Source organism: Paenibacillus terricola (assembly GCF_014779765.1).
Classification (GTDB): Bacteria; Bacillota; Bacilli; order Paenibacillales; family Paenibacillaceae; genus Paenibacillus_T; species Paenibacillus_T terricola.
Genome location: NZ_JACXZA010000002.1, coordinates 807401 through 922743 on the forward strand (window position 1 = coordinate 807401; position 115343 = coordinate 922743).

The 115343-nt window shown below is 47.3% G+C and carries 120 protein-coding genes, 3 pseudogenes, 1 riboswitch and 1 other annotated feature (1 of these 125 cut by a window edge); of the genes and pseudogenes, 22 read left to right on the forward strand and 101 right to left on the reverse strand.

Going from position 1 to position 115343, the window contains the following annotated elements:
- Positions 1 to 159: 159 nt before the first annotated feature.
- Both H8B09_RS10990 and H8B09_RS10995 read left to right on the forward strand, forming a co-directional pair.
- Positions 160 to 495, forward strand: a complete 336-nt coding sequence (locus tag H8B09_RS10990) for a hypothetical protein (protein ID WP_191203529.1) — start codon at positions 160 to 162, stop codon at positions 493 to 495.
- A gap of 62 nt (positions 496 to 557) precedes the next feature.
- The gene (locus H8B09_RS10995; protein ID WP_224753466.1) at positions 558 to 1211 is read left to right on the forward strand and encodes a class F sortase; all 654 of its coding nucleotides are present in this window, start codon (positions 558 to 560) and stop codon (positions 1209 to 1211) included.
- Between the two features lie 87 nt (positions 1212 to 1298).
- On the opposite strand, the gene H8B09_RS11000 is transcribed toward H8B09_RS10995, so the two are convergent.
- From H8B09_RS11000 to H8B09_RS11015, 4 genes are all read right to left on the reverse strand, one after another.
- Positions 1299 to 3305, reverse strand: coding sequence for a Na+/H+ antiporter (locus H8B09_RS11000; RefSeq protein WP_191203531.1), 2007 nt, complete (start codon positions 3303 to 3305; stop codon positions 1299 to 1301).
- 75 nt (positions 3306 to 3380) lie between these two features.
- Complete coding sequence (locus tag H8B09_RS11005) at positions 3381 to 3740, reverse strand: helix-turn-helix domain-containing protein (protein ID WP_191203532.1); 360 nt, start codon at positions 3738 to 3740, stop codon at positions 3381 to 3383.
- 135 nt (positions 3741 to 3875) lie between these two features.
- The gene (gene argC, locus H8B09_RS11010) at positions 3876 to 4829 is read right to left on the reverse strand and encodes an N-acetyl-gamma-glutamyl-phosphate reductase (protein WP_191203533.1); all 954 of its coding nucleotides are present in this window, start codon (positions 4827 to 4829) and stop codon (positions 3876 to 3878) included.
- A gap of 98 nt (positions 4830 to 4927) precedes the next feature.
- Positions 4928 to 5809, reverse strand: a complete 882-nt coding sequence (locus H8B09_RS11015) for a LysR family transcriptional regulator (protein ID WP_191203534.1) — start codon at positions 5807 to 5809, stop codon at positions 4928 to 4930.
- Between the two features lie 114 nt (positions 5810 to 5923).
- Between H8B09_RS11015 and H8B09_RS11020 the strand changes: the two genes are divergently transcribed.
- Positions 5924 to 7324, forward strand: a complete 1401-nt coding sequence (locus H8B09_RS11020; RefSeq protein ID WP_191203535.1) for an MFS transporter — start codon at positions 5924 to 5926, stop codon at positions 7322 to 7324.
- Between the two features lie 103 nt (positions 7325 to 7427).
- Here H8B09_RS11020 and H8B09_RS11025 read toward each other — a convergent pair whose 3' ends face one another.
- The 4 genes from H8B09_RS11025 to H8B09_RS11040 form a co-directional block, all read right to left on the reverse strand.
- The gene (locus tag H8B09_RS11025; protein ID WP_191203536.1) at positions 7428 to 8420 is read right to left on the reverse strand and encodes a hypothetical protein; all 993 of its coding nucleotides are present in this window, start codon (positions 8418 to 8420) and stop codon (positions 7428 to 7430) included.
- Between the two features lie 158 nt (positions 8421 to 8578).
- A complete protein-coding gene (locus tag H8B09_RS11030; RefSeq protein WP_191203537.1) occupies positions 8579 to 8920 on the reverse strand; it encodes a YrdB family protein in 342 nt (113 codons plus the stop codon).
- A gap of 86 nt (positions 8921 to 9006) precedes the next feature.
- Positions 9007 to 9600, reverse strand: coding sequence for a DedA family protein (locus tag H8B09_RS11035; RefSeq protein ID WP_191203538.1), 594 nt, complete (start codon positions 9598 to 9600; stop codon positions 9007 to 9009).
- Between the two features lie 152 nt (positions 9601 to 9752).
- Positions 9753 to 10442, reverse strand: a complete 690-nt coding sequence (locus tag H8B09_RS11040; RefSeq protein ID WP_191203539.1) for a TetR/AcrR family transcriptional regulator — start codon at positions 10440 to 10442, stop codon at positions 9753 to 9755.
- Positions 10443 to 10599: 157 nt separating this feature from the next.
- Here H8B09_RS11040 and H8B09_RS11045 point away from each other — a divergent pair, with 157 nt between their 5' ends.
- The gene (locus H8B09_RS11045) at positions 10600 to 12081 is read left to right on the forward strand and encodes an MDR family MFS transporter (RefSeq protein ID WP_191203540.1); all 1482 of its coding nucleotides are present in this window, start codon (positions 10600 to 10602) and stop codon (positions 12079 to 12081) included.
- A gap of 84 nt (positions 12082 to 12165) precedes the next feature.
- On the opposite strand, the gene H8B09_RS11050 is transcribed toward H8B09_RS11045, so the two are convergent.
- Positions 12166 to 12585: a GNAT family N-acetyltransferase gene (locus H8B09_RS11050; RefSeq protein WP_191203541.1), complete on the reverse strand. Its 420-nt coding sequence runs from the start codon at positions 12583 to 12585 to the stop codon at positions 12166 to 12168.
- Positions 12586 to 12653: 68 nt separating this feature from the next.
- Between H8B09_RS11050 and H8B09_RS11055 the strand changes: the two genes are divergently transcribed.
- Entirely contained in the window at positions 12654 to 13202 is a 549-nt protein-coding gene (locus H8B09_RS11055) for a GNAT family N-acetyltransferase (protein WP_191203542.1), read from the forward strand.
- A gap of 11 nt (positions 13203 to 13213) precedes the next feature.
- Here the strand turns inward: H8B09_RS11055 and H8B09_RS11060 are convergent, their stop codons facing one another.
- From H8B09_RS11060 to H8B09_RS11095, 8 genes are all read right to left on the reverse strand, one after another.
- Positions 13214 to 13660, reverse strand: coding sequence for a GNAT family N-acetyltransferase (locus H8B09_RS11060; RefSeq protein WP_191203543.1), 447 nt, complete (start codon positions 13658 to 13660; stop codon positions 13214 to 13216).
- The gene (locus H8B09_RS11065) at positions 13657 to 14133 is read right to left on the reverse strand and encodes a GNAT family N-acetyltransferase (RefSeq protein ID WP_191203544.1); all 477 of its coding nucleotides are present in this window, start codon (positions 14131 to 14133) and stop codon (positions 13657 to 13659) included. The genes H8B09_RS11060 and H8B09_RS11065 overlap by 4 nt, the downstream gene beginning before the upstream one ends.
- Positions 14134 to 14263: 130 nt before the next feature.
- A complete protein-coding gene (locus tag H8B09_RS11070; RefSeq protein WP_191203806.1) occupies positions 14264 to 15481 on the reverse strand; it encodes an MFS transporter in 1218 nt (405 codons plus the stop codon).
- 42 nt (positions 15482 to 15523) lie between these two features.
- Complete coding sequence (locus tag H8B09_RS11075; protein WP_191203545.1) at positions 15524 to 16552, reverse strand: ROK family protein; 1029 nt, start codon at positions 16550 to 16552, stop codon at positions 15524 to 15526.
- Positions 16553 to 16742: 190 nt separating this feature from the next.
- Positions 16743 to 17516: a helix-turn-helix domain-containing protein gene (locus tag H8B09_RS11080; protein ID WP_191203546.1), complete on the reverse strand. Its 774-nt coding sequence runs from the start codon at positions 17514 to 17516 to the stop codon at positions 16743 to 16745.
- A gap of 406 nt (positions 17517 to 17922) precedes the next feature.
- Positions 17923 to 18333: a GNAT family N-acetyltransferase gene (locus tag H8B09_RS11085; protein ID WP_191203547.1), complete on the reverse strand. Its 411-nt coding sequence runs from the start codon at positions 18331 to 18333 to the stop codon at positions 17923 to 17925.
- Complete coding sequence (gene floT, locus H8B09_RS11090; RefSeq protein ID WP_318152583.1) at positions 18320 to 19822, reverse strand: flotillin lipid rafts scaffold protein FloT; 1503 nt, start codon at positions 19820 to 19822, stop codon at positions 18320 to 18322. Before floT ends, H8B09_RS11085 begins: the two co-directional genes overlap by 14 nt.
- Before the next feature lie 30 nt (positions 19823 to 19852).
- On the reverse strand, positions 19853 to 20386 hold the full coding sequence (locus tag H8B09_RS11095; protein ID WP_191203549.1) for an NfeD family membrane protein: 534 nt from the start codon (positions 20384 to 20386) through the stop codon (positions 19853 to 19855).
- A gap of 419 nt (positions 20387 to 20805) precedes the next feature.
- Here H8B09_RS11095 and H8B09_RS11100 point away from each other — a divergent pair, with 419 nt between their 5' ends.
- Complete coding sequence (locus H8B09_RS11100) at positions 20806 to 20973, forward strand: hypothetical protein (protein WP_191203550.1); 168 nt, start codon at positions 20806 to 20808, stop codon at positions 20971 to 20973.
- A gap of 62 nt (positions 20974 to 21035) precedes the next feature.
- Here the strand turns inward: H8B09_RS11100 and H8B09_RS11105 are convergent, their stop codons facing one another.
- From H8B09_RS11105 to selD, 10 genes are all read right to left on the reverse strand, one after another.
- Entirely contained in the window at positions 21036 to 21929 is an 894-nt protein-coding gene (locus H8B09_RS11105) for a dihydrodipicolinate synthase family protein (RefSeq protein ID WP_191203551.1), read from the reverse strand.
- A gap of 340 nt (positions 21930 to 22269) precedes the next feature.
- Positions 22270 to 22674 carry a hypothetical protein gene (locus tag H8B09_RS11110; protein WP_224753467.1) on the reverse strand — a complete coding sequence of 135 codons (405 nt, stop codon included), beginning with the start codon at positions 22672 to 22674 and terminating at the stop codon, positions 22270 to 22272.
- On the reverse strand, positions 22667 to 23116 hold the full coding sequence (locus H8B09_RS11115; protein WP_191203553.1) for a TlpA family protein disulfide reductase: 450 nt from the start codon (positions 23114 to 23116) through the stop codon (positions 22667 to 22669). Before H8B09_RS11115 ends, H8B09_RS11110 begins: the two co-directional genes overlap by 8 nt.
- 17 nt (positions 23117 to 23133) lie before the next feature.
- Complete coding sequence (locus H8B09_RS11120) at positions 23134 to 23595, reverse strand: thioredoxin domain-containing protein (protein ID WP_191203554.1); 462 nt, start codon at positions 23593 to 23595, stop codon at positions 23134 to 23136.
- A gap of 16 nt (positions 23596 to 23611) precedes the next feature.
- A complete protein-coding gene (locus H8B09_RS11125; RefSeq protein ID WP_191203555.1) occupies positions 23612 to 24022 on the reverse strand; it encodes a hypothetical protein in 411 nt (136 codons plus the stop codon).
- A complete protein-coding gene (locus H8B09_RS11130; protein ID WP_397376056.1) occupies positions 24019 to 24615 on the reverse strand; it encodes a MauE/DoxX family redox-associated membrane protein in 597 nt (198 codons plus the stop codon). Before H8B09_RS11130 ends, H8B09_RS11125 begins: the two co-directional genes overlap by 4 nt.
- A 282-nt stretch (positions 24616 to 24897) precedes the next feature.
- Positions 24898 to 26034 carry a hypothetical protein gene (locus H8B09_RS11135; protein WP_191203557.1) on the reverse strand — a complete coding sequence of 379 codons (1137 nt, stop codon included), beginning with the start codon at positions 26032 to 26034 and terminating at the stop codon, positions 24898 to 24900.
- A 156-nt stretch (positions 26035 to 26190) separates the two neighbouring features.
- A complete protein-coding gene (locus tag H8B09_RS11140) occupies positions 26191 to 27114 on the reverse strand; it encodes an aminoglycoside phosphotransferase family protein (protein WP_191203558.1) in 924 nt (307 codons plus the stop codon).
- Positions 27115 to 27228: 114 nt separating this feature from the next.
- Entirely contained in the window at positions 27229 to 28266 is a 1038-nt protein-coding gene (gene mnmH / locus H8B09_RS11145) for a tRNA 2-selenouridine(34) synthase MnmH (RefSeq protein WP_191203559.1), read from the reverse strand.
- A gap of 267 nt (positions 28267 to 28533) precedes the next feature.
- Complete coding sequence (gene selD, locus H8B09_RS11150; protein WP_191203560.1) at positions 28534 to 29583, reverse strand: selenide, water dikinase SelD; 1050 nt, start codon at positions 29581 to 29583, stop codon at positions 28534 to 28536.
- A gap of 143 nt (positions 29584 to 29726) precedes the next feature.
- Between selD and H8B09_RS11155 the strand changes: the two genes are divergently transcribed.
- On the forward strand, positions 29727 to 30809 hold the full coding sequence (locus H8B09_RS11155) for a permease (protein WP_191203561.1): 1083 nt from the start codon (positions 29727 to 29729) through the stop codon (positions 30807 to 30809).
- 59 nt (positions 30810 to 30868) lie between these two features.
- Here the strand turns inward: H8B09_RS11155 and H8B09_RS11160 are convergent, their stop codons facing one another.
- The 4 genes from H8B09_RS11160 to H8B09_RS11175 form a co-directional block, all read right to left on the reverse strand.
- Positions 30869 to 31924, reverse strand: coding sequence for an ROK family transcriptional regulator (locus H8B09_RS11160; protein ID WP_191203562.1), 1056 nt, complete (start codon positions 31922 to 31924; stop codon positions 30869 to 30871).
- Positions 31925 to 32103: 179 nt separating this feature from the next.
- Positions 32104 to 32895, reverse strand: a complete 792-nt coding sequence (locus H8B09_RS11165; protein WP_191203563.1) for an SDR family oxidoreductase — start codon at positions 32893 to 32895, stop codon at positions 32104 to 32106.
- Positions 32896 to 32933: 38 nt separating this feature from the next.
- Positions 32934 to 33797: an RNA polymerase sigma-70 factor gene (locus tag H8B09_RS11170; RefSeq protein WP_191203564.1), complete on the reverse strand. Its 864-nt coding sequence runs from the start codon at positions 33795 to 33797 to the stop codon at positions 32934 to 32936.
- Positions 33775 to 35088, reverse strand: a complete 1314-nt coding sequence (locus tag H8B09_RS11175; protein ID WP_191203565.1) for a phytoene desaturase family protein — start codon at positions 35086 to 35088, stop codon at positions 33775 to 33777. The genes H8B09_RS11170 and H8B09_RS11175 overlap by 23 nt, the downstream gene beginning before the upstream one ends.
- Positions 35089 to 35496: 408 nt before the next feature.
- On the opposite strand from H8B09_RS11175, the gene H8B09_RS11180 reads away from it, so the two are divergent.
- The gene (locus H8B09_RS11180; RefSeq protein WP_191203566.1) at positions 35497 to 36225 is read left to right on the forward strand and encodes a GH12 family glycosyl hydrolase domain-containing protein; all 729 of its coding nucleotides are present in this window, start codon (positions 35497 to 35499) and stop codon (positions 36223 to 36225) included.
- A 77-nt stretch (positions 36226 to 36302) separates the two neighbouring features.
- On the opposite strand, the gene H8B09_RS11185 is transcribed toward H8B09_RS11180, so the two are convergent.
- From H8B09_RS11185 to H8B09_RS11210, 7 genes are all read right to left on the reverse strand, one after another.
- Positions 36303 to 37280, reverse strand: coding sequence for an alpha-ketoacid dehydrogenase subunit beta (locus H8B09_RS11185; protein ID WP_191203567.1), 978 nt, complete (start codon positions 37278 to 37280; stop codon positions 36303 to 36305).
- A gap of 276 nt (positions 37281 to 37556) precedes the next feature.
- Positions 37557 to 37733, reverse strand: coding sequence for a hypothetical protein (locus H8B09_RS11190; protein WP_191203568.1), 177 nt, complete (start codon positions 37731 to 37733; stop codon positions 37557 to 37559).
- 20 nt (positions 37734 to 37753) lie between these two features.
- On the reverse strand, positions 37754 to 37954 hold the full coding sequence (locus tag H8B09_RS31220; RefSeq protein ID WP_397376057.1) for a DUF6199 family natural product biosynthesis protein: 201 nt from the start codon (positions 37952 to 37954) through the stop codon (positions 37754 to 37756).
- A gap of 200 nt (positions 37955 to 38154) precedes the next feature.
- Complete coding sequence (locus H8B09_RS11195; RefSeq protein ID WP_191203569.1) at positions 38155 to 38913, reverse strand: alpha/beta fold hydrolase; 759 nt, start codon at positions 38911 to 38913, stop codon at positions 38155 to 38157.
- A 35-nt stretch (positions 38914 to 38948) separates the two neighbouring features.
- Positions 38949 to 39203 (reverse strand): hypothetical protein, encoded by a 255-nt coding sequence (locus H8B09_RS11200; protein WP_191203570.1) that lies wholly within the window; start codon positions 39201 to 39203, stop codon positions 38949 to 38951.
- A gap of 71 nt (positions 39204 to 39274) precedes the next feature.
- Positions 39275 to 39667: a VOC family protein gene (locus H8B09_RS11205; RefSeq protein WP_318152585.1), complete on the reverse strand. Its 393-nt coding sequence runs from the start codon at positions 39665 to 39667 to the stop codon at positions 39275 to 39277.
- Between the two features lie 89 nt (positions 39668 to 39756).
- Positions 39757 to 41055: a glycosyltransferase gene (locus H8B09_RS11210; RefSeq protein WP_191203571.1), complete on the reverse strand. Its 1299-nt coding sequence runs from the start codon at positions 41053 to 41055 to the stop codon at positions 39757 to 39759.
- A gap of 136 nt (positions 41056 to 41191) precedes the next feature.
- Between H8B09_RS11210 and H8B09_RS11215 the strand changes: the two genes are divergently transcribed.
- Entirely contained in the window at positions 41192 to 43690 is a 2499-nt protein-coding gene (locus H8B09_RS11215; RefSeq protein ID WP_191203572.1) for a choice-of-anchor A family protein, read from the forward strand.
- 149 nt (positions 43691 to 43839) lie between these two features.
- Here the strand turns inward: H8B09_RS11215 and H8B09_RS11220 are convergent, their stop codons facing one another.
- The 15 genes from H8B09_RS11220 to H8B09_RS11290 all read right to left on the reverse strand — a co-directional run bounded on the left by H8B09_RS11220 (position 43840) and on the right by H8B09_RS11290 (position 55019).
- Positions 43840 to 44169, reverse strand: coding sequence for an antibiotic biosynthesis monooxygenase family protein (locus H8B09_RS11220; RefSeq protein ID WP_191203573.1), 330 nt, complete (start codon positions 44167 to 44169; stop codon positions 43840 to 43842).
- Between the two features lie 151 nt (positions 44170 to 44320).
- Positions 44321 to 44854 (reverse strand): P-loop nucleotide/nucleoside kinase family protein, encoded by a 534-nt coding sequence (locus H8B09_RS11225; RefSeq protein ID WP_191203574.1) that lies wholly within the window; start codon positions 44852 to 44854, stop codon positions 44321 to 44323.
- A 37-nt stretch (positions 44855 to 44891) separates the two neighbouring features.
- Complete coding sequence (locus H8B09_RS11230) at positions 44892 to 45281, reverse strand: cytidine/deoxycytidylate deaminase family protein (protein ID WP_191203575.1); 390 nt, start codon at positions 45279 to 45281, stop codon at positions 44892 to 44894.
- Positions 45282 to 45380: 99 nt separating this feature from the next.
- Positions 45381 to 45650, reverse strand: a complete 270-nt coding sequence (locus H8B09_RS11235) for a CD3324 family protein (protein ID WP_224753468.1) — start codon at positions 45648 to 45650, stop codon at positions 45381 to 45383.
- Between the two features lies 1 nt (position 45651).
- Entirely contained in the window at positions 45652 to 46569 is a 918-nt protein-coding gene (locus H8B09_RS11240; protein WP_191203577.1) for a hypothetical protein, read from the reverse strand.
- A 153-nt stretch (positions 46570 to 46722) separates the two neighbouring features.
- Positions 46723 to 47433: an IMP cyclohydrolase gene (locus H8B09_RS11245; protein WP_191203578.1), complete on the reverse strand. Its 711-nt coding sequence runs from the start codon at positions 47431 to 47433 to the stop codon at positions 46723 to 46725.
- Positions 47434 to 47493: 60 nt separating this feature from the next.
- A riboswitch (ZMP/ZTP riboswitch) is annotated at positions 47494 to 47572 on the reverse strand.
- A gap of 47 nt (positions 47573 to 47619) precedes the next feature.
- Positions 47620 to 47838 carry a hypothetical protein gene (locus H8B09_RS11250; protein ID WP_191203579.1) on the reverse strand — a complete coding sequence of 73 codons (219 nt, stop codon included), beginning with the start codon at positions 47836 to 47838 and terminating at the stop codon, positions 47620 to 47622.
- Between the two features lie 27 nt (positions 47839 to 47865).
- Entirely contained in the window at positions 47866 to 49095 is a 1230-nt protein-coding gene (locus H8B09_RS11255; RefSeq protein WP_191203580.1) for a Ger(x)C family spore germination protein, read from the reverse strand.
- 4 nt (positions 49096 to 49099) lie between these two features.
- Positions 49100 to 50200 (reverse strand): GerAB/ArcD/ProY family transporter, encoded by a 1101-nt coding sequence (locus tag H8B09_RS11260; protein ID WP_191203581.1) that lies wholly within the window; start codon positions 50198 to 50200, stop codon positions 49100 to 49102.
- A 42-nt stretch (positions 50201 to 50242) separates the two neighbouring features.
- Positions 50243 to 51721: a spore germination protein gene (locus H8B09_RS11265; RefSeq protein ID WP_191203582.1), complete on the reverse strand. Its 1479-nt coding sequence runs from the start codon at positions 51719 to 51721 to the stop codon at positions 50243 to 50245.
- A gap of 185 nt (positions 51722 to 51906) precedes the next feature.
- Positions 51907 to 52086 (reverse strand): hypothetical protein, encoded by a 180-nt coding sequence (locus H8B09_RS11270; protein WP_191203583.1) that lies wholly within the window; start codon positions 52084 to 52086, stop codon positions 51907 to 51909.
- 154 nt (positions 52087 to 52240) lie between these two features.
- The gene (locus H8B09_RS11275; RefSeq protein ID WP_191203584.1) at positions 52241 to 53119 is read right to left on the reverse strand and encodes an AraC family transcriptional regulator; all 879 of its coding nucleotides are present in this window, start codon (positions 53117 to 53119) and stop codon (positions 52241 to 52243) included.
- A gap of 69 nt (positions 53120 to 53188) precedes the next feature.
- Positions 53189 to 53947 (reverse strand): DUF5694 domain-containing protein, encoded by a 759-nt coding sequence (locus tag H8B09_RS11280; protein WP_191203585.1) that lies wholly within the window; start codon positions 53945 to 53947, stop codon positions 53189 to 53191.
- 383 nt (positions 53948 to 54330) lie between these two features.
- Entirely contained in the window at positions 54331 to 54534 is a 204-nt protein-coding gene (locus tag H8B09_RS11285) for a hypothetical protein (RefSeq protein ID WP_191203586.1), read from the reverse strand.
- 14 nt (positions 54535 to 54548) lie between these two features.
- On the reverse strand, positions 54549 to 55019 hold the full coding sequence (locus H8B09_RS11290) for a DUF2231 domain-containing protein (RefSeq protein ID WP_191203587.1): 471 nt from the start codon (positions 55017 to 55019) through the stop codon (positions 54549 to 54551).
- A gap of 162 nt (positions 55020 to 55181) precedes the next feature.
- Here H8B09_RS11290 and H8B09_RS11295 point away from each other — a divergent pair, with 162 nt between their 5' ends.
- The gene (locus H8B09_RS11295; protein WP_318152586.1) at positions 55182 to 55655 is read left to right on the forward strand and encodes a ferritin-like domain-containing protein; all 474 of its coding nucleotides are present in this window, start codon (positions 55182 to 55184) and stop codon (positions 55653 to 55655) included.
- A 91-nt stretch (positions 55656 to 55746) separates the two neighbouring features.
- Here the strand turns inward: H8B09_RS11295 and H8B09_RS11300 are convergent, their stop codons facing one another.
- The 6 genes from H8B09_RS11300 to H8B09_RS11325 form a co-directional block, all read right to left on the reverse strand.
- Positions 55747 to 57225 carry an arylsulfotransferase family protein gene (locus H8B09_RS11300; protein ID WP_224753469.1) on the reverse strand — a complete coding sequence of 493 codons (1479 nt, stop codon included), beginning with the start codon at positions 57223 to 57225 and terminating at the stop codon, positions 55747 to 55749.
- Positions 57226 to 57355: 130 nt separating this feature from the next.
- Positions 57356 to 58111, reverse strand: coding sequence for a cyclase family protein (locus tag H8B09_RS11305; RefSeq protein WP_191203589.1), 756 nt, complete (start codon positions 58109 to 58111; stop codon positions 57356 to 57358).
- A 120-nt stretch (positions 58112 to 58231) separates the two neighbouring features.
- A complete protein-coding gene (locus H8B09_RS11310) occupies positions 58232 to 59401 on the reverse strand; it encodes an MGDG synthase family glycosyltransferase (protein ID WP_191203590.1) in 1170 nt (389 codons plus the stop codon).
- 17 nt (positions 59402 to 59418) lie between these two features.
- A complete protein-coding gene (gene bacA / locus H8B09_RS11315) occupies positions 59419 to 60240 on the reverse strand; it encodes an undecaprenyl-diphosphate phosphatase (protein ID WP_191203591.1) in 822 nt (273 codons plus the stop codon).
- A gap of 162 nt (positions 60241 to 60402) precedes the next feature.
- Entirely contained in the window at positions 60403 to 61089 is a 687-nt protein-coding gene (locus tag H8B09_RS11320) for a response regulator transcription factor (RefSeq protein ID WP_191203592.1), read from the reverse strand.
- Positions 61067 to 62566 carry a sensor histidine kinase gene (locus H8B09_RS11325; protein WP_191203593.1) on the reverse strand — a complete coding sequence of 500 codons (1500 nt, stop codon included), beginning with the start codon at positions 62564 to 62566 and terminating at the stop codon, positions 61067 to 61069. Before H8B09_RS11325 ends, H8B09_RS11320 begins: the two co-directional genes overlap by 23 nt.
- Positions 62567 to 62823: 257 nt before the next feature.
- Between H8B09_RS11325 and H8B09_RS11330 the strand changes: the two genes are divergently transcribed.
- Positions 62824 to 64440 (forward strand): phytoene desaturase family protein, encoded by a 1617-nt coding sequence (locus H8B09_RS11330; RefSeq protein ID WP_191203594.1) that lies wholly within the window; start codon positions 62824 to 62826, stop codon positions 64438 to 64440.
- 57 nt (positions 64441 to 64497) lie between these two features.
- Here the strand turns inward: H8B09_RS11330 and H8B09_RS11335 are convergent, their stop codons facing one another.
- From H8B09_RS11335 to H8B09_RS11360, 6 genes are all read right to left on the reverse strand, one after another.
- Positions 64498 to 65634: a Ger(x)C family spore germination protein gene (locus tag H8B09_RS11335; RefSeq protein WP_191203595.1), complete on the reverse strand. Its 1137-nt coding sequence runs from the start codon at positions 65632 to 65634 to the stop codon at positions 64498 to 64500.
- Positions 65631 to 66731, reverse strand: coding sequence for a GerAB/ArcD/ProY family transporter (locus H8B09_RS11340; RefSeq protein WP_191203596.1), 1101 nt, complete (start codon positions 66729 to 66731; stop codon positions 65631 to 65633). The genes H8B09_RS11335 and H8B09_RS11340 overlap by 4 nt, the downstream gene beginning before the upstream one ends.
- Positions 66728 to 68167, reverse strand: coding sequence for a spore germination protein (locus H8B09_RS11345; protein ID WP_191203597.1), 1440 nt, complete (start codon positions 68165 to 68167; stop codon positions 66728 to 66730). The genes H8B09_RS11340 and H8B09_RS11345 overlap by 4 nt, the downstream gene beginning before the upstream one ends.
- A gap of 138 nt (positions 68168 to 68305) precedes the next feature.
- Entirely contained in the window at positions 68306 to 69088 is a 783-nt protein-coding gene (locus H8B09_RS11350; RefSeq protein ID WP_191203598.1) for an alpha/beta fold hydrolase, read from the reverse strand.
- A gap of 107 nt (positions 69089 to 69195) precedes the next feature.
- The gene (locus tag H8B09_RS11355; protein WP_191203809.1) at positions 69196 to 69669 is read right to left on the reverse strand and encodes a DUF2798 domain-containing protein; all 474 of its coding nucleotides are present in this window, start codon (positions 69667 to 69669) and stop codon (positions 69196 to 69198) included.
- 140 nt (positions 69670 to 69809) lie between these two features.
- Complete coding sequence (locus tag H8B09_RS11360; RefSeq protein WP_191203599.1) at positions 69810 to 70433, reverse strand: TetR/AcrR family transcriptional regulator; 624 nt, start codon at positions 70431 to 70433, stop codon at positions 69810 to 69812.
- A gap of 151 nt (positions 70434 to 70584) precedes the next feature.
- Between H8B09_RS11360 and H8B09_RS11365 the strand changes: the two genes are divergently transcribed.
- The 3 genes from H8B09_RS11365 (at position 70585) to H8B09_RS11375 (ending at position 74024) form a co-directional block, all read left to right on the forward strand.
- A complete protein-coding gene (locus H8B09_RS11365) occupies positions 70585 to 72027 on the forward strand; it encodes a DHA2 family efflux MFS transporter permease subunit (protein ID WP_224753470.1) in 1443 nt (480 codons plus the stop codon).
- Positions 72028 to 72451: 424 nt separating this feature from the next.
- On the forward strand, positions 72452 to 73366 hold the full coding sequence (locus H8B09_RS11370; protein WP_224753471.1) for a tyrosine-type recombinase/integrase: 915 nt from the start codon (positions 72452 to 72454) through the stop codon (positions 73364 to 73366).
- Positions 73367 to 73613: 247 nt separating this feature from the next.
- Positions 73614 to 74024 (forward strand): hypothetical protein, encoded by a 411-nt coding sequence (locus H8B09_RS11375; RefSeq protein ID WP_191203600.1) that lies wholly within the window; start codon positions 73614 to 73616, stop codon positions 74022 to 74024.
- 384 nt (positions 74025 to 74408) lie between these two features.
- Here H8B09_RS11375 and H8B09_RS11380 read toward each other — a convergent pair whose 3' ends face one another.
- From H8B09_RS11380 to H8B09_RS11400, 5 genes are all read right to left on the reverse strand, one after another.
- Entirely contained in the window at positions 74409 to 75059 is a 651-nt protein-coding gene (locus H8B09_RS11380) for a hypothetical protein (RefSeq protein WP_191203601.1), read from the reverse strand.
- Positions 75060 to 75106: 47 nt separating this feature from the next.
- Complete coding sequence (locus H8B09_RS11385; RefSeq protein ID WP_191203602.1) at positions 75107 to 75697, reverse strand: matrixin family metalloprotease; 591 nt, start codon at positions 75695 to 75697, stop codon at positions 75107 to 75109.
- Between the two features lie 393 nt (positions 75698 to 76090).
- Positions 76091 to 76981 (reverse strand): hypothetical protein, encoded by an 891-nt coding sequence (locus H8B09_RS11390; RefSeq protein WP_191203603.1) that lies wholly within the window; start codon positions 76979 to 76981, stop codon positions 76091 to 76093.
- 588 nt (positions 76982 to 77569) lie between these two features.
- The gene (locus H8B09_RS11395) at positions 77570 to 78187 is read right to left on the reverse strand and encodes a DUF1349 domain-containing protein (protein ID WP_191203604.1); all 618 of its coding nucleotides are present in this window, start codon (positions 78185 to 78187) and stop codon (positions 77570 to 77572) included.
- A 39-nt stretch (positions 78188 to 78226) separates the two neighbouring features.
- A complete protein-coding gene (locus tag H8B09_RS11400) occupies positions 78227 to 79438 on the reverse strand; it encodes an MFS transporter (protein ID WP_191203605.1) in 1212 nt (403 codons plus the stop codon).
- Positions 79439 to 79702: 264 nt separating this feature from the next.
- Between H8B09_RS11400 and H8B09_RS30435 the strand changes: the two are divergent.
- Positions 79703 to 79873 (forward strand): annotated as a pseudogene (locus tag H8B09_RS30435) (IS1595 family transposase); the annotation flags it as partial.
- 166 nt (positions 79874 to 80039) lie between these two features.
- On the forward strand, positions 80040 to 80315 hold the full coding sequence (locus tag H8B09_RS11410) for a hypothetical protein (RefSeq protein WP_191203606.1): 276 nt from the start codon (positions 80040 to 80042) through the stop codon (positions 80313 to 80315).
- Positions 80316 to 80547: 232 nt separating this feature from the next.
- Here the strand turns inward: H8B09_RS11410 and H8B09_RS11415 are convergent, their stop codons facing one another.
- The 5 genes from H8B09_RS11415 to H8B09_RS11435 all read right to left on the reverse strand — a co-directional run bounded on the left by H8B09_RS11415 (position 80548) and on the right by H8B09_RS11435 (position 84553).
- Positions 80548 to 81588 carry an NADH:flavin oxidoreductase gene (locus H8B09_RS11415; protein WP_191203607.1) on the reverse strand — a complete coding sequence of 347 codons (1041 nt, stop codon included), beginning with the start codon at positions 81586 to 81588 and terminating at the stop codon, positions 80548 to 80550.
- A 55-nt stretch (positions 81589 to 81643) separates the two neighbouring features.
- Positions 81644 to 82666, reverse strand: a complete 1023-nt coding sequence (locus tag H8B09_RS11420; RefSeq protein WP_191203608.1) for an NADH:flavin oxidoreductase/NADH oxidase — start codon at positions 82664 to 82666, stop codon at positions 81644 to 81646.
- Positions 82667 to 82811: 145 nt separating this feature from the next.
- Positions 82812 to 83237, reverse strand: coding sequence for a MarR family winged helix-turn-helix transcriptional regulator (locus H8B09_RS11425; RefSeq protein ID WP_191203609.1), 426 nt, complete (start codon positions 83235 to 83237; stop codon positions 82812 to 82814).
- A 174-nt stretch (positions 83238 to 83411) separates the two neighbouring features.
- Entirely contained in the window at positions 83412 to 84179 is a 768-nt protein-coding gene (locus H8B09_RS11430; RefSeq protein ID WP_191203610.1) for a DODA-type extradiol aromatic ring-opening family dioxygenase, read from the reverse strand.
- A 20-nt stretch (positions 84180 to 84199) separates the two neighbouring features.
- The gene (locus tag H8B09_RS11435; protein ID WP_191203611.1) at positions 84200 to 84553 is read right to left on the reverse strand and encodes a DoxX family protein; all 354 of its coding nucleotides are present in this window, start codon (positions 84551 to 84553) and stop codon (positions 84200 to 84202) included.
- Between the two features lie 162 nt (positions 84554 to 84715).
- Here H8B09_RS11435 and H8B09_RS11440 point away from each other — a divergent pair, with 162 nt between their 5' ends.
- Both H8B09_RS11440 and H8B09_RS11445 read left to right on the forward strand, forming a co-directional pair.
- A complete protein-coding gene (locus H8B09_RS11440) occupies positions 84716 to 85081 on the forward strand; it encodes a winged helix-turn-helix transcriptional regulator (protein WP_191203612.1) in 366 nt (121 codons plus the stop codon).
- A gap of 117 nt (positions 85082 to 85198) precedes the next feature.
- Complete coding sequence (locus tag H8B09_RS11445; protein ID WP_191203613.1) at positions 85199 to 85792, forward strand: hypothetical protein; 594 nt, start codon at positions 85199 to 85201, stop codon at positions 85790 to 85792.
- 51 nt (positions 85793 to 85843) lie between these two features.
- On the opposite strand, the gene H8B09_RS11450 is transcribed toward H8B09_RS11445, so the two are convergent.
- Positions 85844 to 86407 (reverse strand): GNAT family N-acetyltransferase, encoded by a 564-nt coding sequence (locus tag H8B09_RS11450; protein ID WP_191203614.1) that lies wholly within the window; start codon positions 86405 to 86407, stop codon positions 85844 to 85846.
- Positions 86408 to 86433: 26 nt separating this feature from the next.
- Positions 86434 to 86949, reverse strand: coding sequence for a peptide deformylase (def, locus tag H8B09_RS11455; RefSeq protein WP_191203615.1), 516 nt, complete (start codon positions 86947 to 86949; stop codon positions 86434 to 86436).
- A gap of 196 nt (positions 86950 to 87145) precedes the next feature.
- Between def and H8B09_RS11460 the strand changes: the two genes are divergently transcribed.
- Positions 87146 to 87388: a hypothetical protein gene (locus tag H8B09_RS11460; RefSeq protein WP_191203616.1), complete on the forward strand. Its 243-nt coding sequence runs from the start codon at positions 87146 to 87148 to the stop codon at positions 87386 to 87388.
- A gap of 161 nt (positions 87389 to 87549) precedes the next feature.
- Here H8B09_RS11460 and H8B09_RS11465 read toward each other — a convergent pair whose 3' ends face one another.
- The 18 genes and pseudogenes from H8B09_RS11465 to H8B09_RS30445 form a co-directional block, all read right to left on the reverse strand.
- Positions 87550 to 88281 (reverse strand): Stf0 family sulfotransferase, encoded by a 732-nt coding sequence (locus H8B09_RS11465; RefSeq protein ID WP_191203617.1) that lies wholly within the window; start codon positions 88279 to 88281, stop codon positions 87550 to 87552.
- The gene (cysC, locus tag H8B09_RS11470) at positions 88278 to 88865 is read right to left on the reverse strand and encodes an adenylyl-sulfate kinase (RefSeq protein WP_191203812.1); all 588 of its coding nucleotides are present in this window, start codon (positions 88863 to 88865) and stop codon (positions 88278 to 88280) included. The genes H8B09_RS11465 and cysC overlap by 4 nt, the downstream gene beginning before the upstream one ends.
- Before the next feature lie 174 nt (positions 88866 to 89039).
- Positions 89040 to 89741 carry a response regulator gene (locus H8B09_RS11475; RefSeq protein ID WP_191203618.1) on the reverse strand — a complete coding sequence of 234 codons (702 nt, stop codon included), beginning with the start codon at positions 89739 to 89741 and terminating at the stop codon, positions 89040 to 89042.
- On the reverse strand, positions 89738 to 91270 hold the full coding sequence (locus H8B09_RS11480) for an ATP-binding protein (RefSeq protein ID WP_191203619.1): 1533 nt from the start codon (positions 91268 to 91270) through the stop codon (positions 89738 to 89740). Before H8B09_RS11480 ends, H8B09_RS11475 begins: the two co-directional genes overlap by 4 nt.
- A 32-nt stretch (positions 91271 to 91302) precedes the next feature.
- A complete protein-coding gene (locus H8B09_RS11485) occupies positions 91303 to 93618 on the reverse strand; it encodes a histidine kinase (protein WP_191203620.1) in 2316 nt (771 codons plus the stop codon).
- Positions 93619 to 93711: 93 nt separating this feature from the next.
- Complete coding sequence (kdpC, locus tag H8B09_RS11490) at positions 93712 to 94287, reverse strand: potassium-transporting ATPase subunit KdpC (RefSeq protein WP_224753473.1); 576 nt, start codon at positions 94285 to 94287, stop codon at positions 93712 to 93714.
- A 20-nt stretch (positions 94288 to 94307) separates the two neighbouring features.
- The gene (kdpB, locus tag H8B09_RS11495) at positions 94308 to 96341 is read right to left on the reverse strand and encodes a potassium-transporting ATPase subunit KdpB (RefSeq protein ID WP_191203622.1); all 2034 of its coding nucleotides are present in this window, start codon (positions 96339 to 96341) and stop codon (positions 94308 to 94310) included.
- A 27-nt stretch (positions 96342 to 96368) separates the two neighbouring features.
- Complete coding sequence (gene kdpA / locus H8B09_RS11500; protein WP_224753474.1) at positions 96369 to 98048, reverse strand: potassium-transporting ATPase subunit KdpA; 1680 nt, start codon at positions 98046 to 98048, stop codon at positions 96369 to 96371.
- A 17-nt stretch (positions 98049 to 98065) separates the two neighbouring features.
- Positions 98066 to 98143 carry a potassium-transporting ATPase subunit F gene (locus tag H8B09_RS31225; RefSeq protein WP_224753537.1) on the reverse strand — a complete coding sequence of 26 codons (78 nt, stop codon included), beginning with the start codon at positions 98141 to 98143 and terminating at the stop codon, positions 98066 to 98068.
- Positions 98144 to 98475: 332 nt separating this feature from the next.
- Positions 98476 to 99687 (reverse strand): MFS transporter, encoded by a 1212-nt coding sequence (locus H8B09_RS11510; RefSeq protein ID WP_191203624.1) that lies wholly within the window; start codon positions 99685 to 99687, stop codon positions 98476 to 98478.
- A 174-nt stretch (positions 99688 to 99861) separates the two neighbouring features.
- On the reverse strand, positions 99862 to 100770 hold the full coding sequence (locus H8B09_RS11515; RefSeq protein ID WP_191203625.1) for an aldo/keto reductase: 909 nt from the start codon (positions 100768 to 100770) through the stop codon (positions 99862 to 99864).
- A 27-nt stretch (positions 100771 to 100797) separates the two neighbouring features.
- On the reverse strand, positions 100798 to 101277 hold the full coding sequence (coaD, locus tag H8B09_RS11520; protein ID WP_191203626.1) for a pantetheine-phosphate adenylyltransferase: 480 nt from the start codon (positions 101275 to 101277) through the stop codon (positions 100798 to 100800).
- 1 nt (position 101278) lies between these two features.
- Positions 101279 to 101788, reverse strand: coding sequence for a metallophosphoesterase (locus H8B09_RS11525; protein ID WP_191203627.1), 510 nt, complete (start codon positions 101786 to 101788; stop codon positions 101279 to 101281).
- 142 nt (positions 101789 to 101930) lie between these two features.
- Complete coding sequence (locus tag H8B09_RS11530; RefSeq protein WP_191203628.1) at positions 101931 to 103202, reverse strand: erythromycin esterase family protein; 1272 nt, start codon at positions 103200 to 103202, stop codon at positions 101931 to 101933.
- 139 nt (positions 103203 to 103341) lie between these two features.
- Positions 103342 to 104430 carry an aspartate-semialdehyde dehydrogenase gene (asd, locus tag H8B09_RS11535; protein ID WP_191203629.1) on the reverse strand — a complete coding sequence of 363 codons (1089 nt, stop codon included), beginning with the start codon at positions 104428 to 104430 and terminating at the stop codon, positions 103342 to 103344.
- 154 nt (positions 104431 to 104584) lie between these two features.
- Positions 104585 to 104847 (reverse strand) — a binding site (T-box leader).
- A 55-nt stretch (positions 104848 to 104902) separates the two neighbouring features.
- Complete coding sequence (locus H8B09_RS11540) at positions 104903 to 105457, reverse strand: hypothetical protein (protein WP_191203630.1); 555 nt, start codon at positions 105455 to 105457, stop codon at positions 104903 to 104905.
- 269 nt (positions 105458 to 105726) lie between these two features.
- The gene (locus H8B09_RS11545) at positions 105727 to 107196 is read right to left on the reverse strand and encodes a protein adenylyltransferase SelO (protein WP_191203631.1); all 1470 of its coding nucleotides are present in this window, start codon (positions 107194 to 107196) and stop codon (positions 105727 to 105729) included.
- Positions 107197 to 107415: 219 nt separating this feature from the next.
- Positions 107416 to 107646 (reverse strand): annotated as a pseudogene (locus H8B09_RS30445) (group II intron reverse transcriptase/maturase); the annotation flags it as partial.
- A gap of 170 nt (positions 107647 to 107816) precedes the next feature.
- Between H8B09_RS30445 and H8B09_RS11550 the strand changes: the two are divergent.
- Both H8B09_RS11550 and H8B09_RS11555 read left to right on the forward strand, forming a co-directional pair.
- Positions 107817 to 108376 (forward strand): annotated as a pseudogene (locus H8B09_RS11550) (WYL domain-containing protein).
- A 110-nt stretch (positions 108377 to 108486) separates the two neighbouring features.
- Positions 108487 to 109113, forward strand: a complete 627-nt coding sequence (locus tag H8B09_RS11555) for a type 1 glutamine amidotransferase family protein (protein WP_191203632.1) — start codon at positions 108487 to 108489, stop codon at positions 109111 to 109113.
- 277 nt (positions 109114 to 109390) lie between these two features.
- On the opposite strand, the gene H8B09_RS11560 is transcribed toward H8B09_RS11555, so the two are convergent.
- Positions 109391 to 109516, reverse strand: a complete 126-nt coding sequence (locus H8B09_RS11560) for a DUF5131 family protein (protein WP_224753475.1) — start codon at positions 109514 to 109516, stop codon at positions 109391 to 109393.
- Between the two features lie 415 nt (positions 109517 to 109931).
- Between H8B09_RS11560 and H8B09_RS11565 the strand changes: the two genes are divergently transcribed.
- The gene (locus H8B09_RS11565; protein WP_191203633.1) at positions 109932 to 110141 is read left to right on the forward strand and encodes a hypothetical protein; all 210 of its coding nucleotides are present in this window, start codon (positions 109932 to 109934) and stop codon (positions 110139 to 110141) included.
- A gap of 25 nt (positions 110142 to 110166) precedes the next feature.
- Here H8B09_RS11565 and H8B09_RS11570 read toward each other — a convergent pair whose 3' ends face one another.
- The 5 genes in view from H8B09_RS11570 to opp4C are tightly spaced (at most 50 nt apart) and all read right to left on the reverse strand, a layout consistent with a single transcriptional unit that may run on beyond the window.
- A complete protein-coding gene (locus H8B09_RS11570; RefSeq protein WP_191203634.1) occupies positions 110167 to 111486 on the reverse strand; it encodes an LLM class flavin-dependent oxidoreductase in 1320 nt (439 codons plus the stop codon).
- A gap of 33 nt (positions 111487 to 111519) precedes the next feature.
- On the reverse strand, positions 111520 to 112731 hold the full coding sequence (locus H8B09_RS11575; RefSeq protein ID WP_191203635.1) for an MFS transporter: 1212 nt from the start codon (positions 112729 to 112731) through the stop codon (positions 111520 to 111522).
- A gap of 47 nt (positions 112732 to 112778) precedes the next feature.
- A complete protein-coding gene (locus H8B09_RS11580; protein WP_191203636.1) occupies positions 112779 to 113429 on the reverse strand; it encodes an SDR family NAD(P)-dependent oxidoreductase in 651 nt (216 codons plus the stop codon).
- 13 nt (positions 113430 to 113442) lie between these two features.
- The gene (locus tag H8B09_RS11585; RefSeq protein ID WP_191203637.1) at positions 113443 to 115140 is read right to left on the reverse strand and encodes an ABC transporter substrate-binding protein; all 1698 of its coding nucleotides are present in this window, start codon (positions 115138 to 115140) and stop codon (positions 113443 to 113445) included.
- A 50-nt stretch (positions 115141 to 115190) separates the two neighbouring features.
- On the reverse strand, positions 115191 to 115343 hold the 3' end of the coding sequence (gene opp4C, locus H8B09_RS11590) for an oligopeptide ABC transporter permease (protein WP_191203638.1). Its footprint extends 789 nt past the window's final position; only the last 153 of its 942 coding nucleotides appear in the window; its start codon lies beyond the right edge, outside the window — the gene reads right to left on this strand; the stop codon is at positions 115191 to 115193.

The following is a 115343-nucleotide window of genomic DNA, read 5'->3' on the forward strand; positions in this document are numbered from 1 at the left end:
GGACACCTTCTCTTCATCGGAGAAGGTGTCCTTTTTTACATCGTATTGCCTCGCACAATCTGGAACTATAGGAATCAACTCACATACATAGACAAGCGGGTTACAGCGGATTTTAACCTGTGGGGAAAACAAAATATAAGTTGAGGGAGACATGGTTAAGTGAAAAAACTCGTTGCTGCAATTCTATCCGCTTGTGTGATGCTTTCTGCAGTTTCTGCTGTATCGGCCGCTCCAGTGACGGAGCATGAGAAGAAAGTTCATGGGAAAGTAGCTCATGAGAAAAAAATGCATGCCAAAGAAGTGAAGAAGCACGCTAAAAAAGTGCATGCGAAAAGCATTCATAAAAAATCCTTGCAAGCAAAAAGCCTTCATGGAAAGAAAATTCATGCACAAAGCTTGCATGCCAAGAGCTTGAAAGCAAAAAGCCTGAAAGCAAAGGCTACAACCCCAATGCCTAAAACGGGTTATGGCGGCGCCAGCGAGCAAACTGAATAGAGGAGCAAGAATAGAGTGAACTTCCCAGTTCACTCTATTCTTAAATTCATGACATGAAGTTAATGAAATTCGCATTACTCTTTATGTTATCCATTGTTATGATTACGACATCATCTTGTTCGATGAAACCTGAAACGCCAGAGCGACAACAGGTCAAACCACCCGATAGTAAATCACAACCCAGTAAAAAATCTGTGACTCCTTCGGGATACTTACCGCCAAAACCATTACAAACAAAGCAAGAGCCACTTCGCAGTTCTCAGCCGTTAGCGAAGCCTTTGGAGCTATCCATACCAGCCATTCATGTTCAGGCTGAGATCGAACCTGTCAAATTTCAAGAAAACGGCCAGATGGGAGTTCCAACCCGCTTAGATCGCGTTGGAGTACTTCAGCCAGGCGTTAATCCAGGCGAACAAGGCAACGCCATTATGGATGGCCATGTAGACAGCCGTACGGGCCCTGCCGTATTTTTTCGGTTGAAGCGTCTTAAATCTGGTGATTCAATCCTAATAAAGGATAAACAAGGACAACAATTGACATACATCGTGGAAACGGTTGAGGCCTTTAAGACAGAGGAAGCTCCAATAGCGCGCATCTTTGGTCCAACAACTGATTATCGCCTTAATCTAATTACATGCACAGGCAAATTCAGCAGATCCAAAAGAGAGCATGAAATGCGTCTGGTCGTATTTGCCAAACTAAAACACTTAAGCTAGTTGATTGAAAAAACAAAGAGCGTCACAACATGGTTATCATTGTGCGACGCTCTTGCTTTTCAGACAGAGTATTAATGAATAGAGCCCTTAGTCCATCTCTTCTTCCGTTAGGCTCGCTTCCATCGTGTTAATGAAGAATCTTAGATGGTTCACCATGCTTAGCGTAACTTCACCACTCGCGTACATCTCCTGCAGCGCATCGCGCTCCATCTGAATGGCCTTGCGCTCCCATTCATTCTTCTCGCGCTGAAACTCCTCGTCGTTGTGCATGGTAGCGTTCAGACTCAGGTTCGCGCGTCGAATGCCTTCCTGGTAGTGCTGTATCACTGCAGTGCATGCCCGGTTATCTGTCTCCCTCATGTTCACCTGCAGTTCGTTAATAGCAACTCTTGATGTCTTCATCCGCAATTCTCGGATCGCTTCGATGTCAGCCGCAGACCAACTGGCGTCTCTGCCACTTGTGATTCGTTTCCAGACTTGTTTGAGGGCAAGACGAAGCGAATAGAACACAGCAATAGATCGGTTCGCAAGGATCGATTCGGTTCGGGACAAGATCGATTCGAAGCGCTTCGCCGTATCTGCCGCTACTTCACCTTGTTCAACGAGTCTGGCTGCCTCTTCTCGCTCAGCCTGTATGGCGAACAGCCATCGGTCGCAGACATCAGCGCGCATCTCGCGATTAAAGCCTTGCTCCGAATGAATCTGGCGCAGCTTCTGTCCGTAATCACCGAGGACGGCAGCAATGACCGCACGATTGTCATCGGTTATTTCATCCTTCAATGCTCTTGCAGCCTTCTCCAGGATCCGAATCTGTGCTTGATGCTCGGTAAGATGCTTGTGCTCCACCCCCTCCCCATCTTGCTTCTTGGACAGAAGCGGCAGCACGATACTTGCTACAAGCAGGGTCGCAAGGATAACACCTGCCGAGAGGAAAATGATAAGATCCCGCTCAGGAAACGGACTTCCATCTTTCAGTACAAGCGGAATCGAGAATGCGCCTGCGAGCGTAACCGCTCCCCGGACACCTGACAGTGTCGTCAAGAGCGTAGAATGAAGACGTTCCCGAGTGGTGCTGCTCACACCTTCCATTACAGAGAAGATGTACACCCACACGAACCGCAGCGCATACAACGCAAGAGTAATAATGAGCACATATCCGATTGCTTGCGCATTATTGAAGTGCGGATCTTCCCAGATAATTTCCGTAACATGCGGAATTTGCAGGCCAAGCATTAGAAACACTAGACCGTTCAGGATAAAAAGAATAACCGACCACGTACTGGACGATACCACTTGCAGTTTCGTGGCGTACGGCTCCAGACGATCTTTCGCGACGGCATGGAATATCCCGCCCGCTACAACAGCAAGGATGCCGGATACACCTATTTCCTCAGCCAACATGTAGATGACGAATGGCGTTAGAATCTGAATAAGCATATGCATCGTCGCATCTTCAATCCCGAGTCTCCGCAAGAAGGAACGAATTGCAATGAACACCAATGACAGCACAATACCGGCCAATACACCGCCAAGCGCAATGACGATGAAACTCCAGCTAGCTGTTGCAAGCGAGAATACACCCGTAACCGTTGCAGCGACAGCGAACTTGAATGCAACGAGACCAGACGCATCGTTCATCAACGCCTCGCCTTCCAAAAGTCGCAGAATCCCCTTCGGCAGATTGATTCGTCCGGACAGCGCACTCACAGCCACTGCATCGGTCGGTGACAAAATCGCCGCGAGCGCGAATGCCGCTGACAGCGGTATGGACGGCAGCATCCAATGGATGCCGTAGCCGCCAACGATCACAGTAACGAAGACGAGTCCTACTGCCAGCAGTAGAATCCAGCCGCGAAGCTTCCACAATTCTTCCCGCGGTGTACGTTTGCCGTCGTTAAACAGCAATGGAGCGATGAACAGAATGAAGAACAATTCAGGCTCCAGCTCCAACTCAATTCCACCAGGCAGCAGTACCAGCAAGGCACCAAGCGCGATCTGGAACAAGGGCACCGGTACAGATGGCACGATACGATTGAATACATTAGAGACAGCAATCAGGGCTAGCAACCCTAGGATAAGAAGAAATAACTCCATAATCCCTCCTTTTAAATCCATTTATGAATGACATATTGTTCCTTAATGTTTCCTATTCGATGGACACTATTCGATTTATGTACGCTGTTGAGCTGATTTGCCCTTTAAGCGTTTCCACCGCAAGAAGATCAAATAGTTCTCAAGATCTGTCAGTTCCGCATCTGTAAAGTCGGACAAATCGATTCTGCGTCCACCAGTAACCATATAGCGTTCAATGCTGGAAGAGCCCACCAGATCATCCGTCTTCACGCCAAAGTAGCTCGCTATTAGGATTAAAGTGGCTTGATCCACCTTTGGTTCGGTGCCTTTCTCTATTCGAGTTAGGACTTCGTAGGATACGCCTGTTTTTCCCGCGATTTGACCGATCGTTACTCCCTTCTCGGCACGTAATCGTTTCATGTTCGCGGCGATTTGATTGAGATTGTTGGATGGCATGTGCAAGTCTCCTGTTAGGTATAAGTTATGAATGTTGTTTGATATGCAACATCAATATACCATCATCAACTATATTTTTACAGCCATAATATCCCATACAACATAGCAAAGAAGGCGCCTTGTCAGCGCCCCCTGTCATACCTGTAAGGAATAGCGTTCATCGCATCCGAGCATCAAATTCAAGTTCTGTATCGCCGCCCCCGAGGCACCTTTGCCCAGATTGTCGTAACGCGCCATAATGTTAATTTTATCGTCATGTCCAAATACAAATAAGTCCAGTCGGTTCGTGTTATTGCAAGCTGTAAGGAGGAAATGCCCATCATCTAGATAAGGCTGTGAATCGTACGGCATTACGCGAACGAACGGTTCGCTTTCATAATATACGGATAGAACCTCGTGGATCTCTTGGGCAGACGAATCTCTCGGAAGCAGCCTGCTGAACAGAGGGATTGAGGTTGCGATCCCTTGCTTGAAGCTGGCTTTGACAGGTGTAAAGGAAGGTTCATATTCCAACCCCGTCAATAATTGCATCTCCGGGATATGCTTATGATTACGCTGTAGCGAATAATGTCTAGGCACGTTGAGTTGTTTCGCGACAGCTAACGCCGGGTTCTCGTACTCCTCGATCCCGTTTCTCCCTGCGCCAGAATAACCTGTAATGGAAGTACAGGTTACCGGATAATCACGCGGTACAATGCCAGCATCAATAAGCGGTCTTAAGGATAAGATCAAACCTGTAGCATGACAGCCTGGAACCGATACTCGTGTTGCGGAATGAATTCGCTCGCGTTGCAGATCAATTTCCGGCAACCCGTATACCCAGTTCTCGTCGGATCGGAACGCCGTACTCGTATCGATGATTCTAGTGTTCGGATTCGTCACGAGCAATGCCGATTCTCGGGCTGCTTCGTCCGGAAGACAGAGAAATACGATATCGGCCTCATTGAGAGGTTTCTTTCGTGCTTCCTTATCTTTACGCTTAGAAGAGTCTATGGGTAGAAGTTCGATATCTGAGCGCTGAGCCAGAGCATCCTGCAGCTTCAAGCCTGTTGTTCCTTCTTGTCCGTCAATAAATACCTTATACCGCATGCCGCCCCACCTTTATCGATTGAATATGTATTCATGCATATGTATAAATATACATAATCATGTTGGGAACGTCAATTTCAAATATCGAAAATTCCACCTTATACTGCGGTCACTGACTTGAAATAGTCGATAACGACCTCACGAAACCGCTGCGCCGCTTGCGAGATATATCGGCTCTTGTGCGATAGCAACGCGATTTCCCTTACCAATTGCTGATCCTCGATTGCTAAGTATCGGATGCTCTCTCGGGCGCCACGCGCTGTGCTTGGTATGAAGGCAATGCCAATCTCCGCCTCAACTAGCGCGCTCAGCCTTGCAGGCTCGTCCCCTTCGAAGATGTACTGCGGCTCAAACCCTGCTGACCTGCACACCTCATCGACAAAATCACGAGTTCCATATCCCTTCTTCACGCTAACAAACCATTCGTTTCTAAGTTCGTTCAACGAAATGCTTGTCCGATGCGCAAGATGATGGCTTGCTGGAACAGCAACAACAATTGGATCGACACATACGATCTGACACTCGATATCTTCCCCGCGGATTGGTGGAGAGGACAAGCAGTAGTCGACCTCGCCTCGGCGCAGAAGCGTGACCATCTCCTCCGTCGCAAGCATCTGCACATGAAACTGAATATCCGGCAGCTGTTTACGGAATTCACGGAGGATCGGCGGCAGTGTACTTGCAGTCGTCACAGCTAACGCTAACGTGCGACTCTCCTGACTTGTTAAGTCCTTAATCTCAAGTTTTCCCTGCTCCAACTCCAGCATAGCCCGTTCTGCGCGCCGCAGGAATCGTGTTCCAAGTTCGTTCAGACGAAGATTTCTGCCTGTCCGATCAAACAGCGGTGCGCCTAGATCCTCCTCTAATCGTTGGATGGTCTTGCTAAGAGAAGATTGCGTCACATGCAGCGTACGAGCAGCTTCAGTAACGTGCTCTAATCGAGCAACGGTAATAAAATATTGCAGTTGAAGAAGCTCCATTCTGATCCTCCTTTCATTCCTTCTAGTCAATGAGATCATAACATGAAATGCGTTGGAGTAAATCAGTCACATTCGATAAGATAACATCATCACAACTTATTGGGAGGAATAAGCATGCGTGCACATAACTGGTGGCTGATGATAGCAGTTGGACTTGGAATATTGTTAAATCCGCTCAATTCATCGATGGTTGCGGTTGCCATACCGGGCTTGCAGCAAGTGTTTCATCTCGACTTTACCAAGGTATCCTGGATCATCTTCTCGTTCTACATCGCCAGCGCTGTTGCCCAACCTGTTATGGGAAGAGCGAGTGATCTGTACGGTCGCAGAAGGATCTTCCTTATAGGACTCATCGTTGCTTTTGCTGCTTCCCTCTTGGCTCCATTATCGGCAACGTTTGGATGGCTTATCGTGTTTCGGATCTTACAATCCATCGGTACAAGTATGATGGTTGCTGTAGGCATGGCGATTATACGCATTCATGTGACGGAGAAGCAAGCGACTGCGTTGTCGGTATTAAGTATTTTCCTGTCTGGTGCGGCGGCAATTGGCCCATTCGTCGGGGGAATGCTCATGGATTGGTGGGATTGGCGTGCGATCTTCTTCGTCAACATTCCATTCGTCATTGGAAGCTTCGTATTGGCATGGAGGGTAATACCACGGGACGACCACACGACCACTGATCATAATCGGAGCATTCGTCAATGGTTGACGCGAATGGATGCGATCGGCATTATTTTGTTCACCATAGGATTGGTCGCCTTGCTCTTCGGGTTGTTGTCTGTCAAAGCTTCAACTACTATATCGTTACCCCATATCCTAATCGGGCTAATCGGGTGTATTCTCCTGTTCGTATTCATTCGTCAAGAAATACGCGCGAAATCGCCATTCATCCCTTTACGAGTGTTCGCTCAGTACCCAGCAATGACGCTGGTCAACCTTGAATTCATGCTCGTTAACTTGCTCTACTACTCGCTATTCTTCGGACTACCTTCTTACTTACAAACGGTTCGTCATGTTAGTGAGTCCCATACCGGCATTCTCATGTTGAGTCTCGGACTGTGTTCGCTCGTTGCTTCACCATTCGCAGGGCGTTGGATTGACCGTTCGGGACCTCGGCCAGCCTTACTTGTATCGGCGCTGCTTATGACATTTAGTTCGGCGTGGCTTGTTATGCTTAATGAGAATTCACCCACAATAAGCGTATGTGTGGCATTAGCCGCTTTTGGCGTAAGCAATGGTCTGAACAATGTCGGGCTTCAGTCGGCTCTATTCCAGAGTGCTCCGAAAGAGATGATCGGCGTTGCATCCGGCTTATTCATTACGTCCAGATACTTCGGGACAATACTCTCCTCTTTATTAATAGGTGTAATAATGGGTGGCACTTTCAGTTTCGAAGGATTCCGGGTGCTTGGCATTTGTCTTACCCTTCTCTCGGTATCGTTAGTTATGCTAAGCTGGCGACGAAGAAAAGCCAAATCTGCACAAGAGTCGAGCATGAATCAAGCGGTATAGATATAGAAAGTATCTAACAGCATGTTCTTTCTGCATGAAAAGACCGACCACCTCCTTCATGAAGGAGACAATCGGTCTTTATAATTATCAATCTATAACGGAATTACTTAAGTTCGGTCAAAGCTTTCTCCCGATAGGCGTCCACTGCTGGAATGGCTGATTTGCCATTAGTCGAACGAACTTGCCAATCGGATTGCTGAAGCACCTCTATAAAGCCTTGAATGATCTTGCCGGTTTGCGTATCTGCATAATCCTTCGCAACTCGCTCATAGCTAGTTTTCACTTCATTAAGCAGCTTAAAGGAGTTTTCTCTGTCATAAATAGGTGAATTGTCGGCGCCGTTGAGATAAATTGTCAGAGCTCCCTCATACATTGTTTTCACTTTGGAAGCTTCAGGGGTCGTCGGATATTTCGATACGTATTGGTCATATGCGATAATACGATCCGCGAACTGGTCCCAAGTGATGACTAGACCGCCGTCAGACATTGCTTTCTGATCGGACTGCTGCGCTAACAAGTCGATGTACGAGGTGAATGCCGGCGACAATGCATTCGCATATTTGCGAAGAGAACCGTAATCCACAATTGGGAAAATGGATCCTTCAACCGTCTCCAGCTTGTATCCATCTGCGAATGTTCCCTCAACAAGCGTGCGAACCGATTCGTCTTGAATCTGTTTGACGCTGTCCTTGGTGATTGGCCAATCCAACTTATTCAATGCGTCTGTAACATTCTCCTTATAGAAGGAATCCTGACGACTCGGCAGTTCTTCCTCATACCTCGCCACCAATTCTCGTGCAACCTTATCTGCATCTTCAGCCGGCAATTGCGCCAAATAATCATTCATAAACGCAAGAACCCCGCGGATATCGGCTTTATCGTCCTTCAGTGCTTCATAATTGCTAAGGATCTTATTCTTATCCGGCATTTCATCTGCTGGTGGTTTCTCCGATTGTTGATCGGTATTGACCACCGTATTATCATTAGGGTTGCTTGCCGCGTTGTTATCTTTATCTTTATTATCGCAACCCACCATTAATACGGCTGTGAGCACACACATCATAGCAGCAGTACTGGCTTTTACTCTTAATCGCATATTTGTTCTCCCCTTATAATTGTAGTCAGGTACTATCCATCCAAACGATATCAAAGGAGATTTGGTTGCATTAAATGCGTGGAAATTTATTTCCTATTCGTCTTTTATGGCAAATTAATAAGGCTATCGAATGATCGACAGCCCAGAAACTACTTCGTTCATATATGATGCCAGTTCTTCATAAATACCGTACCCACTGTGATGACGGAAATAACGAGAAATAAGACAGCGTATGTAGCCTGCCCACTCGCATACAACGCTGCGAAGGCTAGCACGAACACTAGCAATTTCAATGCGGAACGAGTCGGATAAGCGAAGACCGGGTACGAGGCTTTCGGTGCCAAGAACATTCCCCACATCACGATAACAACAAGAGGAACTGCAATTGCAAGTCCGACTTTCACCACCCCTGCAGTTTCGATATGATAACCCCAATAACCAAACGCAATCATAGCGGCCAGTTCCAACAGGAAGAAAACAGTAAGCACGAGCGACTTCATATCCCAGCTCCTTTGGCTTATTACATATGGCAATTATAACCACGCTGCCCAAATTAAAAAAGCCGCAATTATGCGGCTTCCCTGTCCTATACAGCTTTCTTCCTAAGTCGCTGGAACAAATAAAACAGCAACGACGATGCAACACCGACAATAATCATGATGAACATATAGCGATTGATTGTATGGTGATACGCCTCGAACTTCAAGCCCAGCGCGTGCCCGAGCAGGATGAACGTGCAGACCCAGAACCAAGCGCCTGTATAGGCATAAATCGCATAGTGACGAAAAGGAATTCGCATCACGCCGCAGAAATACCCCGTGAAATGACGAACGCCTGGTATGAAATAAGCAATAAACAACAGCTTTTCACCATATTTCTCGAACCAGTTCGACAGCTTCTTCAGCTGCGCTTCACCGAGGTGAAAATGTTTGCCGTATTTCAGCACGAAAGGCTCCCCTAATTTGTACCCGATTAGGTAAGACAGAGTGACGCCAATCGTAACACCGACGCCAGCAGTTAAGATGCTCAATAACAGATTCATTCTGCCCTCTGAAATGAACACGCCGGTGTAACTCATTAACATTTCACCCGGCAGAGGTAAAGCAAGCATCTCGAGCAGCAACGCTGCGAATAGAATCCCGTAACCATAATGCTCCAGCCATGATGCGACGTTCCCCACTCGATTCCTCTTCTTTCTTAATCGTTCTGATGCCTTCTGCTCCATGCTGAACTTGCAGATTTGACCTTTTAGTTGTTCCCTTCCCGTGCATGAAAAAACCGCAGGATATACCCACGGTTCACGCTTGCAGATCCATATCCTTAACCTTATCCTTACTGACTCATCCCATATAAAATCTTACCGGCAAGACGATCCAACCGTTCCTGCATGCCGTCATCGTCACTGCTCTGCGATTGTACGGCACATAGAAGCTGGCGCTTCTTAATGAGATAGTAGTCATAAAGCGCATTCCTCAGCGTCAAATTCTGCTTCATCAGATATACAGGATCCATCAGGTTCCGGAAAATCAATTCATCCTGCATAATAAGCAGCGTTGCATTCTGCTGAATAAAAATGCCTTCGTTCATGCCCTTCTCATAGAACATCCGCAGCCGATCGTTGCGGGCGGCAATGGCTGATTCAAGCTTGCCATACAACTCCGGGAACGTCTCCCGCAGGTCTTTCAAGAAAGGCTCCGAGCGATAGCTTGCGATCAACAACGTCCGTACGAACGTGTTGCGGAAGCGCTCCTCATAGGAGCTCTCTGCTCCTGGCAGGTCCTCTGCATCATTCTCTTCGACGCTGTTTACGAATTGATCAATGACTAGGTCAATGATCTCATCCTTGGAACTGAAGTATTTGTACAATGTTGCCTTAGAAATATCCATCTGCTTCGCAATATCGTCCATTCTAAGCTGTTGAAAGCCCGAATTTCGGAAGGGGACCAACAGCTTGTTGGCGAGCCTGCATTTGCACTCGAGGTCATTATATCGGAAGCCGGGTTGTTCCTCCGGTTTCTTCATTCCACGTTCCCCCTTTATGTCTACAGTATAATCGAATGTTTGGATAACGTAAACATTGTGTACGAACTATACATTTTTAATGAATTTAGTTTACTTTGGTTAGGGCGTGTAGTATGATGTAGAAACTAAAAAAGACAGGAATTGGAGTGAAGGAAACATGCTGGAAAATGCTGCTCCGACCCACATAAAGTTCTGGCCGATCATGATCGCAATCTTCTTCGGCTCGTTCCTCAGTGTCATGGGCATCAGTACGATTAATATTGCCCTGCCCTTTCTCATCGAGGATTTCCACAGTGATCTGAATACGATCCAGTGGGTACTGACAGGATTTATGCTTTCGCTAGGTGTTATTGCACCATTAACCGGTTATTTGGGCAATCGGTTCGGGTTCAAGAAGCTGTACTTGTATTCCATGGTCGGCTTTGTCGTGTTCTCACTGTTGTGCGCATTGGCGTGGGATACAACATCGCTGATCGCCTTCCGTATTCTGCAAGGTGCCTTCAGCGGTCTTGTTCTGCCGGCGACGATGACGATTATCTTTCAAGTCATCCCGCGTGAAAAGCAGGCGTTCGCAGTCAGCATATGGGCATTGTCAGGTATGCTCTCCCCTGCATTCGGCCCGACGCTCAGCGGCTGGCTCATTCAGAATTTCAGTTGGGAATGGTTGTTCTACATCAATATTCCGATTGGCATTATCGCTATCGTCTTCATTCAACTAATGATCCCGGACTATCGAATCGGCAGCCGCAAACCGCTTGATATCGCAGGTCTCGCAATTGTAGTAACAAGCAGTACAGCACTTCTGTTGGGCCTTAGCGAAGGACGGCAATGGGGCTGGACCTCGTGGAATACATTAGGGCTGTTCGCACTTGGAATTGTGGCGCTGTTGCTGTTCATTTGGCGAGAGCTTCATACTGAGCATCCGCTGCTGAATCTTCGCGTGTTCACGAACGCTCGGTTTACGATCTCATTGATTTCAGCAACTTTAATTATGATCAGCCTATATTCAGGCACGCTGCTCATTCCGCTATTTCTGCAGAACGTGCAGCACATCTCGGCTTTGGATACGGGGATCATCATGCTCCCTGCGTCTCTTATCATGGCGCTGTTCATGCCAGTAGCGGGAAAGCTATACAGTCGCTTGGGGCCTCTCTGGCTGACAGTTGCAGGTATCATCCTTATTCTGATCGGCAGCTACGAGATGACTCAATTGGATGTCGGCGTTTCCCATACGTACATTATTGTCTGGATGACAGTCCGCAACATTGGCGTATCTCTCGCTGCTGCAGCTACTGGTACGGCGGGTATGGAGGAAATATCCGGTGCGCTTTCCGGCGATGCATCCGCAGTCAATAACTGGGTGCGCAACGTAGGCGGCTCGTTCGCCATTGCGCTCTTTACCTCCCTGCTCATCTCCCATGAGACTTCGCATGGTCAGACGCTTGCAGCATCCGGAACGCAGGATCAAGCGACAATTCCGCTGCTTGCGTATACGATGAGCGTGAACGATGTGTTCATGGTGGCTACGATTATCGTTGCCATTGCACTTCCGCTCGGACTGCTCGTCAGGAAGAAACGAATAGCTACGCCAGCTACAGTCTCGGAAGCCGGACTCGCAGGCGCTGAGCAAACTTCTTAATTTTGAATCGATAATAACTGAAGGCCCAACCACTTGTCCTGGAGGACAGACGGTTGGGCCTTCTTGTGTCTATTACAGAATCGTTTAATGGGTATCCTTAGAATACACAGAGAACCCGCTCCGCTTCTCCCAGTTATTTCGGGTCCAGAATTGATTGCCTACCTCATTGTCGTCGATAACGAAGATATGACATTTGTCGATTCCTTCTTCGCTTAGTTGGTGCAGACACCGGTCAACCATTTGCTGTCCGATTGACTGCTTGCGATACTGTGGCGATACTGCCGTATGATAAATAAAGCCTCTTCGGCCATCGTGTCCGCACAGAATCGTACCGACAATGCGTCCTTCGATCTCGTAAACAAAGCTAAAACCCTCATTCCTGGCGAGATACTTCTCAATATTCGTTCTTGAGTCTGCATTGCTAACTGACAGCCCTTCAATGCTGCGCCATAGAGCAATCATTTGATCATAATCTTCAATATGCATCTCACGTAGTCCGGTCATGCCCGTTCAACTCCTATTGTTCATGTTGTAATCCCAATACTTAAATCATAACGGAAGGCACGAATATAATGAACGAGAAATTAATCGAACTACGTCATTTTATAATGAAAGATGCACCTGAACTTCTTGCTTATAAAATAAGAAATCGTACGTTCCTCCAGCCGCTAGAGCCGATACGGAACGAACAACATTACACACTGGAAGGCACGCAGCTTGAGCTTGCTTCAGATAACGAGAATCAAATTAACGGCTTATCTTGTATATTCGGGGTATTTCTAAAAGAGTCCGGACAGCTCGTCGGAAGAATCGCGTTAACGGGCATCTCAGGCGGCGCATTTCTTAATGCATACATGGGCTATGCTATCGATCAAGCTCATAACGGCCAAGGCTTTGCAACGATTGCAGTCAATTATTGTGTCCGGCACGCATTCGAGCAGCTTGGGCTTCACCGAATTCAGGCAGGTGTCATGCCCACTAACAAAGCTTCCCTCCGTGTCCTAGAGAAAGCAGGTTTTCGGGAGGAAGGCTTAGCGAAGCATTATTTGCGCATCAATGGTCGTTGGGAAGATCATGTGCTGCTTGCCATTACGCAGGAAGACATAAATTCAAACGGATGACGAGCCATCACCTACTTGGTAAAAATAGTCCGATAATGTATTCGCCGATATTCCGGTTCAAACCCAAACTGTTCATAGAGCGTCAGTGCCGCTCCATTACAACTTTCAACGCTTAGACGAACATCGACCGCTCCTTCTGCTTGCAATCTTCGCAGCATCTCATTTAGTATGGCACGGCCAACACCACGCCTTTGCCACTTACGCTTAACGGCGATTGTCGGAATTCGAGCATGATTATCCCTATTTATGGCGCAAATCAAACCGATAGACTCCCCTGTCTCATCTACACATAGCAAATAATGTTCGGGAGCAAACTCGGCTCCTTGAAACTCATGCGCGACACTCTCTGCCGATTTGTTCTTACCGAATGCGTCACTATAAATTTCCGCCCACTTGCCAGCGTCTTCAAGTTTCGGCGAGCAGAATCGGAAGCCGCTCGGTGTAACATCAGGATTCATCTGACCCACAGGCGAAGACACATGATGTGCAAGCTGGATATCTCCTCCATACCCAAGTTCATGCCTAACGTTGTCTCCCCCGGAATACTTGTCATGGCACGATGAATGAAATGAATTGGCTTCTTCTCGATTTGTGCGATTCGTTCAAGATGCGCGAACAGATGATGGAATATCGCTGTACCAATGCCCTGTATCCGCCAATCCATATCGACGGTCGCATAGCAATACACAGCATTATGCGTACTTTGATCAACAAAGAACAAGGAGTAATAACCCACAATCGTACTTCCTTTTATAACAACAAACGTATTGTCACGTCCACGTTCGCCTGGCTCGTCGAGCTCTTGTTCGAACATCTTAGTCGTCGTTCCAAAGGACATATGGTGACGATCCTTGTTGATCATCGAGACGATCATCTCTGTATCTTCTTGACGATGGATGCGAAACAGCAATCCAGCCTGATTAAGCTTCACAAGCACAGCCCCCTTCAAATCGTAGTAGCTTAATCATACCGCGTGTAAGGAATAGCAAGGGATATAATGATTGGCTATAGTCATTTATACACAGATCAAAACCGCCATAAATGGCGGTTTCATCATGCACTTATATAACTTCTCTGCGCTTGCGCAAAAGCATATACAGAATGACACCCGTTACCGCACATAGTGCTGCACACAGCCCGATGAAGCCGTATCCCGCTTGAAGTCCTCGCAGTAACCCTTTATCAGAGTCAGATCCTACCGATTTCTTGACCAGCTCAATGATACCACCGATTACATAGTTGCCGATGACGCTGCCGAGTCCCATCGATGTTACGGTGAACGTAATCGCAGTATCGCTGCCGTTCGGATAACGCTTGGCGATGAATGCCATAACTGTCGGATAGATCATTGCGATGCCGATACCTGCTGCCGCGAACAAGAACGCATATGTTTCCCCACCAAGAATGGCGGCAAATGTGCAGAGAGCAGACATGCCAGAGAATATAATCAGCGACAGCGTGAAGCCGATTCGGTCCGTCAGTGGTCCCAACAGAAGTCGGGCGAGCGCGAAACATAAGAAGAATGCAGACAGCATACTCGATGCTCTCACCGTGTTCCAGTCGTACGCTTTCTCCAGGAAGTTAACGAGCCACCCGCCTACTGCGAGCTCCGATACGACGCCGAATGTAAGAATGCACACCATCAGCCACAGAACGGGATCTCGCAAGAGGCTTCGAAGCGGCGTACGTTCCTCATGGTTAATTTCATCTCCCGGAAACTTGCTAAGCAGTGCAAATACGATTGGCACAATGGACAGCATTAGCATAACGAGATACATGCCGCGCCAGTCCAGCGTATGACCGAAGAGCGTAACTTTCATCAATCCCGTTGCGATGAGAGGTGCAACTGTCGAGCTAAGTCCGTAGAAGCCATGGCTCAAGTTCATCATCGTGCCTGTATTTCGAACGAAGATCCGTGCGCCTAGTATGGCAAGACCAATCTCCAACATGCCGTTGCCAATGTACATCAAGAAGTAAGATGCAGAGAACATCGTGTATTGCTTCGAGAAATAAATGAGGATGCCGGAAATCGCCATCGAGGCAAAAGCGATAACCGTAACCCGCTTAATCCCCCATATCCGCGTCAACCAAGCAGTGAAGGAACAAGCGATCAAATAACCAAGAGCATTGAGTGATAATAAGGTACCCAACTGTGATTCATTCAAGCTGAAGTCGAATTGGATGCGCGGTATCGCGGGCCCTTTAATATTTTCCGAGAAACCAAAAATGATAAATCCGATAAAAATCGTTGCTAGCTGCATCATGTACAGCTTTCTCATCTTGCCAGTTGCATTCTCCACTCCCTGTTGTCTCCTTTATGCTTATCTTTTCGCGATGATTTGCAGTTGGTACGTTAAGCTCTCCAGCGTTGCGGTCGCAAGACCAGTCATATATTCGCGATTGGTATCATTCTTCACGATGAGCTGCGGCATGTGTACTTCTGGAATGTCCTTCAGACAATGCTGATATAACTCATCAAGCTGAGAAGCTTGTGGCAGATCGCCTGTAATCGCAATCGTCACCGGGTTGATGATCGCGATGATCGACGATAACGTGTGAGAAGCGAGCCGTATAAACCCCTCTTCGGTATGAAGCTGGCGCAGTTGCTCCTCGCGCGTAATACCGAACGGCAGGAACGATACTTCGCCCCCGAACTTCGTATTTCCAGACAAGATCCGTCCGTCAACAATGAAACCCGCTCCAGGAAAATGATTTCTCGGAAACGTAACGACTGCGAACGTTTTGTCCTCTTCGATATTAAGCTCGTGGTAAAAACCATACACCGTCATGTTCATATCGTTCTCGATCGTAACGGATAACTCGTATTTGTCCTCAAGATATGGTCCAAGCGGTTGATTCACAAGCTCCGGTACGTCACAGACACCGATAACGCCGCGGTGAACGACCCCCGGGATGCCGATCCCGATCGCCTGAACATTGCTGCTCTCGTTCATCAACGCATCAATGTGCTGATCAATAATCCCGATATCGATTCGGTCCAACGCATGAACGGCCTCGCGAAGGGTCTCTCCCAACAGATTCACACTGCTTGTATGGATGGACAATATACCGCCCTCTGTTTTGATGAGCAGACAAATGACACAGCCGAAGTCCGCGTTATATTTGTACTGCTTCGCGGGCCGTCCGCCGCTTGGCCCTTCCGTCTCCATCTCAATCACTTCATTCGACGCGACAAGCTCGTTCAGAATGGTGCCGCAAGTGGCAACGCTAAGTTTCGTTAGATTAGCAATTGACGCCTTCGTACCGGTTCCTTGCGCCTTCAACGTATTCTTCACAAGCTCAACGTTCATCTTCTTCACTTGAAGAGTGTTATGCGTGTGCGGATTCATCGTCCCACTCCTATATTCAAACACTTATTAAAACAATTTTAATAAGTGGAGTATAAGCCTCATTTACTAGTGATGTCAACGAGTTATTACGTATGCTAGTCCCTTATTTTTGATCGAGCTAAGGCTAAATAAATAGAGAAAGAGACAATCTCTACCGGCTGCTTGCCGCTCAAGATAGTCTCTTTTCAAGTTACCGCTTATAAGATGCTATCATTTCACCTGCTGGCACCCCGTTAATGATTAGTCCTTCAATGCTGCAATTCTCAATTCTGACGCCATCTAAGTTACTGTTCATAATCACACTGTTCGTGAAATCTACCGCATCAATATGTATCGGCTCGTAAGGTTCCGGCTGGAGCAGCCAGCTATCCTTAAGCGACGAGCCTTTAATCCGCATACCGGATAGATTGCAGTTCACCAACTCAACATTAGCCAAGTCGCAGCGATCGACCGTGCTGTGTTTAAAATCATTTTCCGCGAATCGAATAGGTGTCGTATGTCCGCCTAGATCGTGGATAACAGCGCCGTTCATTTGGCTGAATCCGATCTTCAATCCGTCCAGATCCAAATGCTTCAGAGAGAGATTAGCCATGCCGCCATGGTGAATTCGCATTCCATTAAGCCGACTGTCGAATATTTCGGCGCCGTCCATCACTACATCTCGCATGATAACGCCACGCAGGTTCGAGCTCTCGAACTTTGCTTTTTCCAGGTCTTCACGCACCATTGACTTTCTCGCATGAATCTGAGTCTCTACTCGTCCGAAAAACAATGAATCAATCGTACAGTTAAACAGCTTTGAGATCTTCGGCAGTAAAGTGATGTCCGGCGTCGTAATGCCTGTCTCCCACTTGGAGACGGCTTGACTGGTCACGCCTAGCAAATTACCTAACTCCTGTTGAGTCATATTGCGCTCGACACGGAGTACTTTAATGCGTTCATGAAACTTGATCTCTTCTACCATGGAGGAGAATCACCAACTCTCTTCAGGATGAACTTATGATGACATAGGTTGGAACTAGCTGACAATGGAAGCAAAGTTGATCGTGTACAACTATTGGTTGTATCGAATGCTTAATCAAAACGTATAACATCATAATTACATTATTGTAATTGATGTCCCCGAGAATGAAGTTGTCTTGCTAAGATTGATTAACCGAGTGTTAATAAGACCGCCCAGTCCCCTTATCCGTAACTTTGTAAGTCATATTCTCATTATGACGGATCAACTGAACATCCGGATCTATGAATGAATACTGCTCTAGAACGGTCCTATAACAATTTGAAAGAACCATACTCTCACATTACACTCCAATATGAATTATTGGATACAAATTGAATAAAGCCCGCGCCAGGCGCGGACTTCATTCCTAATCATTAAGCTGTTTTTTGAGAAAATAGTGCTGGTGTCCGCTTGGCGCATCTTCGATGATCGCGATGACCTCGTATCCATACTTTCGATAGAAATCAGGCGCTTGGAAACTGAATGTATTCAGCTTGATGAAAGAGCAATGATGCTCCCTCGCAATCCGCTCAGCTTCCGTTAATAAGCGGGATCCGAGTCCCTCGCCGCGATGATGCTCATCCACCCAAATAATATCAATCTCCATCCAGTTCCAGCACACCGCGCTATTGAGACCAGCGATGATATCACCTTGGTCATTCTTCACACACAGATTGACCTCTTCATAACGTCCATTCGGTACATGAGCCGAATTGAATGCGATGAGTTGGTTTCTTACATGGGACGCTTCTTCAGTCGTACCTTTAATTAGCTTCATCAGTCAATCCTTTAGATTCTGCGTTTCCGGTTGCGACGTTGTTTTGTCTGTTCGTCAGTCCTTTAATCAACTTATTCAGATCAAGACCGGATACGCTCTTCAGCATCTCTGGAGCCGTCGCCATTAGCGAGGTGACATAGTTACTTACTCTAGCGGCACCTTCACCATGACCGGTGTCAACAACCGTCAGTTGATCAATCCCTTTAATCGGCTCAGCAACTTTGCCGGCGAGTTCTGGCAGCATTTTGACGACGATATCAAGCACGGCAGCTTCTCCGAATTTCTCGAAAGCTTGCGCAAGCTTCTCCTTCGCCTCTGCTTCTGCTAAGCCTCTCAGACGAATAACCTCCGCCTCCGCCGTACCTTTCGCGCGTTCTGCATCCGCTATTGCGAGGCCTTCAAGCCTGCGCTGCTCCGCATTTGCTCTTGCCTCTGCTTCGATCCGGTATTGCACGGCATCCGCCTCACGCAGCTGCTTCGCTTTATCGGCTTCAGCTGCCTGCTCAACTGCATAACGGTCTGCATCGGCTTTCTTCTTCACTTCAGCATCGTACTGCTTCTCGCGGCGAAGAATTTCTTTGCCTTCGAGGTCGATCTCACGCTCTTTGCGAACGAGCTCTACGCGCATCTGTTCCTCGACCACAGACTGCTTCGCACGAGCTTCGTGAATCGAATAGGCTTGGTCCGCTTCTGCTTTCGCCGTGTCCTGCTCCTTCTTAAACGCAGCGATCTTCAGCTCTTTCTCCTTGCCGGCCTCTGCGATATTCGTATCCCTCAGCAGTTCCGCCTTCTGGCCTTCTTCTTCCGCTCTTGCTTTCTGTATTCTCGAGTCACGGATCGCTTCAGCCTCAGCAATGTCCGCATCACGCTTAACAGCAGCAATACGCGGTTTACCGAGTGCTTCGAGATAACCATGTTTATCTCTTACATCCTTGATCGTGAAGGAAACAATCAAAAGTCCCATTTTCTTCAAATCGCGTGCGGCAACGCTTTGTACTTCTTGCGCAAACTTGTCGCGGTTACGATATACTTCTTCCACTGTCATGGAACCGAGAATCGCACGCAGATGACCTTCCAGCACCTCTTGGGCTTCAGATTTCAAAGACTCAATTGGTTTGCCCATGAACTGTTCAGCCGCTGTTGCTACGTCCTCAACAAGACCACCGATTTTGATGATCGCTACACCATCTGCGAGAACAGGCACACCTTGTTCTGTGTACACTTCAGGTGTCGATACATCAAGCTTATGAGACAGAAGCGATAGAAACTCCGACTGCTGGAAGATAGGCAGAATGAATGCGCCACCACCGCGTACGATTTTGATTTTACGACCGGTATCATCGGTAGAGACGTTGCTGCTGCCCAAGAAAGAACCGGTAACGATCATTGCCTCATCCGGACCGACAGTCTTATATCTCGCCCAGAATGCAAGCCCCAGTACAATAATAACTCCAACAACAATTGACGGTATAATCAAATAATCAGGCATATTCAAATCTTCTCCTCTCTCTGATTGGATTTATATATCGAATTTCGATACGAACAGGACACCTTCTGACGCATCGACATCGACAACGATAATTTTGGCTTCCGATGGAATATCAGTTCCATAAAAGCTGGAAGCAATATAATTGGAACGCGCTGCGCCAACCTGAATCAGGACCTCACCGAATCCTTGTGCGGGAATCGGGACCAGCACCTCGCCAATCAGACCTTCCAGCTCGCGAATCGAGAACCCTACTGAATTCTCGCTCCTTTCCATCGGTCGGATGTAAGCGAAGTACAAGCCCAGAGCAAGTGCTGACGCAATGAGGAATGTTAGGATGAGAACCACGATATTACCCAATTCGGTGTATTCATGTAGAAGCAAGCCTGCCCCGCCGAATATCGTTACCCAACTAGCAATGACAGTAGGTCGGAATAAGCTGTACCCTTCGACCGACAAGAAATCGAGCGCACCGTCCAGCGATGCACTAATCCAATCACCTAATAGAACACTAATTATGGCGAATAGAATGCCTCCGACTAGACATGACAAGAATAGCGTTTCCATTCCTACACCTCCTTTACAAATTGCTTAGCAGCAGCTAACGAATGTTTACGATAACGTTGGAGTCAGGCTTTTTAGTGACCCTAAATATATGCCATCATGCGCAACGAGTATGCCGTCATCTTGCAAACGTACAAAAGGAGCCCTTGGCGACAGGCTCCTCCTATGTATGAAACGTATTTGGTTAACTTACTATAACTGCTGCTTATTATTATTTTACTATCAAACACTTCAGATGTAAATGTTTTACTTTACTAGTGTGTACATCCTACGACGAATACAGCAGAATCAGAAATCCAATACGACATGCTGCCAATCCCTCATCATTCAGACCTTCCCCTATTCCGTGACTTACATCGTTGAAAAAAGGAAATACTTGTGTCGTAGCCGTGACTTTCGAGCGGAAAAGGAGGGAACACTTCATGCACCAATATCCAACCGCATCTTTACCGGTAGATGCCGTTCAGCAGATTCAGGATCTCGAGCATGCGTTATCGCGATCAACGGGAGACAATATCATTCTTATTGCGTACCAGCAGGACTCGAACGAGCAATCCGATGCTGCTCAATCGTTCTACGATAAGGATTAAGTACATAGTGAATGAAGCGCTTAGCCCAGGGAGGATCGACTTCTCTGGGCTAACTGCATTCCTTAAGATTGAAGCGCTAGACGTTGAATAACTTCGTCCAATTGTTGTCGTGCTTTCTCATCCAACCCTTGAATCGGCTGAGGCAGATTGGGGTTGCTGCCAATTCCGAGCCGCAGCGCAGCGGAGGCGATTACACGTAATCCGCCATGCTGACGGAACAATTCCCATAGAGGCTCCAACTGTTCCGACAGCGCCAGCGCTTCCTCTGCACTGCCTGTTAGAGCAGCGCGTGTAATTCGAAGACTGATCTCCGGATATAATCCACCAAGTACCGAGTACCATATATCACAGCCTGCGTTTAATCCAGCTGCAGCTGACCAATCCCCGCTAATGCCGATTTTCACATGTGAAGGGATAAGAGCGCGAAGCTGGTCCACCCTCGCCTTCGCTTCATCGTGGTTCGACGATACAGGCGGGATTTTAATCGAACCAATATTCGGCAGTTGAGCGATCTCGCCCAATAATTCATCACGGAAGGTGAAATGCGTCACGCGAGGATTATCGTACACACATAACGGAATCGACAACGAACGAGTGACTGTTTCATAGAGTGAGTAAACTTCCCGTTCAGTCAACGGCTGATAGGAAACTGGAGCTAACAGCACTGCACTTACGCCTGCTTCCTGCGCATCTTCCGCAAATTGAAGAACATCACGCGTACGCAGAGAACCAATCCCAACCATAACCGGGATTCCATTCGCGTGCTGTACTGCAAATGTTGCAGCGCGCTTCCGTTCTTCTCGCGTAAGATAGGCATAGCTGCCGGTTGATCCCAAAGCGCTTATCGAGTCGACCTTCGCATCTGCCGCCCGCTGTATGAGTCGAATGAAAGCCTCCTCATCTATTCCTGATTCGTTCATTGGTGTTAGTGGAAATGCAGATAGACCTGTAAACATAATCACCACTCCTAGTAGAAGCTTCTCAATATCACTATGTAGCTCATCATATCGGTTTGGACCATTGAACACAATCCATCTGCAGGTCAAAAATGGAAGTTCGTAATATAAAAATCACCCCTCATTCGAGGGGTGATCTCTACAATCTAGCAGCAGCCGAGATTATATTGGCTAGTCAGTGTGCAAACGCCATCGCAATTGTAATAAATTTTATATTGAAAAGTTCTTTGATAATAAGCGCCGCCGGAGCACTGTGTGCTCAAGCAAGTTGCCGCGATTGGGCAAACTGAGTTATCAACTACACATGCCATGATTGTCACCTCCCTTCATAGGCAGTTTGTTAACCCTCGCCTACCGTAATATAAGTCTTACAAATTGGCCGTTCTTCTATTTCCAGCGAGTATTCGTAAACCCCCTCTTCGATAACCGGGAATCGAACATGTCCTATCATATCAATCCCTGGCACTCGGCCTGGCGGGCGCATATTCAAGATTGGCTGCAGCCCTACATAACTAAGAATCTTACCTGAAGCATTTCTTACAACAACGGCTGGAGAACGATTCTCCACATCGCCTTTCATCGATTCGGGAAACAACACCTTGACCAGCACTTCCGTTACAACCGCTGCAGGGAAAATGGGTACAGTCACATGATTGTACGCGTGATGCACATTATGAAACTTTTCTTTGCTGTTGAACTGAACCTGCTCTGCGATGACGAGTTGGCCAACCACTTCATTAAGCATTCCGATCACCTTCACTGTTCAGCGCTTGCGCAATTTGATCAAGCTGTTCGCCGTTCCCGTATTCAAGCACTTGTCCATCTGTATTCACAACATAAACGAATGGCGTGACCGGCACGTTGAAGTGATCATCATAATCCTCTAAGAACGAATAGATCGGGAAGTCAAACCCGAAGTATTCACGCATATCTTCCGTTTCCTCCAGATCACCATCTGTTACGAGAATGAAGCGATGATTGCCATTGAAACGCGCAAGCTCTGGAATTAATCGCATGCATGTACTGCAAGTCATCGAAATGAAATAAAAGATCGAAGTCGATTCAAGTTTAGGGGTTGGAGAAAGCTTCTCATAAGGAAACCTTTCGTTCTCGTCAAAAGGAGTAAACTCCGTTTTGCGCCCCCCATAGGCTTCCATAAATTTGCTCTTCAATTTCTCTAGCGACATGAATTCACCCTCTTCGTCTATACGATTTTGACTAGCGGTTCAACGATATGATCGAACGCCCCCATGAACAGACAGTTGTTCGTTTCTACAACCTGTCCTAACCGATTAAGTACAAACCCGCTTGGCAGCTCCATTACCCGCATTCTCTTCGTCAGGTCATGTTTCGTTACCCGATAAACATGTGGTACCCGTTCACCGAACACTTGCTGCACTTCTTCAAACATTTCTTCTTTACAGTAGATCAGAATGGCTATGTTATAACGCTTATGATGCTGCTCAAGGAACTGATCGAGTATTTCCATGGATTCCAGACAGCTTGTGCATTCAACACTGTAGCATAAGAAGAACAAGTGGTTCGTAATGAGATCGTACAACCGGAGCTCCCCTGCGTTCAGTGTTTGAATCGATATATCCGGCAAGTAATCGCCAAGGATAAGCGGGGACTTGAAGTACCTACTAATAGAATCAGGTTGGTTCATGCTCTTAAGCTCCCTTCTAAGCAACGTCAAAGATTCGGCTGTGCTCGCGAATTCGATACTTCTGATCCGTGATCAAATAAGAAGGCAAGTCCATCAATTCAAGCTTACGAAGTCGCTCCGCATCTTCATCGGCAATAACTTGAATTCCAGCAGGCAGCTTTCTTTGCATCAGATCTGCTTTCCAAGCAGGCGCTTGTAACAATACAAGAATAGGAATCTCGCCATACTTCCTACGAATGTGCTCGATGTGACGCATATAGGCTCTATCTTCTAACCCGATGCCAAGGAGCGCTGTAACAGGACTTAATGAAATGCCCATCTCTTGCAAAATTACACTCTTCAGCCGCTGCTGTCGTATGCGAATGATACGAACCGAAACGGTAAACGCTGTCATGAATATAAGCCAAATCACAATGCCTAGTGTCATAATGCCACCGCCTCCTTCTTCAGCTTATTCATATACGTCCATTCCACGTATAGCTGATAAAGATAAGCGATGGATGAATAGATGAGAAACATCGTAACATGCGGGTGTTCAATGCTTATGTAGGATGGTTGAAGACTTATCCCGAGCAAGGCTAATAGGGCGAGTATCGTATTGCGCACAATCGCGAGCTTCTGGTTCGTAAACTTATCGCTTCTGCCGAAGCAGGAGCACTTGATCGGTTTCTTGCTTAACTGTTGGCGCAGGAAGAGTAAGGAGAAACAAGCAAGCAATAGAAAAGCAGCAATGTAGCTGATACCAAGGAGGATGTTTAACGAGAAGGTAACACCAAGCAGTAATTCAAGTCCAAGAACAGCAATGGATGCTAAGTAAGTCTTCCAATTAAGCTGTTTGCCGATAACATTGAAATCAACGATGGCGTATAAAAAAGGTCTGAAGCTGAGGAGTTTGGCCATGAACGAACTGAAAAACAACAGCGAAAAGATGCCAGGTAAAATTAGAATCGCAACCCCTACTTTCCAAGTGAGCGCTTCCACTTCTGTCCAATCACAGTTGTCTTGAGAGGATAATAGCATAGTGTTCGGAGTGAATCAACAAATTTATTTATCTTTTTATGGTTTTATTAACTGATTTAGTCATCTAGATAGCAAATCAGATAATGTTGATATTAACGATTGGATTACTACTTTTTTTTATGATAAGTATGAATAACAAAGCACCCCTCCTGTTAGTCAGTTTCACCTCCTATCACTAGAAAATTCGATGAACAGAATCGCAATCACCGCTATACGATGCACAAAAGGCTAAGGGGAAGTCTCTTACTCCATCCCCTTAGCCCTCTAATACGAACTACTGTATTACTTCCCAGTCATCGCAAATTGCAAATCGCTGATCGACAAGAATTCAACGAGCTCATCGTCGTTTGTGTTAAGTAGCATACTTAAATAATAGGACGGCTTGTTCGTTGACTCATTCATCTCTGCTTCGGTAAGAAGATGTAAGGACCCCACCGTGTCACCGCTGCTAATTAAATAAGTCAAATACGGTGATTGATAAGAAGTCGCTAGTCCATAAAGCCCCTCTATCACTTTCCGACTGTTTAGTAGTCCCGCACCACGCACCGTCTTGTAGAGCGTCTTGGACTCCTCACTCAGTCGGATCGTTAGTGCGACTACTTTGTCGTTACGATAAGCTACCAGGATGCCGTCATATCCAACTCCGCCGATTCGCGAATCTGATATTGGCTCCCCCACGATGGCCTCAGCTTCCTTCCTCGTCATGCCGAGTGATATCGCGGACTGAGCTCCTCCATCAACTTTAATCATAGATAAGTCTGCTAGCGTAATCGGCAGAGCGGGTTCATCCAATATAACAGCCTCGTTCATCTGAGTAACGTGTTTCTCTAATGCTTGTGTATAATCACTGCGTGAGATCTGAATACTGGACAGGCTGCCTAGTGCGTTCGATCCGAACTGGAGTTGATAAAAATCGGGTTGCCCTTCAAGCTGTTTCATCAACTCTTCTCCTTGCACAAGGTCAAGCGAATCAGTCTTACTGTCCCAATGATACCCGTATGCCATTGAATTCGGGATGGAGGCTTCTCCAAGTTTCTCGACCGCTTCATTCGGGCTTGTTTCCAAGCTAATCCCGTTCGACAACGAAGAATTCTCCCCGAACGAGAATAACGCAAGATGATCATCCATATAACCGACCGTCACATCGTCATACATATAGTAATCGCTGCCTTCTGGCGAAAGGTATGCTTCAGGCTCTCCGAGCAGATTATCGATCTGCTCCTTGGACATTCCCATCTGTATCGTGACCGTATTCCCGTCCTTCTGCTGTACAATCGTTAACGCCTTATCGGATACGATCAGATTATCCTCAGCATTATGCTTGTTTAAGAGAATCAGTGATCCACCTGCGGCGGCTGCAAGCACAACTCCCGAAATAACGGAATACACCAATCTTCTTTTATGGTTCAACAGCCCCACAAGACTTCCTCTTTTCATAATTCTCTATATGTAACACAGACAGTAATTGTATATTTCGACACCATCCTTATTTTACCTTTTTAAGCATCTTTACTATCAAAACAAAAACGTATGTTCCATTCACAGTTACGCGAATGGAACATACGTCGTATATAACTAGTCCTCAACTCGAGCTACGCATTCATTGAAATAAGCTAACGCCTGCTCATATTGCGGCGTGTTCACATAATAATTCAAATGATCGAGCCCTATCCAAATATGATATGCGTGCTCAAAGTCCTCGAAATCTATCGCATTATAGTCCGTCGTATAATGCGCTAAGAAGCTGCTTCGGAAAGTGTTGTATACTTGTTGATCGTTGTATTGGAACTTCATCCAATACGTCAATCGCGCGAGCTCCGCCATCCAATTGTACGACATTGCATCATCCCAATCGATCAACGTTAGTTCGCCTTGAGCATCTATCATGACATTTTTCGTCGACAGATCTCCATGATTCAACACCGATGGCAAATTATCGCACAGGCGCAGTCTCGCCATTATTTGCTCCTTAAGCAGGTTTAGCCGGGACTGCTCGAACAATCCATGACATATCAAGGCATTCGAGATATCGTCATAATTGTCACTCATGAACGCCGAGAACGACGTATAGCCAGCCTCGCCGCTGCCGATATAACCATAATTGCGAACTCGAATGGCATGAACCTGGGATACCAGTCGAGCTAATTTGGCATAAAATTCTGAACCTGACTCTAAATCAAAAGCAATCAACGCAGCGTTCGTGCCAGGCACATACTCCTCGATTAGATACCCTGTCTCGAAATAGGGATCGCTGCGATCAAAGACGATGAGCTTCGCACATCGAATGTGATGCTCGATTAATTGGCGGTTTACGTATGCCAGCTTGCCGTCTTCTGGCCATGTTCTCTGTTTATAGGTTTTGAAAATATACGGCTTGCCGTTCGCAATGATCTTATAAACCTTATTATTCGGCACGTTCTCGAATGGCTCAATGGCATCCACTGTGCCTTGTACAATCTGTTCAACCTTATTCCGTATGTATGCGTAATTTTCGTTCATCGCTCCCCCACCTGCCTCCCTCTATTCAAGGATGATTACAACAAACCCTCTATCTTATGATAGAGGGTTGTACAATCCATATATAGATCAAGTTCAAATCTAGTCATTCTCTGCCTAATGAGCAGCTTGCCGATCCAGAATAGCCCGAACTTGATTCACCGCATCGTCCAGACTCCGGACAGATAGAGTCATCTGCGGCGATTCCTCATATTGATCCGTCGTATAGTTGTATCTTGGATCATAGTAGTACTCTAGCAGCATCCGAACAGCCGGTTCATATCGTTCAGCTTCCAGACAAGAAGCAATCTCAGTTGCAATTGGCGTATGAATACGAGATTTAATGCCATTAAAAGCTTTCAGGTACACTTCTTTATGTCCTGTCGGATAATCCTCGAGAATGCGCTGTACTCGCATATCCACTGGCGCTTCGATCATAATCGACGTACCTGCTTCCTTCTTCTTGACGAGAAAATCAGGAAGAACAGCCTTGCCGATACGCTTGCTCTCCGCTTCAAGAACGACGTAGGGCGTATCCTGCAGCGTCAGCAACTTCTCCAGCAGCAAGGCTTCGAACGTTTTCTGATTGTTTGCTCGTAGCCCGACCTCACCAAAGATCGATCCACGATGACCTGCCAGCTGCTCCAGATCCAATACAGGATAACCTTCTGATTCAAGCTGCTTCAATATCGCCGTCTTCCCCGTACCCGTATTGCCATGCAGCACAACCGCGTTTGGTTTAAAATCAAACGATTCCAGCGTCTCGACGACCCACTTGCGATACGCACGAAATCCGCCATTCAGCCGATAGACATGTATGCCCATCAATGAAAGAACGGTTGCTGTCGTTCTACTGCGCATACCGCCCCGCCAACAGAACACAGCCTTTTTCTCTTTGATCTGATCGATCTCGCGGATGAATGCAGGAAGTTTCGCAGAGACGACCTCTAGCCCTCTCTCCTTCGCGGCTTGAATGCTCGTCTGCTTGTACAGCGTACCGATCTCGGCACGCTCTTCATCATTGAACAGTGGGATGTTAATGCTGCCAGGGATCGTCGATTCCCGAAATTCGGATGGGGATCGAACGTCAATCGTAACGAGCTCCCTATTGTCTCGTTGGGCTCTAAGTTCTTCAATTGTAATGTCTTGAAACAAGTCGATTCGCTCCTTACATCAGGATCTTTGAACGGAGTTCAAAGTCACTCAGCTGCTACATCAGGATCTTTGAACGGAGTTCAAAGTCACTCAGCTGCTACATCAGGATCTTTGAACACGACATAGGGATCTTTGCGCTCGCGCAAAGTCTCTCTGCTATCAAAGTCACTCTGCTGCTACATCAGGATCTTTGAACACGACATAGGGATCTTTGCGCTCGCGCAAAGTCTCTCTGCTCTTAAAGTCACGCTGCTTTACACCTTCAGGTTATTCAACAACAATGTGGCCGGGATGCTCGTCGACGACATGACCGATGATGCTTGCTTCAACGCCTTGCTGAACAAGCTGTTCAAGCAGTTGATCGGCTTGCTCTGGATTAACCGAGATGAGCAGCCCACCTGAAGTTACAGCATCGCACAGGATCCAGCGGTCGATCTGATCCATCGAATCCGGGAAAGTGACGAACGGCTGAATATGATTGAAGTTATTTTTTGTTCCGCCTGGTACAAAGCCTTGCTCGGCAAGCTCGCGAGTACGGTTCAGCACCGGTACTTGATCCTTTACGATACGTAGTCCAGCACCACTGCCTTTCGCCATCTCCGATGCATGACCTAGCAGACCAAAGCCTGTTACGTCCGTGCAGCCATGCACTTCATAATTGCTCATGATTTCAGCGGCTGTCTTATTGAGTGTCGCCATTACGTTCGTCACGCGTTTTACTTCTTCTTCGGACAGTTGGTCCTTCTTGATCGAGGTCGTCATAATGCCAACGCCGATGGGCTTCGTCAGAATCAGCTTGTCGCCCGGCTTCGCGCCAGCATTTGCTTTGATTTTGTCCGGATGAATCAGCCCTGTAACTGCCATTCCGAACTTCGGTTCTTTATCGTCAATGGAGTGACCGCCAACGAGCGTCGCTCCCGCCTCTTGTACTTTATCAGCAGCACCGCGCAGAATGTCTGCCAGCACTTGCTTGTCTAACGTCGTAATCGGGAATGCGACGATATTTAATACCGTTAATGGCTTGCCGCCCATCGCATAAATATCGCTTATCGCGTTCGCCGCCGCAATCTGGCCGAAGGAGTAAGGATCATCAACGATCGGCGTGAAGAAATCGACGGTTTGAACGAGCGCCAGTTCGTCGTTCAAACGATATACGCCAGCATCGTCACTCGTATCCAGTCCGACGAGCAGATCAGGATTGGGTGTCGTTGGCGGAAGACTGCGAATGACTTGCATGAGATCCGCTGGACCGATTTTGCAGCCGCATCCGCCTTTGCTTGATAATGATGTAAGTTTAATGGATTCCGCTTGAGTCATGACACACTTTCCTTTCGAATTGCTCGTAATGTATTGCCGATAACATCCTTCAGTAATAGTACATCATTCAGATTACTATCGCAAAATGAATGCCGCTTTGTGATATAATGTTGAAGCTTCAATTAGAATGATGGAGGGTAAGTATGTCGCAGCACAATCAAACATCGATGAGACAACAGGGTGCCAACTTGAAAACCATTCTGTTGATTCTGGTATTCATCCTAATCGCTGCCGCAGGGCTAAGTTATGTGAAATGGTGGCCGTATTATCATAAAGCAATAAAAGCAATAACGGACCATACGATTGGATCTTCGATCTTAACAGGTAAAGAACCAACCGTTCCAAGTCCCTCCTGGAATGCAGCCTGGAGTTATGCTGTTACTTATTACAAAGCAGTATGGAAAGCGGCTGTACTCGGCATTGTGCTGGGATCGCTTGTTCAAGTCCTGCTCCCTTCAGGTTGGTTGCAGCGTGCATTAGGCCAAACATCGCTTCGCAACACAGCGATTGGCGGCATGGCTTCTGTTCCTGGCATGATGTGCACATGCTGCGCGGCTCCGATTGCAATCGGCCTGCACAAGAAGAAGGTTTCTCCTGCTGCGACCCTAGCGTTCTGGCTCGGCAATCCGTTGATCAACCCGGCAACGCTCATCTTCATGACATTCGTACTATCGTGGAAATTCACGGTTATCCGTATTATATTCGGACTTCTTATTACGCTGGGCGTGAGCTACTTCGCTGCTCGACTAATGGGTAACGCGGAAGTTTCGAATGAAACCATGGAGAAATCGATGCCAATGGAACCACAACCACAGCGGGAGGCGCCAATGTGGCGCAGATGGATGGTTAGCATGTGGACAATGATACTCAATGTTGTACCAGCCTATTTCATCTCGGTGCTTGTACTTGGAGCTGCAAGAGCTTGGCTCTTCCCTTCACTTGGCGAGACAGGCATGGATATGGCGTTGATGGTCATCATTTTCTCCATTGCGGGCGCATTGTTCGTCATTCCAACGGCTGCAGAGATTCCAATCATTCAGTCGTTCTTGGCGCTTGGATTCGGCGGCGGACCAGCGGCAGCGCTTCTCGTTGTCCTGCCAGCGGTCAGCCTCCCTTCCCTGTTAATGATACGCAGCGCCTTCCCAGCGCGGGTCGTCTGGTTTATTCTCACCGCAGTGATTGGCTTAGGTTTAATAAGCGGCATTGTCGGTGCCATTGTTATATAAATAAGCAAAGCGAAAACCACCTGAAATGGAGTCAGGTGGTTTTCCTCATTTTACCCTTGTTACTCATACATGTCAGAGCCCGTAATCATAAGATCAAGCGCCAAATGCTGCAGTCCACTCAAGTAATCTTCCTTGAAGTCACTCTTGAGCAGCACCGGCAAATGTTTCCTAGGCATATAGGTCGCGCTGCGTTCCTTGATCTTAGCTAGAAGTGCTTCATCAATCTCTTCGTTGCAGAAAATGACTGCTTTCGGGTTCGTAATCCCTGTAAAAGTCGCGATAAGACGGGCTACGGCATCGATCTGGCCATCTGTTGGCACTAGACTTGCGTTCTCGCTGGAACCATTATCGCTGCTGCCATTCTCATCTTTGAGTGCCTGTACGAAAGATCGATCCCCATCTTGCGGTACCAACGCAATCTCGCCAGCGAAGAATGTGCTCCCCCGTACAACATCGCCGTTGATCATAATACCGGAGCCTGGTCCATTCTGCCCGAAGTACAGATAGACAAGAGACTCGTTCTCAATCTCATTGTTGGAAGCAAAGCCAAGCACGGACGCATTCATATCGTTCTCTACAATAACCGGAATCTGGAACCGAGATTCGATCGTCTCTTTCAAGTCATTATCGAGGAAGTTCGGATATGGCGGTATGAAAATAATCTGCCCGTTGCTCACTGCGCCTGGCACACCAATGGCAATCGAGCGGAGCTTCGGATATTTCTCAATCAGCGACTCAACGTGATTGCCCAGCAGCTGCACATCCTGTTGAAGAACGCTTGGCATTATGCCTTCTTCCTTGATCTCGCCAATACAGTTGAAGACGGTGTAATTCGTTTCTGTTTTCTCCACGAAGATCGCCAATCCCAGCATATATTCCGGGTCATAAGCATACCGTTTCGCGCGTCTGCCGCCGCTCGAATCATCTTCGCCTACATAATGAATTTCGCCATCCTGCTCCATCTGCGTAAGAAATTTGCTAATCGTGGGGAAGCTAATGCCAAGGCGCTGGCATAAATCCGCCTTCGTTGCGCTGCCCATCATAATGAGTGCAGCTCGAATGCGCTGCGTGATTGCCTTCTTCATCTCTTTGGGGGACGTGTGTATATCAGTCATAAGGTGCATCACCTTTCATTGCGAAATCACTCAACTTATTAAATAAGTTTAATAAGTTGAGATCATCATAGCAAATAACCGATGGGAAGAGCAATATGAAGAAGCGATTTTGGCTGTAAAAAAATAAAAAGCCGCTAAAATCGCGGCTTTCTTCGTATATGACGTTGTCGATTAACCAATCAGAATCCGCCTCTAGAGTGAATAATTTGCCCCGTAATCCATTGAGAATCTTCACTTGCTAAGAAAGTCGCCAACCGGGCTGCATCGTCAGGTGTTCCAATCCGCCCCATTGGAAATTGCGGCAGAAGTGCTTGCTTCACATCATCAGACATCCAACCCGTATCTGTAGGACCAGGATCAATTGCATTAACCGTGATATGCAAAGTAGCAAGCTCTGCAGCAAGTGATTCAGTAAATACAGAGATAGCCCCTTTCGTAGCTGCATATGCGAGATTGCCGGGCATTGGACCTTTGCCTTGGCCCGATGTAAAGTTGATGATACGGCCTTCAAATAAGGTAGAATGCGCCCGCTGCTCCGCTTCGAGCATTCGTGCGAATTCAGCAGACAGCATGAAAGTGCCTCTAATATTGACAGCACAGTGCGCATCGATAATGGCCTCGTTCATCTGACGAAAGTCTGTATCAACACTATACGTAGCATTGTTGATAAGTATCGTTGGCAATCCTATCGTCTGACGAGCCGTTTCAAGCAAATGCATCGCTGCACCAGAAGCGGCCAAATCCACACTCATATGCGCAACTTGCACATTCAATTGGCGAAGCTCATCAGCGAACTTATCCGGCCAATGCAGATCAGCGCTATTCGGATAATGTAATTGTTCGTAGTCATACAGGTGAGTGAAGAAAATGTTCGCGCCTTCCTGGGCGAATGCTCGGCAAATGGCAGCCCCGATTCCCCCTTCACGGCTAGCACCCGTGATAATAGCTGTTCTGCCTTTCAATCTAGTCATGAGACATTTCCTCCAATAAAATAAACCAATACTAGTAATTAAATATGCCGCAGCTTATCGGGGTTGGCGACGATGTAAATCGTTTCAACTAGATTGTTCTTATAACCGAACGAATAAACATATTGTACCTGATCCTGGATTCGGAATTGAAGTCCAGGCATCCCGTTCACAATACAATAATCCATTAAGTATTGGCCATCGTTAATGCGAAGAAGGTTCGTGAAGAATGCACTCACCTTGTCGATGCCAACAATCGGAATCCTAGCCGCTTGAACCTTGCCTCCGCCATCGCTATATACAACAACTTTATCGCTAATTAGTTCGAGCACCCTACTCGTGTCCCCCATCGCGATCGAACGGACGAACTCCTTAATATAAGACTCAGCGATCGAGATCGATGGCATCTGTTCAGGCTCAAAATGAATGCTATGCTGAGCGCGATGATAAATTTGCCTGCAGTTCGCACTGCTTTTCCCTACCATATCTGCAATCTCATCGTAACCGTAATAGAAAATTTCCCGCAAGAGAAATACCGCGCGTTCGACCGCATTGAGCTGCTGAAGCAGAAGTAGATAAGCAGTCGAGATCGATTCACGCTGCATATAGGCAGCCGATGGATCATCATCCGGTGACTCCCGGTTAATGAGAGGCTCCGGCAACCAAGGTCCAATGTACAATTCCCGCTGCTTGGCGGAGGATCGCAATAGATCCAAGCAGCGGTTTGTCACCATTTTATATAAATACGCCCGTTCATTCTGAATGGATGAGACATCTGGCAGTTGATCATAAGTGAGAAATGTTTCTTGTACGATATCTTCTGCATCCATAACGCTTCCCAGCATTCGGTATGCCAGAGAAAACAGCTGTGTGCGGTACGAATTATACAATGCTTCTGTGCTCATGAATTACCTTATTCTCCGTTTCTGTGTGTGAGAGTATATGGGCAACAGCCCGCTTCGCGCTTGCTGTCGCAGCATCTACAAGCATTTCACCATGCGATACCCATTCTCCTGCTACATACAATCCAGTAATTTCCGGTACAACGGGTCCCGGTTTCGATTGGCGCTGCAGATGGACGAAGTCATGCGATACCGTCATATTCGGAAGGAATTGCTTGGCCGCCAGCTCATTCCGCCAGCCGGGATGCACAGTATCCAGTAGTTGTTCCAGATCCCGCAAATCTTGATCGGCATCTTTCTCTTTGCCTTGGTATTTAATGACGCTAATCACCTGAGCGCCTTCATCACTCAAATGCGCTGCTTGCGAGTGATTCGATAGGAACACCGTCTGATCAATGCCATATACGATATTGATTTTCTGCTGCGGCACTTTACGTAGGGCAACGTCTAATGTAGCTGTTGTCATCTCAATGGCTTGCTCTTTCCAGATGCGCAGCGCTGTTGCTTCCGCTTGGGGAACTAATTGATAAGCAGCTGCTGGTGGTATAGCTGCAATAACGTTATTAGCCTCGATCACCGTACCATCCTCACAACGAATCTGCTGCACACGTCCTTCCTGATGCTCAATCGCAACGACTTTTTGTTTTGCAATGAATTGAACACCAAGTGCTGCTGCCCGCTGACGCATCTCCTCTATGATCGAAGCCCAGCCTCGATCCATATACATGACACCATTCAGAGCACGCTGCAGTTGTTGGATGACCGGTCCTGCTGCTTGCAGATCAGGCGCCATCACATAGGTGGACGAGCGAATAAGCGAATATAAAATATGACGAGCCATCGGATCGTTCACATTTCCCTCCACCCACTCACGTACGCTCAAGTGGTTGTAATTATCGGTCTGTATCTTACCGAGCTTCGTGAACCATTTGGCAAACTCCATTTTGCCTTTCACAGTGAGGAGCGATGTTGTTAGCAGCGATTTAACACCTACAGGCATCGTACTAATCTGACCTTTCCATAATCCATGCGCTTCGATAGCGGGCTTACCACCCTTCAAGCTTAACTTCAAGTCACGGAAGGTTGCGAGGGCATCGCCATGAAACAGGGCATGACCGCCCAGATTGAAGTAATGTCCTTGCTTTTTGTTCGTCATTGCTCTTCCGCCGAGCCGCTCCTGCTTCTCGATTAGAATGGTGCGTTTGCCTGCTTGCGCCGCATACAGTGCAGCCGTTAAACCTGCAACTCCCCCGCCTACAATTGCGATATCGAAATTCGTTGTTGGAATCGTCATATCCGTCATCCCTTTCGGTTTTGATACTCGTATGACGGGAAGCTCATTCCGTTTGTGACAACAATGGAACCATTTCTTGAGAAAAATACGAAAGGACTCTCTGAAATTGCTGAAAATGCTGACATAACACGGGTTTTGTCGATCTGACAGATGTAATGTATGTTCATGTTATTAATGAATTTATTATATTGATTTGCCAAATATTGAGTATTATAATCGTCTACGAAAGCGCTTTCTATCCCACAACCGTAAGGAGGTGATCATTAGTGTAGAAGTTCGTCGTCCGTCCCAGAACGCCGTCGTCTGCCTCCCCGTTTCACCGATGACGCAAGTGAGCATGAAGCAGGTTTTTTCGTTTTAACGATGAATCGAGGAATGTACACCAATAATTATAGGAGGTTATTCGCTATGAGAAACAAAGGCCGTACAACACTGATGTCTTTGGTTACCGCACTCATTCTCGTATTCTCTTCCTTCTCGGTCGCTTATGCTGCTACTTGGAGTTCCTCTGCACAATGGGCAACATGGACGAATGGCGGTTACACGATTTATAACAACATTTGGGGCAGCGGCGCAGGCTATCAAAGCATCTGGGCGAACTCGTATAGCAACTGGGGCGTATGGGCGCAGCATCCGAATACGGGCGGCATCAAATCGTATCCGAACGTTACGAAGACGATCAACAAGAAGATCAGCGCCATCTCTACGCTTAAGAGCAGCTTCAATGTAACGGTTCCTTCGAGCGGTTCGTACTCCTCCACGTACGATGTCTGGGCAGGCACGAACAACGCTTATGAAATCATGATCTGGATGAACAAAGCTGGCGCAGTCAATCCGATCTCGTACAACTGGTCCTCTTCAGGCACGCCTGTAGCGGTATATTCGAATGTTAGCGTTGGCGGCCATACTTGGAACGTGTACCAAGGCAGCAACGGCGCGAACGCCGTCTACTCTTTCGTCCGTACAAGTAATACGAACTCCGGAACAGTAGACATTCTAGCAATCACGAACTGGATTAAGTCTAAAGGCTGGTTCAGCGATGTCGTCGTGAACAGCGTGCAATTCGGCTTCGAGATTACCTCTTCCGCATCTGGCTCTGATTTCATGGTGAACAGCTATTCCGTTACCAATAGCTAAAACGGTTTCGTGGCTAACTCCTCTAAGGGGGGGGGGCGCATAAGGTACTAGCACCTTATGCGCTCCCTTTCTCCCTGTTAGAAATCCAATGCTTTCTCCATTCCAGCAGCAATTCGTTCAACGGTCGGCAGCCATTGATTTTCAATTTGTCCGAATGGATAGACGGTATCCGGAGGAGTAATCCGCATGACCGGTGCATCTAGACTTAAGATGGCGCGTTCATTGATCTGAGCGATAACCTCTGCTGCTATACCGGATGTACGCTGCGCTTCTTGGACGACAACGGCACGGTTTGTTTTGCGAATCGATTGCACAATCGTATCTATATCAAGTGGCATCAATGTTCGAAGATCAATAACCTCGACAGTGATCCCTCGCTGCTGTTCCACTTGTTCAGCTGCTCGGACGGACAGCGCGACCATCGCACCGTATGTAATGACCGTTAAGCTGCGGCCTTCTCTAACGATGTTGGCTTTACCAAGCGGAATCAAGTAAGCCTCTTCCGGCACTTCCTCACGATATAAGTGGTACAGCTTCAGATGCTCGAGGAATATGACAGGATCGTTATCAGCTATAGCAGACATCAACAACCCCTTCGCATCATAGGGATTGGAAGGTGCAACAACTTTGATGCCAGGTGTTTGTATCATTAAACCCTCGAGCGAGTCGTTGTGCATCTCCGCCCCGTTGACACCCCCGCCATATGGAATACGGTACGTAATCGGCGCATGATAGCGTCCGCCCGATCGATACCGTAGACGTGCTGCTTGGACAAGCATCTGATCCATCGCTTCAAAGATGAAGCCGATGAATTGAATTTCGACGATCGGACGTAAACCTTGCGTACTCATCCCCACTGCCATGCCACAAATAGCAGATTCCGCGAGCGGAACATCAAATACGCGGTCCTCGCCATACTTCCGCTGCAAGCCCTCTGTTACACGGAACACGCCGCCAACCCCTCCAACATCTTCACCGAAGATCAGTACATCATCGTGAGATGCAAGCGCCGTATCAAGCCCCTGGCGAATCGCCTCTTTCATATTCATAAGCATCTGGACAGCACCACCCATCGATAGAATGTTAATATCTACCTGAGTAATTATATGATACAGGTTATTAAATTGTATATAACAGCAACTTAAATTTGTGATTATTTTCATTAAAATAGATCATTCTGTACCAAAAACAGTTTGGTGAATTAGTGTACAACAGATACGATACAGATCAATGCAACTTTAAAAGAGCCGCATCCTGTGCAGCTCTTGTGCCTTACTTATGATTGGTCCAGTCACATAGACAGCATCGACGGTAATCGTATCATTATCGATCTAAAAGCTTTGATGAACCGGCAGTTTCGTGACTGGGCCATCTTCTTGCAATGCATGAATCGAACCCCCGATCCCTCGGTCCATGTCATTCGTAAACTTCTGAATGTAATACGGGATTAGAAGGACGAGGAGAACAACGAGGATCGACCTTCTCACTATAATGAATACATATTTCATCTTGCTACCCGCCCCTTCAACTAATCGAAACGTCCCCCTATCATTAGCAACAGCCCAATAATGACACCTATCACGCCCCCAACTCTTGCCATTACCTTCGCGGCGTCGCTCGGTTCAGCGTTCTTGAATTGCCATCCATATTTCATACACCAACCAGCTCGTGGAAATACAATGTTCAAAACTCCGATTATGATGACAATGAAGCCGAAGAACCCTACCATGTAATCACCTCACTCATAAGGAGTCGATGTCGTCTGACAGCATCGGTCTCGGGTCATTTGTTAACCCTGATAAATGTTAGACGTATAAAATGGTAAAAAGTAACTGACCAGAGTTGAAAAAGGGAAAACAAAAACAGACCACCTATTGGCAGTCTGTCTGAGGAAACCATTGACTGGCTATATTAACGTGCTAGGCATACTCATTTAACCTGTCCAACACTCGCTAGAAACCGAAGAATCGTATCATTAACCAGAACGGGATATTCCCTTGTCATATGTGGTCGATGACTTCCGCCCGGCACTACATCATACATCGAACCCGCGACAAGTGATGATAACCATCTTACCTTCTCCTCACCGGCATAAGGATCATGCTCCCCTGTGATGAATAACGACGGACATGAGATTGTTCTTAGCTGCTCCTCTGTCAATTGCGGATACAGTCGCCAATCCTGCGCCGATTGCCGCATGAATTGCTGCCAATCTCCTCGATGCGCTTCTTCATGCCGTTCGATCATTTGATTGATCGTATCCTGCCGGTGATGCACCAGCAGCCATTCTGGTTCAAATTGTTCAACGCCATCGGGCTCACATGTTCCGCCTGTCCCGATCGTTGTCAGGGAAGCGACCCTATTCGAATGATTCACAGCGATATATAAGCCGACATTCGCACCAGAGCTGTATCCTACGATATGAGCTTTATCAATGCCAAGTTGATCCATGAATGCGATGATATCGTTAGCGTGACCTGGTGTTGACCATTCCAGATTGCTGCAGCGGGTACGACCATGTCCTCGAAAGTCAGGGAAGTAACAGCTATATTGCTGCTGAAAATCAAGCATCTGACTCGCGAAAGCTAATATCCCGCGGGAGTAATGGCTATGCAAGAAAATGAGCGCTTCCGAAGCGCCCATTTTCTCATAGAACATCTCCATATCATTGATCTGTACATAAGGCATACTCCACTGGCCTCCGTAACCATATGCGGTTCATCTTATTCGATATCTGTGAGCACTTCATTCTCTCGTTTAAGATGATGTTCATCCATTCGCTTGCGAAGCTCAGCAATCTCAATAAGGCGCTTCTCCATCCGTTCCTGCCGCTTAAGCTTAAACTGATTGATAATATCACTTGGTGTCTGAGCATCCAGCAAGTTCAGGAGCGCTTGATCGGTCTCCTGCCTTTGCTCCAATCGTTGCAGCCTATACTTCAATACGACTTCGCTTGTAGTTGGTCTAGATTGCGCCATTGAGAACACCTCCACCATTATTCTATTCAAGGGTGAGATGTGCCACAACTAGACGAATCACAATCCTATGTTCAATCGCTATTCTTATTACCCGAGCCAAAACCGATGACATAGCCGTCAGGATCCTTCACCGAAAACTCCTTCCACACACCCCAATCAAATTCGATCTCGACTGGTTCAGCGGCAATATTCGCGCCATTCGACTTTAGTTCTTCGAATAGTGTGTCGAGCTCGCCATGCGTGCGAACATACGCGTACGTATTCCAATGATTACGGTTAGGACGAACGTCTTCGATCGATTCTGCTTGAATGAGTTTGAAGCCCAATGCGAAGTCATCGCGAATCGCCCAGAAATCATTCACGTCACATCCAAATGCTTCGGAATAATAAGCCTGCGAACGTGCCAGGTCCGATACTAACAATACCGTCAACGAATTTTCGATTCTTGCTTTAACGATTTCCACAGCTAGAACGCTCCTCTATAATATGGAATAATTACCCACTAATAGAATAGCGAATATATGTTCGGTTGTAAACATGAACTTGTAGTTATTTATTCATTTCGATTAATACCTTCCAATAGCGGTTTCAGCTGCTTCTCCCAAATCCTCTTCGGGTTATATTGCTGTCTTGCAATCGTTTTGGCGCGCAGCATCGTCTCTCCCTCCATCCGCTTCGCGATGGCAGCCGCGTGCTCTCGAATATAGGCCTCCTCAGAGGGGTTATATTGCTCCTTCGTCTCATACCCGAAGTTACGGGCATTCCACCTCATGAAATAGGCATTCATCTGTCTTCCCAGCTCTTCCAACGCCGGGACCGCTTCATTCAGTACAATGAAATTGCCCCGAGACGCTGCTTCAAGCACAATAAGTCCGAATGACTCCGAATAAGAGGAACAAATAAACAAATTGCTAAGCCCGAATAATTCCATCACAGCTTGATGTGGTAAACCGTCTGGCCAGCCCTCGTCCGATGTAAAAACCACACCTTTTCCTTCAAGCCCGAAGCGCTCTCCTGCCTGTCGAATTTGTTGCTTATATGCTTCGCTGCTAATATCCATCGACGGGAAATCACAGAACACGATCTTAGCGTCGAGTCCGGTCTCGACAGTCATTGCCCCTACCAAGGCAGCCGCCTTATCGAATTGCTTGCCTGGCGTCAGTCTGCCGGGATAGATCGCTAGAATATCCGGGGTCATCAGATCCACGCGCGATCCCAACTGACGCAGCGCTTCACTGGATTCAGCATATGGATTCCAACTATTCGAGATCACGTGGCACCGTGCCGGATCAATTCCATACTGCCGAGCTAGCGCTGGAAGCCCCGAAGCAGTCGGATAAATATATTCCGTATTCGGCATCGCTTGAAACCTTGCAGACAGCGGCCAATTCGCACGGAACGGCCGTACAGCAGGAAGCGAATGCGTCATCGCGAGGAACCGAAGATGCGGCAGACGCTCCTGAACCTGCCTGATCGCAATATTGTGGACGAGATGCCAACCTTGGTACAGAATATCGTGCATCATGCATACCTCTACATCACGCAGCGCTTCTTCCATACTATCTGCAATAACTGATGTCTCGTCGAAAAAGGTCTCATGCACTCTTCCGAACGACTGCGAATAATCTCGCCAATGGATCTGCTCTCCCCGCAGCCGATTTGTAATGCGCACCCACTCGATTCGTTCATCGAGGTATATGCCTTGGCGCTCAGAATCCGAACAATCCTGACTAACAAGCAGCTTTATGTGGTACCCTGCTTCCAACATCATGTGCAGATGTTCCTCTACAACACTGACAAGCGAATAGGTTTTGGAGAGTCCATTAAACATCGTCAGGATGGCGACTTTCATGTACGCATTCCCCTTCTCATTTGTAGCAGGTCTCGTCGTGCTGAGAACGTTATTATGCGGTTTCTCGGTTTTGTATGCATATTTTGTGTAGATGGCCAATATGGTGAAATGCATGCGTAGAGAGGAGGTTCGGAGGATGGCTTGTGTTAATTTAGGAGTCGCGAACGATTTCAACGTATTCGTTTTCACGGATCATACGCAATCATCGGTTGACTCGGAAGGCCGCGTTGCGGTCGGAGGCAAAGCAACTTATGTAAATTACGCGGTGGGTAGCAGGCTTCCTGTATCCCAAACTAGAGCCGATCTCATTGTTCAAGGCGAAATCGACATTCAGTCAGGCACTAACTTCGCGGGCAATACGATTATTTATCCAACGGGAACGGTCACGGAATACACGATGACTAACAACAATCGTGTGCCGAATCAACCGCTTGTCGGTTCGCCAATCGATTTCCCGGCAGCTCAACGCGATCTGACTGCACTATCCCTTAATTTGTCCGCAATACCACCGAATGGCACAGTAGAGAATAACTTTGGACAGATCGTATTGACGGGAACGGATCCCGAACTAAATATATTCATGTTTAACGGCCTGAATGTTGATGGAGAAGGACTACGGCTTGACACGGCTAACGGAATCAATATCATTGCCCCATTAGGCTCTACCATCATCATTACAATAGGTGGCGAAAATGTAGGGTTCGGCAGCTATGCCATTTTTCGTAACGGCATAACTTCTACACGCTTGGATGCCGCGTTAATCTTATGGAACTTCTTTCAAGCGACAACGGCTTTCAATCAGAATCTGTCCATCACAGGCTCTGTGCTTGCACCTTATGCGAACTGGGAAGCGATTGGCTTCGGCAATATTGATGGCACCATTGTCGCCAACTCCTTATCTAACGCAGGCGGCACGCTGGAAGAGCACAATATCCCATTTGCCGGCTGCTTGCCTGGCAGTGAGACACCTACAAGTTCGACAACGACCTCCACTAGCAGTACGACGTCAACGACTACTCCTGTCCCAACTTCGACGACGAGCACGACAACAACGGAAAGCACCACATCGACTACCTCTTCATCCACCACCAGCTCGGTCACGGTTTCAACCACTAGCAGCTCAACCACGACATCTGCTACAAGCAGCACAAGTTCAACAACGAGCACTTCCTCTTCTACGACAACGCCTATCGTTACTGGACCGAATATTATCGCAAGTAAAACAGCTAATGTTACTAATGTCAATATTGGAGACACGATTACGTATACCATTCAAGCAACCAATATCGGGACCGCTCCAGGCGAAGCGATATTGGCGGAACGTCTCCCTGATCAGATTAAATTCATCCCATCCAGCCTGAGAATCAATGGCGGCAAATTTAGCGGCGTTGATATTACGGAACAGGTCATTATCGGTACGATTGACCCTGGTCAGACTGTAACGATCGAGTTTCAAGTGTTCGTCGCAGGATTTCCCCCAGGCGGTATAATCATCAACACAGGCAGTGTGGTGACAGTCGCACCTGGTACGACTCCAGCTACATGCACGCCTGGCGTCCTTTCAATAGCCGGTTTGCCGAACGTGCCGGCCATACCGGGTCAATTCCTCCCCGTGCTTCCTGTAGTAATTCCAGGCTTTACCCCGCTTCCTGGCGAGTTAATCTCTTTAGCACCGATCGTCACAGCAAGCGGTAAAGTTGTTCTGGCGAATCCCGTCACTGTCCCTGGCGTAACATTGCCGCCTATTCTCGGTGTGACAATACCGCCAATTATAGGAACGATTCAACCAATCGAACTATTGACTGGGATAACGGTTAACCGTACTCCAAGCGTACCGGCGCCAAACCTTATCGTGTTCCAGCCGTTCTTGGATTTCAATCTATTCAATGGCCAGCGTATCACATACAGCTTTTTTATCGTGAATAATGGCAATCTGCCAGCGGTTCGAACGAGGTTCTTGAATAAAGTGGCCAGCAATGCCGTGTTCATTGAGGGAACAGTACGTGTTGGTGATGAACTGCGACTGATGGACGATCCGAACAAAGGCATTAACCTTGGACCAATTCCTGTTCATCAAGGGATAATTGTTCGCTTCGACCTACTGGTCAATGGCGGAACGTCGTTAACGAACAGCTTCAGTGTTATTGCTGACTTCCTCCAATCGAATAACACATTAACGTCCGCAACCTTTCAATCGAAACCCATTACGAATCCGGTTAGGCAGCTGGCTGTATCGAGTAACGCTAGATTTCTCAAAGTGTCATCGGTGCGGACAATTAAAGTCAATGGCACTTACGATTATCGATTTACAATTACCAATCTGTCATCGGAAATTGCCGCAATCAATTCGATCTTCTATGACAATCTGAATCCAGCGTTGGAATACGTCTCTGGAAGCCTTGTCGTAAACGGTGTGCAGCAAGCTGATCCACAGGTCGGTATCAGTCTAGGCACTATTGCTCCTGGCGTTACCGTATCCTTATCGTTCTCCGTTCGCGTCATGTTCGAGCCGGTCGGCGATATTATACCGAACCAGGCCATTCTGTTCTTTGAATTCATTTCGGGTGCTTCTTGCTTCCGCGGAGGTCTGTTCTCCAACCTAAATCAGGTGACGGTCGAGGAAGAGGAAGAGTAATTGGTTAATTATGCAAAAAGGACGATTGCGGTAATCGCAATCGTCCTTTCATTTTGCCTAGATTAAGGTTCAATAATGTCCTATCCGTTCGGACAGCATCATCAAACGCAGACTCGCGGGACCGCGTCGGATTATAATCCAACTTACAGCTACATCTCAAAATAATTGTCTCGTTCCACTTTACACACACGAAGACGATATCGGGAATACCACTTCGACTTTCCTCGCTCCTGCGCGACCTGGTGAAGCGAATGGTCCTTCCAGCTTTTTATCGCGTCCAGCGAGTCCCAATACGACACCGTAATCCCGAGTCCATCCGAATCCCGGCTGCTCTCGACTCCAAGAAATCCTGGCTGGCTGGAAGCGAGCTCGACCATCTTATCAGCCATCACGCCGTAGCCATTATCGCCTTCTGTCCGTTCTGATGTGAAGATTACCGCATAATACGGTGGTTCTGGTGTCTTTGCAATTCCGCTCATATCCCTCATACCTCCATGCATGTATATAATGATTGGTTCATCGTGTATCGCCAAACTCTCCTATCCATCATACAATAGGCAGCCATCTCGATCGATGGATGCCTATTCCACTAACACTATAATTCAACTCATCATCCAATGTTGATTGATCTTAATTATCGATAATGAATTCTCCTTCTCCGCTCGGTTCCTCGAACCCCGAGATGAATCTAGCAAGAAGCTCTTCTGTTATGGGAAATGCTGCGTTCGCATCGAACCGTTCACTGCGAATCTTCAATCGTCGCCTCAGCTCGTCAGGCTGAACACGTAAGTATAACAGCCGCCAGCACCCACCTGCCTCTTCTATGATCTGCTTATACCGATCACGTTCGCGGCGATTCCAGAAGCTAGAGTCAACAACGACGGACTTGTTCTCTTGAATATACGCAACAAGCTGCGATATTAGCCGTTTATGCGCCTCGTCCAAATTAGCGCGATACTGCTCTACGGGATAATCGACGCCATATCGGCCGAACGTTTGCCACACCTCTTCGTCGATCGATAGCCTGTCAAAGCCGTGTGCTTCCAGCTGCTTGGATCGAGTCGTTTTGCCTGCTCCTGCAATGCCGCACATCATAATGACGATTACTCGACCTGCATCCCGTTCGCGGTCGATAAGCTTCAACAGATCATTGGCCTCCGACATATTAACAGCCCCCTCGTCAACGCATGCAGCCTACCCCCTACAAGCACGGGTATGGCAGCAGTTCTGCAATGGTTACTTTCTTGTAACCTTCACCCGTCTGTATAATAACGTTGCATTGAGGTGCAATCTCGGCTATCAACTGACGACAGTTCCCGCAAGGCGACAGCACATTGTGCGGAGCATCCTTACCATACACTGCGACAATACATTCAAACCCCCGTTCGCCTGCTGTAATCGCTGCGCCTAAGGCTATCGCCTCTGCACATGATCCGTGAATGCCGTCCAAATTGACCCCTATGTACACTTTCCCATTCGTACTGCGTACGGCTGCTCCAACGGTATGGTAATACTTCTCGCTGTCGAAGTTCCGCTCAATGATTTGCTCTGCTTGATTAATTAGGTCCAAATCTAGCTTTTCTAGTTCCATATGTTAATCCTCCTGATCTTGCAATAAAAACCACACTTTCAATGGATTAGCCTCTAAGCTTACTCGTTCTGTTTCAGTAGCATGTCTAAAACCATCTGCTTATAGACTCTGCTTTTTGTATATGATGCCGCGTATTCGTTCTTGGCTCAAATTGTATTGTTCCGCGAGTTTATGAACGGGTACGCCGTCAAGATATAGTTGATGTATTTCCTCATTGCGTTTGCTCAGCTCTTCGCGTATTCCCGAGCCCTCCCCCCATTGCTGGCGGGATTGCTGCGGGATATATAGATATTGACCTTCAATGTACTTCTGAATCTCTTTAACTAGCTCATCGGGTAGCACCTTATGGGCGTTCGTATATTTCTTCATGCTAGATAACCTTCGTGAGCCGTACGACATTCGCAACGAATTCATCGAAGCCTTCAGTCGCCAATAGGACGAACAATTGAAAGTCATTCAAGCGCATGTTCGTAGCCACATTACAGATGCCGAGCTGCTTCATGGATGATAGCGCTGCGCGCAAAAGCCTTCTTTTCTCATCAAGCGCTAATTCAAATTGGGGGCGAAAATGTAGGGCGAATCCATTCACATTTTTAATAGGATTACCTACGGGGTCAAGCCTCGCTACTTTATAATGGGCAAAGCCCTGTATCTCGCCGGATGGAGCCTGGAGTGCAATCGCGACCGTGCCCGCGAAAGCTTTGGAGGTGCTTTTCCACTGCACTCTGGTTACACTGTCACCGTCATCCATTAACATTTGCTGCAGAACATCTAAACCGGCTCCTGTAATCGGGACAATGTTCGTCGTATCCAGATGATCCGGTTCTCTCCAGTTATTGAGGAACAAGAGTGCCGATGTTGTAGCATATTCGTCCGACTCAAACCCAAGCTGTTCGAGCATTGAGATTTCCTTGTTGCGAATTTGTCCGAAACGAGTAATGGAAAACGATGAAACTTTGCTTCCGCCTCTAGCTTGAACGAAACTTTCGCATTGCTTAAGTAAAGTTATCAACATGTTATTGTATTGCTCATCTACACCGTAACGAATAAATCCACTTCCGCCTTCCGTTAACGAGACACCCATGAAAGCTTTAATTTCACTGTCGATAACTGCCACATATCCGCGATTGTCATCATCACCGAGATACTCTTCTCCGATTTCCTCAGCGCTCATCACTGTAAAAAGAGGATCCCATACATACCGCCTAGCCGTCTGCTGGACAAGAACCTGTACATCCTGTAAATCATCGGCACTTATTTCGCGAATAACCGTGTCTTTGTTCTGCATGCCTGCTGCCACCTTTATCTTCCAGAATGTTGCTGCATTTGTATTATGACAATCATTCCACCCGCAAGATAGATTAAGGTCAATATAGACGAAAGGTTAAACAATACAAATTCAATCTGGATTATTGCAATCATTCCAAACAACAGCAACCTGTTAGTTCTTAGATAATAAATGCTTATTCCGAATCGCGAACTGAATCCCCTTTGTGCGGACATCAATAAACTTCACCAGAAGCGATATTTTGTTATCCCCATTCAACCGCTCCCAGTAATAATCAGCCGTTTCCTCAATGGATTCCAATATCGGCACTTCGAAAGGTTCTCCTAAGAACGGTTTCAGAATACCATTCTCTTCACTCCGATATGTATGAATACAATGTCCAATGCTTGGCTTGAATGCATTGTAATCAAAGAAATGACGCAAGCATACTGAAGGATCATTATCATGCGTCTTCAGGATAGAGATCGTATATGATTTACTTACCGTATCAATCACTGCTGAGATTCGCGGCGTGTAATGCGGCGAATCCGGCTCAAACTCCCGTGTCATCAGCAACTGTTCAAATGTTCGACCTTGTTGAATGCCCTCATATATCGTATCGGTCTGATCGCCATTACTGACGATATGAATTCCGCACCAATCACGTATCGGATAATAAATAATAAGAGATGGGTCCTCCATCAGCGCAGGTTTGAAAGCAACATTCGAAATGTGATTCCCTTCACTCTCAAACACGCGATTGCGGCTGTTCACACTCCGTCCCATCGTCCAGTACACTTGCACGTAATGGGATGCTAATGGCGTCTGTCCAACAATCAATGTTCTTCCAGGGTAAGGATTAGCGAATAACGAGTCTGCTGACATGTGTAACGCTCCTCTCGAATGGAAAACAAAAAGAGGCAAAAGGATCGGATTGAATCCCTTTACCTCTGCCCAGGCGTCCGGCCACAAACGTTTATGCTCCCCCATGGTTCCCCATGCTTCGCCAGTCACATAAACGTGTTAAGTTATCTTATATACTACCAATGGCAGCCAGATCAGACAACCCCTTCATCCTAACATCTTATCAAATCTCCCGAACAACACACTCATCAATTGAGTCGGACCTGGCAAATGCGGGTTGAACAGCAGGGTTATGGATAGCGCTGTCGATAAAAGCATGATTCCCATAATGACCATTCTGTTCTTCTTCTGTTTGCACTTCCGTAACTCCATGAATAAAATGGCGGCCGAGATCAACATAATGCCGAGGAATGCTGCCGTTTTCATCGATTGTGCCTCCTCATTGATCCATTATTAATGAACGCTTTGACCGGGTACCCCTTGAGGATCTGTGGACTTCCCTGTACTTGTAATGAGGGTATCCACCCGTACATCCACCTTCATGTTCTCGAATGTAGCATCCCAGTTCTCCTTCTGCGATTTCCATTTCCTTGGGTAATGTCGACGGAACTGTATCGAAAATCCGAAAAAATCGGTTTTTAATTGTTTTTGAGAAAGTTTCAGTGCATTTTCCGCTAATTCAGTAAGCTTCTTCTTCCACTGTTCCTCAACCATCGTGTTCTTGTGTGGATCCGTAATCGATCTTGTAGTTGTATTCAATACAACCTCACCCTTTGCGTCTACCTTGATCATCATGCTCCATTCATTGTTTGCGATCCTCGGAGTCAGCGTAGTCCTCATGGAGATCAGACGGATCGAAACAGCTCCCTCGTTCCCATCAAGGTCTATTGGCATGATGATATTATTCAGCTGATTAAGGAGCATTAATACCCCAACGCTCATCGGTTCGGTGACGGTCTTCACATAATGATCCCCTTTGATCAGACTAAGGCCTTTCACATAAGGGTCACTTATAAATTTACTTTGTCCCGACGTAGGCGCCAGAATAAGCATGCGCGAAAGAACGGCGGAACGACTGGGACCTTCAATGGATTGCGCAAGATTCAAGACGGTTACATGTGTTCCTAACTTCAGATTGCCCATCTCTCGCAACGATTCAGCTGAGCTTCGCTCCAGAGGGGGGAGCAGCGCCAATATGTCCCTTGCCTTCTTATCGGTCGAGAATACGTACGCATGCTCTCGGATTTGGGTGAACCGAAGAAAGAAATCAAGGTACTGGTGTAATCCTTGTTTAGAGGCTTGTTCACTTATGACGATAACTTCGCAATGGCCCCAGAACACGTTACGGGAAACCTTTCTCTGCAGTCTGTTCATCGCCTCAGCCACATTGCTTCCGACCGCGGTACGTATCATGGTTACGCCGCTTGAACTGGTTTCACCCGAACTGCTTCCGCCCATTCCACCTCCTGACTTGCGCGGAATAAAGATTTGTGCGGTCATTTCGACTTGGTCTCCTCTGGTATCAACACCGGTTGCAAGAATAATGGCAAGATCATTGACTTCAATTCGATCCCAGCATCCGGCAAGCACCAGGAAGCTGATTAAGGTCAGCGCTTGAAGGGTCCGTTTCCATCTCAGCTTTGCAGGAACTGTCTTAGACTCACTCCCTATACGCTTCGTCATAGGATTAACCTCCTCCCCCCTTCAATAGCTTCCTCATCAAGGCACAGCCGTACAAAAGTACAGGAAAACCGAAAAGAAACATTAAGGTATACAGATTCCCAGAGACGCTCAATAGCTTAGCTATATCTGGATGACCAGATACAACCCAGTAGGAATAGGCTAAACATAAGAATGATAATGGTGCAACAACCGGCTTATAGTCATTTAAACCAAACCATTCCGCCGTCGTTGTTGAGAATATGTAAAGAAAGACGGAGATTTTGACGAAAATACCGAAAATCCAAACGGCTACAATGACAGCTTCAATATGCTGCAGAAAATCAGCGATCGTAATATATCGCGCAGCAATCAACATCGGAAAAGCAAAGCTGTCCGTTAAATCGCCAATCAGGAACAAACAAACGAGATTGGTGACGATCATGGTGATGGTTGTAAACAACAAAGAGCCAATCATCACTTTACCAATTTTGCGTTTGCGATTGACATAAGGCAGTAGGAAAGCGATCACGATATACTCGCTAAACCACGCAGCAGGCGGTATGCTGCCGAGTATGGAAGGAAGCGGTCCGTCCTCGAATAACGGGAGAAACTCTTGAGGCTTCAGCTCTTTTATTAGCAGGAGAAAAGTAAGAAGCAACAACGCAACAATGATGCTAACGAATATTTGTGAGGTTCGACCTACTACCTCTATTCCGAGGCGAACATTAAGTGCACATACAATGACCATCGTCCCCATCACCACGAATAGTGGCGTGCGCGGCAAAACGTTGTTAGCGATAAACTCGCCATACTCTCTAATGATCAATCCCGTCAGATGCGGCAGGTAGAAAAGGTATGCGAGTCCGAACAATTTGCCTGGAAACCATCCCAATATTTGCAGACTGGACTGGATTATCGTCTTATTCGGGTATAAACGATGAATGCCTAGACTTATTCCAATAACAACAAGACCTATGGTGGATCCCCACAACGGCGAAAGCCACATATCGTGCCCGGCATAGTGCATGGTCATGCTAGGGGCAGATAAGATAGAGGTAGCGAGTATGGTCGGCAGCAGCAGAATGGCCAGTTGAACTTCAGAAATTCGTCCCTTATCGGTTAACATGCGTACTTTCTCCTCCCCTTGATCACAGCTGCAATGCTCTGCCTAATTAACGTGTTCCTCCACGTCGTGACACCGCTGGACTTTGTTAACCCCTTGTGCCGAAGCTGGAGCAAAGGGCGACAGATAGGACATGCCAAATGATCGCAGGCTGCTTAGATGGATCACAATCACAATGACGCCAAGCATCATCCCAACTAGCCCAAGCGTGCCTGCCAGTATCATGATCGGGAATCTGAGTAGTCGCGAAACAATACCTGCTGCATACCTGGGGATCATGAACGAAGCGATCCCGGTCAACGCAACGATAATCACCATCGGAGCGGATACGATACCTGCCGAAGTAGCAGCTTGTCCGATAATGAGCGCTCCGACAATGCTGACAGCAGCGCCAACCTGCTTGGGCAGCCGAACCCCCGCCTCTCTAAGCGCTTCGAATGCGATTTCCATGATCATCGCTTCCACCAATGCCGGGAACGGAATCTCTTCCCTTGCTCTAGAGATGCTCAGCAGCAGCACCGTTGGAATCATTTCCTGATGATAAGTCGTTATAGCTACATAAGCGGATGGCAGCATAACGGAAATGACAGCGAATATGTATCTCAACCATCGAACAAACAGACTCATATATCGGTTCTCGTAATAATCTTCCGGAGATTGGAGCATCGAGAAAATCGATACAGGAGCAACCAGACTGAAAGGCGTTCCATCAATGATGAGCGCAAAGCGCCCCTCAAGAAGGTTGGCTGCGACGACATCCGGCCGTTCTGTCGATATCATCTGCGGAAATGGTGAGTACTGCGCGTCCGCAATCCCTTTTTCGATATAATAGCTTTCCATAACGCCTTTTAACTTCAGCTTGCGTAATCTTGATTGGACTTCCTTTATTAATGCAGGATCAATGATACCCTCAACATAAGCGAGAACGATTTCTGTGTTTGTGTACTGCCCTTGTGTCGAAGAAATGAGTTTCAATGAGGGAGTTTTCATTCGTTTGCGTAAGAGAGAAAGGTTGACACTTAAATTTTCAGTAAACCCTTCTCTAGGTCCGCGGACAGTCGACTCCGCTGTAGGCTCTTCAACTGCACGTGATGTTGATTTGGGCAGTGAATAAGCTCTGCCTATCGGCTGTTCCTCCAGCAGCAGAAGAGCTTGTCCGTTCAGAATCGCATGAATAGCTTGATCGATCGTACAGACGTTCTGGATGGAAGACATAGGAACATGTAGACCTGTATTGGAAGCTGAGGAGTTATATCCCTCTGACTTAAATGAAGCTGTATCCGCATCAGATTTGCTGGAAAAGTCGTCCCCCAACATAGGAGACAGCAGTTGTCTCTCAAGTCGTTCGGTATCGCACAAGCTGCTGCAATATACACATAATGCGGACAAATGATTTCCGGTATGGAAGCCATGAAAAATAATATCTGCGTTATCGCCCAAGACTTCCTGAAGCAAGGCATGGTTCGTGGCAAGATTGGGTGTGAATTGTTCTTTGCAATCTGCTTTATTATTTATTGGCTCCATCGCCCACCCTCGCTTCCCGCAATTGGATATATAAGGCATCATTAGGTTTTTCCCAATATGTAGTAATTATGCATAAGAGCCCGCGAGTTAGGCTTCGTCGACTTTGACTATTCCAAACACATCAAAAAAAAAGACACTCAGAAGCTGGTCGGCTCCCAAGTGTTTCGTTAACTTCCTTCATTCAACTAAAACTCCATCCAAATAAACTCTGCAACGGACAAACATAAGGCGATTGCGTTACCTACAATAAAGAACCATTTGCGCACTCGTCTGCTCATCGGCTCCATCTCCACGACCATTTGCCATATGATAATGCCGTTGATGACAATGAAAATGATGAGTGCTAACCATAAATTTGGTGACATTTCGTTGATTCCTCACTTAATCCATTATATTATTGGTATTATATCCATAATAATCATATTGCTAGAACTGGTCTAGCATTTTCATAAATACAAATAGCAGTACCTGCATCCCATCCGGGGATTTAGGTACTGCTGATTAAGACAATTAAGTCTACTACATGACCTTCACAACGGGTACCCAGTACTCAACCTCATCGCACTTCGTGTACACTTGCTTCTCCGCGCCAAGCTTTACTTCTGCTCCGCCAACTTGTATTGTCGGCCCCTTCGCCTGCTCATAGCCGGATGTCGGGAACCATTCGCCATAGATGCTGTGCCACGTCCCATGCTCCCAGGGAGCCTGAATTTCAAATACGACCCAAGTGTGGGCTGGCACCTTCAACGAAGTTAAATTAGGCGGACAAGGCTGAGATGAGGCCACACCAAACAAATATTCAAATTCATTGCCTACCTGCTCTCCGACCTGATAATCGACATGCAGAATCCCCGACGGTTGTACATCATTCAGTGCTAGCATCTGGTCGTACGTCCGTTGATCCGTATCCCTCCATACTTGCAGCATGCCTGGATGATCGCCTTCCGGCACAGGCACCACATGATTGGAAACGCCAATCAACTGAAAGGCTTCCTTCTGTTCAATCCGATACTTCATAGGATTTCGTCCCCCTATCGATAGTCGGAAGGTCATCGGCGGATACGCTTTGAGCGAACGGCTGCTTACGCGCGCTTCGGATGGCGTCATGCCGTGCATGCTCTGGAAGGCGCGTGTAAAAGCATCCGGCGATTGATAGCCGTATTTAACCGCTATATCAATTACTTTCAGTGAACGATCCTGAAGCTCTAATGCAGCCAGCGTGAGCCTCCTTCGGCGAATGTATTCCTGCAGCGGAATGCCCGCAAGGAACGAGAACATGCGTTTAAAGTGGTACACCGAACAATACGCTCGTCTTGCAATTTCATTCTCGTCCACTTCATATTCCAAGTTCTGCTCAATGAATGCGAGTGCATTGTTCAACTGGTTCAGCGTATTCATGCTATGCCCTCCATTAAGTTAGAATGGCTATCGGCCTCGACCCCAGCCATTTGTTACAAATTCTTTTATTTATTGCAAGTAATCGTAGGCCAACTCCAGTTCAAACAATCCACTTTCTTCGATAAACTGGGATACTATCTGAACATGTGCGCTACCGACGATCAGCAAAACTCGGTCATCGCTGGAATCAACGATTCGAGCAAGATTAGAGAACAAAATCAAGTTTCGTTGGTACCACCAGATCAGCCATTCCATCCCTATGTATTGATCCCAATCCCCGATGCGTGCCATGTTGACATACATCATATGATGCTGTTTAACTTGGAATGGCTCATTACATTCACGGTACATATCTAGTATGGTTCGATAGGAACCTTCGTCTTCATTCGAATAGGTACGATGCAGCCAGCCGAATATTGACTCGAACAGCTCTGGCTGATGCTCCTTGGCCCATTCGTAGACATCTCCTGACCCCCTCGTACTTGCTCCCTGCTCCATCCAATCAATACAATAGACCTTCCTATGCATTAGCTCTGAAGCAATCCGGAAGCCCACCTGGTAAATTTCATTCACTCGTAGTTCGCAGCTCCCAGCTAGGTACTGCTCATACTGTCCATTAATTATCTCGCTGTTTCTCGTCTCGACCTCAAGTGCCAGCTTAGTCGGACGATATCGCTTCATTCGCTCGACTACTTCCGATATTTCTTGTTGCCGTTTGTCCGTTAAGATATCTTGCAGCTGATGGCTGAAGAGATCGTTTGTCGGACCCATGTGAAATGTACCAAGTATCATGAGCTTAGGTTTCTTGGATTCATTAAACCAGACCATTGCTTCACCTCGTATGAATGTAATCACAGCTCTCATCCATAGATTATCAGGCAACAGGTCGAGACGACCGACTATTCCGTTGCAATTGCTGCAGGATAACTTGGTCATGCATGGAATTGTAATGACATGAGGCAAATAGGTAACACAGTTAGATTGGCTAAGGAGGAATGTGTTCTAATGGAGATTACCATTTCATAAGCCTTGAAGACAGATGCTCCGCTCATATTAGCTTTACAAAAAATCGCTTATCGGAGCGAATTGTACCCGAAAACCCGTTATGAATTATTCACGGGCTTTAAGAGTGTTCGTAATATTGCTTTATATGAGAAGCTAGGCTATCACATCTTTCACGAACGTGTGATTACATCCCATTTTAGCCTAATTTATCTGGAGAAGAAAAGCATATAAATGGTATCAACAAAGAGCAGCCGAATCGAATTCGACTGCTCTTCGTTCAGAACCCCCACCGTTTGAATTTGGCTGAGGCTGATGCCATATTCTTGTCCACCCACAAGTTCCAATTCGAATGGCGGCAGCCCGTTGTAACGGGTAACGACATCTCGCGCCGGCCCAGTTAAGCTGTCCACGCACACGTAAACGGCTAATTGTCCTTTTTTATCGGCGGATTGACTTCGATTCCATTCACTTTAACGCCAATTCCGTTATCATACACCATTTTGCCGCCGTAATAGCCCGTGCCAAGCACTAAGCCACATGCTGCGATCGCTACAACCAAATAAATAGCTAATGCTGCGCGTACAAGTTTATCTCTTCCGCGGAACAACATGTATAATCTCGCAATCACAAGCAGTGTAACGACCCAGGCGGTTACATCGGCAAGCGTACTATGAATATCCAAATACGTTGTATTGCCTCTTGAATCATCCTCCGGACCGGTCGCCACAGACAACCATGCGGCACATGCCGCCGTCATCCAAATCCACAGACCTTGTCTTAATGGAAGCTGTTTGCGTGAAAAAGCCAGTATTAAATCGTAAATCACGCCTGCCGTAATAAGTGCGATCGGAAAATGAACCAGTATTGGATGCAGGTGACTCGTAATTTCGTTCACAATCCTCTTCCTCCTTCGTTATTGGTTACACCTTATTGAAAGAATAGCATCCATTTATTTATTTTTTCTTAACTGATTCTGTAGGTAAGATTAAGCTGCACTCGGACGACGGCACATGCATAGAAATAGGTTAGCACCTAGCTGATGTATGGGAGGAAATGAATGATGTATTGGGGTTACTCAACCGCTTATCGGCAGTCTTTCCAGCCAATATGGCAAACGACTTTCCAGCAAGCGCTGGCGATGATTCGCAGTGCTGTGCAAGGTGAACGCCATGATGAGCTGTTCTATGAAGAGTTGATTCGACTCGCGCCCGATCAGATGCAGCGCAATATCATTGCTTCGATTCGAGACGATGAGCGCGGTCACAATCAAATGTTCAGAAGCATGTATAAGGAATTAACGGGTCAGGAGATTGGACCATCACCTGAAGTTCCTTTCCAGAAACCGGTCTCCTACTTGGACGGCATCGTGTCGGCTCTCTTCGGTGAACTGTCTGCCGTAGAGAAGTATCGGTCGATCTGGTCCGGTCTTCCCGCTGGCGTATATCAGAATACGCTGCTCGGCATTATACTGGACGAACAAAAACATGCAGCCAAATACAATTACTTGTTCGCCTTGAATCAGAAGCGATAAGCAGCGCGAATGAAAAAGGGTCCTATATGTGAACGCCACATCGGACCCTTTTCGTGCGTTGTTGCCGCCTATTACAGCAACTCCGTTCTTGCTATTCGTCATCGTCATGCTCGCCTTTCACGACGAGCGAAGTTCCAATCACATGCCCGGTCCGATCCAGTGCTTTCACTTGAAAGAAAGGCCCTTCGGAGAAGACCGTTATTTCCGTTTCGAATCCCGTTTGTGCTGCATGATCGACAATAACTTGAAGACAATCCAATGCTGTACCGGCCAGTACCTTCCAAGCGACGGTTTCTGTCGAGCCGTTCCACGATACGAATAACGAAGCGACTTCATCCGATATATGGACAACTAGATTAGGTGGGTTAAGCGGAAGACCGACCCACTCTTTCTTGAATGTGCGATAGGATAAATTCTGGTTCGAATATTGCACTTCATAGAGTAAATTCACGGCTGGATCGTCCGGCGTATTACCAGGTTCGGCAAACTCCGATAAGTATGGATCCTGCCCCCACCCGACGAACTTGTTCCCATTCGGGAGCTGCTGCATGTTGCCTTGGCTGATGACGAACAGAGCTGGATCATGATAATAGGTGCGATCAGCGACCGCCGTCATTTTCTCCATATCAAGTTTTAAGATCAATCCGTGTGCTTGGCTCTGAGGAGGAAAACCTGGCATCCCGCTGTATGCATTATCGAATAAACTGATGCGGTCGCCGGAGCGGTAGCGTGCATCATGCTGCCAAGAGAAAGAGGCATTCGGACCTAGCGTGAAGCTGCTGCGCTTGCCGCCAAGCTGCCAGATGATATTCCCCGTCTTCTTGTCGATGTTGTAGATCGCCCACATATGGCGCATACTGACGAGCAGCGTATCGTTAGGCCCTTCCTCGATCGAATTGACATGGAAGCAATCCCATATTCCGTTCGAGCTTTCGGCGGACGAGGCTGGCACCATCGAATCGGCTGGATTGACATGCGCGAGAACATCCCAGAAGAAGATCAGCTCCCCTGTCTGAAGATCGATCTCTTGAATCGAATGATTATCGAAAAATCCATTGGCCGGTCCGCCGTATGGCGTCAGGTCACCTGGCACCTGTTTTACTCCAATCAACAGAGCGGTATTCCTTCTCGTAATCGTAAACTCATGCAAGTCGGACGTATAGCCGTTCTGAGCCATTACCGTATGCACTAACCGATAGTGTTGATCGAATATCAGATGACGCGCGCCGGGCTCCGCATCGCCATACGGCAAATTCGGATTCGCCGATTGCGTTCCGGAGATGGTCCCTTCCCACATCGTTAGAACAGGTTTGTCTTGATACAGCTGCATGCGGAAATCCGTATTCTGGATGAATCGATTCGGCAGCGGTCTGAACCATATCGGATTGCCTGCCTGATCCATAATCAGCGACCCTGTCTGGCCTATCAGTTCTACCCCAAAGAAAGTGTAAGGTGCGACGAATATAAACCCTGGCGCCGTTCCAGGTTTCTTAACTTTGATCGTTACTTGCATCGGGTGCAAATTCGGAGCTGAGACGAAACTCCATGCGCCATTCACCGTAATCGTCATTATCGCATGTCCCCCTATCGCCTGTTACATCACTCATCTTTAACCTATGTGTATCACATGCCGCACCGATTCATGACATAGAAAAAAGCCGCGAAAACCGCGGCTTGGTTCACCTGTCTCTACATTCCTCTTACTCAAAAATCGCAACCGGACGTGCCCAACCTCCGCTCGCCTTTTCCACTTTGACCGGGAAGCAGCTGATTTTGAACCCAAAGGGCTGCGGCAGTTGATCGAGGTTCGCCAGCTTCTCGATCTGACAGTATTCACGATCTTTGCCTACATAATGCGCAGCCCACAGGACGCCCTCCTTCGGTTCCTTCTTGAACGCTTCGGCCTGTAGATTCAGCGGGATATCCCATCCCCAGCCGTCCGTTCCGACTACTTTGATTCCCTGATCCAACAGCCATACCGTTGCCTCCGCAGTAACCCCTGCGTGCAAGAATGCATAATGCTCGTGATAAAGCCGCTTGTCTGCGTCACTGCGAATAAGGACAATATCGAATGGTTTCAACGTGTAACCGATTCGATCCAACTCTTGTATCAGATCCTCTGTCGTAATCTCGTAACCTGGCGGTTTGCTGCTGAAATCAAGAACAACGCCATCGGAATAAAACCATTCCAACGGCAGCTCGTCGATCGTTCTAGCCGGCTTTCCTTCTGATGTCGGCCAATAATGCCAAGGCGCATCAACATGCGTACCTGCATGTGTGTTCAACGTAACCGTCTCTGTCGCCCACGCCTTTCCTTCTGGGAAATCGGTTGGGTTCAAGCCGAGTATAGCAGCAGCTTGTTTCGCGCCGTCCTCATGACTGGCATATTCAATACGCGCAGGCAGCGGCTCACGGATGTTCGGACTAATCGGTACGCTAAGGTCAATCAATTTCATGTATGACTGCATCTCCCTTATACTCGAATATGAAGTTTCATTAACAACAGACGCATCTATTCTAGTATCCATCCGACGAGTGATGCAACAGTTTTTTCCACTATAGCTGGCCTAGTTCCATTAATTATCAACTAATAACCTGCTACTAATCATCGGGCTAACTGTCTTTCTAGCGAAAGTCGTCATAAATTGACTGATTTCCTGTACCACAATATCGGCTGCATGCAGTTCCTCCGAACGTCTTTCTTGTGCGAAATCTTCCCTCTTGTTAGCTTTCCACGATATTGCTTGTTGAACGGCCTCATGCAGCCCCGTACGGTCCTTAATAATTCGAACAAATCCTCGACTATGCCAATAATCAGCATTGCCTTGCTCTTGTCCAGGAAGCGGTCGGTATACGATGACGGGCAGTCCCATTGCTCTCGCCTCTGCTAATGTAATGCCGCCTGCTTTCGTCACAAGACAAGAGGACACTGCCATCAGCTCTTCAATGGATTCTACGAATCCAACAACGTGAACCTGCGCTGTATGCTTGAATTGCTTCCTCAATGAATGATAAAGCGAATTATTATGACCGCATACGATTACGATTTCCCCAGAATGATGAGCAACAAGGTGATGGATATCTTCACTCACCTTCGTGAATACACCATTGGCACCTGCCATCATGAGGATGATCGGCTTGTCTTCCTTAAGCCCATATTTCCGATACACTTTCGCTGCAGATACTTTGCGAAGAAACGAAGCACGGATCGGGATGCCACTAACGTTGATGCGGTGAGCGGGAACGCCCTGCGCCAGCATCCAAGCTTTCATTTCCTCACTCGCTACAAAATATCGGTCCGTGTTGGGGTGAAGCCATCGCTTATGCATAACATAATCGGTAACAATCGTCATGCTCGCCCATTCCCCCATAACCACGGCATCCATCTCTGCAGCAGCGAGAAATGGAAACGTATGAAGCACCAGATCAGGATTTTCTTGCAATACAATCGCTTTAATTCTCTCCATGCCCATCAAACGAATCCAACGGTTCAGCCGCCCCTCAGCGTCGATCCTATTCGTATAATGATAGATCCATCCATACAGTTTCGGACAATAGATCGAGCCTTGGTGAAAAGCCCATCGGGTCCATGCATTCCACAGCGGGTGCGCCATCGCGAACACATCCAGCATCGAAACTTCGAACTGTCCGGTGTGTTCCAACCGATCTTTCATCGTTCGGGCAACCTGATAGTGACCTTCACCATACTTGGCATAGATGATCAGTATTTTCGGCTTATCACACATTGGCGCACCGCCTCATTTTATTTGAACATCAAGTAGATGAGGAATATGGCTGCCAATATGAATCGATAATAAGCGAACGGCGCCAGCTTGAAACGCTCTAACAGCTTCAAGAATGTAATGACTGCAATAAGCGCAACCACGAATGCAACGACAAACCCGATGGCAAACCAGCTTAAATCGGAGGAAGTTAACGTATCATAACTCTTCAGAAGCTCGTAGCCGCTTGCTGCCACCATCATCGGAATGGCGATTAGGAAAGAGAAATTCGTAGCAGCCCGATACCCGGCACCGGACAGCAAGCCGCCAGCAATCGTCGCTCCGGAGCGGGAGAAGCCCGGCCACAACGCCAGACATTGATAGAGACCAATCTGCAGCGCCTGCTTATACGTTAATTGGTCGATCGCTTCAGCTTGTACATGTGCCTGCCGCCGCTGGCCGATCAACATGAAGATACCGCCTGCCACTAGACCGATTAGTACGGTGTATGGCGAGAACAAGTAATCTTTGATAAAGGAATGAAGGATTAATCCTAACGCCATCGCCGGGAAACAAGCGAGAATCAGGTGAAGCAGATTAAGCCGCTGTGCGGGTTGTCCATTAGCTGCACCACCAGAATCGAGATTCACCACACCAAGCAGACTCAATATCCTCCTCCAGTAGATGACGGCAACAGCCAGAATAGCGCCAAGCTGAATAATAATCTCGAACGTATCCGCTTTATCGCCAGTAAATCCGAGCAGTTTGCCGCTCAAGATAAGGTGGCCGGTCGAGGAGACAGGCAGAAACTCCGTCAATCCTTCAACAATGCCTTGGATCACTGCATTCGCTACATTGTGCATGATTTGCTAACTCTCCTTTGTACGATTAGAAGCTTGTGTACTCAACTGTTACCTACTATAAGGACCATTCCTAAACGAATCGTGAACCCTTTATTAACATTTTCTTAACTGCCCATCGGGCACAAAAAAAGAAAGTCTGGCTTGAATCGCCAGACTTTCTTCTTATCCTTTACAGCGGTAACCCGTTCCCCATACCGTCTCGATATAGGCTGGATTCGCTGAATCCTTCTCGATTTTCTCGCGGATTTTCCGAATATGAACCGTTACGGTCTGTACATCGCCCATCGCATCAATTCCCCATATTTTCTCGAACAGATGATCCTTGCTGAATACCCGGTCCGGATGCTTCGCTAGAAAATAGAGCAGATCGAATTCCTTCGTCGTGAGCACGACTTCCGTCTCATTCACGAACACCTTGCGCGTATCCGGATCGATATGAAGACCGCGAATATGAATGTCGTTCTTCGTCTCTGCCGAACCGACGAGCCGCTCATATCTAGTAATGTGCGCCTTCACTCGAGCCACCAGCTCCCCAGGCTTAAACGGCTTCGTTATATAATCATCGGCGCCAAGGCCGAGGCCGCGAATGAGGTCGATGTCCTCACGTCGAGAGGATACGATCAGAATGGGAATGTTCTTCTTCTCCCTAATTTTGCGGCATACCTCGAAACCATTAAGCTTCGGCAGCATGAGATCCAGAATAATAAGGTCATACTGCGTCGACAGGCTCATCTGGAGCCCGATTTCACCGTCCTGTGCGATATCGACCTGATAACCATTGATCTCCAAATAATCCCGTTGCAGCTCAGATATCGACAAATCGTCTTCAATGAGCAGAACCTTCTTCATCGTCCATCATTCCCTCATCTATCGTTATGGGAAGGCTCAGCTTAATAACCGTTCCTTCAGTCAGTCTGCTTGTCGCTGCGATTGTTCCTCCATGCCCCTCCATAATCTGCTTGGCGATGGCAAGCCCCAAGCCGCTGCCTCCTGTGTGTGCATTGCGTGACTCATCCGCCCGGTAGAATCGTTCGAATATATGTTCGAGCGCATGCGGATCAATCCCAATCCCATTATCCGTTATCTCTAATAACGCCTTCCCTGCTCTGCTATAAGCTAAGAATCGAATTTGGGGCACCGGCTTATCCATATACCGGACACTGTTCTGAATTATGTTGTTCAATACACGCTTGAAGTGATCCATATCGAGCATTACGACTGCATCTGTGTCGAGCCGAATATCGCTATCGAATGCGATGCCCCGCTTCTCTAGTTCAAACTGCAGCTCCTCCGACCAATCCTCTAATAACGGAAGCAGTTTAACGCGTTCAAAATGATAAGGCTGCCGATTCAAATCCAGCTTCGAATACAAGAACAATTCTTGAATCAAATGATCCATCTCTTCGGCTTTGCCAGCAATCGTCTGCATATATTTGCGACTCTTCTCGGGCGTATCCGCGACGCCGTCCATTATGCCATCCACGTAACCTTGTATGGCTGTGAGCGGTGTTCGCAGATCATGCGAGATGCTCGCGATCAGCTCCTTGCGGTTCGCTTCATATTGCGCTTGCAGCTGAAGCGAATGCTGAAGACGGGACCTCATCTCCTCGAATGCGATGCCTAGTTGTCCGATCTCGTCTTTGGAACCGATCTGCAGTTGAAAGTCCAGGTTCCCTTCCTTGATCTGACGTGCAGCATCACGAAGCGACCGAAGCGGCCGGATGATTTTCTTCGACATATAGGCGGTTAACAGCACATGCGTCAGCACAAGTACACAAATAAGTGCAATGAACAAGGTTGGTAAGTATTTGCGAATATAAAATGTTAGCGGATCGACTTTCGAGATGACGAACAACGTCCCCTGCTCGTTATTCCGATAACTGAAATCAAACTGGACAAGCGAATAGCTCGCATTGTCGACCTTCATAAGCGGATATAAGCTGTAATCATCCTTCTTCGCATAAGGAGGCAATGCTGCAGTCAGATCTGATGCCTTCTCGATGCTGCCCGATTCATAAATGATAGCATCTCCGATTCGCACGGCAATTCCGGCATCCTCGTCTCGAAGCTCTGCCGTGATCTCTTCAAGGTAGCTGCGGTCGAGCAGCAGCTCGGGCTGGCGTTTCACCGATCGCGACACTTCCTTAATGATATGTTCCGTGTTTTCTCGATCGAATCGCTGCTCGGTCGTTTCGTACAAGCCCTTCATATTTTGCAAATCGCCCCGGAAGAACACGACCATCAGCAGCGACAAAAGGATCATCGAGATTAGCGGTATGACGAGCATCGCCGCGTAAGACAGGAGCAGCTTCATACGAATGGACATGCCGGACATTCTCCTTCAGCGACTAATTCAACCATTTTCTTATAAACAGCATAAGACTATCATCTAAATTACGGGTGAACATAGTATTAAATTTTAATTAACTTCTATAATCGTGAAGTGTAACAGACACGTCTCCGGGAATCAATGGAACCCCTTTTATTTAAGAGGGATGCACGACAGGATGCGCCATCGTTCGCCGCACCGTTGCAGTACACTGAGATTGATCAGTAACTAGTCCATGAGGGGAGGAAATAAAGTTGAAGCAATACGATTACATTATGATCGGAAGCGGACATAACGCCCTCGTTGCTGCGGCTTATTTGACACGCGCAGGAAGAAGCGTTTTGCTTCTGGAGCGCAATGATCGGCCCGGCGGTTTTTTGCGGACAGAGGAGCTTACATTACCTGGTTTCAAACATGATGTATACGCAGCGGCTCATCCGTTGTTCTTAACGGGTCCGGCTTATGCCGATTTCAAGGAAGCGCTTGAGGCTCGCGGCCTTCGGTACATCAATACCGATCTTCCTACCGGCGTATCTATGGAATCTGGCGAAACCGCTGTATTTCCTCGCTCAGGCGAAGCGCTGGCTGCAGAAGCAGAACGTCTGGCGCCTGGTGATGGCGCCGCGTTAGGCCGAATATTCGAAGCTTTCGCTCCGTATGCAGGGGATGTATTCGAGCTGTTCAATCTCGACTTGACCATTGCACGCGCCTCTGCGATTATCGGCAACCTGCTGCACGCGAACAACCATAACGGTCACGTTCCAGCCGGCCGCAACGCGGCTCTCTCCGCATTCTCGGCCTACCTGTTCTCGACTGCACGTCAAGCGGTCAGCGAACTGAAGTCACCCGTCACCCGCGCGATGCTCGCTTCATGGGTCACACATCTGGGCCGTACACCGGATGAAGTCGGAAGCGGCGTCTGGGTTCCCCTCACAGCAATGGCGTTAATGGGAGGCGGCATGCCGATACCGGAAGGAGGAGCTGAGATGCTCGCCTCTTCACTAACTCAGCTCGTACAGGATCAAGGCGGTACATTCATTACGGGTACGCAGGCTGAGCGGATTGTCGTTAAGAATGGCAAAGCGGTTGCTGTCCGTACGGCCGAAGGCGAAGAATACCACGCGAGACATGCTGTTATTGCTTCCACGGGACCTGATCAGCTCTATCTTAAACTGCTGGCGGATGAGCCGGTTCCTGCTGAGATAACGAATCAAGCGAAGCATTTCCGTTATGGCCGAGGCTGCGTACAAATTCATCTTGCACTAAGCGAACCGCCACAATGGCCGGATGCCCGCTTCAATCAAGTCGGTCAACCGCATCTGACGGACGGTCTTGACGGCTTCACGCAAGCGATCGCTCAAGGCATGTCCGATCTGCTGCCTGCGAAGCCGACGTTTACGGTCGACTGCTCGACGAATCTGGACCCGACAAGGGCGCCTGCCGGTAAAGCAATCATGCGTCTGCAAGTGCTGGAGGTGCCGTGTCGGCCACGTGGAGACGCGGCTGGAACGATCAACGTCGGGGACGGAACGTGGACGCCGGAGTTGACTGAACGATTCACCGAACGGGTTATCTCCGTCGTCTCCAAGCATATTCCGAACATTCCAAGCGCCATTATTGGCCAATACGTTGTTACACCTGATACGATCGCTCGTTACAATCTGAACTCGGGTCCAGGGGACCCATACGGGGGCGCGCATGATTTGGCGCAAAGCTACCTATTCCGCCCCCTTCCTGCACAGCCGAGCCATCAGACATCGATTCCGAATCTGTATATGCTTGGCGCTGCCACGTGGCCTGGCCATGGCATTAACGGTGGTTCCGGCTACATCGTGGCGCAGAAGCTTCTCGCTGGCGAGAAGTTCGTATGACCATCTGAATGGTTCGAACACAAAGAGGAGCGACGCCCTCAGGCGCCCGCTCCTCTTCTATTGAAATTGCTCAAATCCGTCGGTGTTCAAAATTTGAATATCAAATTTAGGTGCGATTGTAATATTCGGATAGTCCTTGCGCCAGTCGAGCGATTTCCACAGCTTAGGATGAAAAGCTTTAATATGCTTACCAATACCAAGCACATCGCAGTTCGCTTGCTGTGCCGTTCGAATCATCCCTGCAGCTTCTTGCTCGAATTGCTTGCCGAGCAGCTTCTCCATTACCACCGCATAATTCGGTTTCAACGTATCGATGTTATCACCAATATCGAAAACGTTGATATTCAGCCTCACACGAATTGTCACCATCGGCAGTCGATCGGTCCCCTTCTGCGTATGCACGCTTCTTCGAACATTTTTGACCGAAAATCCATAAGTGATATCCTGAAGGCCGCTTTTACTATCGGACACGCTCCCGGTAATTCGCTGCCTGCCCTGATCAACCCCTAACATGAACATGAGCATTCGAAGCTGCTCATTCGTAATTTGCTTACCCGCATAGCGTCCGGAATGGAACAACATAGCGCCTTCAATCTGGAACTTCGACTCGTGATAACGTACAACCGGGAGCGGGTAATCTTCAAGCGGCTCATCTGCCGAAGAGATAAATTCGTGCATCGAAATATTGTTGATCACACCATTGGAGTTCAGGCTCTTGATGAAGTTATGAAGCTTCTCAATTGGCGCTTGCCGATTGCTCGACTTATTGTTAACCAACTCGACCATCTTACCGGCGTATACAATAACCGGCGTATTGATGGACGTGTAAGGCGCATGCAGCAGAAATTTGAATTCCTCTACCGGCTTATCGGATGCGAAAGATTCGCTCATTAGAAAGGCACGCGTATTCACGGCGAGGAATGGCCCTTGATCCATATATTCCGTTTTGCCTACTGCTTCAATGACGCTCGGGCCCTTCAATGTCGTCCGTTCCGCAATGGGTTCCCCTTGCCCCTTGCCTGCCCCTTTAAGCGATGTAACAATAAGATCAACGGTAACACCTTGTTCCTTCTCATCCTGATCAATGCCAATGACATCGATCATCTGCAAATCCCGAAGCGGTAGTCTATCCCAACAGCCTGTAAGCAGCAGTAAGATGGTAACGATGGTAACGCTCGCCGCCGCCCTTCTCATTTGGCAAACCCGCCTTTTTCCCGTACGAGAGAGACCAATAAGAGCAGTATAGGCAGGATCACGACTATAATGCCGGTGGCATAATTATGGTACACGGTGAACTTCAAAACTCGCTCCCTATCTTCACCTAATAAGCCTACCAAGAAGCAGATCCCTGCTATTATCCACACGAGCAGCGAATGCTTACGAATCTCGCGTCGCGACACAAAAGCGAGATATCGGGCGGATAGAAACAAGTACATATAGACGGTAACCGAGATAACGGAAAGCCATATCGTCATGAACAAGATATCTAAGCTTTGAACGACTGGCCAGTAAAACTGCCGTAAAATGTAGACCAACGGTTCTGCTATCGAATTCAACTGGCTTTCACTGAATTTGTACATCACGACCAGTGAAATAAGGACATAAAACAGAGTCGCAAGACCATTGGCAACCGACATTGCGATAATGATATCTCTCTGCTTACGGTATTTAATGGATGGAAAAACGTACAACAGCAGCTCATATCCTGCATACAGCCACAATGCCGGCAGCGAATCTCTTATGATCGTTCCGAGGCCGTGCGTGCCGATCGGAAGAAGATGGCGGTAGTCTCCATGTCCTAAACCGCTAACTAATACGATCGCTACGGATATAAGAAACATGAACATGATCGCTTGTGTAACGACAGCTAACGATCGCAGCGAGGATGAAGCTATGTAAGCTGCGATCGCAAACGATAAACCTAATATGACATACCAAGGCGTAGTAATAAGCAGCCACCGTTCAATGACATCGGTATAGGAAACCGCGACAAGTAAAGATGATTCAGCGCAGTAGACAGCAAGCAATACATTCATTACGACGCCAACTGGTTTTCCTAGCAGCGATGTCATATATTGCGGAAGCGATTGGTCGGCGTACCGCTTTCCGAGCCAATAAATGATCAGGATTACCGCTTGCGCGATGATCCCTCCCAATAATATCGACATCCAAGCATCATACCCGGCATGGCGCGATTCATGAAACGGAATGGACAGCACATGCACGCCAACCTGCGTCAGGAGCACAAGGCATAGAAGCTGCTGCGTAGATAACTGCTTCAGATGAATCATTTTTCCCAGCCCCTTGGGTTGCGAATTCTCACCTTATTGCGTGTTAAACTCTCTTTCGCCCGAGTCTTCAATCGCCAGAGCGGCGCTCGGAATAAGGTATCTCTTATGGATCCTGCATTTAACCCGCTGTAGAAATACGGAACCCCCATCATATGCAAACGAGACAAATGAGCAAGAACGAACAAGTAAGCGAACTCTAAGCCGATAAGCCCAAGGATGGCCGACATAAAGATGAACGGATAAGGCAGCAAGCGCGCTGCGCTGCTCATCTCATATGAAGGGATAATGAACGAGGCTAGTCCGGTGAACGCAACAACAACGACCATCGTATTCGATACCAGGTTCGACTGCACGACGACGGTGCCGATCACAATACCGCCAACGACGCCGATCGTTTGTCCGATCGGACTCGGCAAGCGAATGGTGGCTTCCCTTAAGATCTCTAGGATGAGCAGCATCGATATCGCCTCAAGCACTGCTGGAAAAGCAATGAATTGCATGGAGCTCTGCAGCGTGAGCGCAATCTCGAAGGGCAGAATTCGCGGGTCAAACGTGACCATTGCTACATAAGCTCCTGGCAGGCTAATGGCAATAATAAAGCAGAATACACGCAAGATCCGAAAGGTACTGCCCAGCAGCCAGTTAATCTGATAATCGTCAGGGCTTTGGAAGAACGCCCAGAACGATACGGGCAGAATAAGGCTGTCCGGTGAGCCACTCGTCAGAATGGCGACCTTTCCGTCCATTAAATAAGAACGAACACGATCTGGCCTCTCTGTGACAAGCATTTGCGGAAATAACGAGAACGACTTCTCCTCCACCAACTCTTGAATGAAGCCAGGTGCTTCAACATAATCGATGTCAATGCTGTTCATCCGACGATCCAGCTCCTGCACAATTTGCTCATTCACAATCGAATTCAAATAAAGGATAGCGATCTTCGTATTCGACCTGCGGCCAAGATGATAATACTTTACAACAAGATCTGGCGTAGCTATCAGCTTCCGCATCAGATTCAGATTTGTTTCCAAATTCTCGATTAACGCTTCATTCGAACCGCGTAATACCCGCTCATTAACCGGCACGTTAATCGAGCGCTCCTTATTCAGTGCGGTGCCATAGATATAGAGAGTGGTCTCCCCTTCAATCTGGACGACCGTCTTCCCTTCAATTACTGCCGTTATTGCATCCGTCAACAGCTCCGTTTCGCTTGCATGAAGGACCGATACCGCCTCTCGGATGTCAACATCGGTATGGACCAATAAGGGGCGAATAATATGTTCCTGTACAATGGCGTACTCGATCATCGTATTAAGATAATACAGACGGAAATGTCGGTTGCCAGCGGTCAAATCATGCGTTTGAAAGTCCGAGCTGTTAGACAGCTGCTCTTGTATCACTCGTGTGTTATTTGATGTAAGGCGGTCCGATTGCATACGTATTCACTCCCTTCTTGGCCTAATAAGTATCGTTATTATTCCCAAGGTAGGGGTTCGTATCCAGTTATTGCGATGTATGTTGTGTAAAACAAAACAGGTTGCTGATATAGAATCAGCAACCTGTTAGGGTTTGCATTACTTTACAAACTGCTGTAACAGCTGGTTCAGCTTGTCGCGCTCGCAATAGAAGGAGCCGTGTCCGCTGTAATGAAACGGCACCAGTTGCGAATTTCTAATCTTCCGCTGCATCTCTTCCGCTTGGCTGAACGGAATGACTTTATCGTGTGTGCCATGGACGATAAGAGTCGGCACGTTTATTATGCTCAAATCGGATTCGAGATTGAATTCAGCCAGCATCTTAATGATCGCTGCCGTTGACCATCCAGCTGCTTGCATCCCTATCTGGAAGAACCAATCCGCGAAAGGCGGCGATATATATTGGAAGAAGAACATATCCGTAATGTCCCGCATCATCTTCGGACGATCGTTCAACGACTCATTCAGCAGCTGAGCTGCGGTCTGCTTCGTAAACCCGACCGGGACGGCGGCATCAATCATAACGAGATGCGACAAACCGTAGTTGTTATAACGGGACGCATATTTCACTGCAATCGCACCGCCAGTCGAATGCCCGGCAAGAGCGAAGTTCTTCAGCTTCAATGTCTCAACAACCATTCGGATATCGTCCGCAAGACGATCCAAGTTGTAGCCATGATAAGGCTTATCGGAATCGCCGAAGCCTCTCCAGTCAATCCCAATACAGCGATACCCTTTGCCTGGCAGCACATTGAACTGGTATTCGAACTGTTTGTGGCTCAGCGGCCAGCCGTGCAAGAATACAATCGTTTTGCTGCCGCCCGGATTCAGATCCTCCACGAACAGCTTTACACCTGGTTCGACGTTCACATAGTATCCCACGCGATTCCCTCCGTTCACTCCTACAGCATTCCTAGTCATGATACTCACCTAGTTGATGGAGGGTGAATGCCTAACGGTCATATCGCTTGTTGGACAATGAAAACACCTTAAACCGCGTTTACAGCACCGCGTCCCTTCACCCATTTGCCGAATAGGAATCGGACCGAAGGTCCAACAATGAGCAATTGCAGCGGCAGTGCAAAGATGAAGTTATAGAAGTATAGCGTCAAATACGCACGGTAGAATGGTTCACCATCCATGCCGTTCGTCAACAACCCATACAGAGACATGAGCGTAACCATGCCGACAACCATGCAGCATGCGAGCGACACGATAACATACAGCTTCTTCGATTTGTTATATGGCAGCGCGAATGCGACTTTCTTCGCGACAGGTCCAACGACGAAAGCTTCCAATAAGAACGCAACGGCGAAGCACAAGATGAACTGAAGGAACAGTTCAACGCCTGTCATCGAACCAAGCGCATCGTGCCGCACTAGATTGTAAGTCATCATAAAAATAACCATTCCAAAACACATCATTAACCCGAAAACCGCTTCTTCCTTCTTCGTTGTAGGCAACATCATCATCCTCTCTTGTTTACCTTTGTAATTATAGAGATCTGAAATCTCACGCATAAGTGAACAAATTGTGAAACTTTGTTAGGTTCCAATTAACAAAAAGCCCCACTCCATTTTGATGGAGAGGGGTTTACTTTACGTTATGGAATGCGCACGAGCGGGAGAAAAATATCGTCTATAATCTCCGTAATCGACTCTTCTGTAACTGGCTTGTGTGTCGTTAAGAAGGTATAACGAATGAGGTCAGCTGGCAGCGAGAGAACACGCGCAGGAATCGTATCCAGCTTCACTTCCCCTCTCTTATCTGCGTTCCCAAGGATCGTTCTCATCATCACCGTCAGCTCGTCCTCCCCTTTAAGAAGCTGAGGCATCGACGAAATGATGTCTTTCCCGATATAATCGACCATCAACCCATGTATCGTTTCGGCACCAAGCAACTCCATCGGCTTTACAATACGTTGAAGCAGCGTCAGAATATCCTCCCGGAGATCGCCGCTATCTGGAATGCTCTTATCTGGCTTCGGTATGTGCTTAATCGTTGCTGCAATTACGAGCTTCGCTTTGTTCGGCCAGCGTCGATATAAGGCGTTCTTATTCGTTCGTGCGCGTACAGCTACACCCTCCATCGTGAGCTGGGTATAGCCCACTTCGCTCAATTCGTCCCATGCCGCTTGTAAAATAGCACCTTCGAGCTCTTCTCCACGGCGCCGAGTGCCCGCTTGCTTCTCTTCTGCAGTATTCACGTTCTCTTTCGTGTTGTTCATCAGGCGGCCCTTGTCCCTTTCCTATCGATACCAATAGTTTAATTTATTTCTTCGCAATATTCTATTGCAATTCCTCCGATATTCGTTTATTGTGATTCACATAGAGTACGATACGTACCGTACCTTATTAATGAAGTTAGGAGAGGATCATATGATGCCAAGCAGCAAGGCAGCGACAGCTACAACCAAACCAGTGAAAGAAAAGCTCGATCCACAGCTGTTGAAGGTCGCAATCATTCTCATCTTCGGCGCGCTCGCATCGCAGCTGGATTCGACGATGGTCAATGTCGCAATCGATACGTTGACTGTAGACCTGCACTCCACCGTATCGGCCATACAGTGGGTCATTACCGGTTATATCCTAACGATGGGACTCGCCGTGCCCATCTCAGGCTGGGCAGTCAGCCGATTTGGGGGAAAACGTGTCTATTTGTTCGCACTCGGGCTTTTTCTCATTAGTTCTATATTATGCTCAGTTGCTTGGAACGTCGGCAGTTTGGTCGGCTTCCGCCTGATTCAAGGCACTGGAGCCGGTCTGTTAATTCCAACAATGACAACGGTGCTCGTACAGACTGCTGGAGGGAAAAATCTCGGCCGAATTATTTCCATTATCGGTATTCCAGCCTTGCTCGGACCGATTCTCGGACCTGTATTAGGCGGATTGATCGTCAATGATCTGAGCTGGCGCTGGATTTTCTATGTCAATATTCCCGTTACATTAATCGCAATGCTGCTGGCATGGCTTATTATTCCGAAGGATGTATTGGCCAAAGCGAAGCAGAAACTTGACGTTACAGGTCTCCTGCTGCTCTCGCCAGCATTCTCGATCCTCATCTATAGCATTGCACAAATGAGCCAGGAAGGCGGGCTGAACAGCGCTTCCGTACTCGTTCCTCTCTTAATTGGCATTGTGCTTATGGGTGCATTCGTTGGTTACGCACTGCGCAAGAAACAAGGAGCGATTCTTGACCTCCACTTGTTCCGCTCGCGCCATTTTCTCTCGTCGAACATCACGCTATTCCTTGCAGGAATGGTGATGAACGGTGCAATGCTGCTTCTTCCGCTCTTCTATCAACAGGTTCGCGGAGAGACCGCGTTCCATACGGGATTGCTGCTCATTCCGCAAGGTATAGGTATGCTGCTAACCAGAACATGGATTGGCGGTTTATCCGATCGCATCGGACCGCGGCCTATCGTCATAACAAGCTTATTCATTACGATTATCGGCACACTGCCATTCGCATTCGCTGATGCGGATACGCACTGGTTCTTGCTCGCAGCAGGCCAGCTCATTCAAGGCGCGGCGCTGAACGGTATCCTTCTTCCGATTATGGTATCCGCTTATCATGGACTTGCCCGGGAACAGATCCCGCACGCAAGCGTATCGACGCGGATCTTCCAGACGATTGGTGGTGCATTCGGCTCTTCCGTTCTTGCAACAGTTATTGCTAGTCGGATGTCTTCACAATCATCACTTACGGTTAATACTCTCTCTGGTGCATTCCAGTCCGCCTTCTGGTGGGCTATTGGATTAGCTGTCGTCGCTATTATTCCTACATTATTATTGGCTAAACCTAAGAAAACGGAAGCTTAGTTGTACGAAGGATCAATGATGTTAAGAAGCGCCTTGCAAAAGATCAGGCTCATAAACCTGGTTACCTGTAAAGGCGCTTATTCTTATTAGGAATGATTGAACGGCGGAGTATCATCTTATTCACTATTAGTTTACATAATATATATTAAGTTAACTTTATTCTTCTTCCTCCTCTATATTTTGATCAATAGCTTTAAATAACAAATTTTTTAGCGATTTAGGAAGGGTTTATGTCCTCTGCCGTCGAAAATAATCAACTTCTGAACTGCATTAAATCCACAATTAATGCGGTTAGTGTTTAAATCGATTATTTATTAGCGTCGTGAATCCTATTGCGGCTCATTTGACGCGATTTTCGACCCTTTTGTCCCAAAATGAGGAATTTCGTCACAGCAAGATTTTACATAAGGAAGGAACGAACAGCATGATGGCAATGGATGACCATGAAGAACAATTAGACATGTATTTGATTTGGCTCAAGGACCGCGGGTATTCCCAGGATACGCAGCATGGCTACATGCACGATGTACGCGCCTTCCTCCGCAGCCACCCTTCCAAGCCGATAAGCTCCCTACGCAAAATCGATGTGATGAGCCATCTGACGAAAGTTCGGATGAACGGTGCAGGTGATCGTGCGAGGAATCGGTCGCTGTCCGCGATCCGGCTGTTTTTCAAAGTCATGATCGAGTTCGAGCAGTTGGAATCGAATCCAGCGATGGATGTCCCGAAATCGAAGGTGGAGAAAAATAAGGTGCCCGCATATATGGAGCCAGAGGATGTCGGTAAACTGCTGCAAGTGGTGGACAGCCGATATCGTTTGAGGGATATTGCGATATTGTCCTTAATGGCTTATTGCGGTCTTCGTGTCGGAGAAGTGCATCGTTTGAACCTTAACGATTTTCAAGTACAAGCCGGGCAGCTCGCGATACTCGGCAAAGGACGCAAATGGAGATACATCCCCCTCCCTGCTTCTATGATCGCTTTGATGAACGATTGTTTAGAGGAGCGTATTCAACCCCGCCGCAGTCAGGAGAACGCTTTTTTCGTCTCGCGCCTAGGTAGAAGGATGTCCAAGCGTGCGATTCAAGACGTATGCGAGAAGTCGCTTGATTCGTTCCGGGAGCAGCATCCCGATTATCAGGACATGCCCCTGTCTTCACATAAGCTTCGCCACTCCTTCGCCACCAATCTACTTGCGACTGGCCGCGTAGATTTGCGTACGCTGCAGGAGTTGCTAGGACACGAAGATATCTCGACGACACAGATTTATACGCACGTTTCCGATCATGCGAAGAAGGAAGCCATGACGACGATCCAGCCGCTACTGCCGGCTTACTGAGAGAATTTGTCTTGTCGGTTAGACTCGACATTTTCTTCTATATTTCATTCGTGTTTTAATCTACATAATATATATTATGTAAACAAAGTTTATAAACGAAGCCGCCCCTTTGACCTGGCCATGACAAGAACTACTTGATAACGTCTTGAGAAGTTCCTTCTCATTTACCAATCTCATCTGCAACCTTTACCAATTTGAATTCGTTGTTAGTATTAACAACAAATCCTAATTAGAAAGGAAGTTCGATATGCGAACGTTAGCTTTTGTTTTGTTAACAATGACATTACTAGTAGGTTGCTCATCAATCCATACTTCTCAACGGCCATCGGTAAATGAAAATAGTGAAATATTAAATAATAATGCTTATACCAAAACTTCTTTACAAAAGGAAAGATCAGCTGCTCAAGAAGATGAAATAATAAATCTTTCTTGGGACTACTTAAGTAATTCTGCCAAAAAGACTGTCATAAATAAGAACGAAGCAATCGTAGAAAAATCAACTTTCGAACAAATACCTATCAAGTTAACAAAGAAGAATAATTATACCGAAATATATAAAGTTACATTTTCGACAAATCAAGATGAACTACTAGGTCCTATTGTTATTTTCATTGATTCCCAAACAAAAGAGATAATTGGGAAAGGAGCTCGTAAATAATAAACTTTCGTACTCAGTATTAGGCAGCAATAGATAAAAAAATGATTCCTGTAATGAATACAGAACAGGGATCATTTTTTTATCCCCATAGTTCTCTGTAATGGCTGATCTCAGAGCATCGGCCAACCGGGAGGTACGTGCAGCCAGTGAGCGATACAACCCCAATCATTGCATCCCGACGGGCTCTCTTCCCTCCTTTCATTCGTATCTGCATTTTTTAGCAATTCAAGTTGGATTCTTAGAAAGCAGTCCCTGATCTGCTTACAGAAATGTTTCTCACTTCCTTAACTATATCAGCATACAAAAGAAACCCTATAGACAGGACACTTTTTTCCAAAATGTCCTGTCTATAGGGTTTTAATCATTTAATGAATACTTCTATATTTAATAATCATTGTATTTAGCAACAACTTGTTTTTTAAGCGAATTATAATGCTCTACATTATCACCTAGATATTCATTTAAAATTACACCATTCAATTGTGAAATTTTCGTATTAGTAATCTTATTGGGTGTTTTTAAATCAAATTTTCCTTGATACATACCTACAATACTGTAAATTCCATTATTACTACTTCTCAAAAAAAGGATATACTCTCCGTTTTCATTTAACAGGTTATAGCCCTCAACATTAAAGTAAGTATTATTAGATACATATCCAGGCTCATAGATTCTAATCTGTGTATCTTTAGCTACATCACCTGTGAAAGATTCACTAACATTTATAGTTGAAATAGAATTAGTATAGTCTACTTCTCCATGGGAGCCTCGTATAACATTTGTATTCCGTTCGCCCGTGAAGCGACCCTTTATAATTATGTCAGCTTTCTCCTCTAGCTCCGTTAAGTCTTTATAATTTTTATGGATAGCATGATTATTAACTATCTTAAGTTCATTTTTTTCTTGATAATTAGCAACTGTATTCATAGTACCTGAACTATTCGTACTTAAAGCATTTGGTTTAGATGTAGAACAAGCAGATATAGTAAGAGGTAGCACTACACAAAGTATAAGAGCAGCAAATCTTTTTTTCATAAGAGCTTATTCTCCTTTATAATAGATATCCTAATTAATTTTCGGTATTAATACTTCCACTTCAAATTATTAATGTCAATAGTGGCAGGATCTGTTATATTATTAAAACCCACATCAAGCATAACAGAAGTAGTAGGAGAATATTGATGCTTTAACCCCAAAGCATGCCCTAATTCATGAATTGTTGTTTCATGTTTCTGTGTGTTTGTTAATTTATCTCTTACCATTTGTCCATTATTTAAACTTACATGTACTTTATACCACGTACCTGACGTTAGTGATGCCTGAGTACCGCTAGTATTATAGGGTGTCATCAGTCCATACCAATCGTCACCATAATCATTGGCATAGAATCTGATTTCTGCATCTGCGTAATTACCTACATTAAGAAATCCAATATCTGCATCAGTTATAGCAGCATAATCAGCTCTTGCATTCGCAGTATAATAACTATAACCAAGATTTGAGATAGTCGGATCTTCGTAATAATCAGCGGCTGCTATCACAGAAGTTGATAAACCCGCTCCAAAAAAAGCATTTGCATTTACAAGGTCTGCAGCAAATACTTTTGATGAAACTAAAACTGTTGAAATTACTGCCATTGAAGCAACTACTACACTACTTTTTTTAACCACCACTAATTCCCTCCATTTAATAAATTATGTAAAACACAATTCTATTAAACAACATATCAGATTTTAAATCAATACTTTTTTTAAATAAAGCACCTCGCATTTACAATATAATCTATATTCTTAAACATATTGAAAATGTATATAGTTATTTAATACCATTGTTGTGTGTCTATGGGACTAGACTTCCGATCTAATAATTAATGTCTTTTTTAGTTTGTTGCTTTTCATCAGCTTAAACTCAACTTGATAACGGATCGCTGGACTTGACTGCTGGCTATCATCTTCGTGCCGCAAAACTACGTTTGATACGTCACCATAGTCCTTTATACAAAATAAAAAGCAACCAAAATAATGGCTGCCCATAAGATTAAGCTTGCATTCAAATTACATTTCATATTATTTTGAAATAACCCAACCCTTAACTAAATAGTATATGTTTTCACTAAACTTCCAAACCCATTGTTTTCTGAGTATTGTGTTTCTTTCTGGAATATGCTTTTCTAACATATCAGACGTAATCCTACCATTTATAGTTAACCCGCCACCAAGTTGATTAAGTTTAAGCTGTAGGTTCTTGTCTAACATTAGTGACGGCTCTTTTATAAAACTGGTAAGAGGTAATGCAGTCCCATTAGGATAATACCCCCAAGCATATTGTTCAGATGTAATAATTGCAGTTCCATTGGTCTTCTCCAATAATGACCAAATTTGTTCCACATGTTTTTCAGCTACCAAATCTCCTAATCGTTTAGCAAGGATTATTAATTCATCATCTCCCGTTTGTTCAATTAAATCAATCATTGGAAGTATTAACTGACTAGAAACTGTTGAGGATATTACAAGTGAATAATTATTATTCAATATGTTTGTAAAACAAAATTGTTTTTCAAGTATTAATCGTTCTAGTAAGCTTTTTGCTCTCTCCTTGTCTAATCGTAGATAGCCGATAATTTCTTCAATCTTATCAATCGATATTCCTACAACATCTCGATTTAACAAGTTTATTTTACGCTTGTCTGGGTTACATATATTTTGAGATGTCTCTAAGAGAGTTTCTTTGTCAATATCAAGTAAATCAATACTAAAATAATCTGATACTATCTCTTTTAGTGGAAGATCATATGCATTTCCAACCCCTATTACTAAGACATTATTTAAATCCCCGTTAAATATTTTTGCACTCTGATATAATTTGTTAAGCTCAAGTTGATGAGTATTCCAATATTGAATAATTGGATCTAAAGATTGATTCATATCTCTATAGTAATTCTCTATCTGATATTTCATGTCTCATTCTCCTTTTTGTATTTTTGCGCAGTTTCCAAATCGTTCTATCTTTTTTGCAGTTAAAATCTACTATTCAGTGCTGGTCTGTTTATGAATGTATAGCATTCAATGAAAGTCATAATTTCAAACCCTATTGCTAAACAACCGAACTTGATTAATTACCTCATCTTTCTTTCATCAAACTTCATTAGCGTCCATCCTCCAATTAATTCATAATATGGTTTTATTATAAAGAACGTGAGGTTGGTACATCAAGATAATAACTGTCGGAACAAGATATGCAGATCCAACCGCACGAAAAAAAACAGACTAGATAATCTTCTTTCTATTCCGGTTAGACCGTAAACCATGACTAATTTCCGGGCTCGGCTGCATTCAAATTTCCTCCTTCTCGTATAAAATCTGCTTGTGAGCCGATCATATAAATCAGTTGTAAATAATTTGTTAAGCAAACAAATGAATTACAAATTAGATTTCATCGTTAAAACAAACAATGCCGCAACTATGCGGCATTCACTCAAATCATTCAGTATCTTAGATGTCTCAAGCTTCTGCAATAACTCCACATTCCATCTTCTTCATATATCCCTATCCTTCTACCGGAGGATCAATATGGAGGTCTTCGTCAGGCGCGGTAAATTCCCAGCGGGTAAACGTCACTTCAAACCCGTCTCGGGTCGGCGAGCAAGTAAATGGTCCCGCATGATTACCTGTTTCGTATGGAAACCGTGCTACCCGAATCGTTCGCCATGGATGCTGATTGCTGCGAGCTCGAATAATGACGGCATCCTTCATGATCGAAGCACGCAGCGTTACTTCTTCCCCTATCCACTCAGGCACTGCCGCAAGTGACCAGTCCGAATAACCGTCCGTGACCACTGTTGCAAGCTGCGGAATGCCATCGTTGATTTCAATGCCTGTTTTGATCCATTGTCCGGGACCATGATATAATAACAAGCCCGCTTGATCATACAGATCGGTAAAAGAACCAAGCTGAAAGGTTACCTCGACCGCTGTATTGCGATCCCAACTCGTGAGCAAAGCTGGTCCGTCTTCAAATTCAAATCCATACAGTGTCTTTTTCCAGAAGTCTCTGCCTTTCTCAGGAGCAACCTTCAGCATTTGGCCCTCTTCTCGGAATGATTGTGGCGGATTGAGCCATACACCTGTTTTCCATTCCACTCGATTCCTGTTCTGTTGTGTCATCTTCATAACCTCCATTTATATGATGATTCAAACTTCATGTCAGCTCTCTCGACTTGCTTGTTCAATTGGTCTAGCCGCTTGCGAGAGCAGACCAGCAACCATTACAGTGATAAGGATAAATATCAGGGCACGCAGTAAGCCGATCGATTCACCGATAAGCCCTAGAACTGGTGGACCTACAAGGAAGGCAAGGTATCCGACTGTCGATACTGCGCCTACCCTCGCAGCAACTCCGCGTGGATCATCACCTGCTGCAGACAGCCCAACCGGAAAACCGCATGCTGCTCCAAATCCCCATAGTACAACCCCTACTATGGCAAATTCGTAGCTCCTCCCGAATATAACAATAAGCAGTCCAATAATTGCAAAAAGCGCGGAAGCTCGCAGTACGACAACTCGTCCGAACCGATCAAGCAGCATGCCGCCTACTGCCCGACAAATCGTCATCGCAGCCACAAATATGCTGAATGCGAACGACCCCATAGCCGGTGTAACCTTATAGCCATCCACCATAACAAGCGGCAGCCAATCATTCGCCGATCCCTCTGCAAAAGCCATCCCAAGCACTATGATACCGACCAACACCGTACGCCGCTCTTTCCAAATAGCCATACGTTCCTTGATGCTCATTGGCGGTTCCATGGCATTACCGCCCGTTTCTTTCCCTGTACCTGCCGGTACGAGACGGTATACATATATAGTAAATAACAGAATGATTACCATTGCAAAAGCTAAATGAACCGTTACCGATATTCCGGCCTTTATCGCAGCTGTTCCAGCCATTGCCCCTAGAAAAGTCCCTACGCTGAATGCCGCATGAAAACCTGTTAATAGCGATTTGTTTGCAGCTCTCTCAACTTCCGTACCCTCCACATTCATCGCTACATCGCATATCCCTTGCCCGAAGCCAAAAACAGCTAATCCTACAAACACGGAAATACTGCTTGTCAGCAGCGTCCCTCCCATCCCTACACCTAGAAGACCGACTGCACTGATCAACAGACCAGCTACCATGACGAAGCGGCCACCTTTATGTGCAATTAGATGGCTGGCACACGTCAGACCGATTATAGAGCCTATAGACATGCCAAGAATGATCAAGCCCATCTCAGATGTTGTCGCCCCTAAGGAGTCTCGAATGGCTGGCGTACGTGAAACCCATGATGAGATTGCGAATCCCGGCAGTGCGAAAATGATATAAATGGCGAAGCGCCACAGCTGAATCTGACGAATGCTTAATGAATGCCTCATCGTTAGTCCTCCCTAAATGCCTTCAATCCCAGTTGTTTGTCTTATTAAATTGTTTTTATAAGACTTATTAAAACTATTTAATAATGTGTTCATTCTAACAGAACTAGCATGGAAGAACTATACGTCATTTTGTCATATCCATATGTATGGTTGACTTAGCAAGTCCAAACTCAGTTATAGAACACCCCCTTAGAATTAGATGATAGCGGCAAGCGAGAGCTTATCTACTTTTTGCAGTCCCGAACCAAGATTGTAACGTCTCCCGTTCGAGTAATTGATGACCGCCAGAAAATGACTTACTCTTGCGTTCTTGGGCGTGGTCGTATTCGGACAACGAAATTGGATGAGGCAATTGGCGGTCATTTATCTGACTCTAACGTGCTATGCACTGATTCGTGGAGGGCATTCAATTCCTATGCAAATTCCAAATATTTGAACATTATTTAGCTTGGTTTCGTTATATAGACAGCAAGGAATATGAGAATACCTCATCGAATAATAGATTAAAGGAACTTTTTTCCAAAAACAACGTATAAATAAGAGTTAGTTTACTTGAGAAGTCAAACAAAAAAAATGTTAGGGAGAGGAGAAGTTCAACGACATGAATACTGGACTGATGAAAATAATTAAGAATTTGATTTTCAGGATTGGTTTCTTGTACAGCAAGCTTCAATTTCTAATAATGACCATCGCCATACTAGGCATTTTAGATTTCTTTGTTTATTATGAACTAGCTGTCTCTATGATGACATTACTTGCTCCTGAAATAGCCCCAGTAATTTTATTAATTTTTGCTTGGCTGATATATAAAGGGATTAAGAAATACATTCAAGATACACGAGATACACGAAACAAAAAATACAGTTTTCTGATATAGGCCGTCCAGAAATTACCAACATAAATAGACAATATTAACAATGCGGACTCGAATGCTTGATAATCCATCGAGGGACGGGAGACGATAGCTCAATAAACCGCCTTTTCAACCAAGGCGGCTTTATTATGGTCAAATATCAACATTAGAATTTAACTTAGCCTAAATTAAAGAAAAAAGCCGCAATATATGCGGCTTTCCCTGGGTCTATCCTCTTGTCTCACGACAACAATTCTCAATATAGCGTCTTAAGCGCCTCAGGATTGAATGGAATCAATTCATCCGTGCGTCCGCTCGAGACTTTAGCCGCCCAAGCAGGATCAACCAATAACGCTCGACCGATCGCAACAAGATCAAACTCCTCTTTCGCCAACCTCGGAAGCAATCCCTCAATGCCCGCCGTGTTGGCACCTTTTCCTTCAGCGAATAGAGTCGTGACGTCTCCGTCTAACCCAATCGAGCCGACCGTTATCGTTGGTTTGCCCGTAAGCTGTTTGACCCATCCCGCAAGATTCAAGTCAGAGCCTTCAAATTCAGGCTCCCAGAATCGACGTGTCGAGCAATGGAAAATGTCCACGCCTGCATCAGCCAGCGGTTGTAGGAACTGTTTAAGCTCATCCGGCGTTGTAACTAACTTGGCCTTGTAGTCTACGCCTTTCCACTGCGAGATACGCAGCACAATTGGGAAATCCGGGCCAACTGCACGACGGCACGCTTGAATCACCTCTTGTGCAAATCGTGTACGAGCAATCAAGCTGCCGCCATAACGATCCGTACGTTGATTCGTTTGTTCCCAGAAGAACTGATCAATTAAGTACCCATGCGCGCCATGAAGTTCAATGCCATCAAATCCAATACGTTTGGCATCAGCTGCCGCTTGCGCGAATGCTTCAATGATTGCTGCAATCTCGGACTCCGAGTATTCGTTAACGTTGCCGCGTGCGCCCATATGCCAAATTTGCGGGATGATTTTGCCGCCAACAGCATGTACTTCAGACACTACGTTAGCCCAACCCCGCAATGCTTCCTCTCCATAAAAGAAAGGCACGTTCTTCTGATTAGACGAATCAGCATGCTGGATAACGGTACCTTCTGTAATAATCAACCCAACATTATTCTCAGCCCTGCGGCGATAATAGGCAGCAACATCCACTCCAGGAACACCATTCGGTGACATGTTTCGTGTCATTGGCGCCATGACGGTCCGGTTCTTCAGGGTCAGGTTACCCAAAGTGAATGAGGTAAATAGCGGCTCTAAAGTTGTATTCGTTGTCATAGTGAATCCTCCCTTAATTTAAGAAATGCTCAAATAGTCATTTCATTGGATAATTTCAAAACCCAAACTTATATTGTGTAGGAATCGCGATTTCTTTTCTTAGACGAGCAGCAGCTTCCAATGTCCAATAAGGATTTCGAAGCATTCCTCTTCCGACAGCCGCAAGATCGGCATCTTCATTGCCAATGACCGAATTCGCAAGAATCGGATCATCCAGCCTTCCGACTGCGATAACAGGAACATCGAGCGCTTGCTTAATTGCACGAGCTAATGGCACTTGATAACCTGCATGCGTCCCCGGTCTGCCAAATGCTGCGATCGGCCCTTCGCCGCCAGACGACACATCGAACATATCGACTCCTGCTTGCTGATACTCCTTAGCAAACGCGATGCTCTCCTCGATGTCATATCCGCCTTCCACGTATTCTTTGGCCGAAATACGCATCATGAGCGGCATGTTTGCTGGCATTTCAGACTTTGCAGCTTGAATAACCTCGCGGCCGAATCGATTCAGATCCCGACCATATTCATCCTCTCGTCTGTTCGTCAGCGGCGAGTGGAATTGGTGAATCAAATAGCCGTGAGCGCCATGTAATTGAATGGTGTCGACCCCCGCTTTAACTGCACGAGCAACTGCAGATCGGAACTTCTCCACCATTCCTTGTACTTCTTCTGTCGTAAGGGCACGAGGCACTTTGTAGCTCTCGTCGAAAGCAATGGCAGATGGCGCAACGGGGACGGGCGCATCCTCTGCTTTACGGCCGGCATGCGCAATTTGAATACCAACTTTGGCACCGTATTGGTGGCAAGCATCAACGATTCGTTTCAATGCTGGTATTTGCTCGTCAGACCATAGTCCAAGATCAAAGTCAGAGATGCGACCATCCGGCTCAACATCGGTCATTTCAATGATGATTAAGCCCGCTCCACCAATTGCACGACTTACATAGTGCATATAATGCCAATCTGTCGCGATACCATCCTTGTTTTCAACCGAATATTGACACATTGGCGGCATAACTACCCGATTTTTCAATTCTAATCCTTTAAACGTGTAGGAACTAAATAGGTCTTTCATGAAATGTGCTCCTCTCCAAACCAACAATCTCTATATATGCATGCGCAAGCATGTATGATGTCAAAGTGAATAGATATATGCGCATGCATATAAATTAACGTAATAACAAATGGATGTCAAGTCCCTTTCAAAGGGACTTCATCAATCAGAACAATTTCTGAATAATGCTCTGGAATTCAGCTTGTAGCCCTTCTCTTTGAAGCTCGGATTGAAGGACTTGATTAAAGGTTTGCAGTGCATGCTGGAATTTGCTTTCACCGATTTCAGTAATTTGCGTATAGATCCCTCTTCGATCATCTGTACACATATGTCGATGCAATGCGCCGCATTCCTTGGCCTCCATACGTACAACAAGCCTGGAGGTCGCGCTCTGGCTTAATCCTACCATTTCTTGTAACGACTGCAGCCGTAATTTCTTTTCTTCGCTATTAGAGATGAAATACAGCACCGAGAATTCCTTCAAGGACAATCCATATTCCTGTTGAAGAGCTTGTTCTAATTTATCAGAGATGCTGGAATAAAGTTGAGATAACGATAACCATACGGTTATCGGTTCGTTGTTATTGTCCAATTGCCGCCACGCCCAATCTATACGGAGTATAATCATATAGTTTATCTCATTGTATCAATCAGAAGCGTAACGGTCAAAAATATATTGGTATACCAACAAGAATGCCGCACTTCATGCGGCATCCTTTGTCTTACTTATGGTCATCGCCTGACGCGAAGATTCATGGTTCTCTTGTTAGAACTGAATCGAAAATGTAGTGCCGCTGCCATGTTCAATCGTATCGAACAGAATACGAGGGTTTCCATTAGGATCTCCACTCCCCATTGCAATCAACAATGGAACAAAATGCTCCGCTCGGGGTACAGCTCGCATCGCATGTGGCGCAAGCGTGGCATATTGGCTTAATGCTTCTATATCCCTTGCTAATGCTTTCTCCCGAATCCAATCCCGGAACTCGATAGCCCATTCCCGCGGCGGAGCATCCTTATTGCGATCGAACTCGTTGAAGTTATGGCTGATGAAGCCGCTGCCGATTACGAGAATGCCCTCCTGTTCCAATCCTTGCAGCGCCTCGCCGATCGCAATCTGCTGGCGCGCCGATAGGAACGGGTTGACGGACACCGGTACGATTGGAATATCCGCTTCGGGATAGGCATGCATCATGATCGGGAATACGCCATGATCAAGCCCGCGATAATGCGTTTGTACCGGAATGCGGTGCTTCTTCAGCCGTTCTTCTATGATTGAGGCGACGATCATGGAGCCTCTAGCTGGATATTGAACCTGATAGAACGAATCAGGGAATCCGTAATAATCGTATACCATTTCATGAACACCATCCGTTGGCGCGATGGTCGTAATCTCATTTTCGAAATGCGCAGAGAAAATAACGATCGCCTTCGGACGATGCTGCTGGCCGAAATGTCTAAGAAACTGTGTGAATTCCGACTGTTCGAATATCGTAAAAGGCGAACCATGGGCTAAAAATACGGGTGACAGCATATTTTATTATGCCCCCTTCACTAGAAACGGCCAATCGCGATAAAGACGAGAAGTGCAAGCATAACAATACTTGGAACGACTCCTTGCTTCTCGCCGCGTCTAACGTGGAAGCCTACAGCGAGCACCATAATGATCCCTAGTCCAACAGCCGCCAGCGGCGTCAATACGGATGCGATATCAAGTGCCCACGGCAGAATCAGTCCGATACCGCCCAGCAGTTCCGCAACGCCGATGAAGTTAACGAAACCTTTGGAGTATTCCTTCACCCAAGGCATCGAAGCTCTTGCTTTCTCATACCCGAATGATTTCATCATGCCTGCCATAATAAAAGCCAGTGCCATTAAACCCTGTACAATCCATAATGCGATATTCATAATTTCGTACTCTCCCCTTAAGTTGTTGTGTTGTATTCTTTAGGCTCCTAGCGCTATAATAAGGTCTAGGACCATTCGTCGGAAGTAGGCACTTCAAATAAACATAGTATCCTTTTGGATACCTTAATAATGACGCGGGTTCCCGGAGGCGAAGACGTATTTATGGAAGACCATAGTAATTGTACAATTGAAACAGCATTAGAGATCCTGGTAGGGAAATGGAAGCCGATTATTCTGTATTCGTTGTTTACGAACGGTACTCTACGGTTCAGTGAATTGCAGAAGGCGATTCCGGGCATTACGAAGAAAATGTTGACGGCACAGCTGCGCGAACTTGAATATCACGATATCGTCCATCGCAAAGTATATTTGCAAATTCCGCCGAAGGTTGAATATTCGATCACCGAGTACGGGCAAGGCATTACCCCTCTCATTCAATCAATAAGCGAATGGGGTCAAGCCCATGTAAAGCATCTCTCTGAGATCTATGGCGACAATCGTATACTTAAAACAGAAACAACAGAATAAAGACGAACGCGATCGCAAGAAGTAGCCGATATGGCTAACTTCCTGCGATCGCTTTTTTTATCGCAACTTATCTCGCACGGATCTCGTCATATCCTGTGAAAGGAGGTCTACTTGTTCATGCGAAAGACTTTGTACACAATAATCGCTGGGTTGTTGATTCTGACAGGTTGTTCGACACAATCGAAAACAGGCGATAAAGAAGAGACTCCCTCTTCGAAGACTACATCAATGCAAGTAACTGCCTCTACTTCAGCAGAAACTCCAGTTAAACAACAATTCACAATGCCGGATACAATGCCAGACGATTTCGACTTCATGGTCAGCTATGGATACGGCGATGTGGCGAAGAATGTGATTGATACGTATTCGGGGACGGTCACGAAGGATCTGATAATGAAAGGTACGGCAACAGCTGATCTTACGTTCACTTCAGAAGAACGAAGCAAGATCTACAAGATGATGAAAGACATCGATATCATGGGGCCGAAAGAGCTATCTTCTGAGAATGGTTGCGCACAAATACCGAGCAATACCGATAGCTGGAAAGTAACAGCAAATGGTCATACCGCATCATTCTCGTGGACCGACGAATCGTGTACGACGACCAAGGATGCGAAACAGCTGCTGCAATTGAGACAAGACATTCAGCACATTGTTGCACTGAAGGAAGCCTATCAAGCTTTGCCTGAAACAGAAGGTGGATACGAATAAGTGTTGTTGCAAAATAAAGAAGCTGCCGGCGCACAACCTGCAGCTTCCCTTCTATTCCTTCATTCCCCGATACGCCTTCTCATGAAACCGCGTAATGCTCTTGAACAACTGCTTGCCGTCATCGGGCAACTTGTCGGAAGAATCGTAGCTGAAAGCCATCGCCCGATACGGTTCCGGCACCCATATGTAATGATGCACGTAATCGGTCAACTCGAAGCCGTTCGACTGCCAGAATCGAATGCGCTGTTCATTGTCTGCTGTGGCTTCCGCAACTTCGACGATTAATCCTCGACAACCTTGTTGCTCGCGCGCCCATTCCTTGATCCGATCCAGCAGTAACCTTCCGATACCGGTCCCACGATCATTCGCACGAACAGCTAAATAGTCGAGGATTAATGCACTCGCCGACGCATCCACGCCCGATATGGCCATGCCCACCATTTTCCCGTCTTGCTCCAACGTATGCAGCTGACACATTCGCTTCGCGAACATGCCTTTAACAATGGTTCGCGTCTTCTTGCCATCAAGCGGGAACGCTTCTTCATAGATAAGCTCCGCCGCATTCCAGCGTTCCTCGTCCCATTGGTCTGTTACATGATAAGACCATTCCTGCATTGTCTTCCCCGCTCTCGTGTTGTTGGCTAAATCTGATTCGTTGTTCGAATGACGCTCAGCAGATCGATTTTTTGTTTGGCTGCTTCATGATACAACCATTGGTCGCGCACGTGGTCAACAAATAATATGCCGTTCAAATGGTCAATCTCATGCTGCATGCATCTAGCCAAATAGCCTTCCCCTTCGAGCACGATTCGATCGCCTTGCCGATTCAAGGTGGTCAACTTCACGTAATTCGCTCTCTTCACTATTCCGTACCATCCGGGATACGATAAGCATGCTTCGGCTCCCTCTTGCTCGCCTTGCATTTCGATTATTTCCGGATTAATCAGCTCGATTAATCCCTCCCCGCAATCCATTACAATCAATCGTCGCAGAATACCGACCTGAGGCGCTGCTAAACCTGCACGGCCTTCCTCGGCGTTCAACGTTTCGACCATATCATCAAGATACTTTAACGTTCTCGCATCCAGCTCCTCAACAGGTCTTGCAACCTTCCGCAAGATCGGATCGCCAAACGGCAATATCGTTCTAATCGTCATTCTGATGTCCCTTCCCCATCGCGAGATGACATATTAGCCAATGTGGTGCAAAGTGCATCCAATATTTCTGAATATATCACGTAACAGGATTTGACAAAAGATCAAACATCCTATCGAATTGCGCAACTTACATTACGTCAGTTACGTCCTACATGGTAGTGATTCTTATCCCATCCATGATAAGGGGGTAATAGGGATGTTTCTCAGACAAGCAGTTTATTTACTCTCCGTCCTCATCGGGATACTATTCATCGGTATTGGAACATTACCTGCGCTGTTCGCCTATCCTTTCAGTGATGGACCTAACTCAGGTCCATCGAGTATGTGGGACCTGATCCTCATGATCGCTTACGAACAATGGATGTTTATGCTGCCGCTTGGAATCATACTTTTCCTAGGGCCAATCATTTCCGTTATCAAGCAGCGAAGGAAGTCTTGATTCCGCCGTGCATGGCTGATCCTCTGAATAGCGCAAGAAAGCTGCCGGCTTAACGGCAGCTTTCTTCATTTCTAACGACAACTGTTATATCACCAGCTACGTGGAATCGTGAATATCTACAAATTCAGCAACTACAGCGTTGGGAATTCTCATGTATCGTTCTACCATCTTACATTCGGCCACCCTTTCTGACAGTCTTCGCGATAACGCTGTACCCACTGTTCCGCATGTTCATCTGCGATCTTGTCAAATGCTGGGGCAGCTATCTTCACGCTTTCCGTTGAAACGCCGAGATATTCCAACACCTTCAGAACGGTTCCTTCATAATCAAGAATGAAATCCTCGTACACAACCGTCATCGGCGAAATGCCATTCTGGGTGAAGAAATCTTCAAGTGCGGCTTCGAACATAACGCTTTCCTGAATGAGATGATGGATTGCATCATAATCATACTTGTCAGCCAGATCACATTCCTTCGGTGGTGCACCTGCAATGCGATGCCATTCATCGGATCTGATAGCTCTCAGCCATGAGACGGCGAGCCTCACTTTGTTGCGGCGAGTCATGTAGATATGTTTGTTGCAATTCGGGAATGCCGTGCTCCACACCTCGGCACTCGAAGCCTCATGCGTCAAATCGAACAATTCGCGAAATACATCGATCCATCGCTGCTCATATCCGATTTTGATTCCGAACAGTCCATTCGGTGTCGTTCCTTGCTGCCAAATGTTCTCGAGGTTCTCGAGCTTGAACGATGAAGGATCGTTCCATTGGTAGTTGAGCCATTCCGCTGGATTGCCTGCTACCCCTGTAGAAGCAAGAGCTGTATTAAGCAGCGTGCTTCCTGTCCGTTGAGAGAACCAGATCGTATAGCTTTGAGACGGTTTTATCATGGATTATCTACTCCTTCTCTTTGTAACGTATACTTTCGTTCAATAAACTCGACGAGTTGCTGCGCGCATTGCTCTATCGATTGATGCTGCGTTTCTAAGGTTAGATCGGTTTGCATCGGTGGTTCATAATGAGCATCAATGCCGGTGAAATTCCGAATCAATCCTTGTCTAGCCTTCCGGTACAACCCTTTGGGATCCCGCTCTTCGCATACGTCAAGTGAACATTGGACATAGACTTCTGCGTATGATTCCGGTTCGAAACGCCCCCGAACTTGCTCCCGCATTGCCGTTGTTGGCGTAATCATCGGCACTAGCGCAATAAATCCGACAGCGAGAAACATGGCGGCTACTTCCGAAGCTCGGCGAATGTTCTCTGTACGATCCGCTTCCGTGAAGCCTAGATCCCGATTAAGGCCAGCTCGCAATTGGTCACCATCGAGAATGACACACCGATATCCAAGCTTGGTTAACATTTGTTCAACTTGTTGACTGATCGACGTTTTCCCTGATCCGGACAAGCCGGTAAACCAGACAACGCCACCACGATGAAATACGTGATTGTAATGCTGCTGTTCGATCGCTATCCCTCCTTTCTATTGTTAATGCCCCTGCAGACTGGGACAGTTGCTATTCTAGCAACATCTTACAACCAAGAATAGGCAACAAACGGTTCAAATCATTTTCTGCCTACGCAACAAAGCCGCATCGGACGTGAGTCCAATGCGGCTTTCTATTGTTCTAGCTAAACTTGTAAACCACTAATCCTGCATTTGAAAACGGTACCCAATCCCAGGCTCCGTCACAATGAATCGCGGACGCGTCGAATCTTCCTCCAACTTTTTACGCAGATGACCGATATATACGCGCAGATAATGCGCTTCTGTTTCCGTTGTATGGCCGCCCCAGACCTGCTGCAGCAGCTGGCGCTGGGTAATGACCTTACCCGCATTGGAAGCTAGAATTTTCAACAAATCATACTCCGTAGGAGTAAGCTTAACCCGCTCACCGTTCAACTCAACTAACCGATGTGCCAGGTCGATCGACAATAACCCGAATCGTAGAACTGGCTCAGATACCGTCTTGGCGACATGTCGAAGAGAAACGCGAATGCGGGCAATAAGTTCACCCATTCCGAATGGCTTAGTCACATAGTCATCCGCTCCGCTATCGAGTGCAATGATTTTATCCGCTTCCCGATCTTTTGCGGTAAGAACAATAATCGGCAAACTGGTCCATTCCCGAATGCGGCGCATGACCTCGAGTCCCTGCACATCCGGCAGCCCGAGATCCAATAAGATTAAGTCAGGCGGGTGCATGGAAGCTTGCGTTATGCCTTCCTCACCTGTCGATGCTTCTTCGATATCAAAATGATGAGCCGTTAGCGTTACCTTAAGAAGCTTGCGAATTTGCGGTTCATCATCAATGACGAGTATTCTTGCTCCTTTATCCGATGCCGTCATTCTTGTTCCATTCCTTCCTGATGACTCTTAACAACTTGCTCCTGTTGAATAGGCAGCGTAATGGCTATGATAGTACCTTGCCCTTCTTCATTAGGCATTACCTCAATGATACCGCCATGCAGATCAATAATGCCTTTGCATATCGCAAGCCCAAGCCCCGTCCCTGTCAAATGTCCCGTTCGAGCTGACCGATAAAATTTATCGAAAATCCGCTCGCGATCATTCGCCGCAATGCCAAGACCTTGATCGCTGACCATCAGTATGAGGCTTCTGCCTTCCACTTGAGCTCGAATAGTAATCGCACTGTAATCTGGCGAATATTTGATCGCATTGCTCATCACATTCGTCAACACCTGCTCGAGCAACACTTCATCGCCTTGAATGAGGGGAATATCAGTCGACAGTTCTACCCGAACCCTACGATGCGAAATACTCGCCTCCACCTGCTTCAGCACAACGCCAATCATATCTTCGATATCGCACCATTTGGAACGCAGCTTTAGCATACCGCTCTCCAGCTGTACGATGCCGAGCAAGTTAGAGACGAGCCGATTCATGCGGAGCGCTCCTTCCTGCATTGTGGTCAATAGCGACATCCGATCTTCAGCCGAGAATAGGCTGTCTCCTTCGATTAATGCGCCTGCTGAACCGATCAATGCAGCTAACGGCGTCCGCAGCTCATGCGAGACGGAATCCAGAATAGCCGTACGAATTCGTTCCGATTCCGCCGTTAGATGAGCCAACTTTGCTTCTTCACTCAGCTTGACGCGCACGATGGCACTTGCGGCTAGACCGCCAAGCGCTTCGAGGAAACGCAGCTGATCGGCAGTCAACACGGCAGTTCCAAGATTCACCCCGAGCACACCATGTATGTGCTCCTCCGTCCGCAGAGGAATATACAGTCCAGTCGTCTCACCGAGCATCGTCGTACCGCGTCCAGCCATTCTCCCTTGCCGATAAACCCAATTGGCGATGACTAGCTCTGCTTCGCCGCTGCCCCAATTCGAAGCAGCAGAAGAGGCCGCGGCTACTCGCACTTCGTCTTCTTCCTTATTAGCGGTCAAGTATATGGCTGCCTCCGTCTGAAAGGTGTCCGATACTTGAGCCGTTACATTATGAAGCAGCGCTTGTATATCTGTAAATGCGCTCAACTGTTTGCTAATTGCATAGAGTGATGCCGTCTGTGCTTCCTTCAGCTTCGAATATTGCAGCTCTCTCTTCAACCTTGCGGCTAAACTTGCTGTCAAAGCGGCAACGGTGAAGTAGACGATGAACGAAACCAGATAACGCAGATCCGACACCGAGAAGCTTAGAAAAGGCGGAACAAAGAAGAAATCGAAAGCAAGCACGCCTAGCCCCGCCGCGTAGTAGGAAACACCTTTTCCCCAATATACGGCACTAAGCAGAACCGGAAGCAAATAGATAAGTGCAATATTCGCCGGATCGAATGATAGTCCCAAATCTTTAAAAATATAGGTAAGCAGCGCGACAGCAAGCGTTACCCATGCATAGGCCCAGTGCCTCTCCAACCGATCACATCCTAATTATCTATCCAGCTAGATCATACCTCAAAACGGGCAGCTACGAGAACATCAAGATTGCGTCCCTGCTGCACGATCGTCTTAATGACAGAGCGGTTGAACCAATCGAGCCGCCACCGTCTTGATGATTGCCCGACAATCAACTGCGTGCTATGCAAGGCGTTCGCACGTTCCAATAGTGAAGAAGCGACACTTCTTCTAGAATTCGTAAAGGCAAGCTCGAAGCTGCCGCCGAGTCGTTCGGTCAATTCCTCTATGGCCTCTACCCGCTTCTGTTCCTTCTCGGATAGCAGCTTGGCAGGATGCACATACATGACATGCCATTGTGCTTTCAACCGGTGCGCCAGACGGAACCCCTGCCTAATCAAGCGTTCAGCGTTAGGTGACAGCGTTACAGCAGTGAATACTCTTTCCTCTCTGCGCCAAGGGCCGCGAAGGGATTGGTTGTGTTCCCGAGCCTCGAGCCGCTCATCCACATCGTCAGCGATTTCTCGAAGCACTAATTCACGTAATGCGATCAGATTGCCCGTTCGAAAAAAATGGCCCAGCGCCTGATCAATCTTATTCGCCGCATAGATACGGCCTTCACGCATCCGCTGTTGAAGCGCCGTTGGCGCAACATCGACTAGCTCCACTTCATCCGCGGACTGGATAACGCTGTCGGGCACCGTCTCTCTTACACGAATGCCTGTAATTTGTTCGACCGAATCGTTCAAGCTTTCAAGATGCTGCACGTTCATCGTCGTAATGACTGAAATGCCTGCAGCCAGCACCTCCAGAACATCTTCATAACGCTTTCGGTTAGCCGTCCCCTGCACGTTCGTGTGTGCCAGCTCATCAATCAAGACGACTTCTGGATTCCGCTCAATAATCGCCTTCACATTAAGCTCCCGCAGCTTCGTTCCCCGATACTCGAATTCAGCTTGCGGTACGCTCGCAAGATTGCCGATCTGCGAGGCGGTCTCCGATCTGCCGTGCGTCTCGAGCAGACCGACAACAACATCGATTCCTTTGCGCAGCAAAGCGTTACCTTCCCGAAGCATCGTGTACGTTTTGCCTACGCCCGGAGCCGCGCCGATATACACTTTGAATGTTCCGCGTTTCAGCGCTCCGATCTGCTGTTCTACTTCCTGTTCGCTGAGCCTCTTATAACTCTTCGAAGGTCGGCGTGATGGATTAGCCGTTTCCACAAGCTTCTGCTCACTGTTCAGATTCATGTTATCCGCTACAAACAGCACATCTGCGTTCCGAACGCTGCCTAGAATGCCGTTCACGATCGAACCATACAATAATTCCTTCCAACGGCTGTGCTTGGAATGTCCCAGAACGATACGGGTCACACCGTATTTCGTAGCATATTTACTGAGCAGCTTCGGAATTTGCCTCCTGCCGTTGAAGGGCAGCTCGTGTGTATGCGCCCCTATCCGATCTGTCAATTTTAACATCATCCGCTTGAACATGCTCTCTTCCTTCGTTAGAACCGCATGCTCTTTCACGAACGATATGACATTCAGTTCCCCGTTCAACCGTTTAGCGATCTGCTGACCCCTCCGAATATAGGTAGAGCTGTTCCATCGGTATTGTACGCAGACAATGACCCGCTCGGATGCACCTGAAGGACCAGTTAAGCCTTCCGCTTCCCGATGCTTCTCCAGCGATCCGTTTACATCTTCCGCCATAAGTCGAAGTGCCAACTCGCGTAATACACCTAGATTGCCTTTCTTGAGCATAGATACATCTTTTATGCCATGAAGGTTCCCATCGTTTACCCGTTGCAGCATCGTCTCCGGCGTAACATCAATAAGCCGTACTTCGTCTGCAAGCTCGAGCGTCTCCGCAGGAACGGTATCCTCTGCCCGAATACCAGTCAATCGATGAGCAAGACGGGTTACACCATCCAGCTCATATACGTTCACGGTTGTGATGACACTGATTCCATGGCGCAGCAAATATTGAATATCCAACAGACGTGTCGCGAATTGCGCACCCGGCCGATTCCGATGAGCCAGGCCATCAACCAACACAACCTCCGGATTCCTGTGCAGCAAAGCTTCTAAATTCAGATCCTTGTGCAGAGCGCCATTCTTGTCCCAACGGATGCTTGGCACTCGTTCGAGCGACCCCAGCTTCTCCGCTGTTTCGGGACGTTTCATCGTGGAGACTGCACAGATGACGACGTCAATCCCTCCGGCTTGCAGTGACTGTCCCTCCAGCAGCATGTGATAAGTTTTGCCAGAACCGTTCACAGCGCCGATATAGATCTTGAGCTTCCCTTGCTGCAGCTTGGTTATAGAAGCAAGAATCTGTTCAGGTGTCTTCCTTCGAAACGTGTCCATCTTCGAGCCTCCCATGAAGTAAGCAGTATAAGCTGCAACAGACAATAAACGCGAAGCAACCCTGACTATTCCGCAGAATAGACAGGGCGGACTTTACTTAGCTATCATGGTTTGCAGCTCAATATTCAGCTCCAATACGTTCACACGGGGCTCGCCGAACAATCCGAGATCACGGCCAGCAGTATGTTTCTTCACCAGTTCATGCAGCCGCTCCTGTGAAATCCCGGTCAACTTGCTGATCCGAGGGATTTGTACCTCTGCAGATGCTGGCGTTATGTGTGGGTCAAGGCCAGAGCCGGAGTTAGTCACGAGTGCGATTGGCAATTCACTCACAGGGACATCAGGATTGGCTGTTGTCCACGCTTCAATTGAATCCTTCGTACGTTGCAGCAGAACAGGATTGGAAGGTCCATAGTTGTTGGATCCCGACCCTGCCCCATTATAATCAATACTCGATACTCGGCTTTGGAAGTAAGCTGGGTTATCATAATGCTGACCGATAAGTGCTGATCCAACCACTTCACCATCAGTATTGCTTACTAGACTGCCGTTAGCCTGACTGGGCATAAACAATTGCGCTAGACCTGTGCAAGCGAGTGGATATAGAATGCCGCATATGACTATAAACACTATACTTGCACGAATGGCTACGATCCCATAATTCTTCATCTTATTTCCGTCCTTTCGATCTAGACCCATAGATGCACGACCAAGTCGATCAGCTTAATGCCGATGAATGGTGCGATAATGCCGCCAAGTCCATAGATGGTCATATTCTTTCCGAGCAGCTTCATTGCGCTCATCGGCTTATATGCGACACCTTTCATCGCGAGCGGAATAAGCAGCGGAATAATGATCGCATTGAAGATAAGTGCGGATAATATTGCAGAGGATGGTGAACCAAGCTGCATGATATTCAATCCAGCCATCTCTGGAATTGCAATCGTGAACAAGGCAGGTATGATGGCAAAATACTTCGCAACATCGTTTGCGATACTGAACGTCGTCAACGCACCCCGGGTCATGAGCAGCTGCTTGCCGATCGAGACCACTTCGATAATCTTCGACGGATCGGAGTCGAGATCGACCATGTTAGCCGCTTCTTTCGCAGCAGTCGTACCGCTGTTCATCGCAAGGCCAACATCGGCTTGTGCCAGCGCCGGCGCATCGTTGGTGCCGTCGCCGGTCATTGCAACAAGCTTGCCTTCTGCCTGTTCACGGCGAATAACAGCGATTTTATCTTCAGGTTTGCTCTCTGCTATAAAATCATCTACCCCAGCTTCAAGCGCAATGGTTGCAGCGGTCAACGGATTATCGCCCGTGCACATAATCGTCTTGATACCCATCTTGCGCAGCTGCTCGAACCGCTCTCGCATTCCCGGTTTCACCGTATCCTTCAGGTAGATCAGGCCAACAATTCGATTGCCGATCGCTACGGCAAGCGGCGTACCACCTTTCGAAGCGATGGCATTCCCCTTCTCATCCAGGTCCGCTGGAATCGAACCGCCTCGCGCACTCACCCACTGCTTAACAGCATCTACTGCTCCCTTGCGTACCTGCCGTCCATCCTGCAAATCCACACCGCTCATTCGCGTTTCAGCCTTAAAGGCGATGAAAGCCGCGTCCTCTGCAAGCCTCTCATCATATTGGTAATGCTCTGCTCGCATCAGATCGATTACCGATCGGCCTTCTGGCGTTTCATCTTGGACTGAACAAATCGCGGACCAATATCCAACGGTATCAATCGTCTCATTGCCCACTGGGATGAATGCGCTCGCCATTCGATTACCGAATGTAATGGTACCTGTTTTATCAAGGATCATCGTGTTGATATCGCCTGCGGCTTCAACTGCTTTTCCGGACATCGCGATGACGTTAAATTGTGTAACTCGGTCCATCCCCGCAATACCGATCGCAGACAATAGACCGCCGATCGTTGTTGGAATGAGACAGACGAGCAGCGCGATAAGCACCGGCGCTTCTATGTCTACGCCTGCGTAACGTGCAATTGGAGCAAGTGTAACAACGACTATAAGGAAGATGATCGTCAAGCTAATAAGCAGCGTATTTAGTGCAAGCTCATTCGGCGTCTTTTGCCGCTGAGCGCCTTCCACAAGCGAGATCATACGGTCGATGAATGATTCGCCGGGGTCGCTTGTAATTTGAACAACAATCTGGTCGCTGACGACCCGTGTACCGCCGGTTACTGAGTTGAAATCTCCGCCAGCCTCTTTAATAACGGGTGCTGATTCTCCAGTAATCGCCGATTCATCTACTGAAGCCAAGCCCTCAATTACTTCCCCGTCACCTGGAATCATCTCGCCTTGCGAGACGACTACAATATCGCCTTTGCGAAGCTCTGTCGATGGCACAACTTTAATGCCGCTGAACGTTCGCTTATTGGCAGAAAGCTGCTGTTTCGATTTCTTGAGCGAGTCGGCTTGCGCCTTGCCGCGCCCTTCAGCCAGCGCTTCCGCGAAATTAGCGAAGAGAACCGTTATAAGGAGTACGAAGAAGACCGTAAGGTTAAATCCAATATGCCCTGTCGCCCCCATGAAATCAGGAAGCAATACGGTAAGCAATACGATGAACGTGCCCACTTCGACGACGAACATGACAGGATTTTTCATCATGGCAATTGGATTGAGCTTCTTAAAACTATCGATAATCGCTTCCTTAAGAATAGTAGAGGATATCATCGATTTACGGGTTAATGATTGCATAACTTAATGTCACCTCGATTATTAGGGTTAACCAAGCGTCAGATGTTCAGCGATTGGTCCAAGTGCAATGGCAGGCAGGAACGTCAATGCACCAATGATGAGAACCGTTCCGATGAGTATGCCAACGAACCAACGATTATCGGTCCGCAGCGTGCCAATCGTTTCAGGCACCCACTGCTTCCGCGCGAATGAACCAGCAACCGCGAGCATCGCAATCATCGATACATAGCGACCGAGCAGCATGACGATTCCAGTCGTGATGTTCCAGAATGACGTATTGTCGGCCAGACCTTCAAAGCCTGATCCATTGTTAGCCGCCGAGGACGTGTACTCATAGAGCACCTGCGTAATGCCATGGAATCCCGCGTTGCTGATCGCACCTTTGCCGAGTTCCGTTAAGAACGCAATAGCCGTTGGTCCAAGAATGATGAGCGGATGCATCAGAATCGCGATAGCAATAAGTTTCATTTCGAGTGGTTCGATTTTGCGGCCAAGAAATTCAGGTGTACGACCAACCATAAGACCTGCTATGAAAACCCCAAGAATGGCATACATGAGCATATTGATTAAGCCAACGCCCTTACCGCCGAATACGCAGTTAAGCATCATCTCGGCAAGTGGCACGAGACCGCCCAGCGGTGTCAGCGTATCATGCATGTTGTTGACGGTACCCGTCGTCGCCGCTGTCGTTACGGCAGTGAACAGTGCGGATTGCGGAATACCGAATCGAACCTCTTTACCTTCCATACTGCCTTGAGATGTATCAATGCCTAGCGCGTTCATCGCTGGGTTGCCATGCAGCTCAGCCGAATACACCGTAGCGAGGAAAACAAAGAATAGTGCCATCATTGCACTAAAAATGACCCATCCCTGCTTACGATTGCGGGCGAATAGCCCGAATGTATAAGGCAGTGCAGCAGGCAGCGCCCACATGGACAGGATCTCAATGACGTTCGTCAGTCCATTCGGATTCTCGAACGGATGTGATGAGTTGGCTCCGAAGAATCCCCCGCCATTCGTACCTAGATGCTTGATCGATTCTAGCGATGCAACAGGACCGATGGCGATATTTTGCACAGCACCTTCCAAGGTTGTAACGGTTAACGTCGACTGCAGTGTCTGCGGCACATGCAGGGCAACCAGAACCAGCGTGACGATAATGGCTGCAGGCAAGAAAATCCGTGTATGCGCCTTAACGAAATCCATAAAGAAATTGCCGATGGTATTCCCTCTGCTCGTCATGCCACGGATGAATGCAATTGCCGCCGAAAAGCCTGTCGCAGCCGACGTGAACATCATCATCATAATGACGGCCATTTGGGAGAAATAAGATAAGCCCGACTCCCCGCTGTAATGCTGAAGATTCGTATTCGTAATGAAGCTGATAACCGTATTGAATGAAAGGGTTTGTTCCATTGCGCCTACGTCATTCGGATTAAACGGCAGTATTTGCTGGATGCGCAGAATAAGGTAGCAGATTAGCGTAAGCGCAGCGTTCGTGAGCAGTAATGCCCCTACATACTTCTTCCAAGTCATTCCTTCGCGGTTACGAAGTCCAATTAGTCCGTAAATGAATCGTTCAACCGATCCGAAAATTCGATCCGTCTTATTCGGTTCATTAGAGAAAACATGATAAACGTACGTTCCAAGCGGCTTGACGAGTAACACCAATACCGCTAGTACGACGGCAATTTGCACAATACCCATTCAACATCATCCTTTTCCTAGAATCGTTCTGGCTTTATGAGTGCGATGATCAAATATATGAAGATCAATAAAGCAGCACCAAGCACGATAATCATCGTGTTTCCTCTCCTTCCCCATCCACCACACGGCCGCACCAATGGACGAACCCATAGAACAATCCAAATGTGCAAGCGAGCAGTACGACCACGCCAACGTCAAGCATCCGATCCAACCTCCAATTCCTTAAGAGAACATTTTCCAGCAATCTGCTTGTTACAGTGCAATCATAGAACGGGAATGGATAAATCGTGGGTAAAGATCAGAGTCATCGGTATAAAAAAAACATAAAAATCGAGACCACTCGCCCTATTTCGCGTTTAATCTCGACAAAAAAAGAGACCGCCGTAGGCAGCCCCTGCATCGTTAATTATGATTTAATGGCATCCAGTTAACCGATTGCCGTTTGTTTCTCCGTCTTCTTCTGCTTGGATCTCACAAGCGGCAATAACAGCAATGCGCCTACAACGATCATCACTCCGCTCAACTCGTACACGGCAAGCAGCGAGAATGCCTTCTTCAGAATACCTGACAAGAACATGCCGAGCACCATCATCCCCATGAAGATCGGCATGATCGCACCGGACACACGGCCCATATACGCCATCTCCGTATTGCGAACAAGAAGCGTCTGAATCCCGCCTTGAATACATGGATAAACCAACCCGCTGATGGCAACCAATATAATCGAGAGCCAGATGAAGGTCGAAGCGCCGATGCCAACCGTGCACACCGCCGTTACAAGTAGACCAAACATAAGCAGCAGTTGCGGCCGCACCTTCTTCGCTAAGCTCATGATGATCGCACCGCCTACGAGCATCGCAGCGCCGCTCGTCATTACAAACCACTGCAGAAACGACTTATCTTGTCCAAGCTGTTCCATCACAACGAAAATTTGAAGCGGCTGCGTTACGCCTGATGCAAGTCCAACAACGCCGAACGTAAGTCCAAGCGTGCGCAGCGTATGATTGGAAGCAATATAATTCATCCCTGCCTTCAGCTCTTTGTAGAAACTGCCCGAAGCTTCACCCCTCTCCTCTTCTACGTCTCGTGGAAGCGTCGCTAGGATCACGGATGCCCCGAAGAACAGAATCGCCGTCAGGATAAGGGAAGTATGAATTCCTAATTTGATAAAAATAAACGTACCGACCACGGGACCTAACACCGTGAAGATGGCAACAAGCGTTTGATACATGGCCATCACACGCTGAAGCTGCTCCCCTGGCACATGCTGTTTGTACAGTTTCATTGCAGATGGCTGCGAGAACTGTGACAGACTGGCCGATATGAATGAACCAACAAGAAGCGCGGTCCATCCCCCATAGATTAGTGCGATCAATACAGCGACTACCGATAATGCAGACAACCGATCACTCCACACCATCGTCCGTTTCGGCTGCCAACGATCGGCGAACGTCCCACCGATTAACGCAAACAAGAAGATCGGCGCGAATTCAGCAGCCGATATGAGCGATACGTCAACTGGATTATTGTTTGTCAGTTCCGTTACATACAGCAGAACAGCATAGTTCCGAATCCAAATACCGAGATGCAGGAGCACCCTCGACAGAAAGATGGTTCGGACATAACGATTGGACCACATGTTGAACAACAACTCCTCGTTTTACTTATTTACTAAATTACTAATTTACTAAATCAATGTAGCCTGTTTTCTCGCTCGCGTCAATCCCAAATGTTGTGAAGAGTTCTGAACGCAACAAAAAAACCTTATCCTGCCCGCGTAATTCGCGGTGGATAAGGCATTTAAATTTATGTGCTATCGATGCGCTGTATACGTATTCGGACGTGTGATCGCACGAATTGCCGCAGCCAACTCCGGTGTAAGCGGAGGCGCTTCAGCCGCCGATACGTTCAAGCGAAGCTGCTCCATGCTGCTTGCACCTGGTATGACGACACTAACGGTCGGATCATGCAGTGAATACCGAATCGCCAGCTGCGCCAACGAATAACCATCCCCGGTCAAATCCTGCAATTGTTGTCGAATGTTCGGAAGCTCCTCAGCCGAATAGTCAAGGTAACTCCGTTCAGCTTTTGCTGCTCCGCGTTCGGTCAGAATGCCTCCCGCCAGCGGGCCGCGAGCAATAAGACCGATATCATTCTCACCAAGCAGCGGCAATACGGTTTCCTCAGCCCTTCTATCCAGCATGCTGTACTGATTCATTACACTGACTATAGTGGAGCGCTTCACATATTCACGAATGACATTCGGACGGATCGACGAGATGCCGTAATGACGAATGAGCCCTTCCTTCTTGAGCGTCTCGAACGCATCAATCGTCTCGTCTATCGGATCATCAATCATCCCTCCGTGCAGCTGATAGAGATCGATGTAGTCGGTGCCAAGTCTGCGAAGGCTATCTTTAACGGCATTAAGTATGTGCGCTTTGGACGGGTCCCACGACCAGCCGTCTTGCCCCTCAATTCGGCGGTTGCCAACCTTCGTTGCAAGAATGATGTCACTTCGGCGGTTACGGATGGCACGCCCGACTAGCTCTTCATTCCGTCCTGCATCGTAGAGATCGGCCGTATCCAGGAAGTTGATGTCAAGTTCCAATGCTTCTTCGATGATCGACACAGCCTTACTTTCTTCGGTTCCAAGCGACATGCAGCCAAGTCCGATTTCACTTACATACAGGTCCGATCGACCAAGTTGATTTCGTTTCATCTATGTTCCTCCACGCTGATTTCATAATTAAGATTGAATGAATTCAACCATCTGGTTATAAGCATCCGGATGCATATAATCCTTAGCCTTGTCGATTTTGTTCGATTGAATGAACATCCGCACCAGCGAGCTGCTTGTCTGAATATCTTTGGTGTAAGGAGACAGATAGATTGTATCCGCATTCGAGGTGCTTCTCATATACTGCTCCAGCTGCAGCTCATATTCGAGGTCCGTTGAGTTGCGAATGCCGCGAATGACGGCGGCAATGCCATTCTCATTCACATAGTCCGCCGTAATACCCCCGAATGGGACGACGACCGCATTCGTCATATGAGCAATCGACAGCTTCACAAGCGCTGTACGCTGCTCAATCGAGAACTGATGCTTCTTGCTTCGATTATTCGCAATGACGACATGCACCTCGTCGAACAGATGGCCCGCTCGTTCTATGACCGAGATATGACCCAATGTAACGGGATCGAAACTTCCTGCGTATACGACCTTCATCTTATTGCTCCTCGCTTGGCACAACGCTATCTCGGATCTGCTCGAAAGTCAGCGGCGTATAGTCCCAATGCTCCACGCTAACGTTGAAATAGTTGATTCCTTCATACTTCTGCGAATGGATATGACCATGGACATTCACATACGGCATGTGATAGTTCATATACAACGGTTCATGCGACAGGAAGAAGAAGTCTTTATAAATAATCGGATATTCGCTCACCTCGTCGAAGCCCGCATCAAGCCACCACGCTCTGGAGCGTCCGCGATCATGGTTGCCGAGAATAAGGATCTTGTAACCGTTCAGACGTGACACAATCGCCTTCGTCTTCTCTTTGTTCAAGAACGAGAAATCGCCAAGATGGAACACTTTGTCCTGCTTGCCGACAACGGCATTCCATTTCTCAATCATGACCTCGTTCATTTCATCCACATCTTTAAAAGGCCGCGATTCGAAGTCAATAATATGTTTATGGCCAAAGTGATGATCGGAAATAAAAAATACTTTTGACATTGGCGTTCACTCCTCTACCGTCCACATGTAGCTTGCACAATCTTGTAAACTAGCGTATACGAGTGTCCATGAATTAGCAATATCCCGATCTATCTGCATACAAAGAAAAAGCCGCATTCAGAGCGACTTTTGGCGTGGCACCCTACATATGAACCGCTTCTCTCGACAATGGCGACAACGCTGTCGTCTCGTCGAAATAGATGAACGCATCGTACCGTTCGGGCAGAACGGACGGCACGTAATTGCCCCGCTCGCGCTCGGGGTGATAGACAACTCCAATTGCCCGATGACCGAGCGTAACTGTATCGAGAATCGTTGGCTCACTGCTACGGAACACCAGCAGTTTGTTGTCAGAGCCTGTTCGGTGCAGCAGCTCTTCCCAACTCTTCGCCATCGCTTGAGGTACGGGCATCACTTCAAGCTCCATCCCCCAAGACCGACCAGCAATAACCGTTCCTGAATACGTTCCGTAACCGATGGCAAACACTTTATCGCCATACTTCTCCCGCAACAGCTGGCCAACGTTAACCATTCCATCCTCGGCCATATCGGTCGCTCTCGCGTCACCGATATGGGTATTATGCTCCCATACGATCGCACGGGCGCCTTCGCCATGAAACGTCATCAGCCGTTCTAGCGAACTCACCATATGTCGATCGCGAACGTTCCAAGAGTCTGCGTCTTGACGGATCATCGTCGTATAATACGATTCTGCGCCAGCCACAGCAAAAGCATTCATCTCGGCGCTGAACACATCCTCCCGATCGTTCGAATCCGCGTACTGCCACTTATCCTGCAATTTACGAAGCAATGCAATAACCTCATCTTCGCAGCCTTCACCGAACAATGCGGAAGATGCCCCATACCGTTGCTCATCCCGGCCATGCGGTTCGAAGCATTCGAAAGCCTTACGTGCCGCATCAAGGTCGCTTCCTGGCTTCGATTCCAGATACTCCAGAATCGCTTCCATAGACTCCCATAGGCTGTACATATCGATGCCATAGAACCCGACTTTATCTGCGTCAGGCTTATACTTGTTATATTCACGCATCCATTCAGCTAACTCAATGACCTCTCGGTTCGCCCACATCCAAGTCGGCCAACGCTCGAAGTCACGCAGCGCATCACGTGCGTTAGCACCGCCATCCTCATATCCTTTGACATACCGATTCAACGTGTAGCATGCTGGCCAGTCTCCCTCGACGGCAATGAATCGAAATCCATATTCCGTAATAAGTCGTTTCGATAGTGCCGCACGATCCGTATAGAATTGTGACGTGCCATGCGAGGCTTCGCCGAGCAGCACGAAATCTGCACTGCCAGCCTGCTGCAGCAAGGCAGTAGCTCCTGCGGCATCGGCCCCTAAGTACGGCTGTGCAAGCTTGCGTATGGCTTCCAGCACTTCATTTTCCATCACAACCGCTCCTTCCTCAATTCCCGATCTCCGCCTAGATTGCCATGTGAAGTTTGTGCCGAAGCGGGACATCCTATACAGCAAAAAAGCAAGCTCCTGAATGAATCAGGCAGCTTGCTCTTATACGATATATCAGCGATTAAGCTTTGGGTTGAATGTAGCCTTCGGCCTTCAGCAGTTCTGCGATCAGGACAGCACCACCAGCTGCACCGCGGAGCGTGTTGTGCGACAAACCTACGAATTTGAAGTCGTACAGCGAATCTTCACGCAGACGACCAACGGATACGCCCATGCCGTTCTCGATATTGCGATCGAGCTTCGTTTGCGGACGGTTTTCTTCTTCGAAGTATGTGATGAACTGCTTCGGCGCGCTTGGCAGCTCGAGCTCTTGCGGGCGGCCTTTGAAGTTAGCCCAACGCTCCAGAATTTCTTCTTTCGTTGGCGCATTCTCGAATTTCACGAATACCGTCGCCAAGTGGCCGTCCGTTACCGGTACGCGGATGCATTGCGTCGTGATTTGCGGTTCGCTTGCTTTCACGATTTGACCGTCTTCTACACTGCCCCAGATACGAAGCGGCTCTTGCTCGCTTTTCTCTTCTTCGCCGCCGATGTAAGGAATCACGTTGTCGAGCATTTCAGGCCAGTCCGTGAAATTCTTACCTGCACCGGAGATTGCTTGGTACGTCGATGCAACAACCGTTTTCGGTTTGAAATCGAGCAGCGCGTTCAGCGCTGGAACGTAGCTTTGAATCGAGCAGTTTGGTTTAACTGCGATGAAGCCCGTCGTCGTACCGAGACGTTTGCGCTGCGCTTCGATAACCTCGAGGTGGCTTGGGTTGATTTCCGGAATAACCATTGGGACGTCAGCCGTCCAGCGGTGAGCCGAGTTGTTCGATACAACCGGCGTACCCGTCTTCGCGTATGCCTCTTCGAGCGCTTTGATTTCGTCTTTCTTCATATCTACCGCGCAGAAAATAAAGTCTACGCCGCTTGCCACTTCTTCTACTTTCGAAGCGTCTTGAACGACGATTTGCTTCACAGCGTCAGGAATCGGCGTTTCCAGCTTCCAGCGGCCTTGTACCGATTGCTCGTACGTTTTGCCAGCGGAGCCTGCGCTTGCTGCGATTGCCGTTACTTCGAACCAAGGGTGATTATTAAGAAGTTCAACGAAACGTTGACCTACCATGCCCGTTCCGCCAACGATACCAACTTTCAATTTGTTTGCCATTTATCGTTCAATCCTTTCCTCTATACCCAATTATGATATGGTGCAAATAACGATTGTGACCGCATAAGAAGTTCTCAATGTCTTCATTGTAGACGATTTACGTATTCCGCTGGAACAACAAAAAAATCCCACCCCCAAGACTTAAATTAAAAGTCTTAGGGATGAGATTATATTCTCATGGTACCACCCTAGATTCGCTACAACGTCGCCGTTGTTAGCCTCGTCGAGTACGGCTTTGCAATCGCAAAGCTTATACTCCAGCTCTGTAACAGGAGCACCTGTCACGCCACCCCTCTAACCAAGTTCCGGCGTGCTGCTCTGAGCCTTTTTTCAATAAACGGTGCTTTGCTCCTTTCCAGCTGCCGGAGCTCTCTGTGAAAACCTTCGTTTATCTACTCTTCTCTTCATCGCATTTAATATTGGCTATAGCGTATCAAATTTTTACCTTCTGGTAAACAATTTTTTTGAAAAATTATTTCATCACCTTAATTTCCTTGTCGAAAGTACGACAAACCTTCACTCCTGATTGATGGCTGAATGAGAATAATACTTCTCCTGAAGTCGCATCGACAACGACATTATTTTCGGTGAAAATAACACGTTCCGAGTCGCTGCCAGCAACATTGCCGCCCGCTGCTGGGAACCGCACGCCTTGAAACGTCACGATATAAACAGGCGTGTCACGTAGTCCATTCACCTTTAGCTTATCGTTGTTGCGAATGGCTGATTCGGAGAATGATAGTATCGGTGCCGTAAGCAGTTGATACTCCACCTTTATGCTCTTCGCCGTAGAAGATAAGGGAAAATATAAGGAAGCTGATTGGATTGCATCCGTCTCTGACTTAACAGCTTGCTCCTTCGGTTTATGCAACGTCATATTGGCATTCGCAAGAAACTGTGCGTCGAACGAAGTGTCAGTCTCTTCATACGTGTCATTCGAGTGATCAACCTTGGCGGACGAAACAGCGGGAACAGGAATAGCAAGAAGAACTGTAATTGTCAGCACCGAAACTATTCTTCTAAACACTAACATATCCCCTCCCTTTCGAAATCTCTATTGCTACGAAATACTGGATAGTCGAATTTGAAACAATCGCACTTTAGATAACAAACATCTAACACACAAGCGGGAGGACAAGTAGCACCCCCCTAATTCTCTCGCTTATTCGATACATCCACTTCATCTGACTAACGCACTAAAGGTTACATAAATTTAAATATGTAACCTTTCTTGTTATCCATTTATGACAGGACACTAAAGAAGGCCCATTTACCGGACTTCCTCTCATTGCATAGTTATGTCCCACAGAATGTCCGATAATTACAATTCTGCTGCTCGGGCAGAACAGCATATTCAGCTTGTTCCTCCGTGTGAGCATACGGATGAACAAGCACTTTCAGCAGTTTCTCCATCACCGTGTAATCCCCATGCTTAACAGCCGCGTTCAGCGCTTCTTCTACGCGATGGTTCCTTGCAATAACAGCAGGATTGCTCCTCCGCATCAATTGATGCGCTTCCTCCAGCGTTGCTGCCTGCCGACCTCTGCGCACCAGCCAGCGGTCATGCCAATCAGAGAAGTCCTCATGAGAAGCAAGCGTATGCCCCTCGAAACGATCGAAGGTTAGCGCGATAAACGTATTCGTGAAATCCGCCTTGGTCTTCTGCATCATCGCAAGCAGCTCTTGGATTAGCGCTTCGTCCTCTTCCTCAGTATCCGCCAGCCCCAGCTTCGCCCGCATGCCGCCAAGCCAATGCTGATGGTATCGCTCGATATAGTGCTGAAGCTCATGCTCTGCGAGGCGTACTGCTTCATCCCCATCTTCATGCAGCAGCGGAAGCAGCGCTTCCGCTAGACGAGCGAGGTTCCAAGCGCCAATGCGCGGCTGGTTGCCGTATGCGTAACGTCCTTGTGTATCGATTGAGCTGAATACAGTCGCCGGGTCGAACGCATCCATGAAGGCGCACGGACCGTAATCAATCGTCTCGCCGCTGATAGCCATGTTATCGGTGTTCATAACGCCGTGAATGAAGCCGACTAACTGCCACTTCGCAATCAGCGCCGCCTGCCGTTCCGCAACCTTCCGAAACAACACGAGATAGCGATTATCCCCTTCCTCTATATCCACATTGGAAAAATGCCGCTGCAGCGCATAATCTGCAAGCTCGCGAAGCTCGTCATTCGTACACCATTGCGCTGCGAATTGGAATGTACCAACACGCAGATGGCTTGCAGCTATTCGCGTCAGCACGGCGCCTGGCAGCACCGACTCGCGATATACCGCCTCGCCAGTCGTCACGACCGCAAGGCTGCGTGTCGTCGGAATGCCAAGTCCATGCATCGCTTCGCTGATGATATATTCGCGCAGCATCGGCCCAATCGCCGCCCTGCCGTCTCCGCCGCGGGAGTATGGCGTACGTCCGGAGCCTTTCAGCTGGATGTCGAACCGCTCTCCATCTGGCGTTATTTGTTCGCCTAACAGCAGAGCGCGCCCATCACCCAGCCGATTGAAATGTCCGAATTGATGGCCCCCATAGGCCTCAGCAATCGGATCCGCCCCTTCAGGCAGGTCATTGCCTGCGAATACGGCTGTACTGTCGCTGCTGCGCAGCACCTCTGCAATCAATCCAAGCGAAGCTGCGAGCGGCTCGTTCAGTATGACAAGTGCGGGATCATCCACTTCAGTTGGGCCAACCCGAGCAAATAAGCTCTCTGGAAGACGGGTATAACTGTTATCGAAGTTCCATCCTGCTTTTGTATTGGTCATCGTATCTGATTCTCCCTAATCTGCAAGATAACAGTGTGAATTCGTTTTTACTTTCACCATAACATGCCGCAATCACTCACTCTAATACATTTCGTTCCATTGTGATAACATTATGCAGCAAAGCCGGACAGCCGACAAGTCGCTCCTAAATCGAGTAGGAGGGGGCGGCTAGCCCCCGTCCTCTCACACCACCGTACGTACCGTTCGGTATACGGCGGTTCATGGTCTATTCCGCAACAGCATGTATCGGTCAGTCAGACTCTGTAATCCGTTGGCTACCCGATATTGGTTTCCTAAGGCTCGACTTAAGATCGGACTGAGCGCTATTCGCCAGTATTTCTTCCTCGTGTTTCCCCACTCATATGCTTTATGCTTTGGAACGCCCAATGAGATTAGCTCTCTTGTCTTCGTTTTCGGCAGTTTCCACTGCTTCCACTTACACATTCGCAGTCAACGAATTGTCATCAACGGACGAAATATCTGGATTGTCAACATAATAAGGAACTCAGGAGCGTATCAACACTACTAGGCTCAGAATAAAGGAATACAGATGATTAGCAAACACTTAAAGTGTTTGTTAGAATTTAATTATAGTGTTAATCAAAGGTGAGGGTTATGTTATGCCAAAAAATAATAATATGCTAACTATTCTATGGATGTTGAATTCGGGAGAGAAATTGACTGCGAAGCAAATATCGGAAAAGTTGGAGATCAATATAAGAACAGTTTATCGGTATATGGAGTTAATTGGAACAATAAGTGGTATACCATTGCATTCTGCCACCTGCGGAATGAGATCCGCAGCTTTCGGGTAGAACGAATTCTGAGCATCACACGCACGCCATTCTCATTTAGGCGTCCCGATGAATTTTCAGCGTGTACTTTTTTTATGAATAATCTGTTACCAGATGTAGCACGTAAATCTGGATTAATTTCTTTAATTATTAGTGGCAAGGCAGAGGCGTTGGATGATCTATTCATACATTGGTTTTTGGAGCATCATTTGCAGGAGCGGACCTCGACGCAAGCCATTTTTTTACTTGAAGAAGAAGCACTGTATACACATGTTCCGTTAATCATTCTTCCTTATGGGAAATCCATTCGAGTTATAGAGCCACAGAATCTAAAGAATAAACTTGTGGCGGTTGCTTCAGAGTTAATGGAATATTATCAAGTTTAACAGCTTCACTGACAGCAGTTGTCAGTGAGGTTGTTTTATTATAAGGACAACCACTCATTACAGATGAATGGTTGCTGTTACCTAATAAACTTGATGAGGAGCACTTAGAAATGAATAATACCGTATATCTTTATGTGTTTGATACCATGTCCGATTGGGAAATAGGTTATTTAGCCGCCGAACTGAACTCTGGAAGATACTTCAGACAGGGGCTGGCTCCTGCCAAAATAGTCACCGTTGGGATAGAAAAGACTCCAGTAACTACAATGGGCGGATTGAAAATAATGCCTGACATCAAAGTGGATGAGTGCAGCATTAAAAGCGTAGATGCACTGATTTTACCTGGTGGAAATACATGGACAGAAGCTGTTCACGTACCCATATTAAAAATGGCCGAGATGTGTTTAAAGGAAGGGATAGTCGTTGGAGCAATTTGCGGCGCTACCTTAGGACTTGCTCAAGCAGGATTGTTGGATTCACATTGGCACACAAGCAATGACTTGGCCTACCTTAAAATGGTTTGCCCTTCTTACACGGGAGATGAATATTACAACATGGAATCGGCTGTCACCGATGAGAGATTGATCACTGCATCAGGAGTAGCTCCATTAGAATTTTCAGTTCATGTTTTAAGAGCGCTAGATGTATTTTCTCCCAAAACATTAGACGCTTGGTATCGTCTTAATAAAACTCATGAACCTAAATATTTCTACGAGTTAATGAATTCAATCCAATGACAGTATAGGGATATAAGGCATGTGGAGACGGTCATATTGATGGTTCGAAAATGAGATGTGGCAGGTTCGCTTAAGTTAAATGGATTGATGGGAAAGGGGCATGTAGGGTGTTCTGTGTTGCTTGTGAGGGAACGACCCGAGGCCCTTTTAACTTTTAGGTTTAAACCTGTATTCATAGGAATGTACAAAGAGAAATCCCCTTTGGTGTTTAACCCAGAAGGGGATTCTTTGAGAGGTATTAAACTCCGACTTCTTCGGCAGCAACTGGATATTCATCCTACGTTCGCCCGTTTAATTCACGACCTGTCCGATGCTTCTGGACTCCGCCCCATTGCTTAAAGAAGAAAGCGACACCGTCATTTACGCATTGGTCACGGATAGTTTGTACCCACTCTGGAGCCATTGGACGAGCTCTCCCGGCCCACTTTCGCTGCCGACTATTACACAATGGATACTATTCAACAATGTCATCGATAGAATGGACTGAGGCAGCTTGGGTAAACGCATTTCATTCCCGCTTAAAACGCTGGATGGACAGGTTCCAAGGCGTCGCAAACAAGTACATGGATAACTACATGTTTGGGTTCCGTTTCTTTTTAGGAGCGGTTCATTTTTTGCCTATAAAGCAACAATATTTACGAAGACAGCGTAAATTTAAGAGTTCGCTAGTTAAGTATAATCGATCTTTATTCTTATATATCTCCTCCCATTCTCGTGTACCGAACACTTTGTCTAGCCTCTCGGTCGCCCATTTTTCTTGACTACCTCGACGAGGTAAATATCTAAGAAGAGTCATATTGAAAGCAAGAGCGGTAATCTTGGAGACGGTTCTGAGTCAAGGTGAAGCCAATGAGCGGCTTATGCAGAAATTCAGGGAAGAAGTCAGGCGGTTTGCGGAATTACAGATTGATGACGAGGAAGCCCTTCGCGAATTGCTTCAACGTTTTATCGAACGTATCGAGATTGAGTTGGGTGGTGGAATTATTATCCATTATAATTTTGGAAATCCGTTGTCTGCAGGGGCATAATTCGCCCCCTGTCTTTACGTCAATATTAAGCACTCCACACATATCGATTGCGAGGAACCGATATGCCCAGATTGCCGCGCAGCGTTTCACTTTCATATTCCGTACGGTACAGCCCGCGCTGTTGAAGAATCGGAACAACAAGATCAACGAAGTCAACTAATCCGTTAGGCACGACCGTTCGTACGTTGAACCCGTCAGCCGCCCCTTCCTCGAACCACTGTTGAATAAGGTCAGCGATAGTCTCCGGTGTGCCGATGAATGCCGTTCGAGGCGTTGAAGCACGAAGCGCCACTTGTCGCAGCGTTAATCCCTGCTCTCTCGCCTCCTGCTTGATTTTGTCCGTCGTGCTGCGGAAGCTGTTGCTGCCCAGCTCTCCGATTTCCGGGAACGGTTCATCCAGCGGGAATTGCGAGAAGTCATAATGCTCGAAGTACCGTCCCAAATAGTTAAGCGCATGCTCAATGGATACGAGTCCTGCAATCTCCTCATATTTACGTTCGGCCTCCTCGGCCGTCTCGCCAACAATCGGCCCGATGCCTGGGAAAATGAGCAGTTCCTCCGGATTACGGCCGTATGCCGCTGCCCGCGCTTTCACATCCTGATAGAATGCCTTCGCTTCTTCGATCGACTCCGGTGCCGAATAGATGGCGTCTGCTGTCTTCGCGGCAAGCTCCTTGCCAGATTCGGATGATCCGGCCTGAAAGATGACCGGGTATCCTTGTCTGGATCTTGCCACATTAAGCGGGCCTTGTACGGAGAAATGTTTGCCCTCATGATGAAGGGTATGCAGCTTGGATGGGTCGAAGAAAACACCGTTTATTTTGTCGCCGATAAAAGCGTCGTCTTCCCACGAATCCCATAAACCCTTCACGACTTCCACATGTTCCTCCGCGATTTCATAACGCAGCGCATGCTTCGGATGCTCGCCCTTGCCGAAATTAAGCGCTGATCCCTCCAGAGGCGAGGTTACGACATTCCAGCCTGCGCGACCGCCACTCAACTGGTCAATCGAGGCAAACTGCCGCGCAACGGTGAATGGTTCGCTATAGGAGCTCGACAGTGTGCCTACCAGACCAATATGCTCCGTAACGGCTGCTAGAGCGGATAACAATGTCAGCGGTTCGAATCGGTTTAGAAAATGCGGATTCGACTTCTCATTGATGTACAGGCCATCTGCAATAAAGATAAGATCAAACTTGCCGCGCTCTGCGATCTTCGCCTGCTTGCGATAGAAATCAAGACTGACGCTTGCGTTAATCGGCACTTCAGGATGACGCCAGAATGCAATGCTGTTGCCGATTCCGTTCAGATTGGCTCCTAGTTTCAACTGTCTTGTAGTAGTCATCGTTTCAGTCTCCTTCATATATCAATCAGAATGCTAAGAATCGCTGCTAGCTGCATGCTGCTCGTGAACAATAGGTTTAAACTTAAGCGCGCCTCTGACGGTCCATGCTGCTGCCAATAAGGCGACTCCAGTTAATAGGAACACGTACGGGATGCCGATCCATCCGCCGAGAATACCGCCAAGCAGCGGGCCGGCTACGATGCCGAATTGGTTGGCGGACTGGCTCAGACTAACAGCTCGGCCGCGAAAGTCGCGGTCTACTTGCTGAATGATGAGTGCATTGAGGGCTGGAAATACAGCCGCGAAGAACAGTCCGTAGCTAAATCGCAGCAGCCCGAAACCTACCAGATTGTGTACGAACATCTGCAACAGATTGCCTAACCCGCCTCCAATTAAGCCGATGAACAACGTTCGGCTGTAGCCGATACGGCCGCCGATCCTACCCCAGCGCGGACCCATCAGCACGGTTGCAGCGCCTACGGCCGAGAAAACAATGCCCGAGCTGAGCGTCGCGCTGGTAGCGTTGCCGCCTAGCTGTACAACATAAATCGTAATCAAAGGTTCGAGGATAAGCACCGAAGTCGATACGAGCATAATCAATCCATAAATCCGAAGCAACCTCGGGTTCGTCGCAGCTCTTTTCACATCCTGGATAACGCTTGTTCGTTCTGTTGACCTTCTGCGGTGTGCTTCTTTCACGCCGAGTACGATGACTGCCGAGATTAATGTAATAATAGCGGAAGCGATGAAACAGCCCCTTAGCCCTACCCACTGCGATAACACACCGCCGACTAACGGCCCAATGATGCTCCCCGCTGCAGTTGATGTGGATATCACACCAAGTGCGTAGCCGACATGCTTCTCTGGAGTATTCGTCCCAACGAAAGTGATGGATGCCGGGCTGAAGCCCGCCATCAGCCCTTGGAATACGCGAACCATAATGAACGTGAACGGATCGTAGACGAAGAAGTTGGCCAGATGCGCTAAGCCGAGACCGACGCCCGAACGAAATAACATGAGTTTACTTCCATAGCGGTCCGCGAGCGATCCCCAGAATGGCGCGCATAATCCGCTTATGAGGAAGCTGATGGAGATAGATACGCCCGCCCATGCCTCCAGTCCGTTCTTAATCCCTAGATCTTGCTGCAGGAACAAGGGGAAGAACGGAACGGATAGTGTGTAAGACATATGATTGAGGAATAGACCGATCCATAGAATGTACAAGTTCCGCTTCCACTGTTCCACAAGCTCAACTCCTTACTCCATGATGCAGCTTCTTGGTTTGCGCCGCATTATGCGTATACGAATTCCGCTTGATCACGGCGTTCGTGCAATTCCCAATATTTCTCCGCAATAGCATCCGGATCATAGGCAGTACCCTTCGCTACATAACCGCCGATCGTAACCGTGCCGACATAGATGTTGTCTGGCTGCAGTTCCTGTGCGAGCGACAGCGCCAACGACCGTACGCCGGCTTTGCCGATCGATAAAGAGGCATATGTCGGGCTTGGCGAGAGCGCGAAGCCACCGCCAGTAATAAGAATGGTTCCTTCCTTCCGAGCCCGGAAAGCCGGAATGACTTCTTTGACACTGGATAATGCGCCAACAACATTTACTTTGAATTCCTCAATAAGCTGCTGCTCATCTAGAGCCGAAATCGTCGTACTTGAGATGTACGCGGCGTTATACAACAGCACATCCGGCGTTCCATATTGCTCGCGGATATTCTGGAACGCCTCTGCAATCGATTCGGGCTTCGATGCATCCCCCACTGCTGTATATACATCGATAGCTTGATCGCGAAGCTCGCTTGCAAGCACCTCAAGCGACAATGGGTTACGGGCGACGAGCACGACACGGAAGCCGTTAGCCCCGAATTTACGTGCAACCGCCGAACTTACGCCTGGACCTGCACCAACAATAACGAGTAGTTTTTGACTCATAGGAATCTCTCCTTTAATTTGTTTTCAAATCCCATTCATTCACATTGTTGAACGTGCCTAGATTGAGTGGTTTGCCGCCAACTACTAGATTGGATACGGCCTGCAGACGTTTCTCCGAATAGATGCTTAGCGTCGGGAGATCGTCATGCAGAATTTGCTGCAATTCATTGTAGATGTCGTGACGTTTGGATGGATCAGCTTCAGTTGATCCTTGGGCGATCAGCTCATCTGCTTTCGGATTGTTATAGAAAATAAAGTTGTTCGCATTGTCGCTCTTGAACAACGAGAAATAGTTGCTTGGTTCGATATAGTAGTCGCGGTTGAAGATCGTCAGATCGTATTCTGCTTTATCCACCTTCTGAATGAGCGTGCTGAAGTCAAATTTCTGTATATCCACTTTGAAGCCGACATCCTTCAGATTCTGAACAATAATGTCCGATGCTTGTTCGCGGATCTTGTTCCCGGCTGGCACAAGGAAGCGCAAGGTTTGGCTTCTATCCCAGCCCGCTTCCTTCAGCAGCGCCTTGGCTTTGTCGGGGTCGTAGGTGAACAGCTTAATATCCTTGTTATAGTAAGGATTGTCGCTCGGAACACTGCCATCGATGACATCGGCCTGCCCTTTGAACAGCTGGTCGACAATAAGTTGACGGTTTATTGCATAGGCGATCGCTTGACGAACTTTAACGTTATTAATTGTTTTGTTATTAAAGAAGAGCTCTGCGGGCTCGGATGGACCGCTCGAATCGACCGTTACGTTCGTAAGCGCCTTAACCTTCTCATAATCAGTAATCGGAATAAGGCCGACAGGCAGCGAGTTCATCTGGATATCCCCTGTCTGCAGTTGGGCAATCAGATTCGTCGCAGGGAGTACTTTGACGTAAATTTTGTCCAGCTTCGCGACTGGGCGATAGTAGTTGTCGTTGCGTACGACCTCCGTATATTGATCCTTCTTAAAATCAGCGAACTTGAATGCTCCGATCGTCACTTCCGGCTTTTGAAAATATGCATTCGTCGCCAGCTGGTCCGGCGCTACGTCTTTCAGAATATGCTCTGGAATGAAATACACCTTCGTCGCGAACGTTTCCTTGAAGATGTTCGGGTCGATTGCCGTCTTCGTCTTCACTTCGAACGTATGCTCGTCGACAATCTTCAAACCCGTCAGCTCGGACTGGCCCTCCTCCAGCTTGCCGGCATCGTTCGTCCCTTCGATGAAGTTTAATCGGAACGAGCTCTCAACCTTGGGATTCAGAGCGGTAAGGAGCGTGAACTTGACGTCGGCTGTTGTGAACGGCTGTCCGTCATTCCACTTCGCATTCGAATTGAGCTTTACAACATAAGTGTGATTGTCGGACGTCTCAACGGAATCAGCCAACTTAGGCAGAAATTCGAATGACGTATTAATATCAAGCAGCGCATCGTTGATCAGCGCCAATACCGTCTTGGAAGCAGAATCGCCTTGATCATTAATCTGATTCAGCGTCGGCGGGGAGTTAACGATACCGATTGTTACGATCTTGTCTTTCACTTGGGCAGTTGTTTCCTTAGGTGCATCCGCTTGCGTAGATGCTTTGTCCACTGTCTTCGAAGTATCGGTGCTCGTTATCGTCTGGTCCTTGCTTTCCGTTTTGTCGTTATCGCTGCCGCATGCAGCGAGGAGCACGAGAAGTGCAGCAATCAATGTAAAGCTGAATAATCGTATCGATAATTTCATTGGGAATCCTCCTTGGTTTGCGTAATTTGTTGAATATGAGATTTCTTGTGTCAACTCTTAGGATCAAGCGCATCGCGCAGTCCATCGCCAACGAAGTTGATGGCAAGCACGGTAATGAGCAGCATCGTTCCTGCCGGCACCCACAGCCATGGCTGATCGGTCAATACGGTCAGCGATTGAGCATCGCTGAGCATATTGCCCCA

What these genes read in the sequence shown, in the direction of transcription:
- H8B09_RS10995 (WP_224753466.1), top strand. Translation starts at nt 558, where the DNA reads ATGAAATTCGCATTACTCTTTATGTTATCCATTGTTATGATTACGACA.
- H8B09_RS11000 (WP_191203531.1), bottom strand. Translation starts at nt 3,305, where the DNA reads ATGGAGTTATTTCTTCTTATCCTAGGGTTGCTAGCCCTGATTGCTGTC.
- H8B09_RS11005 (WP_191203532.1), bottom strand. Translation starts at nt 3,740, where the DNA reads ATGCCATCCAACAATCTCAATCAAATCGCCGCGAACATGAAACGATTA.
- argC (WP_191203533.1), bottom strand. Translation starts at nt 4,829, where the DNA reads ATGCGGTATAAGGTATTTATTGACGGACAAGAAGGAACAACAGGCTTG.
- H8B09_RS11015 (WP_191203534.1), bottom strand. Translation starts at nt 5,809, where the DNA reads ATGGAGCTTCTTCAACTGCAATATTTTATTACCGTTGCTCGATTAGAG.
- H8B09_RS11020 (WP_191203535.1), top strand. Translation starts at nt 5,924, where the DNA reads ATGCGTGCACATAACTGGTGGCTGATGATAGCAGTTGGACTTGGAATA.
- H8B09_RS11025 (WP_191203536.1), bottom strand. Translation starts at nt 8,420, where the DNA reads ATGCGATTAAGAGTAAAAGCCAGTACTGCTGCTATGATGTGTGTGCTC.
- H8B09_RS11030 (WP_191203537.1), bottom strand. Translation starts at nt 8,920, where the DNA reads ATGAAGTCGCTCGTGCTTACTGTTTTCTTCCTGTTGGAACTGGCCGCT.
- H8B09_RS11040 (WP_191203539.1), bottom strand. Translation starts at nt 10,442, where the DNA reads ATGAAGAAACCGGAGGAACAACCCGGCTTCCGATATAATGACCTCGAG.
- H8B09_RS11045 (WP_191203540.1), top strand. Translation starts at nt 10,600, where the DNA reads ATGCTGGAAAATGCTGCTCCGACCCACATAAAGTTCTGGCCGATCATG.
- H8B09_RS11050 (WP_191203541.1), bottom strand. Translation starts at nt 12,585, where the DNA reads ATGACCGGACTACGTGAGATGCATATTGAAGATTATGATCAAATGATT.
- H8B09_RS11055 (WP_191203542.1), top strand. Translation starts at nt 12,654, where the DNA reads ATGAACGAGAAATTAATCGAACTACGTCATTTTATAATGAAAGATGCA.
- H8B09_RS11060 (WP_191203543.1), bottom strand. Translation starts at nt 13,660, where the DNA reads ATGAATCCTGATGTTACACCGAGCGGCTTCCGATTCTGCTCGCCGAAA.
- H8B09_RS11070 (WP_191203806.1), bottom strand. Translation starts at nt 15,481, where the DNA reads ATGAGAAAGCTGTACATGATGCAGCTAGCAACGATTTTTATCGGATTT.
- H8B09_RS11075 (WP_191203545.1), bottom strand. Translation starts at nt 16,552, where the DNA reads ATGAATCCGCACACGCATAACACTCTTCAAGTGAAGAAGATGAACGTT.
- H8B09_RS11080 (WP_191203546.1), bottom strand. Translation starts at nt 17,516, where the DNA reads ATGGTAGAAGAGATCAAGTTTCATGAACGCATTAAAGTACTCCGTGTC.
- H8B09_RS11085 (WP_191203547.1), bottom strand. Translation starts at nt 18,333, where the DNA reads ATGAAGCTAATTAAAGGTACGACTGAAGAAGCGTCCCATGTAAGAAAC.
- floT (WP_318152583.1), bottom strand. Translation starts at nt 19,822, where the DNA reads ATGCCTGATTATTTGATTATACCGTCAATTGTTGTTGGAGTTATTATT.
- H8B09_RS11095 (WP_191203549.1), bottom strand. Translation starts at nt 20,386, where the DNA reads ATGGAAACGCTATTCTTGTCATGTCTAGTCGGAGGCATTCTATTCGCC.
- H8B09_RS11100 (WP_191203550.1), top strand. Translation starts at nt 20,806, where the DNA reads ATGCACCAATATCCAACCGCATCTTTACCGGTAGATGCCGTTCAGCAG.
- H8B09_RS11105 (WP_191203551.1), bottom strand. Translation starts at nt 21,929, where the DNA reads ATGTTTACAGGTCTATCTGCATTTCCACTAACACCAATGAACGAATCA.
- H8B09_RS11110 (WP_224753467.1), bottom strand. Translation starts at nt 22,674, where the DNA reads ATGCTTAATGAAGTGGTTGGCCAACTCGTCATCGCAGAGCAGGTTCAG.
- H8B09_RS11115 (WP_191203553.1), bottom strand. Translation starts at nt 23,116, where the DNA reads ATGTCGCTAGAGAAATTGAAGAGCAAATTTATGGAAGCCTATGGGGGG.
- H8B09_RS11120 (WP_191203554.1), bottom strand. Translation starts at nt 23,595, where the DNA reads ATGAACCAACCTGATTCTATTAGTAGGTACTTCAAGTCCCCGCTTATC.
- H8B09_RS11125 (WP_191203555.1), bottom strand. Translation starts at nt 24,022, where the DNA reads ATGACACTAGGCATTGTGATTTGGCTTATATTCATGACAGCGTTTACC.
- H8B09_RS11130 (WP_397376056.1), bottom strand. Translation starts at nt 24,615, where the DNA reads ATGCTATTATCCTCTCAAGACAACTGTGATTGGACAGAAGTGGAAGCG.
- H8B09_RS11140 (WP_191203558.1), bottom strand. Translation starts at nt 27,114, where the DNA reads ATGAACGAAAATTACGCATACATACGGAATAAGGTTGAACAGATTGTA.
- selD (WP_191203560.1), bottom strand. Translation starts at nt 29,583, where the DNA reads ATGACTCAAGCGGAATCCATTAAACTTACATCATTATCAAGCAAAGGC.
- H8B09_RS11155 (WP_191203561.1), top strand. Translation starts at nt 29,727, where the DNA reads ATGTCGCAGCACAATCAAACATCGATGAGACAACAGGGTGCCAACTTG.
- H8B09_RS11160 (WP_191203562.1), bottom strand. Translation starts at nt 31,924, where the DNA reads ATGACTGATATACACACGTCCCCCAAAGAGATGAAGAAGGCAATCACG.
- H8B09_RS11165 (WP_191203563.1), bottom strand. Translation starts at nt 32,895, where the DNA reads ATGACTAGATTGAAAGGCAGAACAGCTATTATCACGGGTGCTAGCCGT.
- H8B09_RS11170 (WP_191203564.1), bottom strand. Translation starts at nt 33,797, where the DNA reads ATGAGCACAGAAGCATTGTATAATTCGTACCGCACACAGCTGTTTTCT.
- H8B09_RS11175 (WP_191203565.1), bottom strand. Translation starts at nt 35,088, where the DNA reads ATGACGATTCCAACAACGAATTTCGATATCGCAATTGTAGGCGGGGGA.
- H8B09_RS11180 (WP_191203566.1), top strand. Translation starts at nt 35,497, where the DNA reads ATGAGAAACAAAGGCCGTACAACACTGATGTCTTTGGTTACCGCACTC.
- H8B09_RS11185 (WP_191203567.1), bottom strand. Translation starts at nt 37,280, where the DNA reads ATGCTTATGAATATGAAAGAGGCGATTCGCCAGGGGCTTGATACGGCG.
- H8B09_RS11190 (WP_191203568.1), bottom strand. Translation starts at nt 37,733, where the DNA reads ATGAAATATGTATTCATTATAGTGAGAAGGTCGATCCTCGTTGTTCTC.
- H8B09_RS31220 (WP_397376057.1), bottom strand. Translation starts at nt 37,954, where the DNA reads ATGGTAGGGTTCTTCGGCTTCATTGTCATCATAATCGGAGTTTTGAAC.
- H8B09_RS11195 (WP_191203569.1), bottom strand. Translation starts at nt 38,913, where the DNA reads ATGCCTTATGTACAGATCAATGATATGGAGATGTTCTATGAGAAAATG.
- H8B09_RS11200 (WP_191203570.1), bottom strand. Translation starts at nt 39,203, where the DNA reads ATGGCGCAATCTAGACCAACTACAAGCGAAGTCGTATTGAAGTATAGG.
- H8B09_RS11210 (WP_191203571.1), bottom strand. Translation starts at nt 41,055, where the DNA reads ATGAAAGTCGCCATCCTGACGATGTTTAATGGACTCTCCAAAACCTAT.
- H8B09_RS11215 (WP_191203572.1), top strand. Translation starts at nt 41,192, where the DNA reads ATGGCTTGTGTTAATTTAGGAGTCGCGAACGATTTCAACGTATTCGTT.
- H8B09_RS11220 (WP_191203573.1), bottom strand. Translation starts at nt 44,169, where the DNA reads ATGAGCGGAATTGCAAAGACACCAGAACCACCGTATTATGCGGTAATC.
- H8B09_RS11225 (WP_191203574.1), bottom strand. Translation starts at nt 44,854, where the DNA reads ATGTCGGAGGCCAATGATCTGTTGAAGCTTATCGACCGCGAACGGGAT.
- H8B09_RS11230 (WP_191203575.1), bottom strand. Translation starts at nt 45,281, where the DNA reads ATGGAACTAGAAAAGCTAGATTTGGACCTAATTAATCAAGCAGAGCAA.
- H8B09_RS11235 (WP_224753468.1), bottom strand. Translation starts at nt 45,650, where the DNA reads ATGAAGAAATATACGAACGCCCATAAGGTGCTACCCGATGAGCTAGTT.
- H8B09_RS11240 (WP_191203577.1), bottom strand. Translation starts at nt 46,569, where the DNA reads ATGCAGAACAAAGACACGGTTATTCGCGAAATAAGTGCCGATGATTTA.
- H8B09_RS11245 (WP_191203578.1), bottom strand. Translation starts at nt 47,433, where the DNA reads ATGTCAGCAGACTCGTTATTCGCTAATCCTTACCCTGGAAGAACATTG.
- H8B09_RS11250 (WP_191203579.1), bottom strand. Translation starts at nt 47,838, where the DNA reads ATGAAAACGGCAGCATTCCTCGGCATTATGTTGATCTCGGCCGCCATT.
- H8B09_RS11255 (WP_191203580.1), bottom strand. Translation starts at nt 49,095, where the DNA reads ATGACGAAGCGTATAGGGAGTGAGTCTAAGACAGTTCCTGCAAAGCTG.
- H8B09_RS11260 (WP_191203581.1), bottom strand. Translation starts at nt 50,200, where the DNA reads ATGTTAACCGATAAGGGACGAATTTCTGAAGTTCAACTGGCCATTCTG.
- H8B09_RS11265 (WP_191203582.1), bottom strand. Translation starts at nt 51,721, where the DNA reads ATGGAGCCAATAAATAATAAAGCAGATTGCAAAGAACAATTCACACCC.
- H8B09_RS11270 (WP_191203583.1), bottom strand. Translation starts at nt 52,086, where the DNA reads ATGTCACCAAATTTATGGTTAGCACTCATCATTTTCATTGTCATCAAC.
- H8B09_RS11275 (WP_191203584.1), bottom strand. Translation starts at nt 53,119, where the DNA reads ATGAATACGCTGAACCAGTTGAACAATGCACTCGCATTCATTGAGCAG.
- H8B09_RS11280 (WP_191203585.1), bottom strand. Translation starts at nt 53,947, where the DNA reads ATGGTCTGGTTTAATGAATCCAAGAAACCTAAGCTCATGATACTTGGT.
- H8B09_RS11295 (WP_318152586.1), top strand. Translation starts at nt 55,182, where the DNA reads ATGATGTATTGGGGTTACTCAACCGCTTATCGGCAGTCTTTCCAGCCA.
- H8B09_RS11300 (WP_224753469.1), bottom strand. Translation starts at nt 57,225, where the DNA reads ATGACGATTACGGTGAATGGCGCATGGAGTTTCGTCTCAGCTCCGAAT.
- H8B09_RS11305 (WP_191203589.1), bottom strand. Translation starts at nt 58,111, where the DNA reads ATGAAATTGATTGACCTTAGCGTACCGATTAGTCCGAACATCCGTGAG.
- H8B09_RS11310 (WP_191203590.1), bottom strand. Translation starts at nt 59,401, where the DNA reads ATGTGTGATAAGCCGAAAATACTGATCATCTATGCCAAGTATGGTGAA.
- bacA (WP_191203591.1), bottom strand. Translation starts at nt 60,240, where the DNA reads ATGCACAATGTAGCGAATGCAGTGATCCAAGGCATTGTTGAAGGATTG.
- H8B09_RS11320 (WP_191203592.1), bottom strand. Translation starts at nt 61,089, where the DNA reads ATGAAGAAGGTTCTGCTCATTGAAGACGATTTGTCGATATCTGAGCTG.
- H8B09_RS11325 (WP_191203593.1), bottom strand. Translation starts at nt 62,566, where the DNA reads ATGTCCATTCGTATGAAGCTGCTCCTGTCTTACGCGGCGATGCTCGTC.
- H8B09_RS11335 (WP_191203595.1), bottom strand. Translation starts at nt 65,634, where the DNA reads ATGAGAAGGGCGGCGGCGAGCGTTACCATCGTTACCATCTTACTGCTG.
- H8B09_RS11340 (WP_191203596.1), bottom strand. Translation starts at nt 66,731, where the DNA reads ATGATTCATCTGAAGCAGTTATCTACGCAGCAGCTTCTATGCCTTGTG.
- H8B09_RS11345 (WP_191203597.1), bottom strand. Translation starts at nt 68,167, where the DNA reads ATGCAATCGGACCGCCTTACATCAAATAACACACGAGTGATACAAGAG.
- H8B09_RS11360 (WP_191203599.1), bottom strand. Translation starts at nt 70,433, where the DNA reads ATGAACAACACGAAAGAGAACGTGAATACTGCAGAAGAGAAGCAAGCG.
- H8B09_RS11365 (WP_224753470.1), top strand. Translation starts at nt 70,585, where the DNA reads ATGATGCCAAGCAGCAAGGCAGCGACAGCTACAACCAAACCAGTGAAA.
- H8B09_RS11370 (WP_224753471.1), top strand. Translation starts at nt 72,452, where the DNA reads ATGATGGCAATGGATGACCATGAAGAACAATTAGACATGTATTTGATT.
- H8B09_RS11375 (WP_191203600.1), top strand. Translation starts at nt 73,614, where the DNA reads ATGCGAACGTTAGCTTTTGTTTTGTTAACAATGACATTACTAGTAGGT.
- H8B09_RS11380 (WP_191203601.1), bottom strand. Translation starts at nt 75,059, where the DNA reads ATGAAAAAAAGATTTGCTGCTCTTATACTTTGTGTAGTGCTACCTCTT.
- H8B09_RS11390 (WP_191203603.1), bottom strand. Translation starts at nt 76,981, where the DNA reads ATGAAATATCAGATAGAGAATTACTATAGAGATATGAATCAATCTTTA.
- H8B09_RS11395 (WP_191203604.1), bottom strand. Translation starts at nt 78,187, where the DNA reads ATGACACAACAGAACAGGAATCGAGTGGAATGGAAAACAGGTGTATGG.
- H8B09_RS11400 (WP_191203605.1), bottom strand. Translation starts at nt 79,438, where the DNA reads ATGAGGCATTCATTAAGCATTCGTCAGATTCAGCTGTGGCGCTTCGCC.
- H8B09_RS11410 (WP_191203606.1), top strand. Translation starts at nt 80,040, where the DNA reads ATGAATACTGGACTGATGAAAATAATTAAGAATTTGATTTTCAGGATT.
- H8B09_RS11415 (WP_191203607.1), bottom strand. Translation starts at nt 81,588, where the DNA reads ATGACAACGAATACAACTTTAGAGCCGCTATTTACCTCATTCACTTTG.
- H8B09_RS11420 (WP_191203608.1), bottom strand. Translation starts at nt 82,666, where the DNA reads ATGAAAGACCTATTTAGTTCCTACACGTTTAAAGGATTAGAATTGAAA.
- H8B09_RS11430 (WP_191203610.1), bottom strand. Translation starts at nt 84,179, where the DNA reads ATGCTGTCACCCGTATTTTTAGCCCATGGTTCGCCTTTTACGATATTC.
- H8B09_RS11435 (WP_191203611.1), bottom strand. Translation starts at nt 84,553, where the DNA reads ATGAATATCGCATTATGGATTGTACAGGGTTTAATGGCACTGGCTTTT.
- H8B09_RS11440 (WP_191203612.1), top strand. Translation starts at nt 84,716, where the DNA reads ATGGAAGACCATAGTAATTGTACAATTGAAACAGCATTAGAGATCCTG.
- H8B09_RS11445 (WP_191203613.1), top strand. Translation starts at nt 85,199, where the DNA reads ATGCGAAAGACTTTGTACACAATAATCGCTGGGTTGTTGATTCTGACA.
- H8B09_RS11450 (WP_191203614.1), bottom strand. Translation starts at nt 86,407, where the DNA reads ATGCAGGAATGGTCTTATCATGTAACAGACCAATGGGACGAGGAACGC.
- def (WP_191203615.1), bottom strand. Translation starts at nt 86,949, where the DNA reads ATGACGATTAGAACGATATTGCCGTTTGGCGATCCGATCTTGCGGAAG.
- H8B09_RS11460 (WP_191203616.1), top strand. Translation starts at nt 87,146, where the DNA reads ATGTTTCTCAGACAAGCAGTTTATTTACTCTCCGTCCTCATCGGGATA.
- H8B09_RS11465 (WP_191203617.1), bottom strand. Translation starts at nt 88,281, where the DNA reads ATGATAAAACCGTCTCAAAGCTATACGATCTGGTTCTCTCAACGGACA.
- H8B09_RS11475 (WP_191203618.1), bottom strand. Translation starts at nt 89,741, where the DNA reads ATGACGGCATCGGATAAAGGAGCAAGAATACTCGTCATTGATGATGAA.
- H8B09_RS11485 (WP_191203620.1), bottom strand. Translation starts at nt 93,618, where the DNA reads ATGGACACGTTTCGAAGGAAGACACCTGAACAGATTCTTGCTTCTATA.
- kdpC (WP_224753473.1), bottom strand. Translation starts at nt 94,287, where the DNA reads ATGAAGAATTATGGGATCGTAGCCATTCGTGCAAGTATAGTGTTTATA.
- kdpB (WP_191203622.1), bottom strand. Translation starts at nt 96,341, where the DNA reads ATGCAATCATTAACCCGTAAATCGATGATATCCTCTACTATTCTTAAG.
- kdpA (WP_224753474.1), bottom strand. Translation starts at nt 98,048, where the DNA reads ATGGGTATTGTGCAAATTGCCGTCGTACTAGCGGTATTGGTGTTACTC.
- H8B09_RS31225 (WP_224753537.1), bottom strand. Translation starts at nt 98,143, where the DNA reads ATGATTATCGTGCTTGGTGCTGCTTTATTGATCTTCATATATTTGATC.
- H8B09_RS11510 (WP_191203624.1), bottom strand. Translation starts at nt 99,687, where the DNA reads ATGTGGTCCAATCGTTATGTCCGAACCATCTTTCTGTCGAGGGTGCTC.
- H8B09_RS11515 (WP_191203625.1), bottom strand. Translation starts at nt 100,770, where the DNA reads ATGAAACGAAATCAACTTGGTCGATCGGACCTGTATGTAAGTGAAATC.
- coaD (WP_191203626.1), bottom strand. Translation starts at nt 101,277, where the DNA reads ATGAAGGTCGTATACGCAGGAAGTTTCGATCCCGTTACATTGGGTCAT.
- H8B09_RS11525 (WP_191203627.1), bottom strand. Translation starts at nt 101,788, where the DNA reads ATGTCAAAAGTATTTTTTATTTCCGATCATCACTTTGGCCATAAACAT.
- H8B09_RS11530 (WP_191203628.1), bottom strand. Translation starts at nt 103,202, where the DNA reads ATGGAAAATGAAGTGCTGGAAGCCATACGCAAGCTTGCACAGCCGTAC.
- asd (WP_191203629.1), bottom strand. Translation starts at nt 104,430, where the DNA reads ATGGCAAACAAATTGAAAGTTGGTATCGTTGGCGGAACGGGCATGGTA.
- H8B09_RS11545 (WP_191203631.1), bottom strand. Translation starts at nt 107,196, where the DNA reads ATGACCAATACAAAAGCAGGATGGAACTTCGATAACAGTTATACCCGT.
- H8B09_RS11555 (WP_191203632.1), top strand. Translation starts at nt 108,487, where the DNA reads ATGAATAATACCGTATATCTTTATGTGTTTGATACCATGTCCGATTGG.
- H8B09_RS11560 (WP_224753475.1), bottom strand. Translation starts at nt 109,516, where the DNA reads ATGGCTCCAGAGTGGGTACAAACTATCCGTGACCAATGCGTAAATGAC.
- H8B09_RS11570 (WP_191203634.1), bottom strand. Translation starts at nt 111,486, where the DNA reads ATGACTACTACAAGACAGTTGAAACTAGGAGCCAATCTGAACGGAATC.
- H8B09_RS11580 (WP_191203636.1), bottom strand. Translation starts at nt 113,429, where the DNA reads ATGAGTCAAAAACTACTCGTTATTGTTGGTGCAGGTCCAGGCGTAAGT.
- H8B09_RS11585 (WP_191203637.1), bottom strand. Translation starts at nt 115,140, where the DNA reads ATGAAATTATCGATACGATTATTCAGCTTTACATTGATTGCTGCACTT.